Origin of the sequence: Micromonospora sp. NPDC051227 (genome assembly GCF_044455385.1) — a bacterium.
Lineage (GTDB): Bacteria > Actinomycetota > Actinomycetes > Mycobacteriales > Micromonosporaceae > Micromonospora.
In genome coordinates this window covers 57,209-141,657 of sequence record NZ_JBITET010000015.1, presented here as the reverse complement: position 1 = coordinate 141,657, position 84,449 = coordinate 57,209, and the positions used below count along the sequence as shown (strand labels likewise).

78 protein-coding genes, 3 tRNA genes and 1 pseudogene (1 of these 82 cut by a window edge) are annotated in these 84,449 nt (G+C 72.0%); 51 read left to right on the top strand and 31 right to left on the bottom strand.

The features are described 5' to 3' along the window. Positions 1-42: 42 nt before the first annotated feature. A complete protein-coding gene (locus tag ACIA47_RS28255) occupies positions 43-978 on the bottom strand; it encodes an XRE family transcriptional regulator (RefSeq protein ID WP_396711399.1) in 936 nt (311 codons plus the stop codon). Positions 979-1,323: 345 nt separating this feature from the next. Between ACIA47_RS28255 and ACIA47_RS28250 the strand changes: the two genes are divergently transcribed. The 5 genes from ACIA47_RS28250 to ACIA47_RS28230 all read left to right on the top strand — a co-directional run bounded on the left by ACIA47_RS28250 (position 1,324) and on the right by ACIA47_RS28230 (position 5,651). Beyond that, positions 1,324-1,617, top strand: coding sequence for a DivIVA domain-containing protein (locus tag ACIA47_RS28250; protein ID WP_396711398.1), 294 nt, complete (start codon positions 1,324-1,326; stop codon positions 1,615-1,617). Next, complete coding sequence (locus ACIA47_RS28245) at positions 1,614-1,865, top strand: hypothetical protein (RefSeq protein WP_396711397.1); 252 nt, start codon at positions 1,614-1,616, stop codon at positions 1,863-1,865. The genes ACIA47_RS28250 and ACIA47_RS28245 overlap by 4 nt, the downstream gene beginning before the upstream one ends. Further along, positions 1,862-3,886: a hypothetical protein gene (locus ACIA47_RS28240; protein ID WP_396711396.1), complete on the top strand. Its 2,025-nt coding sequence runs from the start codon at positions 1,862-1,864 to the stop codon at positions 3,884-3,886. The genes ACIA47_RS28245 and ACIA47_RS28240 overlap by 4 nt, the downstream gene beginning before the upstream one ends. Before the next feature lie 117 nt (positions 3,887-4,003). Beyond that, complete coding sequence (locus tag ACIA47_RS28235) at positions 4,004-4,918, top strand: DNA-processing protein DprA (protein ID WP_396711395.1); 915 nt, start codon at positions 4,004-4,006, stop codon at positions 4,916-4,918. Positions 4,919-5,090: 172 nt separating this feature from the next. Then, entirely contained in the window at positions 5,091-5,651 is a 561-nt protein-coding gene (locus ACIA47_RS28230; RefSeq protein WP_396711394.1) for a phosphoribosyltransferase, read from the top strand. Positions 5,652-5,769: 118 nt separating this feature from the next. Here the strand turns inward: ACIA47_RS28230 and ACIA47_RS28225 are convergent, their stop codons facing one another. Both ACIA47_RS28225 and ilvD read right to left on the bottom strand, forming a co-directional pair. Beyond that, positions 5,770-6,597, bottom strand: coding sequence for a hypothetical protein (locus ACIA47_RS28225; protein WP_396711393.1), 828 nt, complete (start codon positions 6,595-6,597; stop codon positions 5,770-5,772). Between the two features lie 197 nt (positions 6,598-6,794). Continuing rightward, the gene (gene ilvD, locus ACIA47_RS28220; RefSeq protein WP_396711392.1) at positions 6,795-8,642 is read right to left on the bottom strand and encodes a dihydroxy-acid dehydratase; all 1,848 of its coding nucleotides are present in this window, start codon (positions 8,640-8,642) and stop codon (positions 6,795-6,797) included. A 111-nt stretch (positions 8,643-8,753) separates the two neighbouring features. Between ilvD and ACIA47_RS28215 the strand changes: the two genes are divergently transcribed. The 5 genes from ACIA47_RS28215 (at position 8,754) to serA (ending at position 16,889) form a co-directional block, all read left to right on the top strand. After that, complete coding sequence (locus ACIA47_RS28215) at positions 8,754-11,126, top strand: putative bifunctional diguanylate cyclase/phosphodiesterase (RefSeq protein WP_396711391.1); 2,373 nt, start codon at positions 8,754-8,756, stop codon at positions 11,124-11,126. A 188-nt stretch (positions 11,127-11,314) separates the two neighbouring features. Continuing rightward, positions 11,315-13,195 (top strand): acetolactate synthase large subunit, encoded by a 1,881-nt coding sequence (locus tag ACIA47_RS28210; protein WP_203120520.1) that lies wholly within the window; start codon positions 11,315-11,317, stop codon positions 13,193-13,195. 80 nt (positions 13,196-13,275) lie between these two features. Next, positions 13,276-13,791, top strand: coding sequence for an acetolactate synthase small subunit (gene ilvN, locus ACIA47_RS28205; RefSeq protein ID WP_088946549.1), 516 nt, complete (start codon positions 13,276-13,278; stop codon positions 13,789-13,791). A gap of 94 nt (positions 13,792-13,885) precedes the next feature. After that, positions 13,886-14,899: a ketol-acid reductoisomerase gene (gene ilvC, locus ACIA47_RS28200; RefSeq protein ID WP_112582057.1), complete on the top strand. Its 1,014-nt coding sequence runs from the start codon at positions 13,886-13,888 to the stop codon at positions 14,897-14,899. 391 nt (positions 14,900-15,290) lie between these two features. Next, the gene (serA, locus tag ACIA47_RS28195; protein ID WP_203120521.1) at positions 15,291-16,889 is read left to right on the top strand and encodes a phosphoglycerate dehydrogenase; all 1,599 of its coding nucleotides are present in this window, start codon (positions 15,291-15,293) and stop codon (positions 16,887-16,889) included. A 75-nt stretch (positions 16,890-16,964) separates the two neighbouring features. Here serA and ACIA47_RS28190 read toward each other — a convergent pair whose 3' ends face one another. Both ACIA47_RS28190 and ACIA47_RS28185 read right to left on the bottom strand, forming a co-directional pair. After that, positions 16,965-17,321, bottom strand: coding sequence for a hypothetical protein (locus tag ACIA47_RS28190; RefSeq protein ID WP_091393184.1), 357 nt, complete (start codon positions 17,319-17,321; stop codon positions 16,965-16,967). 309 nt (positions 17,322-17,630) lie between these two features. After that, a complete protein-coding gene (locus ACIA47_RS28185) occupies positions 17,631-18,473 on the bottom strand; it encodes an FAD:protein FMN transferase (RefSeq protein WP_203120522.1) in 843 nt (280 codons plus the stop codon). A 227-nt stretch (positions 18,474-18,700) separates the two neighbouring features. On the opposite strand from ACIA47_RS28185, the gene ACIA47_RS28180 reads away from it, so the two are divergent. Then, complete coding sequence (locus ACIA47_RS28180) at positions 18,701-19,732, top strand: 3-isopropylmalate dehydrogenase (protein WP_396711390.1); 1,032 nt, start codon at positions 18,701-18,703, stop codon at positions 19,730-19,732. 155 nt (positions 19,733-19,887) lie between these two features. Continuing rightward, the gene (locus tag ACIA47_RS28175) at positions 19,888-20,985 is read left to right on the top strand and encodes a branched-chain amino acid aminotransferase (protein WP_203120523.1); all 1,098 of its coding nucleotides are present in this window, start codon (positions 19,888-19,890) and stop codon (positions 20,983-20,985) included. Between the two features lie 66 nt (positions 20,986-21,051). Here ACIA47_RS28175 and ACIA47_RS28170 read toward each other — a convergent pair whose 3' ends face one another. The 4 genes from ACIA47_RS28170 to ACIA47_RS28155 form a co-directional block, all read right to left on the bottom strand. Next, the gene (locus tag ACIA47_RS28170; protein ID WP_396711389.1) at positions 21,052-21,822 is read right to left on the bottom strand and encodes a tyrosine-protein phosphatase; all 771 of its coding nucleotides are present in this window, start codon (positions 21,820-21,822) and stop codon (positions 21,052-21,054) included. A 57-nt stretch (positions 21,823-21,879) separates the two neighbouring features. After that, on the bottom strand, positions 21,880-22,338 hold the full coding sequence (locus ACIA47_RS28165) for a PRC-barrel domain containing protein (RefSeq protein WP_112582479.1): 459 nt from the start codon (positions 22,336-22,338) through the stop codon (positions 21,880-21,882). A gap of 165 nt (positions 22,339-22,503) precedes the next feature. Next, on the bottom strand, positions 22,504-23,034 hold the full coding sequence (locus tag ACIA47_RS28160) for a carboxymuconolactone decarboxylase family protein (RefSeq protein ID WP_396711388.1): 531 nt from the start codon (positions 23,032-23,034) through the stop codon (positions 22,504-22,506). A gap of 2 nt (positions 23,035-23,036) precedes the next feature. Beyond that, positions 23,037-23,231: a hypothetical protein gene (locus ACIA47_RS28155; protein ID WP_396711387.1), complete on the bottom strand. Its 195-nt coding sequence runs from the start codon at positions 23,229-23,231 to the stop codon at positions 23,037-23,039. 316 nt (positions 23,232-23,547) lie between these two features. Here ACIA47_RS28155 and cimA point away from each other — a divergent pair, with 316 nt between their 5' ends. Next, complete coding sequence (cimA, locus tag ACIA47_RS28150) at positions 23,548-25,131, top strand: citramalate synthase (RefSeq protein WP_396711386.1); 1,584 nt, start codon at positions 23,548-23,550, stop codon at positions 25,129-25,131. A gap of 170 nt (positions 25,132-25,301) precedes the next feature. Here cimA and ACIA47_RS28145 read toward each other — a convergent pair whose 3' ends face one another. Beyond that, complete coding sequence (locus tag ACIA47_RS28145; RefSeq protein WP_396711401.1) at positions 25,302-26,285, bottom strand: endonuclease/exonuclease/phosphatase family protein; 984 nt, start codon at positions 26,283-26,285, stop codon at positions 25,302-25,304. Between the two features lie 342 nt (positions 26,286-26,627). Between ACIA47_RS28145 and ACIA47_RS28140 the strand changes: the two genes are divergently transcribed. The 7 genes from ACIA47_RS28140 to arfB all read left to right on the top strand — a co-directional run bounded on the left by ACIA47_RS28140 (position 26,628) and on the right by arfB (position 32,328). Next, positions 26,628-27,137, top strand: coding sequence for a hypothetical protein (locus ACIA47_RS28140; RefSeq protein ID WP_396711385.1), 510 nt, complete (start codon positions 26,628-26,630; stop codon positions 27,135-27,137). 427 nt (positions 27,138-27,564) lie between these two features. Beyond that, on the top strand, positions 27,565-28,614 hold the full coding sequence (locus ACIA47_RS28135; RefSeq protein WP_396711384.1) for an AAA family ATPase: 1,050 nt from the start codon (positions 27,565-27,567) through the stop codon (positions 28,612-28,614). Then, entirely contained in the window at positions 28,611-29,624 is a 1,014-nt protein-coding gene (locus ACIA47_RS28130) for a DUF58 domain-containing protein (RefSeq protein ID WP_396711383.1), read from the top strand. Before ACIA47_RS28135 ends, ACIA47_RS28130 begins: the two co-directional genes overlap by 4 nt. Continuing rightward, positions 29,621-30,580 (top strand): VWA domain-containing protein, encoded by a 960-nt coding sequence (locus ACIA47_RS28125; RefSeq protein ID WP_396711382.1) that lies wholly within the window; start codon positions 29,621-29,623, stop codon positions 30,578-30,580. Before ACIA47_RS28130 ends, ACIA47_RS28125 begins: the two co-directional genes overlap by 4 nt. A gap of 38 nt (positions 30,581-30,618) precedes the next feature. Then, complete coding sequence (locus ACIA47_RS28120; protein ID WP_396711381.1) at positions 30,619-31,473, top strand: S1C family serine protease; 855 nt, start codon at positions 30,619-30,621, stop codon at positions 31,471-31,473. A gap of 98 nt (positions 31,474-31,571) precedes the next feature. Beyond that, a complete protein-coding gene (locus tag ACIA47_RS28115; RefSeq protein WP_396711380.1) occupies positions 31,572-31,868 on the top strand; it encodes a hypothetical protein in 297 nt (98 codons plus the stop codon). A 34-nt stretch (positions 31,869-31,902) separates the two neighbouring features. Continuing rightward, the gene (gene arfB, locus ACIA47_RS28110; protein WP_091393146.1) at positions 31,903-32,328 is read left to right on the top strand and encodes an alternative ribosome rescue aminoacyl-tRNA hydrolase ArfB; all 426 of its coding nucleotides are present in this window, start codon (positions 31,903-31,905) and stop codon (positions 32,326-32,328) included. Positions 32,329-32,333: 5 nt separating this feature from the next. Here the strand turns inward: arfB and ACIA47_RS28105 are convergent, their stop codons facing one another. Next, complete coding sequence (locus tag ACIA47_RS28105; protein ID WP_396711379.1) at positions 32,334-33,200, bottom strand: 3-methyladenine DNA glycosylase; 867 nt, start codon at positions 33,198-33,200, stop codon at positions 32,334-32,336. A 34-nt stretch (positions 33,201-33,234) separates the two neighbouring features. Continuing rightward, complete coding sequence (locus ACIA47_RS28100; RefSeq protein WP_396711378.1) at positions 33,235-34,650, bottom strand: hypothetical protein; 1,416 nt, start codon at positions 34,648-34,650, stop codon at positions 33,235-33,237. A gap of 174 nt (positions 34,651-34,824) precedes the next feature. Between ACIA47_RS28100 and ACIA47_RS28095 the strand changes: the two genes are divergently transcribed. The 4 genes from ACIA47_RS28095 to ACIA47_RS28080 all read left to right on the top strand — a co-directional run bounded on the left by ACIA47_RS28095 (position 34,825) and on the right by ACIA47_RS28080 (position 36,261). Next, on the top strand, positions 34,825-35,628 hold the full coding sequence (locus tag ACIA47_RS28095) for a fumarylacetoacetate hydrolase family protein (RefSeq protein WP_091393135.1): 804 nt from the start codon (positions 34,825-34,827) through the stop codon (positions 35,626-35,628). A 108-nt stretch (positions 35,629-35,736) separates the two neighbouring features. Beyond that, positions 35,737-35,808 (top strand) — tRNA-Gln (locus tag ACIA47_RS28090). 134 nt (positions 35,809-35,942) lie between these two features. Beyond that, a tRNA-Glu gene (locus ACIA47_RS28085) sits at positions 35,943-36,015 on the top strand. Between the two features lie 173 nt (positions 36,016-36,188). Next, a tRNA-Glu gene (locus tag ACIA47_RS28080) sits at positions 36,189-36,261 on the top strand. Between the two features lie 161 nt (positions 36,262-36,422). On the opposite strand, the gene ACIA47_RS28075 is transcribed toward ACIA47_RS28080, so the two are convergent. After that, positions 36,423-37,109: an IclR family transcriptional regulator gene (locus ACIA47_RS28075; protein ID WP_091393133.1), complete on the bottom strand. Its 687-nt coding sequence runs from the start codon at positions 37,107-37,109 to the stop codon at positions 36,423-36,425. A gap of 49 nt (positions 37,110-37,158) precedes the next feature. On the opposite strand from ACIA47_RS28075, the gene leuC reads away from it, so the two are divergent. From leuC to ACIA47_RS28055, 4 genes are all read left to right on the top strand, one after another. Then, positions 37,159-38,604 carry a 3-isopropylmalate dehydratase large subunit gene (gene leuC, locus ACIA47_RS28070; RefSeq protein ID WP_145786806.1) on the top strand — a complete coding sequence of 482 codons (1,446 nt, stop codon included), beginning with the start codon at positions 37,159-37,161 and terminating at the stop codon, positions 38,602-38,604. Positions 38,605-38,618: 14 nt separating this feature from the next. Beyond that, on the top strand, positions 38,619-39,206 hold the full coding sequence (gene leuD / locus ACIA47_RS28065) for a 3-isopropylmalate dehydratase small subunit (RefSeq protein WP_396711377.1): 588 nt from the start codon (positions 38,619-38,621) through the stop codon (positions 39,204-39,206). A gap of 172 nt (positions 39,207-39,378) precedes the next feature. Beyond that, entirely contained in the window at positions 39,379-40,047 is a 669-nt protein-coding gene (locus ACIA47_RS28060; RefSeq protein ID WP_396711376.1) for an HU family DNA-binding protein, read from the top strand. Positions 40,048-40,209: 162 nt separating this feature from the next. Then, positions 40,210-42,183, top strand: a complete 1,974-nt coding sequence (locus ACIA47_RS28055; RefSeq protein WP_396711375.1) for an endonuclease/exonuclease/phosphatase family protein — start codon at positions 40,210-40,212, stop codon at positions 42,181-42,183. Between the two features lie 28 nt (positions 42,184-42,211). On the opposite strand, the gene ACIA47_RS28050 is transcribed toward ACIA47_RS28055, so the two are convergent. The 5 genes from ACIA47_RS28050 to cofC all read right to left on the bottom strand — a co-directional run bounded on the left by ACIA47_RS28050 (position 42,212) and on the right by cofC (position 47,963). Beyond that, entirely contained in the window at positions 42,212-43,090 is an 879-nt protein-coding gene (locus ACIA47_RS28050) for an NUDIX domain-containing protein (protein WP_396711374.1), read from the bottom strand. Further along, a complete protein-coding gene (locus ACIA47_RS28045; RefSeq protein ID WP_396711373.1) occupies positions 43,078-44,598 on the bottom strand; it encodes a CHAD domain-containing protein in 1,521 nt (506 codons plus the stop codon). The genes ACIA47_RS28050 and ACIA47_RS28045 overlap by 13 nt, the downstream gene beginning before the upstream one ends. Positions 44,599-44,622: 24 nt before the next feature. Next, positions 44,623-46,986: an RNA degradosome polyphosphate kinase gene (locus ACIA47_RS28040; protein ID WP_396711372.1), complete on the bottom strand. Its 2,364-nt coding sequence runs from the start codon at positions 46,984-46,986 to the stop codon at positions 44,623-44,625. A 54-nt stretch (positions 46,987-47,040) separates the two neighbouring features. Then, positions 47,041-47,238 (bottom strand): cold-shock protein, encoded by a 198-nt coding sequence (locus ACIA47_RS28035; protein WP_030335323.1) that lies wholly within the window; start codon positions 47,236-47,238, stop codon positions 47,041-47,043. Positions 47,239-47,315: 77 nt separating this feature from the next. Then, complete coding sequence (gene cofC, locus ACIA47_RS28030) at positions 47,316-47,963, bottom strand: 2-phospho-L-lactate guanylyltransferase (RefSeq protein ID WP_396711371.1); 648 nt, start codon at positions 47,961-47,963, stop codon at positions 47,316-47,318. 128 nt (positions 47,964-48,091) lie between these two features. On the opposite strand from cofC, the gene ACIA47_RS28025 reads away from it, so the two are divergent. From ACIA47_RS28025 to ACIA47_RS28005, 5 genes are all read left to right on the top strand, one after another. Beyond that, entirely contained in the window at positions 48,092-48,829 is a 738-nt protein-coding gene (locus ACIA47_RS28025) for a lysophospholipid acyltransferase family protein (protein WP_396711370.1), read from the top strand. 67 nt (positions 48,830-48,896) lie between these two features. Continuing rightward, positions 48,897-49,904, top strand: coding sequence for an NAD(P)H-dependent glycerol-3-phosphate dehydrogenase (locus tag ACIA47_RS28020; RefSeq protein ID WP_396711369.1), 1,008 nt, complete (start codon positions 48,897-48,899; stop codon positions 49,902-49,904). A gap of 8 nt (positions 49,905-49,912) precedes the next feature. Next, complete coding sequence (locus ACIA47_RS28015; RefSeq protein WP_396711368.1) at positions 49,913-51,031, top strand: cystathionine gamma-lyase; 1,119 nt, start codon at positions 49,913-49,915, stop codon at positions 51,029-51,031. 8 nt (positions 51,032-51,039) lie between these two features. Continuing rightward, positions 51,040-51,828, top strand: a complete 789-nt coding sequence (locus tag ACIA47_RS28010; protein WP_396711367.1) for a putative protein N(5)-glutamine methyltransferase — start codon at positions 51,040-51,042, stop codon at positions 51,826-51,828. A 222-nt stretch (positions 51,829-52,050) separates the two neighbouring features. Beyond that, positions 52,051-53,100: an ROK family protein gene (locus ACIA47_RS28005; RefSeq protein WP_396711366.1), complete on the top strand. Its 1,050-nt coding sequence runs from the start codon at positions 52,051-52,053 to the stop codon at positions 53,098-53,100. Between the two features lie 131 nt (positions 53,101-53,231). Here the strand turns inward: ACIA47_RS28005 and ACIA47_RS28000 are convergent, their stop codons facing one another. Together ACIA47_RS28000 and ACIA47_RS27995 are read right to left on the bottom strand one after the other, a co-directional pair. Beyond that, positions 53,232-53,432 carry a DUF397 domain-containing protein gene (locus tag ACIA47_RS28000; RefSeq protein ID WP_396711364.1) on the bottom strand — a complete coding sequence of 67 codons (201 nt, stop codon included), beginning with the start codon at positions 53,430-53,432 and terminating at the stop codon, positions 53,232-53,234. A gap of 5 nt (positions 53,433-53,437) precedes the next feature. Then, on the bottom strand, positions 53,438-54,283 hold the full coding sequence (locus tag ACIA47_RS27995) for a helix-turn-helix transcriptional regulator (protein WP_091393087.1): 846 nt from the start codon (positions 54,281-54,283) through the stop codon (positions 53,438-53,440). 278 nt (positions 54,284-54,561) lie between these two features. Between ACIA47_RS27995 and ACIA47_RS27990 the strand changes: the two genes are divergently transcribed. Together ACIA47_RS27990 and ACIA47_RS27985 are read left to right on the top strand one after the other, a co-directional pair. Then, positions 54,562-54,780, top strand: a complete 219-nt coding sequence (locus ACIA47_RS27990; RefSeq protein WP_030335309.1) for a hypothetical protein — start codon at positions 54,562-54,564, stop codon at positions 54,778-54,780. Positions 54,781-54,975: 195 nt separating this feature from the next. Beyond that, complete coding sequence (locus tag ACIA47_RS27985) at positions 54,976-56,076, top strand: D-alanine--D-alanine ligase family protein (protein WP_091393084.1); 1,101 nt, start codon at positions 54,976-54,978, stop codon at positions 56,074-56,076. A 54-nt stretch (positions 56,077-56,130) separates the two neighbouring features. On the opposite strand, the gene ACIA47_RS27980 is transcribed toward ACIA47_RS27985, so the two are convergent. Together ACIA47_RS27980 and ACIA47_RS27975 are read right to left on the bottom strand one after the other, a co-directional pair. Next, positions 56,131-56,814: a DUF3515 family protein gene (locus ACIA47_RS27980; protein WP_396711363.1), complete on the bottom strand. Its 684-nt coding sequence runs from the start codon at positions 56,812-56,814 to the stop codon at positions 56,131-56,133. A 9-nt stretch (positions 56,815-56,823) separates the two neighbouring features. Further along, complete coding sequence (locus ACIA47_RS27975) at positions 56,824-57,057, bottom strand: Lrp/AsnC ligand binding domain-containing protein (protein ID WP_030487446.1); 234 nt, start codon at positions 57,055-57,057, stop codon at positions 56,824-56,826. Between the two features lie 96 nt (positions 57,058-57,153). On the opposite strand from ACIA47_RS27975, the gene ACIA47_RS27970 reads away from it, so the two are divergent. After that, complete coding sequence (locus ACIA47_RS27970) at positions 57,154-58,143, top strand: thiamine-phosphate kinase (RefSeq protein ID WP_396711362.1); 990 nt, start codon at positions 57,154-57,156, stop codon at positions 58,141-58,143. Between the two features lie 29 nt (positions 58,144-58,172). Continuing rightward, positions 58,173-58,634 (top strand): GNAT family N-acetyltransferase, encoded by a 462-nt coding sequence (locus ACIA47_RS27965; protein ID WP_124861616.1) that lies wholly within the window; start codon positions 58,173-58,175, stop codon positions 58,632-58,634. A 193-nt stretch (positions 58,635-58,827) separates the two neighbouring features. Here ACIA47_RS27965 and rpmB read toward each other — a convergent pair whose 3' ends face one another. Further along, the gene (rpmB, locus tag ACIA47_RS27960) at positions 58,828-59,019 is read right to left on the bottom strand and encodes a 50S ribosomal protein L28 (protein WP_011905179.1); all 192 of its coding nucleotides are present in this window, start codon (positions 59,017-59,019) and stop codon (positions 58,828-58,830) included. Between the two features lie 287 nt (positions 59,020-59,306). Here rpmB and ACIA47_RS27955 point away from each other — a divergent pair, with 287 nt between their 5' ends. Both ACIA47_RS27955 and recG read left to right on the top strand, forming a co-directional pair. Continuing rightward, positions 59,307-60,920 carry a DAK2 domain-containing protein gene (locus tag ACIA47_RS27955; protein ID WP_396711361.1) on the top strand — a complete coding sequence of 538 codons (1,614 nt, stop codon included), beginning with the start codon at positions 59,307-59,309 and terminating at the stop codon, positions 60,918-60,920. Then, positions 60,917-63,115 (top strand): ATP-dependent DNA helicase RecG, encoded by a 2,199-nt coding sequence (recG, locus tag ACIA47_RS27950; protein WP_396711360.1) that lies wholly within the window; start codon positions 60,917-60,919, stop codon positions 63,113-63,115. The genes ACIA47_RS27955 and recG overlap by 4 nt, the downstream gene beginning before the upstream one ends. Before the next feature lie 75 nt (positions 63,116-63,190). On the opposite strand, the gene ACIA47_RS27945 is transcribed toward recG, so the two are convergent. After that, positions 63,191-64,153: an LPXTG cell wall anchor domain-containing protein gene (locus ACIA47_RS27945; RefSeq protein WP_396711359.1), complete on the bottom strand. Its 963-nt coding sequence runs from the start codon at positions 64,151-64,153 to the stop codon at positions 63,191-63,193. Positions 64,154-64,549: 396 nt separating this feature from the next. Here ACIA47_RS27945 and rsmD point away from each other — a divergent pair, with 396 nt between their 5' ends. The 9 genes from rsmD to ACIA47_RS27900 all read left to right on the top strand — a co-directional run bounded on the left by rsmD (position 64,550) and on the right by ACIA47_RS27900 (position 72,522). Beyond that, positions 64,550-65,113: a 16S rRNA (guanine(966)-N(2))-methyltransferase RsmD gene (gene rsmD / locus ACIA47_RS27940; RefSeq protein ID WP_396711358.1), complete on the top strand. Its 564-nt coding sequence runs from the start codon at positions 64,550-64,552 to the stop codon at positions 65,111-65,113. Beyond that, entirely contained in the window at positions 65,110-65,592 is a 483-nt protein-coding gene (coaD, locus tag ACIA47_RS27935) for a pantetheine-phosphate adenylyltransferase (RefSeq protein ID WP_030335289.1), read from the top strand. The genes rsmD and coaD overlap by 4 nt, the downstream gene beginning before the upstream one ends. A 273-nt stretch (positions 65,593-65,865) precedes the next feature. Further along, positions 65,866-66,363, top strand: coding sequence for a hypothetical protein (locus ACIA47_RS27930; protein ID WP_396711357.1), 498 nt, complete (start codon positions 65,866-65,868; stop codon positions 66,361-66,363). A gap of 109 nt (positions 66,364-66,472) precedes the next feature. After that, the gene (locus tag ACIA47_RS27925; RefSeq protein ID WP_091393061.1) at positions 66,473-67,036 is read left to right on the top strand and encodes a DUF177 domain-containing protein; all 564 of its coding nucleotides are present in this window, start codon (positions 66,473-66,475) and stop codon (positions 67,034-67,036) included. 5 nt (positions 67,037-67,041) lie between these two features. Continuing rightward, positions 67,042-67,215, top strand: coding sequence for a 50S ribosomal protein L32 (gene rpmF / locus ACIA47_RS27920; protein ID WP_030335284.1), 174 nt, complete (start codon positions 67,042-67,044; stop codon positions 67,213-67,215). Between the two features lie 114 nt (positions 67,216-67,329). Beyond that, positions 67,330-68,313: a phosphate acyltransferase gene (locus ACIA47_RS27915; protein ID WP_112678695.1), complete on the top strand. Its 984-nt coding sequence runs from the start codon at positions 67,330-67,332 to the stop codon at positions 68,311-68,313. After that, positions 68,310-69,233 carry a ribonuclease III gene (rnc, locus tag ACIA47_RS27910; RefSeq protein ID WP_396711356.1) on the top strand — a complete coding sequence of 308 codons (924 nt, stop codon included), beginning with the start codon at positions 68,310-68,312 and terminating at the stop codon, positions 69,231-69,233. The genes ACIA47_RS27915 and rnc overlap by 4 nt, the downstream gene beginning before the upstream one ends. Beyond that, entirely contained in the window at positions 69,226-70,083 is an 858-nt protein-coding gene (mutM, locus tag ACIA47_RS27905; protein ID WP_091393055.1) for a bifunctional DNA-formamidopyrimidine glycosylase/DNA-(apurinic or apyrimidinic site) lyase, read from the top strand. Before rnc ends, mutM begins: the two co-directional genes overlap by 8 nt. A gap of 219 nt (positions 70,084-70,302) precedes the next feature. After that, positions 70,303-72,522, top strand: a complete 2,220-nt coding sequence (locus ACIA47_RS27900) for an MMPL family transporter (protein ID WP_396711355.1) — start codon at positions 70,303-70,305, stop codon at positions 72,520-72,522. Between the two features lie 209 nt (positions 72,523-72,731). Here ACIA47_RS27900 and ACIA47_RS27895 read toward each other — a convergent pair whose 3' ends face one another. After that, positions 72,732-73,574, bottom strand: a complete 843-nt coding sequence (locus tag ACIA47_RS27895; RefSeq protein ID WP_396711354.1) for an endo alpha-1,4 polygalactosaminidase — start codon at positions 73,572-73,574, stop codon at positions 72,732-72,734. Between the two features lie 115 nt (positions 73,575-73,689). Continuing rightward, positions 73,690-74,853, bottom strand: coding sequence for a CAP domain-containing protein (locus tag ACIA47_RS27890; RefSeq protein ID WP_396711353.1), 1,164 nt, complete (start codon positions 74,851-74,853; stop codon positions 73,690-73,692). Positions 74,854-75,225: 372 nt separating this feature from the next. Between ACIA47_RS27890 and ACIA47_RS27885 the strand changes: the two genes are divergently transcribed. From ACIA47_RS27885 to ACIA47_RS27875, 3 genes are all read left to right on the top strand, one after another. Continuing rightward, a complete protein-coding gene (locus ACIA47_RS27885; RefSeq protein WP_030487463.1) occupies positions 75,226-75,420 on the top strand; it encodes a hypothetical protein in 195 nt (64 codons plus the stop codon). Positions 75,421-75,768: 348 nt separating this feature from the next. Then, positions 75,769-79,383 (top strand): chromosome segregation protein SMC, encoded by a 3,615-nt coding sequence (gene smc, locus ACIA47_RS27880; RefSeq protein ID WP_396711352.1) that lies wholly within the window; start codon positions 75,769-75,771, stop codon positions 79,381-79,383. After that, the gene (locus ACIA47_RS27875) at positions 79,383-80,003 is read left to right on the top strand and encodes an HAD family hydrolase (protein WP_396711351.1); all 621 of its coding nucleotides are present in this window, start codon (positions 79,383-79,385) and stop codon (positions 80,001-80,003) included. The genes smc and ACIA47_RS27875 overlap by 1 nt, the downstream gene beginning before the upstream one ends. A 7-nt stretch (positions 80,004-80,010) precedes the next feature. Here ACIA47_RS27875 and ACIA47_RS27870 read toward each other — a convergent pair whose 3' ends face one another. The 5 genes and pseudogenes from ACIA47_RS27870 to ACIA47_RS27850 form a co-directional block, all read right to left on the bottom strand. Continuing rightward, positions 80,011-80,532 carry a DinB family protein gene (locus ACIA47_RS27870; RefSeq protein ID WP_396711350.1) on the bottom strand — a complete coding sequence of 174 codons (522 nt, stop codon included), beginning with the start codon at positions 80,530-80,532 and terminating at the stop codon, positions 80,011-80,013. Positions 80,533-80,576: 44 nt separating this feature from the next. Then, positions 80,577-81,071: a universal stress protein gene (locus ACIA47_RS27865; protein ID WP_396711349.1), complete on the bottom strand. Its 495-nt coding sequence runs from the start codon at positions 81,069-81,071 to the stop codon at positions 80,577-80,579. A gap of 9 nt (positions 81,072-81,080) precedes the next feature. Continuing rightward, a pseudogene (locus ACIA47_RS27860) lies at positions 81,081-82,699 on the bottom strand (MDR family MFS transporter). A 146-nt stretch (positions 82,700-82,845) separates the two neighbouring features. Further along, positions 82,846-83,286 carry a MarR family winged helix-turn-helix transcriptional regulator gene (locus ACIA47_RS27855; protein ID WP_396711348.1) on the bottom strand — a complete coding sequence of 147 codons (441 nt, stop codon included), beginning with the start codon at positions 83,284-83,286 and terminating at the stop codon, positions 82,846-82,848. Positions 83,287-83,296: 10 nt separating this feature from the next. Further along, positions 83,297-84,449: the 3' portion of an alkaline phosphatase D family protein gene (locus ACIA47_RS27850; protein WP_396711347.1), read on the bottom strand. 575 nt of this gene lie beyond the right edge of the window; only the last 1,153 of its 1,728 coding nucleotides appear in the window; its start codon lies off the right edge, out of view; it ends in the stop codon at positions 83,297-83,299.

Here is an 84,449-nt window from a genome sequence, read left to right as displayed (position 1 = left end):
CGACACCGACCAGGCCGATCCCACCCCGATCGCCGCTTAAAATCAGACCGGATCCTGCGATGGTCGTCTCCTACACCACCAGCGCGGACGTGACCCGGCTGCGGCTCGCACGAAGGTGTCGTCCATCGCGACCAAAGTCGCCGACAACTCGTCGATGGACCGAGGGTCGCCCATCAGGGCCAGCGAATGTCCCCGCCATCGGCGGAGGTGAGTTTCGTCGAGGAATATCCCTGGCAGGTCGGGGTCGCGAACTCCTGTGACGCCTGAGAGGTGCCGGCTCGCTCGGTCGAGTGAGTGGCGGCAATCGTCCGGGCGTCGGCTGAGCGCCCACAGCTCTGCTTCGGCGGCGGCCAACCAGGACGACAGTCGAGGCGACAACCGGGTTCGTCCGCAAGCCTGTGCTTCCTGCACGAGCTGCGCCCCCAGTTCCGGTCGACCGGCATCGGCCAGGACGTATGCCTGCTCGCCCATGGCATGGGCGAGGTGAAGCAGGTCGTCAGCCTCCCGTGCGGCGCTCTTCGCCAGTTCGTAGTGCCGCCAGGCGCGATCCGCCGCTCCGACATCGAGAGCCTGCCACGCCGCGAGCGATGCGGCTTCTGCCAGAGCGCGGGCGAGCGGTTGCCTGGCAGATGGCAGCACGGTAAACGACAGGCTCTCCTGAAGACGGGACAGATGGCTCTGCATCTGGTCGACGAACCGCGCCGCCCCGAGCTGACGGTCCATGGTGCGGAGGAGTTCCGTCTGATGCCGAAGGGTGTGCACCATCGATTGACCGACCGAGTGCGAGGCATCGAGTTGTTCAACCAGTCGTGCGTAACCGTTCCCGTGGTCGTCAACAGGCACGTTATCGGAAAATAGTTCATCATCGGTCGTACCCAGGAGGCTCCGCAGGATGGCCGCGTAACTGCTTGAGATCTTCCGCCGGCCGTTCTCCCACTCGGAGACGTAGACCCGAAGGCTGTTGGTGGAAGCGATCATAACCATGCGTCGGCGGCCGTACTGCTCGATCTCATGGACCAGCCTTGCCTGGGACCAACCCCTAGCGACACGAGCGCGACGCAGGTGATTTGCCATAGCCCCCTGCCGATCAATGATGGCGGGCTCAGCCTGCCGTAACCGTGGCCCTATTCCAAGTGGCAGCGGTTAACAGCGGCGGGTTAACCCCTGTTGTCTATCGCAGACCTATGACATTCGGTCTGCTGTGGGCAGCACTCCGCTGCTGTACCGCTGAACAAGCTACGGCGATGGAGTGGGCGACGCCGCCTGAGCGATGCTGCTCGGGCGACGTCGCCTCCAGGGTCACCTGCCAAGGAGGGCACTGTCGTGCGCGCGTTTCTCCGTCATCTCCGGGCCGAGCCACCCCGGCCGGTGTCCTATCGGGCGGCCAACTACGTACCCCTGAAGCCCTGGCAGGTCCGCGGGCACCGGGTCACTCGGCGTGGCCGGCGTGGCGTGGACGCCGTGGAGGTCGCCGAGTTCCTCGACCGCGTCGCCGACGATCTGGCCGAGGTGTACGCGGCGTTGGGCAGCAGCCGGCGGGAGGCCGAGCGGATCAAGGATGCGCTGAGGTGCTGGCAGTCACGGCGGGCCCGCGAGGACCTGGCGGCCCGCCGATGAGCGCCCGGTGGGTGGCGCACCTGCCGTTCACCGCCGCCGACCTGCCGGCGGCACAGCAGTTCGCCGGCACCCTGGCCCGCTCGCTGACCTTTTTGTCCGAGGTGGACGCGGGCGAGACCACGGTGTCCGCCGAGGACGCGCAGGGCGTACGTCATCGGGTCTTCTGCGACCTGCCCCTCGACGGCGGTCGGCGGTGCGTGCGGCGGGTGGAACACGACGGTGACTGCGCGGCCCGGCGGTGTCGGTGACCACCGTGCCCGTCGTCGTCTGCCCGGACTGCGAGGGCATGACCTTCACGCTGGAGCCGTGCCGGTGCACCACCTTCGGGGACCGGTTCCTCGCCGACGCCGACGCGCTCGGGCCGCGCCGGGAGGCGTACCGGAGCTGCGAGCAGTGTCGCGGCGCGGGCACCGTCGCGTACCCCTGTTATCACTGCGGCCGGCGCGGCCGGCGGCGGGCGCAGCTCGTGGTCACCGTCGCCAACCTGGACACCGGCGCTGTCGCGTCCCACCAGGTCGTGCCCGGCGGCCTCGACCCCCACCGCGACCCGGCGGGCCGCTGGGTGGTCGACCTTTCTTCCCGGGTACGCGAACTCGGCGCCACCGTCGGCGCGGTCCTGAACGAGGCCGACGCGCCTTCGCTGTGGCTGGACCGGCAGTGGCGACCCGACCTGCCCGCAGCGCTTCGGCACGAGCTGGAGGCTCACGCCATCCTGCGGGCCGATCACGCCCCCTGGCGGCTGGTGCCGGGCCGATCCGCCGCCCCGGCGACTGTCGACCCGGCCGCACGGCTGGCCCGGCTGTGTGCGCTGGCCGACCTGCTGCTGCTCGACCTGGTCGTCGAGGCCCGCCGGCAGGATGCGGGGTTTTGCTGGGCCATTCGGTACGAGGTGCCCGGCTCCCCGGTGCCGCTCGGGTCGCCCGGCTGGTGCCGGGACCTGTCGGAGGTGTTGGCCTGCACCGACGTGGCCAAGGCGCTCAGCGGCCTTGCCGAGCGCGGCCTGGCCGCTCCAGCCCGGCTGTTGCGCCCCGACTCGCCGCGCCCACCGGCCGCTCCGGCCGTGGACGTCGACCAACTCGAACGCCGCGTCCTCGCTGACTGCGTCGACGCGGCCCACGGCGACGAGTTGCCCGGCGCGCAGGCCCTGTGGCGCAACGGCCGCTGGTGGCACACGACTCTGCGCGCTGGCGAGCCGGTGGAGACCCTCGCGGAGCAGCCCACCGGCCAGGTCGTCCGCCGTGTGCGGGTGCCGGTGAGCCGCGGCTACGAACCGCCCGACCCGCCCTGGCTGGGTGAACCCGTCGACTGGCGGCCCTGCCCGGACTGCCGACCACACAGCCGGCTACGCGCCTGCGACTGCCGGCTCGGCGGTCACGCGGCCGACCCCGACTGCCCGCACTGCTGCGGTGCCGGCCTGCGCCCGTCCGCGCTGCACTGCTTCACCTGCGGCGACACCCAGCGCCTGCACCAGACCGTGCTGGTCACCGTCACCGACCTGCGGCACCGGGTGGTGCACCTGGCCTGGCAGGCCGGCACGCCCGAAGTCGCTCCGCTGGTCGCCACCCAACCGGGCGGCAAGCCCGTCGTCCAGCTTCCGGACCGATACCGGCTCGGCTCCTGGGCGGCCGTGCTCGGCGCGCGGCCCGACGACCTGGCCGACGCCGACGGCGGGCAGCCGATCTGCAAGGACCTCCGCGACGGGTACGTCACGCTGCCGTGGGCCGGGGCCGACCCGGTCGGGGAGCACGTCCGCAGCACAGGCCGGGGGACGCCAGCCGGCCGTCTGATCGTGGTGGCGACGCCTCCCGACGCGCCGCCGCTGGCCGAGTTGCTGCGGCTCGCCCTCGGCCTCGACCTGGCCCTCGTGGTGGCCGTGTGCGACCTGCGGCACAACGCCGCAGACCCACTGCTGGCCGACGGATTGCGCTGGTCTGTCGAGGTGAAGCCGCTTGACGCACCTGTCCGCCCCGACGACTTCCCCTACCGGCCGAGTCTGGCCGCCGCGCTCTCCTGGTGCGTCGAGTGCCTGACCGACGCCGTAGCTGGGGCCGCCCCAACCGACCCGACGGCGCCCATCCCGGTGCCCGGCTCGGGGCCGCGTGACGTCGCCGATCCCGAGCCGGAACTGCTACGCCTGGCGGCCCAGCACGCCGGGCAGGCGGTCACCGTTCGCTTCACCCGCGCCGGCTGCACGGTGTACCGACACGACGACGACGGCGTAAGCCTCCTCGCCGAAGCTCCCGACCTGCGCGATCTTCGGTTGACCTGAGGGCTGAGGGAACATATGTTCGATCACGTGGGGCGATCTGAGGTGCGCCGGGCTTCTCTGCCGGCTCCGCGTGGCCGGTGGGCCGGGCGGCCGGGAGTTGCCTCTACGATCAGGGGCATGGACCGGGTGATGGTGGAGCGGGCTGCGCTGATCGCGCTGCTGCGGCAGCCAGACCTCAGCTGGTCTGATGCCGTGCACGACATTCAAGAGGTCGGCACCGCGCTGGCAGTCCTGCGCCGGGTCGTCGGGCAGACCGACACGCTCTTTCCCGACACCCGCTCCGTCGACTCGCTGATCGAGTCCGCGGCCGGCGACCTCGCGGGCTGGCAGGCCGAGGGCATCACAGTGCGGGCCTTCTTCGACGACGACTACCCCGCCCAGCTGCGTGACATCCGCGAGATGCCGCCAGTGCTCTTCGCCCGTGGTGAGTCGCGCCCCGACGCTCGGGCCATCGCGGTGGTCGGCAGCCGCGAAGCGAGCGATCGAGGAGTCGAGATCGCCAGCTCAGTATCAGAATCGCTGGCCCGCCGTGGTGTGACGGTGGTCAGCGGTCTGGCGAAAGGGATCGACACCGCGGCCCACCAGGCGGCACTAGCGGCAGGGGGCCGCACCGTCGCGGTCATCGGCACCGGAATTCGTCATCACTACCCGACGGTCAACCGGGCGCTCCAGGAGCACATCGCAGAGGTCGGACTGGTGCTCAGCCAGTTCTGGCCCGATGCCGCCCCGACAAAGCAGAGCTTCCCAATGCGAAACGCGGTGATGAGCGGCTACGCCGCTGCCACCGTGGTCATCGAAGCCGGTGAACGCAGTGGAGCCCGGATCCAGGCGCGGCTCGCTCTTCAGCACGGTCGGCCCGTGGTGCTCACCAGTCAGGTGATGCGGCACGACTGGGCACGCGCCTTCGCCGCCCGGCCCGGCGTCCACGTCGCGCACGGGACCATGGACCTGGTGGAGGCGGTCGACGCCATTCTCGACCGTTCACCGGCTGCGGCCGAGCTGGAGGGCTTTCCTGATTTCGCCAGCCTCTGATCCGTGGGCCAGGGTCCGGGAGTACGTCGAGACCCAGCGGAACTTCCTTCGAAATCCCCTGCCCACCCTGCCCTGGATCTGCCCGACGTGTCGCGGTGTCCGCACTCCCGGGTTCGACTACTGCTACCCCTGTCAGGAACACCAGACGGCGTCTGGTGGCCTGCTCGCCGACGTGGTCGTACCAATCGCCTACTCGCCGCGTACCGGTCAGCATCACCACCACCTGCGCCTGTACAAGTCCAGGCCGGGGTCGGCCCAGGCTAGGTGGAATCTGCTCGCACTGCTGCTGCTGTTCCTGCAGCGGCACCTCGACTGCGTCGCTGATCGGATGGGCGGTGCGCCGACCCACGTGGTGGTCGTGCCGAGCACCCGGGGCCAGGCTCATCCGCACCCCCTGCAGGATCTGATCGGCGATCGTCTTGGACTGCCGTGGCTCGCGGCGCTGTCCAATCCCCGCCACGGATCTGAGACGCGGACGTTCCAGCGCGACTGGTTCACGGTCCAGCTTCCGGTCGAGAGCGTCAGCGTTCGGCCGCTGGTCCTGGACGACACCTGGACGACCGGTTTCCGGGCGCAGTCGCTGGCGTACGCCTTGAAGAGCGCTGGCGCGTCGTCGGTGGCGGTCGTGGTGCTCGGGCGGCACATCAGGCCGGAGCATGTGGCATCCCGACCGCTGCTGAAGGCGATCGAGGATCCGATGTTCGATCCGGCTAAGTGCGCTGTAGAACGATGAGCGGAGATCTGCCCGGAATCAAACTCGCCTTCGGGATTTGGGCTGTCCGCTCGGTCCCGGGACGGCGCTGCCCGACCAGGCGAGTCTCCACGCCAGCCGGGCAGCACTCCATTTCTGATCAGCTGTCGGCGGTCAGGCCCTTGAGCATCTCGGCGAAGTCGGCGGTCTCCGCTGGCGGCGGGGACTCGATGGTCACCGCCTTGCCGTAGTCGGTGTAGTCGATCACCATGTCGCCCATCTTGCCCATGACCATGCCGGCCCGACGCGGCCGGTACTGCTCGTCGACCCACAGGTCGATCTTCAGCTCCTTGACGCCCTGCGCGGCCAGCGCCTGCTCGGTGGCGGCCCGGCGCCCGGCGTCGATCTGCCTGAGGTAGGTCGCCACCGGAGTGGTGACTGTGTAGTGCACAGTTGGCACCCCACTCACCGTCTCCTGCCCCACGACCGTCGTGCCCTCGATGGCGAGCAGCGTCTTGACCTGCTTGACCGGGTCGGCGTCCTCGAACTGCTTGGTGAAGTCCGTGCCAGTCATCTCGCCCAGACCGGTCAGGTCCATCTTCATCCAGCGCTTCCCACCCGCACTCGTGCGGCCCTCCGCTGGAATCTCGGTGAAGATCACCGCACCGATCATCCGGACGGTGGTCTTGGCGCCCTTCACGTTGGTCATCGTCATCTCGGCCTTGAGTGGGTCACCCAGGTCCAGGACACCCTGCATCGAGATCTTCTCGCCGCCCATGGTGCCCGTCATCGTCACGGTCACCGAGTCGGTCTTGTTAGTGGCCTCGGCCGTCTTCAGCAGCGACCCCTTGAGATCACTGGCCAGCAGCTCCAGAACGCTCGGCTGCTTCGGCTCGTCGGATCCGCCGGACGTCACGCCGCAGGCGGAGACAGCGAACGCGGTGAGCGCCGAGACCGTCACCAGAGCCGGCTTCTTCCAAAATGACACGTACACGCCTTCCCCCGTAGGAATCTGGGGGTGATCCCCAGTAGACCGACGACACGCTAGCCCACGTGGTCGATTCGTGGGCACCGCGTTTTCGCCAATCCGCCCTTGATCGAGACGTGATCGGTGATGTCGGGGTATCCGGGTCGACGGGATACCCCGACATCGCGGATGTCGGCGGTGCGGGCAGGGCCGGGTGGTTACTCCGGGACGCGGCGGTAGGCGCCGTCGCTGGCCGAGGTGGCCATCGAGGCGTACGCGCGCAGCGCCGCCGACACCGGGCGCTGCCGATCGGTCGGGGTGTACGGCTTGTCGCGCTTCTCCTCGGCCACCCGGCGAACCTCCAGCTCCTCGGCGGGCACGTTCAGCTCGATCGACCGGCTCGGGATGTCGATGACGACCTCGTCGCCGTCGCGGACCAGGGCGATCAGCCCGCCGGAGGCCGCCTCGGGGGAGACGTGCCCGATGGAGAGCCCGGAGGTGCCGCCGGAGAAACGGCCGTCGGTGAGCAGCGCACAGGAGCGGCCCAGCCCGCGTCCCTTGAGGAACGAGGTGGGGTAGAGCATCTCCTGCATGCCGGGGCCGCCCTTGGGCCCCTCGTACCGGATCACCACGACGTCCCCGGCGACCACCTGCTTGGCGAGGATCGCTGTCACCGCGTCGTCCTGCGACTCGTAGACCTTCGCCGGGCCACGGAAGGTCAGGCAGTCGTCGGGCACGCCGGCGGTCTTCACCACGCTGCCCTCGGGTGCCAGGTTGCCGTGCAGGATGGCCAGTCCACCGTCGGCGGAGTAGGCGTGCTCACGGTCCCGGATGCAGCCGCCGGCCGCGTCGGTGTCCAGCGACGACCACCGGTTGGTGGTGGAGAACGGCTCGGTGGTGCGCACCCCACCGGGGGCGGCGTGGAACAACTCGACAGCCGTCGGGGTGGGGGAGCCGCCGCGCACGTCCCAGTCGGTCAGCCACTGTGCCAGCGAGGGGGAGTGCACGGCCCACACGTCCCGGTTGAGCTGCCCGGCCCGGTCCAGTTCGCCGAGGATCGCCGGGATGCCGCCGGCCCGGTGCACGTCCTCCATGTGGTAGTTCGGCGAGTTCGGCGCGACCTTGGCCAGGCACGGCACCCGCCGGGAGATCGCGTCGATGTCGGTGACGCCGAAGTCCATCTCCGCCTCGCGGGCGGCGGCCAGCAGGTGCAGCACCGTGTTGGTGGAGCCGCCCATCGCCACGTCCAGGGCGACAGCGTTCTCGAAGGCGGCCTTGGAGGCGACCGTACGCGGCAGCACCGAGTCGTCGTCGCCGTCGTACCACCGCTTGGAGATCTCCACGACGGTCCGGCCGGCCTCGACGAAGAGCGACCGGCGGGCGGCGTGGGTGGCCAGCGTCGAGCCGTTGCCTGGCAGCGCGAGCCCGATCGCCTCGGTGAGGCAGTTCATCGAGTTGGCGGTGAACATGCCGGAGCAGGAGCCGCAGGTCGGGCAGGCGGAGCGTTCGATCTCACCGAGCTGCTCGTCGGTGACCGCCTCGTTCGAGGAGGCGATCATCGCGTCGATCAGGTCGATCTTGCTGTGCACGACGCCCTCGATCGCCATCGTCTTGCCGGCCTCCATCGGGCCGCCGGAGACGAAGACGGTCGGGATGTTGAGGCGCAACGCGGCCAGCAGCATCCCGGGGGTGATCTTGTCGCAGTTGGAGATGCAGACCAGGGCGTCCGCGCAGTGCGCGTTGACCATGTATTCGACCGCGTCGGCGATCAGCTCACGGCTGGGCAGCGAGTAGAGCATGCCGCCGTGGCCCATCGCGATGCCGTCGTCGACAGCGATGGTGTTGAACTCCCGGCCCACCCCACCGGCCTCGGCGACCGCGTCGGCGACCAGGCCACCCATGTCCTTGAGGTGTACGTGACCAGGCACGAACTGGGTGAAACTGTTGGCGATGGCGACGATCGGCTTGCCGAAATCGTCGTCGGTCATCCCGGTGGCCCGCCAGAGGGCCCGGGCGCCGGCCATCGTCCGACCGTGTGTGGAAGTCCTCGACCGCAGCTCAGGCATGCATACCAGCATGACACCACCGGCACGCCGGCCCACCCGGGTATCTGCCGTGTCCCAACAGATGCACACTCAGCCCCCCATGACGTGCGCCCATCCGGCACTCTTGGAGGCGTGCATTTTCCACCGGGCCTGGTCGCTGTCGCGGCGCTCAGCGGGCTCGTCGCCGCGGTGGCCGCCGTGCTGCTGACCGCCGTCGCCCGGCGGCGGACGATGCCGCGTCGACCGGCGCACGTGCTGCTCGCGGCGGCCGCCGGTGTTGCAGTGCTCAGCCTCCTGGCCGGCGTGGTCGCCGCGCTCAGCGCGAACGAACACTGGGCCCACGAGCAGGGGCAGCGCACCGGTTGGGCGACAGTGGTGGCGATCGGCACGGCGGTGAGCGGGCTGGCCTTCGCCGCTGGTCTGCTCCGGCTGCCCGGGGTGGCCGCCACCGCGGCCGGAACGGCCCGGCTCGCCCTGGACGGGCTGGTCATGGCGGCGGCGCTGTGGTTCGTCGGCTGGGTGCTCTTCTCCGAGCCCACCCGGTTGCTCGGTGCCGCCACCCCGATGGCCTGCCCGGCGATCCTGCTGGCCACGGTGAGCGCCGCGCTCGGTGCCGGGCTCGTCGTGATCGTCGTCTTCCGGGCGGCGGCGCCACGTCGACGGCTCGCCGCACTGGGCGCCGGCATCAGCGCGGTGACCTGCGGCGGCCTGGGTCTCAGCGCCGGGCTCTGCCAGGCCGGGCCGACAATGGCGCTGACCGGTGCGGCGGTGCTCGCCGCCGGTCTGCTGACCGTCGCGCTCGCGGTGTACCGGGCCGACCGGCCGGGGCAGATCGACCTGGACCTGGTCGGAAGCGACGGCGAATACGCGATCGCCCCGATGCTGGCGATGGCCGCCTCGGCGATGTACCACCTCGTCCAGGACGGCCGGTTCACCGCGGCGGGCATCGTGGCCGGCAGCGTGGAGGGCTTCGCCCTGGTGGCACGGCAGTACCTCACCCTTCGCGACGTCCGGGGGTACGCGAACCGCCTGGCCGAGCGGGAGGCGCACTTCCGGGAGCTGGCGCACACCGATCCGTTGACGTCGTTGGCCAACCGGCGCGGGCTGCTCCGGGCGCTGCACCGCAACGCCGCCGACCACAACCCGTGTGTGCTGCTCGGCCTGGACCTGGACGGCTTCAAGAACGTCAACGACATGCGGGGCCACGACGTGGGCGACGCCGTGCTGGCCGAGGTGGGCCGGCGGCTGCGCGGCAACCTGCGCCCCGGCGACGTGGCCGCCCGGCTGGGTGGCGACGAGTTCGCCGTACTCATGCAGGGCCGACCGGTCGAGGCGGACCGGGTCGCCGAACGGCTCCTCGGGGTGCTCAACCGGCCCTACGACCAGCCGGAGGGGCCGGTCTTCCTGTCGGTGAGCATCGGGGTGGCCGACTGGGCCGACGAGCCGGACGTGGAGCTGTTGCTGCGCCACGCCGACCTGGCGTTGCGCTACGCCAAGCAGCGCGGCAAGAACCGGATCGAGCGGTACGACGCCGCGTACGACCAACTGCTGCGTCGGCGTACGACTGTGGAGCACGAGCTACGCGGGGCCATCGACCGCGACGAGCTGCGGTTGGCGTTCCAGCCGGTGGCGTCGCTGCCGTCGGTGCGGCCGGTCGGCGCCGAGGCGCTGCTCCGTTGGCACCACCCTGAGCTGGGCAACGTGCGCCCGGACGAGTTCATCCCGCTCGCCGAGGAGTGCGGCATGATCGCCCCGCTCGGTGCCTGGGTGCTGCATCAGGCCTGCTACCAGCTCTCCCGGTGGCTGGCGGACGGGCACGACGTCTGGGTGTCGGTCAACGTCTCCCCGCGCGAGCTGCACGCCCCGGAGTACGTGGTCCAGGTCGCCGAGGCGCTGCGCGCCCACCACGTGCCGCCGCAGCGGCTGGTGCTGGAGGTCACCGAGCACGCCGTCGCCACCGACCTGGACGAGCTGATCCGCCGGCTCACCGCGCTGCGGTTGACCGGTGTCCGGATCGCGCTGGACGACTTCGGGGCCGGCTACTCGTCGCTGGGGCAGCTGCGCCGGTTGCCGATCGACATCCTCAAGATCGACCACAGCCTGGTCGCCGAGCACGAGCCGGTCCGCCCGGTCGGCCAGGACGGCCCGGCGTTCGCCCCGATGGTCGACATCGTCATGCGCCTGGGTCACCAGTTGGGGCTGGAGGTGATCGCCGAGGGGGTGACCACCCCGACCGAGTTGGCCGCGGTGGTGGCCGCCGGTTGCCGCTTCGGCCAGGGCGCGCTCTTCGGCTGGGGGGTGCCGGCCGAGCACCTGGAGGCGATGCTGGAGGCGGCCACATCCCCGGGTGCGCGTCCCGCTCCGGTGCCCGCGCCGCGCCGTGCTCCGGGCGGGTCCGGGCAGCCCACCCCGCCTGCCGATGGCGCGTCGCCAGCCGACGCGCCGACCTCCGTTAACCAACATGTGGGATCAGTTGACTCATCGCGTGAGATGCGTCAGGCTTAGCCGCATGTCGTCGTACCGGTCGCTGCGAGTACTTACCTGAGCGCACTCTCCCTCACCGAGAGTGCGCTGGCCCCGTGCATCTGCACGAGGGCCGTTTTTATTGCCATCGGAACCTGGCGAGGCGGGCCCCGCCCGCGTCGCATCGCTTGACTAGCCACCAGCCACTCCAGCCGAAGGCCAGAACCGCCATGACGAGACCAACGCCCGAGACCCTCGCCCACACCGCCCGCCGGGCCCGCGCGGCCGCCGACCCGACAGTCGACGTGGACCAGGCCGCCACGCGCACGGCCACCCCGGCCGTCCCGGCGGTACGGCCCGCCGCCGCGACCCCGATCTCCGGAGCCGGCTCGCTCGTGCGGTCCCTTGAGGCGCTCGAGGTCGACGTCGTCTTCGGCATTCCGGGCGGCGCGATCCTGCCGGCGTACGACCCGCTCTACGACTCGACGGTCCGGCACATCCTGGTGCGGCACGAGCAGGGCGCGGGGCACGCGGCGACCGGCTACGCGCAGGCCACCGGCAAGGTCGGCGTCTGCATCGCCACCTCCGGCCCGGGCGCTACGAACCTGGTCACCCCGATCGCGGACGCGTACATGGACTCGGTGGCGATGGTGGCGATCACCGGGCAGGTGGCCAGCCCGTTGATCGGCACCGACGGCTTCCAGGAAGCGGACATCCAGGGCATCACCCTGCCGATCACCAAGCACAACTTCCTCGTGCAGAACGCCGAGGAGATCCCCCGGGTGCTGGCCGAGGCGTTCCACCTGGCCAGCAGTGGGCGACCCGGCCCGGTGCTGGTCGACATCCCCAAGGACGTGCTTCAGGCGCCGACCACCTTCTCCTGGCCACCCACCCTGGACCTGCCCGGCTACCGGCCCACCCTGCACCCGCACGGCAAGCAGATCCGGGAGGCGGCGCGGCTGATGGCCGCAGCCCGACGGCCGGTGCTCTACGTCGGCGGCGGGGTGCTCAAGGCCGGTGCCACCGACGGGCTGCGCCGGCTGGCCGAGCTGACCGGCATCCCGGTCGTCACCACGCTGATGGCGCTCGGCGCGTTCCCCGACTCGCACCAGCAGCACCTGGGGATGCCCGGCATGCACGGCACTGTCGCCGCTGTCTACGGGCTGCAGAAGGCGGATCTGATCGTCGCGCTGGGCGCACGTTTCGACGACCGGGTCACCGGCAAACTGGACTCGTTCGCCCCGGACGCGACGGTGGTGCACGCGGACATCGACCCCGCCGAGATCGGCAAGAACCGGCACGTGGACGTCCCGATCGTCGGCGACGCCAAACACGTCATCGACGAGCTGATCGCCGCGGTCACCGCCGAGCGGTCGGCGGGGCGCACCGCCGACCTCGGTGACTGGTGGACGCAGCTCAACGACCTGCGCAACCGTTACCCGCTGGGCTACGACGAGCCGGTCGACGGGACCCTGTCCCCGCAGTACGTGATCAAGCGGCTGGGCGAGATCGTCGGCCCGGACGCGATTTTCGTGGCGGGGGTGGGCCAGCACCAGATGTGGGCGTCGCAGTTCATCTCCTACGAGAAGCCGTACACCTGGTTGAATTCCGGCGGCCTCGGCACGATGGGCTACGCGGTGCCGGCGGCGATGGGTGCCAAGGTCGGCAAGCCGGACACGGTGGTCTGGGCGGTGGACGGGGACGGCTGCTTCCAGATGACCAACCAGGAGTTAGCCACCTGCGCGTTGGAGGGCATCCCGGTCAAGATCGCCGTCATCAACAACGGCAACCTCGGCATGGTCCGGCAGTGGCAGACGCTCTTCTACAACGAGCGCTACTCCAACACCGAGCTCGGCACCCACAAGCACCGCATCCCCGACTTCGTCAAGCTCGCCGAGGCCCTCGGCTGTGTCGGGCTGCGGTGCGAGAGCGCGGATGACGTGGACAAGACCATCGCCGCCGCCATGGAGATCAACGACGCGCCCGTCGTGATCGACTTCGTGGTCGGCAAGGACGCGATGGTCTGGCCGATGGTCGCCGCCGGCACCAGCAACGACGAGATCATGTTCGCCCGTGGCGTCCGCCCGGTCTTCGACGAGGATGACATCTAAATGAGTGAGCGTAGCGAACGAATCATCAAGCTCAGTGTTGCGCATGGCCATGCCATGACCGAGCGAAGCGAGGCCATGGCATGACCATGCACACCCTGTCCGTGCTGGTGGAGAACAAGCCCGGCGTGCTCGCCCGGGTCTCCGGCCTGTTCTCCCGGCGCGGGTTCAACATCGACAGCCTCGCCGTCGGCGAGACCGAGAACCCGGACGTCTCCCGGATCACCATCGTGGTCAACGCGGAGTCGTCCCCGCTGGAGCAGGTCACCAAGCAGCTGAACAAGCTGGTCAACGTGCTCAAGATCGTTGAGCTGGATCCCCAGGTGTCGGTCGCCCGGGAGTTGCTGCTGGTGAAGGTTCGCGCCGACCGGTCCGCGCGGTCGCAGGTGCTGGAAACCGTCAACCTGTTCCGCGCCCGGGTGGTCGACGTCGCACCGGACACGCTGACCATCGAGGCCACCGGCACCCCGGACAAGCTCGACGCGCTGCTACGCGACCTCGAGGCCTTCGGCATCAAGGAAATGGTCCAGTCCGGGCTGGTGGCCATCGGGCGCGGCTCGCGTTCGATCACCGCCGGTCCCGCGCTGCGGGCCGCCTGACCCGCCGCCGGTCGGCCCTCGGCCGGCCGTCCCGGATTTCATCCGCACAGACCACGACGGGCCGCCCCGGCCGTCGTACGAAAGGGAAGTTCTCATGAGCGTTGAGGTGTTCTACGACGACGATGCCGACCTCGGCCTGATCCAGGCCAAGAAGGTCGCGGTGATCGGTTACGGCAGCCAGGGCCACGCCCACGCGCTGTCGCTGCGTGACTCCGGCGTCGACGTGGTGATCGGTCTGCCGGAGGGCTCGAAGAGCCGTCCCAAGGCAGAGGAGCAGGGCCTGCGGGTGGTCACGCCGGCGCAGGCCGCCGCCGAGGCCGATGTGATCATGGTGCTCGCACCGGACACCGCCCAGCGCGGGATCTACGCGGAGTCGATCGCCCCGAACCTCGCCCCGGGCAAGGCGATCTTCTTCGGTCACGGCTTCAACATCCGGTACGGCCTGATCAAGCCGCCGGCCGAGGTGGACGTGGCGATGGTCGCGCCCAAGGGCCCCGGCCACCTGGTCCGCCGCCAGTACAGCGACGGCAAGGGCGTGCCCTGTCTCGTCGCCGTCGAGCAGGACGCCAGCGGCAACGCGCTCGCGCTCGCCCTCGCGTACGCCAAGGGCATCGGCGGCACCCGGGCCGGTGCGATCAAGACCACCTTCACCGAGGAGACCGAGACCGACCTCTTCGGCGAGCAGGCGGTGCTCTGCGGCGGCGCTTCGGCCCTGGTGCAGACCGGTTTCGAGGTGCTCACCGAGGCGGGCTACGCCCCGGAGGTCGCCTACTTCGAGTGCCTGCACGAGCTGAAGCTGATCGTCGACCTCATGTACGAGGGCGGCATCGCGAAGATGCGCTACAGCATCTCCGACACCGCCGAGTACGGCGACCTCTCCCGTGGCTCGCGCATCATCGACTCCCGGGTCAAGGACGAGATGCGCAAGATCCTGGGTGAGATCCAGTCCGGCGAGTTCGCCCGCGAGTGGGTCGCCGAGGACGAGGCCGGCCGGCCCAACTTCACCAAGTGGCAGGCCGAGGGTGCGGCGCACCCGATCGAGGAGACCGGTAAGAAGCTGCGCGGCATGATGAGCTGGGTCGACCGCCCGATCACCGAGACCGCCTGACCCGTCCGAACGACGATCTACCGACAGCCCCTGGGCTGGCGCTCTCCCCAGCGCCGCCCCGGGGCTGCCCGGCATGCTGCCGCCCGTCAATACGTCGGGCGGCAGTGCTCGTGCGCCACGACTCGTCCGGAGTGACCCGGGTGACCGACGCGGCCGGTGCTCACGCGGCCGGCGCAACCGTGTCGGTGCGGTGAACGGCCGATGTCCGTCGCCCGACCGGGCGTGTGAGGGCACTCACCCCGAAGACCGGAACACGCCGACCAGCGGGGCCCCTACGATCGCCTGTAGGTGCAGCAGCCGGCACCTGACGGCCACGGCACGGATCAGCGCAGGGCGCAGTGCGGCGCCCCGCCGCCCGGGCCGATCGCAAACACGACCTCTACGAGGACCGATGAATCCTGTCGTACTGATCGCCGAAGAACTCGCCCCCGCCGCCATCGAGGTGCTCGCCCACGACTTCGACGTCCGTCACGTCGACGGCACCGACCGTCCGGCCCTGCTCTCGGCGCTCTCCGAGGCCGACGCCGTCATCGTGCGCAGCGCGACCCAGATCGACGCCGAGGCGGTCGCCGCCGCGCCGCGACTCAAGGTGGTCGCCCGGGCGGGCGTCGGGCTGGACAACGTCGAGGTGCCGGCCGCCACCGCGCGGGGCGTCATGGTCGTCAACGCGCCCACCTCCAACATCGTCTCCGCCGCCGAGCAGGCCGTCGCGCTGCTGCTCGCCGTCGCCCGTAACACCGCGAGCGCCAGTTCCGCGCTCAAGGCGGGGGAGTGGAAGCGGTCGAAGTACACCGGCGTCGAGGTCCAGGGCAAGACGGTCGGCGTGGTGGGGCTCGGTCGCATCGGGGTGCTCTTCGCGTCTCGTATCGCCGCGTTCGGCACCCGGCTGATCGCGTACGACCCGTACATCCAGCCGGCCCGTGCGGCGCAGCTCGGCGTCCGCCTGGTCGGGCTGGAGGAGCTGCTGCGGGAGAGCGACTTCATCTCCATCCACCTGCCGAAGACGCCGGAGACGGTGGGCCTGATCGGTGAGAAGGAGCTGGCGCTCGTCAAGCCCGGCGTTCGCATCATCAACGCCGCCCGTGGTGGGTTGGTCGACGAGCAGGCGCTCGCGGACGCGATCGCCGAGGGCCGGGTCGCCGGCGCCGGTGTCGACGTGTACAGCAAGGAGCCGTGCACCTCGTCGCCGCTGTTCGCCTTCGACAACGTGGTGGCCACCCCGCACCTGGGCGCCTCCACCCACGAGGCGCAGGACAAGGCCGGTCTCGCCGTGGCCAGGAGCGTCAAGCTGGCGTTGCAGGGCGAGTTCGTCCCGGACGCGGTGAACGTGCAGGCCGGCGGTGTGGTCGCCGAGGACGTTCGGCCGCTGCTGCCGCTGGCGGAGAAGCTCGGCCGGGCGTTCACCGCGGTCGCCGGTGGGGTCGCCGCCAGCGTCACTGTCGAGGTCCGCGGTGAGATCGTCAGCCACGACGTGTCGGTGCTCAAGCTCGCCGCCACCAAGGGCCTGTTCAGCTCCGTGGTCGAGGAGCAGGTCACCTACGTCAACGCCCCGCACCTGGCCGCCGAGCGTGGCGTCGAGGTCACCCTGGCCACCCTGGCCGAGACGGCCGAGCAGCCGACCCTGGTCACCGTGCGCGGCGCGCTGCCGGACGGCCGGACGGTCAGTGTCTCCGGCACTGTCACCCACTCCGGCGCTCGGGACGTGCTGAAGCTGACCGAGGTGGACGGCTTCGACGTGGAGATCGGCGCGGAGGGCATCCTGCTCTTCCTGCGCTACGCCGACCGGCCCGGTGTGGTCGGCACTGTCGGTACCCTGCTCGGCGAGTCGGGTATCAACATCGCCGCCATGCAGGTGGCTCGTCGGGAGGCGGGCGGTGAGACGCTGATGACGCTCACCGTCGACCAGGCGCTCGGCGCCGACCTGCTCACCTCGGCCGCCGAGTCGATCGGCGCCACGGCGGCCAGCGCCGCCGACCTGCGCGACGAGTAGTAGACGACAAACACCGTGGGGGGCCTGGCGATTCGCCGGGCCCCTCGTCATTTCCCGTCCGTGCCGCCGGTCAGGTCAGCCGGGCAGCCGCGCCGGCGGCGGGTAGACCGAGCCGTCCTGCGGGTCGAAGAGCATCAGGCCGTGCTCGCCGGCCAACCGCTCGATGTCCAGTAGCACCTGGTCCGCGCACGTCGGATGCAGGTTCAGCTCGACGTGGTCGTGGGCCGCGTGCAGCGGCGCCACGGCCCACGGGCTGTTCGGGCCGGGGTGACGGTCCGGATAGGAGGCGGTGATCGCCCGGTAGAAGCTGACCACCCGCGGATCGGGGTAGCGGTCCACGTGCCGCCCCTGCCGGCAACCGTTGACCGCTGTCCGCACGTCCTCGGGCGTCGCCCCGTCCTCCAGGGCCCACACGCTCAGATCGAAACTCACGGCGGATAGCGTGCCATCCGCCGTTCACCATGTCGAAACTGCCTCGCCGCCGGTCAACCACCGATCACCGAAGTATCCGGTCACGACGGTCCGGTGTGGAGACTCTTGCGTCGAGTTGCGTCGATTCGCTAGCGTACGCACTGCGGTCACTGGCCGAGTTCGAGGCGCCGGCCCGTCTTCGGGTGGCGCGGTCGACGTCCGGCCCGACCGGTCCGCACCCCTCGGTTGTGCGAGCCACGCGCACTCGTCGCTGACCGGCCTCCACGGTCGTTGCCGAGACCGTGGGGGCCGATCGCGGGCCGGACCGGCTCAGCGACGGTGCGCGAAGAGCGCGCGATAGTCGGAGTTGCCCCGGAACCACGCCAGGCCAGTTGGGCCGGCGGCGTAGAGCGCGGTGGCGTAGCCGTCGGCGATCGCCAGGTCGGGGCCCACCACTGTGGCGGCGACGAGGTGATCGGCCGGCTCGCCGGTGTGCGGGTCCACCACGTGCCCCTGCCGCCCGGTCACCCCGGAGGTGCCGATCGCGCCGGCAGTCATCTCCAGCACCAGCGGCGCCCGCTCGGGTGCGGTCGGGTGATGCACCGCGACCCGCCACGGTCCGCCGTGCGGCGCGCGGCCCCGGACGACAAGGTCGGCGCCGGCGAGTACGGCATAGTCGTGGATGCCGGCGGCGCGCAGTCGCTCAGCGGCGCGTTCCACAGCCCAACCGCCGAGAAGACCGCCCGGGTCGAAGCCGCCGGGCACCGCCCAGGCGTCGAACCATCCGTCGGTGGCCGCGCGCATCGCGGCGCAGCGGTCTACCAGATCGGCGAGCGGCGGGTACGACTCCGGGCTGATCTCGCCCCGACGCAGCCGGGAGACGAGGCTCTCCGGTCGGTTGGGCCCGTAGGTGAGGTCGATGGCGCGCAGCTCGGCGACGCTGTCCCGCAGCGCTTCGCCCACGCCCCGGCGGCCGAGCCACTCGGGGGCGTTGAGCAGCAGGGTGTACTCGGCGGTCGCGGTGCGAACGGTGTGCTGCACCCCGATCCGGCCCTCGGTGGCCGCGGCCGGGTCGATCCGGTGCCGGCGGCTGCCGAGTCGAAGGTCCGGCCGGCGGTTGCGGAACGCGGACGGGTCCGGCCAGCGGGTCCGTGGCTGCTCGTCGATGCGCATCGCACCTGCCCCCTCGCACATGGGGCCGCGTCATCGCGACCCCGTTGGTCAGCGAGCCCCCGCGACCCACTGAGCACTACCGTAGGCAGCGGAGATGACCGCCCCATGAGTCCCAGCTGAGAGGGTGCTGTGCATTCTCGATCCCAAATTGTGGACGCAGCGTACCGGGAGGCGGGACGGCGACGTACCGTTGCCCGAACGGAACCGTTGAGCAGAGGAGTGCGGTCGTGGCGCGGATCGCGGTGGTGGCCGGAGACGGCATCGGGCCCGAGGTGGTCGCGCAGGCCCGCAAGGTCCTCGACGCGGTGCTGCCCGACGTGCAGGCCACCGAGTACGACCTTGGCGCCGCCCGCTGGCACCGTACCGGAGAGGTGCTGCCCGACTCGGTGCTGACCGAGCTGGCCGGGCACGACGCCATCCTGCTCGGCGCGGTCGGTGACCCGACCGTTCCGCCGGGTGTGCTCGAGCGAGGACTGCTGCTCAAGCTCCGGTTCGCCTTCGACCAGTACGTCAACCTGCGCCCGTCCCGGCTCTGGCCCGGGGTCGCCGGCCCGCTGGGCAACGTGAAGCCGGGCGAGGTCGACCTCGTGGTGGTGCGCGAGGGCACCGAGGGGCTCTACGCCGGTGCCGGTGGTTCCCTGCACCGGGACACCCCGGCCGAGGTCGCCACCGAGGAGAGCCTGAACACCCGGCACGGCGTGGAGCGGGTGATCCGCGACGCGTTCGCCCGCGCCGGCCGCCGGGAGCGGCGCAAGGTCACCCTCGTGCACAAGACCAATGTGCTCACCCACGCCGGGTCGCTCTGGGCGCGTACGTTCGACGCGGTCGCCGCCGAGCACCCGGACATCGAGACCGAGTACCAGCACGTCGATGCCGCGGCCATGTTCCTGGTCACTCAGCCGCAGCGCTACGACGTGGTGGTCACCGACAATCTCTTCGGCGACATCCTCACCGACATCGCCGCGGCCGTCACCGGCGGCATCGGGCTGGCCGCCAGCGGCTGCATCAACCCCGAGGGGGCGTACCCCTCGATGTTCGAGCCGGTGCACGGCTCGGCGCCGGACATCGCCGGGCAGGGCATCGCCGACCCGGTCGCCGCGGTGCTCTCCGCCGCGTTGCTGCTGGAGCAGCTCGGGCACAGCGAGTCGGCCGCCCGGGTCAACGCGGCGGTCGCCGCCGAGCTGGCCAGCCGGGTGCCGGGCGTAAAGCTGCGTACCGAAGAGGTCGGCGACCGGCTCGCCGCCCACGCTGTAGCCTGATCACCCCGGCCCGAGTGGCGACCGGCCCTGAGGCTGGTCTGCCACGGGCAGCCCGACCGGCGCTACCCGCTTAACGACCGTTCGGGGTAGGTTTCTGGCACAGCCATGTCGGTGTGCGGTCCCGCATGCCGTTGTCCCGCAGGGAGGTCAGCGCGATGAGCGGTGGTGACAAGCTCGACTTCGAGATCCGTCCGAATCTCGCGCCGGTATCCGCCGCCGATCGGGCCGCACTGCTGACCAACCCCGGGTTCGGCAGGGTCTTCACCGACCACATGGTCACCGTCCGCTACGCCGACGGCAAGGGCTGGTACGACCCCCGGGTGGAAGCCCGTGCCCCGATCCCGATGGACCCGGCCAGCGCGGTGCTGCACTACGCGCAGGAGATCTTCGAGGGGCTCAAGGCGTACCGCACGGCCGACGGTGGCGTGACGATGTTCCGGCCGGACGCCAACGCGGCCCGCTTCGCCACCTCCGCGCAGCGGATGGCGATGCCGGTGCTGCCGCCGGAGGTGTTCGTCGACTCCCTGCACAAGCTCATCGAGATCGACCGGGAGTGGATCCCCACCGGCGAGGACGGCAGCCTCTACCTGCGGCCGTTCATGTTCGCCAGCGAGGTCTTCCTCGGCGTCCGCCCGGCCAACGAGTACCTCTACATGGTGATCGCCTCACCGGTCGGGGCGTACTTCACCGGTGGCGTCAAGCCGGTCACCGTCTGGGTCTCTCCGGACTACACCCGGGCCGCGCCCGGTGGCACCGGCGCGGCCAAGTGCGGCGGCAACTACGCCGCGTCGCTCGCGGCCCAGGCAGAGGCCATCGAGGCCGGCTGCGACCAGGTCGTCTTCCTGGACGCGGTGGAGCGCCGGTTCGTCGACGAACTGGGCGGCATGAACGTCTTCTTCGTCTACGACGACGGCACTGTGGTCACCCCACCGTTGACCGGCACGATCCTGCCGGGCATCACCCGCGACGCCGTTCTCACGCTGGCCGGCGCGGCCGGACACCAGGTCGAGGAGCGGCCGGTCAGCTTCGCCGACTGGCAGGCCGACGCCGCCAGCGGACGCCTGAAGGAGGTGTTCGCCTGCGGCACCGCCGCGGTGGTCACCCCGATCGGTGGGGTCCGCTTCCCGGACGGTGAGTTCCTGATCGGCGGTGGCGAACCCGGTCGGGTCACCATGGCCCTGCGTCAGCAGCTGGTCGACATCCAGCGGGGCAAGGCGGCCGACCCGCACGGCTGGGTGCAGCGGGTCTTCTGATCTCCGCCGCTGCGCCGGCCCGTCCACCCGGACGGGCCGGTGCAGTCGGCCCTACGCGTCGGTGGACTACGCGTCGGTGGACTGCGCCTCGGTGGGCTCGTCGAGCAGGTGGTCGCGGAGCGCGGCGAGCTGCTCGTCGGTCACCCCGGCGTGGCGCAGGTACGCCTCGACCGAACCGTGCCCCGCGCGCAGCTCGTCGAGGAAGATCTGCATCGCCTCGGCGGGTGAGGCCAAGAACGGCGCCGGCACCTCCACTCCGTCCGGGTTGATGGAGGCCAGCCACGCGCTGTACCGGGCCGACGCCTCGCTGCTGAGCGCGTAGTCCGCGGTGATGTCCGCGTCGTCGACGCCGAGCACGGCGAGGGTCAGCGCGCAGACGATGCCGGTGCGGTCCTTGCCGGCCACGCAGTGCACGACCACCGGGGCGTTGGCGGAGTCGGCGATCAGCCCGACGGCCTCGGCCAGGCCGGCGGTGCCGGTCTGCGCCAGGGCGGCGTACCGGTCCGCGAGGTACCGGGCCAGGCTCGCGCCCTCCTCGTGCGGCACGCCCGCCCACTCGTCGTGCTCCGGGTGGATGTGCCGGTAGGTCAACCCCTGGTATGCCGGCACCCGGCCGTCCCGCTCCACCTCAGTGGGGCGGCGCAGGTCGATGACGGTGCGGATGCCGATCGCGACGAACGCGTCCCGGTCCTGTTCGGTGAGGCGGTGCAGCGAGTCGGAGCGGTAGAGCCGACCACGGCGTACGGGTCGGCCGCCGTGCCCGAGGTAGCCGCCGGCGTCGCGGAAGTTGAAGGTGGCGGGGAGCGGAATCTGTCGGCTGTCGTCGATGGCGTCCACGCCCTCACGGTAACGGCCGGCGGGGTCCGCTCCCCACCGGCCGTCGGGGCCGTACCGTCAGCGTGCCGTGCCGGGCGGAAGCGCACCGTACGTCTCGTCGTAGTAGCCACCGAGCTGATCCCGGTAGCTCGGGTCGCTGTGGCTGGTCTCGTCGTACTCCGGGGCGGCCTTGATCTGGTCCCGGGTCCGGTCGACGGAGACGGTGCGCTGGTCGTGGTCGACCTGATTGACGGTGCCGGCCGGCAACATCACCTTCTTGCCGAAGATCCAGGGACCGGTGTCCACGACCAGGTAGCTGCCGCCCACCTCGTGGCTGGCGCTGTCGATCTTGCCGATTCCACCGTCGGTGGCCTCGACCTTGTAGCCGACCAGGTCGACGTCGGCCACGCCGGCCTGGTCCCGGTAGCGCCAGGGGTCGAACGTGCCGGCCGGCGCGCCACCGGGCACCGTGCCCTGGTCGCCGCCGCGCAGCGGGTCCGGCCCGGCGTGGGTGGCGTGCGGATCGATCCTGTCCATGCCGTTCACTCCTGACTGTCACCGATCAACTCACGTCTCCGCAGGAGCTACCCGGCCGTCGGGGGCCGGAAACGGGGACAGGCGCGGCACGGCGACGGGCCGGAGCGCGGGTCGGCAGGGGCCGAGGCAGCGAGGTGCGGCATCGGCACGTCGGGACGTACGTGATCAGGCCAGTGCGGCCTCGGCGTCCAGGGTGACCGCGGCGGCGTGCACCACGGCGGAGATCCGCAGGGCCTCGTGCAGCTGCTCGCCGGTGAAGCCGCTGCCGCGCAGCTTCTTCTCGTGCAACTCCAGGCACACCCCACAGCCAGGGATGGCCGACACGGCGAAACACCAGAGCTCGAAGTCGCCCTTGTCCACCCCCGGCCTCGCGATGATCTGCATCCGCAGTCGGGCCGGCATCGAGGCGTACTGCTCGTCGCCGATCAGGTGCTTGGCCCGGTAGTAGATGTTGTTCATCGCCATGATCGCCGCAGCGCCCTTGGCCGCCTCGACACCCTCCGGCCCGAGGTGCCCGAGCGCCTCGGCCGCGATCTCCCGCAGCACCAACGGGTTGCGGGCGGTCACCGCACAGGCCAGCGCGGTGCCCCAGGTCTGTGCCGGGGTCAACGCCGAGGAGCCGACGGTGGAGCCCAGGTTGAGCCTGATGTCCTTGGCGTACTCCGGCAGGGCTGCCTTGATCGCGTCCAGGCCCATGGTCAGACTCCAGCGGCGGGGGTCTCGTCGGCGATCTCCGTCGGGCTGATGGAGGTGAAATCCATCGGCCCGACGAAGACCACACACCACGTGCCCTCGTGGGACGTGTGGTTGATCGTCCTGGACGCGTTGGTGGCGCCCAGCGATACGCAGGCGGCGAGTCCGTGCTCAGGTAAGCGGTCACTGACGGTGAGCACAGGTCCTCCTTGCAGACGGCACGGTGGCCATCATCGGATCCGCTCCAGATGCTTCCGCATGGCTGTTTCCCCCGATGAGTGGCCCGGTGGCTTGTGAAGCCGATCACGAGCGGTGGTCAGGGGTGAAAGAACCCTCCGTCACCATCCCGCTATGTGGATTGGTCCTCCCAAATTCGGGGGAGGAGTGGCAGAGTGGCCACCGTGACCAGTACCGCCCTGATTATTGCGACCTAGCGCGCCGGCTCTCCCCTCTGCCGAGCGCGCAGACCTCCCGCATCCGCGGGAGGTCTTTTTGTTGCTCCGAGAAAGGATCCTGATGACGTTCCAGGTCTTCGACACCACGTTGCGCGACGGCGCTCAGCGCGAGGGGCTCACCTACTCGGTGGTCGACAAGCTGGCTGTGGCCCGGCTGCTCGACGAGTTCGGCGTCGGCTTCATCGAGGGCGGCTGGCCGGGCGCGGTGCCCAAGGACACCGAGTTCTTCCGCCGCGCCCGCACCGAGCTGGACCTGCGGCACGCCGTACTCGTCGCGTTCGGCGCCACCCGCAAGGCCGGCGTTGCGGTCGCGGACGACCCCCAGGTGCGCGCCCTGCTGGACGCGCAGACCCCGGCCGTGGCCCTGGTCGCCAAGGCCGACACCCGGCACGTCGAACGCGCGCTGCGCACCACCGGCGCGGAGAACCTCGCGATGATCCACGACACCGTCAACCACCTCGTCCGCGAGGGTCGACGGGTCTTCGTCGACGGCGAACACTTCTTCGACGGCTACCGGCACGACCCCGCGTACGGCGCTGCCGTGGTGCAGACCGCGCTCGCCGCCGGCGCCGAGCGGATGGTGCTCTGCGACACCAACGGCGGCATGCTGCCGTCCCAGGTGACCGCCGTGATCCAAGACCTGACGAACAGGCTGGGGATCGACGCCGGGCTGCTCGGAATGCACGCCCAGAACGACACCGCCTGCGCGGTTGCCAACACGATCGCCGCCGTGGAGGCGGGCGTCCGCCACGTGCAGGGCACCGCCAACGGGTACGGCGAACGCCCGGGCAACGCGGACATCTTCGCGGTCGTCGCCAACCTCCAACTCAAGCTCGGCATGCCCGTCCTACCGGAGGGCTGCCTGGCGCAGATGGTGCGGGTCTCGCACGCCATCGCCGAGATCGCCAACATCGCCCCCGACACCCACCAGGCGTACGCCGGGGCCGCTGCCTTCGCCCACAAGGCGGGGTTGCACGCGAGCGCGATCAAGGTCGACCCGTTGCTCTACAACCACGTGGACCCGTCGGTGGTGGGCAACGACATGCGGATCCTGGTCACCGAGATGGCCGGTCGGGCCAGCGTCGAGCTCAAGAGTCGTGAGCTCGGCCTGGACCTGGCCGGCAGCCCGGACGCCCTGACCCGGGTCACCAAGCGGGTCAAGGAGCTGGAGGCGGGTGGCTGGTCCTTCGAGGCGGCCGATGCCTCCTTCGAGCTGCTGGTCCGCTCCGAGCTGCCGGAGGGCAGCCCGGCCCGACCGTTCACCCTGGAGTCGTACCGGGTGTTGGTCGAGCACCGCGAGGACGGCGCGGTGGTCTCCGAGGCGACCGTCAAGATCCGGGTTCGCGGTGAGCGGGTGATCGCCACCGCCGAGGGCAACGGCCCGGTCAACGCCCTCGACGAGGCGCTGCGGGTGGGGCTGGCGCGGCACTATCCGCAGCTGCGCGACTTCGAGTTGGCCGACTACAAGGTGCGCATCCTGGAGGGCAGCCACGGCACCGGCGCGGTCACCCGGGTCCTGCTGGAAACCTCCGACGGCGGTGGCCGGGACTGGACCACGGTAGGCGTCCACCCCAACGTGGTCGAGGCCAGCTGGCACGCCCTGGTAGACGCCCTCACCTACGGCCTGGCCCCCACCTCCGTCTAACCCCCACCCCCACCCCCACCCCACCCCCACCCCACCCCCCACTCTCGCGATCTTGCACTTTGTGTCGACGGTATGCGGCTTTTGCCGCTGATGCCGGGACAGTAAATGCAAGATCCACGGGGTGGGGTGGGGGGTGGAGCGGGGTGGGGTGGGTTACGGGGTGGGGTGGGTTACGGGGTGGGGAGGGTGAGGGTGGCTTGGACGGGGCGGTGGTCGCTGCCGGGTAGGGCGAACACCCGCACCGAGTGGACCGCTATCCGGTGGTCGACCAGAACGTGGTCGATGGTGACGGGTGGGATGAGGTCGCCGTCGTACGGACCCCAGGTGCCGGTCAGGCCCTCTCCGGTGGCGTCGGCGGCGTCGACGTAACCGCTGCGCAGCAGGGCCCGCAGTGGACTGTGGTCGAGGGTCGCGTTGAAATCCCCGGCGAGGATTCGCAGGCCACCGTCCGGGGTGGCCGGTGGTTGGGCGGTCAGGTCGGCACGCCAGGCACCGACCTGGTCCAGCGCGTACGGCGCCGAGGGGTGGGCCGACTCGACGCGGACCGGAGGCCCGCCGGGGACAGACACCGTCGCGTACGCCTGGCTGAAACCCCAGCCGTCGAGGTTGCGCCGGACGCCGCCGTCGCTGATCGGCCACCGCGAGTAGAGCCCGGAGCCGGTGGTGCCGACCTCCGGGTTGAGCTGCCGGTGCGGCAGCAGCGTGGACAGGCCGAGCTGATCCAGGGCGGCCTGCGCGTCCGGCGTGAACTCCTGCACGGTGAGCACGTCCACCTGGTGTCGCCGGACCAGCTCCACCAGTGTCCGCGCGTCGCCGGCGCCGGCGAGCAGATTGGCGGTGAGGAGCCGCACGGTCGGTCCGGCCGCCGCCGGCTGCGGGTTGGCCAGCGCCCGAGGGGCGACGGTGCCGAGCAACGCCATCGCAGCCAGGGCCGCGAGCGCCGCCGGCCACCAGCGCCGCAGGGTGAGCGCGAGGGCCAGGACCAGCACGCTGGCGCCCGCGACGTACGGCGTGAAGGCGAGCGCCTGCACCAACGGCCCCCGGTCCAGGCCGAGCAGTCGGGCGGCCGCCCAGAGGGCGGTGGGTACGACGGCAAGCCAGCAGAGCGCCGTACCGAGCCGAGCGTTCCGGTGCGCGGGTGGAGCGTCGATGATCACGACGATGATCGTAGTCGGGCCCGGAGAACCCATTTCATGAATGGTGATGCGCTCACATTTCACAATTATCTGACGGTTGGTTGACACCCTGGAAAAGCGAGATCAACTATTGACTGGCGGCTTTTTCTGGTGCTACGTTCCATCTGGCTTAAACGACGCAACTCTGAGTAGTAATCGCAGCTCAGGGGGGATGCGGATTGCTAGAGAATCAATCTCGTCGGGTGTGGGCGAGGCAGCTTTCTTCCGCCCGGCTGTCGTCGTACGCCATTTTTATGGGCAGTTATCCGTCCCGCCCCGCGGGTCGGCCGAATTCGCACGGTCACACAAGGGGGACCTGTCATGAGAACATCCTTCCGACGCAAGGCGGCAGCGGTCACGTTCGCCGTCCTGGCACTCAGTTTGGCCGGCGGGGGCATCGCTATCGCCCAGCCGTCGGCGAAGGCGCCGCAGGAGGCCGCCCAACCGGCGGCACGCGACACGAACGCCCAGCCTCCGGTCACCGCCGAGTCGGCGCGCAAGGCCAAGGCTGCGCTGAAGGCGGGTGCGGCCACCACGCTGGTGGCCACCAACGCCTTCACCGTCGTCAACTCCAACGGCACCAAGGCGCGCGGCACCGGCACCGTGATCAAGTACGGCCCCGGCCAGTACGAGGTGCAGTTCGGCTACACCGTCTCGGCCGGTGCCTTCCTGGCCACCATCTCGCGGTCCGACGCCTGCTGCATTCCGCCGGCTGGCGAGGTCTCGGTGGCTCCGCGGCTGAGCACGCCCAACGCGGTCTTCGTGCAGACCCGCAACTCGGCCGGGACCCCGGCTGACCTGGGCTTCACCCTGCTCACCCACACGCCCTGACCGAACCGACACCCGGCCCCCGTCGCCCACGGCGACGGGGGCCGGACCTTGTCCACTCAGCGCGGGACTCGCCGGCTGCACCTCGGCCAGCCGGGTCCGGGCATTGATCGACTCGGGTTTCGGGAAGTCGGTGTGTCCGGGGACCCGGGATACCCCGATTTCCGTGAACGCGAGTGGATCACGTAGGCGTCCTTCACCGGCTCGCCCGTCGGACTCTCCGTGGCCGGTCGCTTGATGGTGTGCGTCCTTTGACCCGGCTCGCGCCGATCGGCGCTCCCTGGCCGGTCGCTTGCCGGTTGGTCACTCCTCGGCAGACTCGCGGCGGTCGTCACCCTTCCGCGCGGCTCATCCCCATTCCGCCCACTCCGGGCCGGTCCGGGCCGCACAATCCCACGTTTGCCGAGCCTGTGCCCGGGAAGCAAGCACCGTGACGGACATCTCGGACACCCTGGCCAGCATGCCCAGCCCGGTCGATCCGGAGCCGACCGGCATCGAGCTGGAACAGACCCTCTTCGAGGTCAAACGCGTGATCGTCGGGCAGGATCGCCTCGTCGAACGCCTGCTCACCGCCCTGGTCGCCAACGGACACTGCCTCCTGGAGGGGGTACCCGGCGTGGCCAAGACACTGGCCGCGCAGACCCTCGCGACAGTGGTCGGCGGCACCTTCTCCCGGATTCAGTTCACCCCGGACCTGGTGCCCTCCGACATCGTCGGCACCCGGATCTACCGGGCGTCCAAGGAGACCTTCGACATCGAACTGGGGCCGATCATGGCCAACCTGGTGCTGGCCGACGAGATCAACCGGGCCCCGGCCAAGGTCCAGTCGGCGCTACTGGAGGCGATGGCCGAACGGCAGGTCTCGATCGGCGGGCGCAGCTGGCCGGTGCCGGAGCCGTTCCTGGTGCTGGCCACTCAGAACCCGATCGAGTCCGAGGGGGTCTACCAACTCCCGGAGGCACAGCGTGACCGGTTCCTGATGAAGGTGGTGGTCGACTACCCCAGCGACGCCGACGAACTGGCCATCCTCTACCGGATGAGCACCGACCGGCCGACCCCGCGCCAGGTGCTCGACGCGCAACGGCTGCGGGACCTCCAGATCCAGGCCGAGCGGGTCTTCGTCCACCACGCGTTGGCCGAGTACGTGGTGCGGCTCATCCTCGCCACCCGCGACCCGGGCCGGTTCGGGCTGCCCGAGATCGCCCCACTGTTGGCGTACGGTGCCAGCCCCAGGGCCACCCTGGGCCTGGTCGCGGCCGCCCGGGCGCAGGCCCTGCTGCGAGGGCGGGAGTACGTGCTGCCCGAGGACGTCCGTGAGCTTGCCGTCGACGTCCTCGCCCACCGGCTGGTGCTCTCCTTCGACGCGGTGGCCGACGGAGTGTCGGCCGAGAGCGTGGTGCGACGGCTCGTCGAGGCGGTGCCGCCGCCCCGGCTGGCCAGCGGACACCCGCAGCAGACACCGGATCTGGCGGCGGCATGAGACGCGCCACCGTCGCGCCCGCCGACCCCGGCCTGGCCGAGCTGGCCCCGGACCAGCGCCTGCGCCGCCTGGAGCTGACCGTCACGCGCCGACTCAACGGCCTGCTGCACGGCCAGTACCGTGGTCTGCTGCCCGGTCCTGGCAGTGAACCCTCCGGCAGTCGCGAATACCGGCCGGGCGAGGACGAGGTCCGCCGGATGGACTGGGCGGTGACCGCCCGGACCGCCGTGCCGCACGTCCGGCAGGTCGACGCCGACCGGGAACTGACCACCTGGCTGCTCGTAGACGGCAGCGCCAGCATGGAGTTCGGCACCGCCGAGCTGGACAAACGGGAACTGGCGGTGGCCGCCGTCGCGGCGGTCGGCTTCCTGACCGCGGGCGTTGGCAACCGCCTCGGCGCACAGGTGCTGCGCGCCGACGGGGTACGCCGCTTCCCGGCCCGCAGCGGGCGTACCCATCTGCTTGCCCTGCTCCGCGCGCTGCTCGCCGCTCCCCGGGCCACCGCGCCCACCGACCGGCCGGGGCGCGGGTCGGCGGCCCGACCGCCCGATCTGGCCGACGGCCTCGACGCGCTGCACCGGATCGCCAACCGGCGTGGGCTGGTCGTGGTGGTCTCCGACTTCCTCGACGGCCTGCCCGACGACCCCGGCCAGACAGCACCCTGGGAGCGGACCATGCGCCGGCTGGCCGTCCGGCACCAGGTGCTGGCGATCGAGGTGACCGACCCGCGTGAGCTGGAACTACCTGACGTCGGCCTGATCACGCTCGTCGACCCGGAGACCGGTAGGCACCGTGAGGTGTGCACATCGGACCGTGGGCTGCGCGAGCGGTACGCCGAGGCCGCCGCCGCCCAGCGCGAACAGGTCCACCAGGCGCTGCGCCGCAGCGGGGCCACCCATCTGCCGCTGCGCACCGACGGCGACTGGAGCGCTGACATCGTCCGGCACGTGCACGCCCAACGTCGGCTGGCCGCCGCGCCGGTCGGCCGGCCCCGGGGAGGTGCCGCGTGATCTGGCAGTCGCCGCTGCGGCTCTGGCTGCTGCTCGGCGTGCTCGCCCTGGTCGTCGCGTACCTGGTGATGCAGCGACGACGCAGCCGGTACGCGGTCCGCTTCACCAACCTGCGGCTGCTGGACCGGGTGGCACCGGAGCGGCCCGCCTGGCGTCGGCACGTACCGGCCGGGCTCTTCCTGGCCATGCTGGCGCTGCTCGTGGTCGGCTTCGCCCGACCGAGCGCCGAGGTCCGGGTGCCCCGGGAACGGGCCACGGTGATGGTGGCGGTGGACGTCTCCACGTCGATGCTCGCCACCGACGTCGAACCGGACCGGTTGGCCGCGGCGAAGGAGGCCGCCCGGCGCTTCGTCGAGGGCCTGCCCGACGAGTTCAACGTGGGTCTCGTCGCGTTCGCCGGCAGTGCCGCCGTGCTGGTGCCCCCGGGCACCGACCGGGACGCCCTCGACGAGGGGATCGACCGGCTCGCCGAGGGCATCACCGGTGTCCAGGGCACCGCGATCGGCGAGGCCATCAACACCTCGCTCGGCGCGGTCAAGAGCCTGGACAGCGAGGCCGCGAAGGAGACCCCACCCGCTCGGGTCATCCTGCTCTCCGACGGTGCCAACACCTCCGGGATGGACCCGATGGAGGCGGCCGCGGAAGCGGTGAAGGCGGAGGTGCCGGTGCACTCGATCTCGTTCGGTACCCCGTCCGGGTTCGTCGACCGAGGCGGACGGCCCATCCAGGTGCCGGTGGACGGACAGACCCTCAAGGCGGTCGCCGAGGAGACCGGCGGCATCTTCCACGAGGCCAGCACCACCGACGAGCTGCGGGCCGTCTACGACGACATCGGCAGTTCGGTCGGCTACCGCACCGAGCGGCAGGACATCTCGGCCCGGTTCATCGGCCTCGGACTGGTGTTCGCGATGGGTGCCGCCGCCGGCTCGATGCGCTGGTTCTCCCGGCTGCCCTGACCGCCGCGCACAACCGACGTCGACAGTGAGGAGTACGCATGGCAGTGCAGACCGGACTGGGCGAACCGCGCGGTCCCTGGTTCATCTCACCGGAACTCGACCCGGACGGGCGCGGGTGGTGGGACGCGCCCGAGCGCGACCCGGGCGGGCGACGGCCCGGGCGGCTGCTCGCCGTGTTGGCCGTGGTGGCGGTCTCGGCCGTCTCCGGTGCTCTCGCCGGCGGTGTGGTGGCCAGCCGGGACGGGGCTGGGGGCCCGGCTGCGGCGTCCGCCGCCCCGGTGCCGGCCGAGCTGGTCACCGCGGCCGAGCGGACCGTACCCGGGGTGGTGTCGGTGCTGGCCGGCGGCGCGACCAGTGGGTCCGCGACCGGCTCCGGCTTCGCCGTGGACGACCAGCAGCATCTGATCACCAACGACCACATCCTGGCCAAGGGCGGTGGCGGGCCGGTGACAGTGGAGCTGCCCGACGGCCGCAGGTTCGCCGCCGAGGTGGTCGGACGGGAGCCGCGCAGCGACCTGGCGGTGCTGAAGGTGCCGGCATCGGCCGGTCTCACCCCGCTGCCCCTGGCCAAGCCGGGTGCGACCCGGGTCGGTGAGCCGGTGCTCGCGGTGGGGTCGCCGCTCGGTCTGACCGGAACGGTCACCGCGGGCATCGTCAGCGCGCTCGACCGGCAGGTGCGGCTCGGCAACAACCGGCACAGCGCGGTGCAGACGGATGCGTCCATCAACCCCGGCAACTCCGGTGGGCCACTGGTCAACGCGCGCGGGGAGGTGGTCGGGGTGAACACCGCCATCGCCACCATCGACGGAAACGGCTCGATCGGCATCGGGTTCGCCATCCCGATCGACCAGGTGCAGCAGACCGCCGACACGATCATCGGCAAGGGCGGCTGAGCTGCCCGAACGCCCTGACGGGGGCCGCCACTGTCGGATATCCGGCCCGACGGCATCGGACCATGGAAATATTACGTTCGGTATGGATACTGGCGGAGGTGGAGCGTCCTCTTCTCACGGTCCTCCTGCTGGTGGGCCTGGTCATCGGATGTGCAGTGGGGTCGGCGTACGCCCGGGCACGACGTGGGTGGAACGATTACCAGACCGTCAAGAAATCGGTGCCAGGCGCCCGCCGGGGCGCCTGGTCGCTGATCCGCGGCGTCGTCGTGAAGGCCGCGGTGATCGGGGTGCTCCTCTTCGGCGCGGTGGCGTACGCGGCCGTCGGCTCCGACGAGGAGAGCGCCGGGCCGGCGCCCACCCAGTCCCCGACGCGGAGTGAGCCTCCGCACCGATGACCCCTGGCGGGTCGTCGCGGGTTAGCCTCGGAGCGTGGACGACGGACTGCGGGTGACCGACCGGTGGGTCGTCCCCGCCGGGGAGCTACGGGAGCGCTTCTCCCGCTCGTCGGGGCCGGGCGGGCAGGGTGTGAACACCGCGGACTCCCGGGTCGAGCTGAGCTACGACGTGGCCAACTCGCCGGCCGTGCCCGAGTGGCTGCGACCGCGGGCGCTGGCCCGGCTGGCCAACCGCCTCGTCGACGGGGTGCTGACGATCGCCGCCAGCGAGCACCGGGCCCAGCTGGCCAACCGGGAGGCGGCCCGGGCACGGATGACCGCCCTGCTGCGGGAGGCCGCCGCGCCGCCACCGCCGGCCCGCCGGGCGACCCGCCCGTCCCGCGGGGCCAAGGAACGCCGGCTCGCCGAGAAGAAACGCCAGTCCCAGCGCAAACGGGACCGCCGCGCCGACGACGACTGATCCGGCTAGTCCGGGACGGCGGCGAGCAGCCGGTCGCGCAGCACGGCGGCCCGCTCGGCGAACCCGCGCTGGGCTGCCGCGTACTCCGCCCGGCCGTCCGGGGTCTCCACCCGCACCGGCGGGTAGCCGAGTGCCGCCAGGTCGTACGGGCTGGCCCGCATGTCCAGCGTGCGGATGTCCCGGGCCAGGTCGAACGCGTCGGCCACCAGCTCCGAGGGGACCAACGGCGACAACTTGTACGCCCACTTGTACAGATCCATGTTGGCGTGCAGGCAGCCCGGCTGCTCGTGCGCGTGCTGCGTCTCCCGGGTCGGGGTGAGCAGGTTCAACGGGCGGGCCGGCGGGGTGAAGAACCGGAACGCGTCGAAGTGGCTGCACCGCACGCCCCGCTCCTCGACGACCTCGGCGGTGCGTTCCGCGCTGAGCCGCAGCGGCCAGGCGTTGTGCCGCAACTCCTCCCGGGTCTGCCGGTAGACCATCGCCCACTCGTGCATCCCGAAGCAGCCGAAGTGCGCCGCACGTCCACGCGTCGCCACCAGGAGGGAGCGGATCCAGGCGATCGACTCGCCGCGCCGGGCGCGTACCCCCTCGGTGTCGAGGGTGACCCCGGCGGTGCCGGCGCGGTAGTCGCGGCCGAACTCGGCCGGATCGGCGTCGCGCAGCTCGACCCCGGGCCCCGGATGCCAGCGCCGCAGCTGGGCCGGGCGGTGCGAGTAGTAGGTGAACAGGAAATCGGCCACCGGATGCCGCTCACCGCGTCGTCGCCGGGCCAGGTGCGGGGTCAGCCAGACGTCCACCCGCTCCTCGTGGGCCCGTCGGCGGGCCTGCCACTGCGTCGCGTCGAGCACGGCGGGGGCGAGGGCGGCGGTCACGCACCCCAGGGTACGACCGCCGCCCGCACACCGGTCAGGGCATCTGCACTCGGACTCCGGCGGAGAACACCCCGCTGCGCAGCTCCAGCTGCTGGGGCGGGTCCCGCCCGTCGACGGTGAAGACCAGCGGGAGCACCATTCGGGTGCCCGCCGCCATCGGGTCGGCGAAGACGTCCCGACCCAGGTTCGCCGTCCGGGTGGCCGCCTCGTCGGTGCTCACCCAGCGGCCACCCGGCAGGTACGCCCGTTGCAGCTCGCTGTGCCAGGGCTGGTGGTCGCCGGTGACGTTGCGCACACCCACTGTGGCCTGGCAGCGTCGTCCGTTGGCCGGTGCGGCACCGCCGCCGTCGGCCTTCCCGGCGGTGCCGGGCGCGCCGCAGGTCATCCGGTACACGGTGAACTCGAACGCCGACTCGCGCAGCGGCACGCCCAGCGACCCGTTGACCCCGGTGCCCACCCACGCGCCGCTGGTGGGCTGCTTCTGCGTGTCGATCGCCGCGACCTGCCGGGTCGCCGTCCAACCCGCGGTGCCGACCACACCGGCCAGCACCACGACGGCGGCGCCCACCAACATCCAGACCGGCGGGGTACGCCGACGCCGCACCGGACTCGGGGCTGCCGGGCGTGGGTAGACCGTCCCGCGGCCACCCTCGCCGCCGCCGGTGGAGAGTGCGGCAGCTGTCACCCGCCGCCCGCGCCGACGTCGCCACACCCACACCAGGGCGGCGCTGATCAGCAGCAGGACCGCCAGTCCGGCGAGCAGCACCGGGTAGCGGCGCCACGGCGGTGCCTCGGTCACCTCGGCCGCCGGTGCCGCTGCCGCCTGCCAGGTGGCAGTGGCGCAGTCGTACGGCCGGCTGCCGTCACTGGTGAACGCGCACGTCGGCGCGGTCAGCGGCCGGCCCGGCGCGGTCGCCGCGAGCGCGGTGCCCAGGGTGGTGGTGCTGTGCGCGGGCAGCCGCAACCGCCAGGTCACCTCGGTGGCCGATCCGCCGGCCGGGGTGGACCGGCCACCACCGCTGATCGCGGTGGTCGACGAGCCGGGCGGCAGTTCCTGACGCACGGTGGTCTCCAGCGGCGAGTTGCTCACGTTGCGCACCTGGATCCGGTACCTCGGTGCCGGGGTGCTCTCCGTCGCGACCGCCACCGTGACCTGTTGCGGGGGCGCCGACGCCGGTGCCCGGGTCGGTGGTGCCATCGCCGGTGGCGCCGAGGGCGGGGTGGGCTCGGTCACCCGCGCGACCATCGCCACCGGCGGCCGGGTTCCCGCTGGTGCTGGCGTGGCGGCCGGTGGTGGCGCGGTCGCCGTCGGTTGTGGCGTGGCGGCCGGTGGTCGTGGCGCGGCCGCCGCCTCCGGAGCCGCCGACGGCAGGGCCGGCACGGCGGCGAGGATGCCGAGGCAGTGCACGAACACTGCGAGGGCTCTGTGGTGTCGTGTCGATGCAGGCATACGAACGAACCTCCGGAGCCGACGCTAGGGGCGAGCCGCCACCGTGCGGGTACGAAGTCGAGAAGCCAGCCCCGGTCACCTCCGGCTCCGGTAGGGTGCCGCGCACTGACGGGTTGAGCACACCCGACTGCCGGTCCTGGCCGGTTGGGGCGTCGGCGGCGCTAGATTGGCCGGGTGCGTATCGCTCGTTTCGCCCATGCCAAGGGAATGTCGTTCGGTGCCGTCGAAGGCGAAGCGGAGGCCGGGCCGCAGGGCCTGACCATCGCCGAGATCGAGGGCCACCCGTTCGGCAATCTCTCCTTCAGCGGGGCCCGCTGGGCCCTCTCCGACGTCCGGCTGCTCTCGCCGATCCTGCCCAGCAAGGTCGTCTGCGTCGGCCGCAACTACGCCGACCACGCCGCCGAGCTCGGCAACGAGGTGCCCAAGGAGCCGCTGCTCTTCCTCAAGCCGTCCACCTCGGTGATCGGCCCCCGGGACGCCATCCGGCTGCCGATCTTCTCCAAGCAGGTCGAGCACGAGGCGGAGCTGGCGGTCGTGATCGGCGCGCCGGGTGCGCGCCGTGCCGACCGCGCTGCCGCCGAACGCGCCATCTTCGGCTACACCTGCGCCAACGATGTCACCGCTCGGGACCTCCAGCGTTCGGACGGGCAGTGGACCCGGGCCAAGGGCTTCGACTCGTTCTGCCCGATCGGCCCGTGGATCACCACCGGGCTGGACGTCTCCGACCTGGAGATCCGGTGTGAGGTGGGTCGCAACCCGGAGGAGATGGAGGTGCGCCAACTCGGCCGGACGAAGGACATGGTCTTCGACGTGCCGGGTCTGGTGTCGTACATCTCGCACGTGATGACTCTGCTGCCCGGCGACGTCGTTCTCACCGGCACTCCAGCCGGGGTTAGCCCGCTTGTCGAGGGGGATACCGTCACCGTGCGGATCGACGGCATCGGCGAGCTCACCAACCCGGTGGTGCCCGTCGCCTGATCCGTCTGATGCCCCTGTTTCCGCAGCTCACGAGTGGTTCGGGGGGATCGGATTTGGCCTGCCGGCACCGGGAGGGTAAAGTTCACTCCCGGCGCCGCAAGGGGCCAATGGGGTATGGGGTAATTGGCAGCCCGACTGATTCTGGTTCAGTTAGTCTAGGTTCGAGTCCTGGTACCCCAGCGCTGCTGGAATTCGCGAGAATTTCCAGACGCTGGATTCTGACGGAGTTCGACTCCGCCCCTTCGGGGGCGGAGGGTGGTCTTCGGTAGAGTGCAGCTCCTCCACCGCTAAGGTGGGGGAGCAAAAGTTGTTCTGGCCCCGTCGTCTAGCGGCCCAGGACGCCGCCCTCTCAAGGCGGTAGCGCCGGTTCGAATCCGGTCGGGGCTACAGCGTGCGCAGCCCGTCTCACCTCGTGAGGCGGGCTGTTTCGTGTCCGCCGCCGGGCCCGTTCCGGCCCCCGTCGGGCCCTCAAGTGACAGCGCACCCCGCGCTCATGCCCGGGTACGGTGCCGCTAGACTACATTCGCACCGCCCGCGAGGGTGGTGAACGGAAAAGTTCTGGCCCCGTCGTCTAGCGGCCCAGGACGCCGCCCTCTCAAGGCGGTAGCGCCGGTTCGAATCCGGTCGGGGCTACAACCAAAGGCTCGTCACGCAAAGCGTGACGAGCCTTTCTCGTTGCCCCACAACCCCTGCCCACATCCGCGTTGATCATGAAGTTGGTGCCCACGCCCCGCCGAGGTCGATGGCAACAACTTCATGATCAACGCGGAGCGGGGCGGGAGCCGGGGCGGGGGTTAGAGGCCGGATAGGCGTTGACCGGCTCTTACTACGGCCATGGCGTGGCGTTCGCCGGGACGGCGGCCCAGGCGCTCGATCGGGCCGGAGATGCTGACCGAGGCGATGACCCGGCCGGTGCGGTCGCGGATCGGGGCGGAGACGCTCGCCACACCGGCCTCCCGCTCGGCGACGCTCTGCGCCCAGCCGCGACGGCGTACCTCGGCGAGGGTGCGGCCGGTGAACTTGCTGCGCGGCAGCAGCGGCATCACCGCCTCCGGCGGCTCCCAGGCGAGCAGGATCTGGGCCGAGGAGCCAGCCGTCATCGGCAGCACCGAGCCGACCGGAACGGTGTCCCGTAGACCGCTGGCGCGTTCCGCCGCCGCCACGCAGATCCGCTCGTCGGCGCGGCGAAGATAGAGCTGCGCGCTCTCACCGGTGGCGTCGCGCAGCGCGGCCAGCAGCGGCTCGGCGGCGGTCAGCAGAACGTCCGGTGCGGCATTGGCCAGCTCGCCCAGTCGGGGGCCGGGCCGCCATCTGCCCTGGGTGTCACGCACCAGCATTCGGTGGATCTCCAGGGCCTGGGCCAGGCGATGTGCTGTGGCCCGGGGCAGCTTGGTGCGTTCGACGAGTTCGGCCAGGCTGGCGCCGTCCACGCAGGCGGCCAGGATGACCACCGCCTTGTCGAGAACGCCGACACCGCTCATACTGTGTCCCACAAGCCGAAACTTACCTCCCAGAATTTAGGATGTCCAGATGGTGGGAGTCACTCCTGAGCCGAGGACCCTGGCCGAGAAGGTCTGGGACGCGCACGTCGTACGGTCCGCCGCTGGTGAGCCGGACCTGCTCTTCATCGACCTGCACCTGCTGCACGAGGTGACCAGCCCGCAGGCGTTCGACGGGCTGCGGCTCGCCGGGCGCCGGGTGCGTCGTACCGACCTGACCCTCGCGACCGAGGACCACAACACCCCGACCGGGTACGCCGACCCGGCGTTCCGCCTCCGCCGTGGTGACCTGCTCACCATCGCGGACCCCACGTCGCGTACGCAGATCGAGACGTTGCGCCGCAACTGCGCCGAGTTCGGGGTGCGACTGCACCCGCTCGGCGACGACAACCAGGGCATCGTGCACGTGATCGGCCCGCAGCTCGGTCTCACCCAGCCGGGCCTGACGATCGTCTGTGGCGACTCGCACACCGCCACCCACGGTGCCTTCGGCGCGCTCGCCTTCGGTATCGGCACCAGCGAGGTGGAGCACGTGCTGGCCACCCAGACGCTGCCGCAGAGCCGGCCGAAGACGATGGCAGTGAACGTTACCGGCCAGCTGGCGCCCGGCGTGACCGCCAAGGACCTGGTGCTCGCGCTGATCACGCAGGTCGGCACCGGTGGAGGTCGCGGGCACATCGTCGAGTACCGCGGCGAGGCGATCCGCGCCCTCTCCATGGAGGGGCGAATGACCATCGCCAACATGTCCATCGAGTGGGGTGCCAAGGCCGGCATGATCGCGCCGGACGAGACCACCTTCGCGTACCTCAAGGGTCGACCGAACGCGCCGCAGGGCGCGGACTGGGACGCGGCGGTGGCGTGGTGGCGGACGCTGCCCACCGACGAGGGCGCGCGCTTCGACGCCGAGGTGACCCTGGACGCCAGCCAGATCACCCCCTTCGTCACCTGGGGCACCAACCCCGGGCAGGGTGCGCCGCTGAGCGCCCCGGTGCCGGACCCCGAGGAGTTCACCACCGACTCGGAGCGCACCGCTGCCCGCCGGGCCCTGGAGTACATGGACCTGCGCCCCGGCACCCCGCTGCGGGAGCTGCCCATCGACGTCGTCTTCGTGGGGTCGTGCACCAACGGTCGCCTGGAGGACCTACGGGCCGCCGCCGACGTGCTGCGTGGCCACCGGGTCGCCGACGGCGTCCGGATGCTCGTGGTGCCCGGCTCCGCAGCAGTGCGCGAGGCCGCCGAGGCCGAAGGGCTGGACAAGGTCTTCGCCGACGCCGGGGCCGAGTGGCGGTTCGCCGGCTGCTCCATGTGTCTGGGGATGAACCCCGACACGCTGAAGCCGGGCGAGCGCTCCGCCTCCACCTCGAACCGCAACTTCGAGGGCCGTCAGGGCCGGGGTGGGCGTACCCACCTGGTCTCCCCGCCGGTGGCCGCCGCCACCGCCGTGGTCGGCCGGCTGGCCGCCCCCGCCGACCTGTAGAAGGGACCGACGAGATGGACAAGTTCACCACCCACACCGGCACCGCCGTGCCGCTGCGCCGGTCCAACGTGGACACCGATCAGATCATCCCCGCCGTGTACCTCAAGCGGGTGACCCGGACGGGCTTCGCCGACGGACTGTTCAGCGCCTGGCGGGAAGATCCGGCATTCGTGCTCAACGATGAAAGCTATTCCGGGGCGTCGATCCTCATCGCCGGCCCGGAGTTCGGCACCGGCTCCTCCCGGGAGCACGCCGTCTGGGCGCTACGGGACTGGGGCTTCCGTGCCGTGGTGGCCCCGCGCTTCGGTGACATCTTCCGCGGCAACGCCCTCAAGGAGGGTCTGTTGCCGGTCGAGTTGGAATTGAAAGCCGTCGAAGAGTTGTGGGATCTGGTCGAGGCGGATCCGACCTCTGCGGTGACCGTCGACCTGACCGCCCGCCAGCTCCGGGCGGGGGACGCGAGCTGGTCGTTCCCGCTGGACGACTTCAGCCGTTGGCGGCTCCTGGAAGGCCTCGACGACATTGGACTCACCCTCCGCCACGCCGCCGACATCGACTCCTACGAGGCGCGCCGGTTGCCGTTCCTGCCCTCCGTGGCATAGCCGTTAGGCCGCTCGCACAGCGGATTTCACCCCCATCGGGCCATCCGGTGGGGGTGAATCCGTTACGACACAAGGGCTTTTTTCTACCGAATGTTTGTGTCCCGGCAGCACAGGGCATACCGTGCGCGCAGAATGGCTCGCGACGAGTCAGTTGCACAATCGGGAGGAAGTCGTGAACAAGGCCGAGCTCATCGAGGCGCTCGCCGTTCGCCTGGGGGACCGGAAGATGGCGACGGCCGCGCTCGACGCGGTTCTCACCGAGGTCCAGGCGGCGGTCACCAAGGGCGAGAAGGTGGCGATCACCGGATTCGGAGCATTCGAAAAGCGTGTGCGTGGCGCGCGAACAGCGCGCAACCCGCGTACCGGCGAGGCGGTGAAGGTAAAGAAGACGTCAGTCCCGACCTTCCGCCCCGGCGCCGGGTTCAAGGAGATGGTGGCCAGCGGCAAGGTGCCGAAGGCCACGGTGGCGACGAAGAAGGCCACCACCAGCACCGCCACGGCCAAGGCGGCGGGCACAAAGGCGGCCACCGCGAAGGCGGCGGGCACCAAGGCGACCACGGCGAAGGCGGCCAGCAAGAAGACCGCCCCGGCCAAGGCGAGCAAGACCACCACGGCGGCCAAGACGGCCGCCAGCAAGAAGACCGCCCCGGCCAAGGCGAGCAAGACCACCACGGCGGCCAAGACGGCCGCCAGCAAGAAGACCACCGCGGCGAAGAAGACCACCGCCGCGACCCGGTCGACCGCGGCGAAGAAGACCACCGCGGCGGCGAGCAAGAGCACGGCGGCCAAGAAGGCGCCGGCGAAGAAGGCTCCGGCCAAGAAGGCGGCCAGCAAGCGCTGACCGACCCGTACCGAAAGGGCGTCCACCCGTGGGTGGGCGCCCTTTCGGCGTACCGGGACGGCTTTTCGGCGTACGGGGACCGTTGACCGGGTTGGCTCGCTCGCGCAGAATCGCCGTGCCGGCCACCCCTGGGCCGGCCCGCCGACGGGAAATGGGGCGCCGGTGCGCTACCGCCAGCTCACCACCGGCACGCTCGCGCTGGGCGTGCTCCTCCTCATCGACGTGCTGCGGGTCTGGCTGCCCGGCATCATCACCATCTTCGGTCAGGCGGCGTCCACCCCCGCCGAGCTGATGGGGGCGTTCGCCCTCGGCTGGTTCGTGCTCGCGATGGGGGCACCCGCCGTGGTCCGCCGGGTCGGAGCCCGCCCGGTCACTGTCGTGGCCGCTGTCGCGCTCGCCGTCGCCCGGCTCGCGCTCACCGCCGCCCCGGGCGGGCGTACGCAACTCTGGTTGGCCACCGCCGGGTTGCTCGCCGGGCTGGTCTGGCTGGTCGGCGTCGCCGCCGACACCGACCGCCCGGTCCCGGGGCTGGCGTTGGGGTTCGCTGTCAACGCGGCCCTGCACGCGGTGCTGGACACCGTCGACCTGGTCTGGCGGGGGGACTGGGTGGCCTGGCTGCTCAGCGCCGTCGCGGTGGCGGTGTTCCTGGCCGGCACGGCGCAACCCGGCAAGCGCGGCGGTGCAGGTGACGCCCTCACTGGCCCCGTTGACGCCCCTGCCGGCCCCGCTGACGCCCCTGCCGGCCCCGCTGACGCCCCTGCCGGCCCTGGTGGTGGCCGGGCCTGGCTGCTGGCCGGGCCGGCGCTGCTGCTGGCCGGAATGGTGGCGCTCTCTCCTGCGCTGGCCCGAACCGGGATGTCGTACCTGGTCGCCGGGGACGGGGTGGCTCGTTCGCCGCTGTTCGGCCTGGCGCCGGTGCCGGTGGCGGTCGCCGGGTTCCTGTGCGCCGCGTTGATCCGGCCACCTCGCGGGTGGGGCCGAGCGTACGGACCGGTGGCGCTGCTCGCCGGCGCGGTGCTGTTCGCCCTCGACCGGGGCGACCTGCTCCTGCCAGCCATCCTGCTCGCCGCGGTCGGTCTCGGCGCCTGCCTCGCGCTGACCGATGACGCCAGCCAGCCTGCCAGCGACACCGCGAGCGCCGGCACCGGTGCCTCCCGGCGGGGGTACGCGGCCGCCGCCGGGATGCTCGTCTTCGCGCTGGGGGCCGTCGCGTACTACTCGGCCTACGACCTCGGCTACCCCAACGCGGCGGTGCCGGTGGTGGTGGCCGTGCTGATCGCCGCCGTGGCCTTCACCGCCCGCCCCGTCGTCCACCGGCTTCCCGGGCTGTTTCCGCCGCTCCGGGCCGCCGCTGCGGTCATCGCGCTGGCCCTGCTGGCACCGGTGCTCGCCGACGAGGTGCCGGTGGCCAGCAACCGGGAGGGCCCACCGGAACGGCTGACCGTGGTGGCATACAACATCCGGATGGGGTTCGGGCTGGACGGCCGGTTCGACCTGACCGGCCTCGCCCAGGTCGTCGACCGGCAACGGCCCGACGTGGTGCTGCTCAGCGAGGTGGACCGGGCGTGGCTGCTCAACGGCGGGCACGACACCCTGGACCTGTTGTCAGAGCGGCTCGGTATGCCGTACGTCTTCGGGCCGGCCGCCGATCCGGTCTGGGGTGACGCGGTGCTCAGTCGTTGGCCGGTACGCGATCCGCGGACCCTGCCGCTGGCCGCCGTCGGCGCGCCCACCGGAGCGCAGGCCCTCGCCGTCACGCTGGACCTCGGCGACGGTGTCCGTACCGCCGTGGTCAGCACCCACCTGCAACCGCCGCCCGGCAAGGGCCCGGTGGTCCAGGCCCGCGCGGTCGCCGACTTCGCCACCCGGTACGCGGCGGGTCGGCCGTTGGTGGTGGCGGGTGACCTGAACACCGAGCCGGGCGACGCTGCGTTCGCGGAGTTCACCAAGGCCGGCCTGGTCGACGCGTTGGCCGCCGCCCGACCACTGGCGACCAGCCCGGCGGACGACCCGCGCCAGCAGATCGACCACATCTTCGTCTCGCCCGGCCTGACCCCCGGCGATCCGGTCGCGCCGCGCAGCACGGCCAGCGACCACCTGCCGGTCGCGGTCACAGTGACCCTGCCGCCCCGCTGACCAAGCCGGGCCCGTGCGAACGCGGGTCCTACAGGCGGTCGGCGGCGAGCAGCCGGTCGGCGGCGAAGGCGAGCAGCCACCCGCCGCCCTTCGGGGTGGTGAAGTCCTCATCGGTGCGGCCGGTCAGCCGCTCCAGGGCCCCCGGCAGGACCTTGCCCTGGCTGCACACCGCCGACTGCCCACCGGTGCCGGCCAGCTCCAGCAGTCGGGCGGCGGTGGCCAGGATCTGCTCGTCGCTCTGCTGGCCCGGTTGTGGTTCGTCCAGGTCGCCGCAGACCTCGATCGGCAGGTCGAGCAACGCGGCGGCCGGGTCGAGTGTCTGCACGCACCGTCGTGGCGACGCCGAGACCAGTCGGGCCGGTCGGATCAGGGCGATCAGCTCGGCCAGCGTGCTCGCCTGGGCCCACCCCTCGGCGTCCAGGGGCCGTCCGACGTCCGGGCCGGACCAGGTGGCCCGCTTGCCGGCGTGCGCGTGCCGAACCAGCGCGACCGTCGCCGTCACCGACGGCAGCGCGGCGAACGCCGCCAACACCTCGGCGTCGTGCGGGTAGCTGACCAACCGGATCGCGTCGTCCACCGCGAGCCAGCGGATGTCGTCCACCTCGGTGTCCGGTTGGAAACCGCCGCTGGCCACCGCGAGCATCGACCAGTAGTCGACCAGCTTGGGTTGCCCCTCGCTGCGGTACCGCGCCGACGGCAGCCGCACCTGCGGCACGCCCCGCACGTCGGCCTCCTCGGCCACCTCACGCACCGCCGCGGCCAGCGCGTGCTCGCCCGGCTCCAGCTTGCCCTTCGGCAGCGTCCAGTCGCCGTAACGGGGGCGGTGCACCACGCAGACGCGTACGCCGTCGTCGGTCGGCCGCCAGGCCACCCCGCCCGCCGCCCGGATGCCCGTCACGGCAGCCAACTGGTGCGCCGTCGCCGGGTGGCCCGGTGCCAGGCAGCCGGCAGGAGACCCCGCGTCCGGCGTACCGACAGGCGTTCCCGCTCGGCCAGCCGCCCGGCGGTGACCGCCAGCTCGTGGTCGTCCGGCCGCTCGGCGGCGATCTCCAACCAGGTGTCCGCCGCCACCGCCGCGTCCTGGTGCTCGCCGAGCACGTCCTGCACCCGGGCGAGTGCGCGGGACAGCCGCCGTGCGCCCTTGCCGACCGTCGGGGCCACCGCGTTGACCGCGTACCGTGCCTGCTTGCCCTCCTTGCGGACGGCGTGCCAGCGGTCGTCCGGCGACTGCGCGTCGAGCCCGCCGACGCCGTCCGGCCCGGCCAACCGCCGCCAGGGGCGGGCCACCAGCGCGGGGAGCGCCTGCGCGGCGGGCGCTGCCGCCCGGCCGGTGAACCGGGGCGCGCGGGCGGCCAGCACCAGGGAGTCCACCAGGGCCAGGTAGCGCGCGGAGCGCAGCATCTCGTCGATCGCGGTGAGCGCCTGCCGCTGCCGTTCGGCGAGCACCTCGTCGAGCAGGTCCACCGCGCCCCGGTCGAGCGGGCTCAGCGGATCGGCGTCGGCGGTACGGCGCAGCCGCGCGCGCAGCACCTCGGCGTCGCGGGCTGCGCCGAGCACGTCGGCCAACCAGCGCAGCTCGGTGCGCAGCGGGCCGGACCAGGTCTTTCGCAGCAACGGTTTGAAGGTGCGCAGATCACTGCGCAGGCGTCGGCAGGCCACCCGCATCTGGTGCACGGCGGTGTCGCCACCGGCGGCCGGGGCGCGCAGCCGGACCAGCGGGTCGTGCGCCAACAGCCGGCGGATCTCCTTGCGTAGCGCCTCGGTCACCACGTCACCGGCGCTCGGCTCGGCGGTCAGCCCGGCCGGCGCGACCAGGTCCGGATCGGCCTGCGCCGTCGCACCCAACGCCCGTACGTGCTTCGGCGTGAACGACCCGGCCTGGGCGCCAGCCTCGCGCAGCACCCCGCCGACCCGGTCGAGCAGTTTCCGGTCGCCAGACTTGAGCTCCACCTCCAGCTCGCGGAACGTGTCGGTGGTGCTGCCGCCGTCGTCGAGCACTGTCACCCGGTCGTCCACCACCTCGACGAGCACCGCGCCGGCCCGGTCACACACCTCGTACGCGTGCCGCACCGTCCGGACCACCGTCACCGGGACCAGCGGCGCCCCCCGGTGCAGCACGGTGACCAACTCCACCAGCTCCGGTGGCGGCTGCCCCTTCGGCGCGGGACGGGATATCTCGTGCCGGACGCCCGGCGTCCCGGTCGGCAGTTTCACCGTCCAGGGCAGCTCGTCGCCCCGGCGGTGGCGCAGCGAGGCGCCCGCCCGGGCCAGCCGCAGGTCGACGGTGTCGAGGTAGCGGGCGACAAGCGTCACCGGTGGCAGTGCCCGGACCCGGCCGCCGGTCGGGGCCGTCCCGGCCAGGTCCGGTAGCACGTAGGCGTCGTCCACCTCGTACTTCTGCTCCTCCTCGACCATCAGCTCAGCCTATGCGCTGCGCGGTCAGCTGGCCGTGCCACCGACGCGGCGCAGCAGCAGTTCCTGCAGATGGGCCCGGGCGCCGTTGTCACCGCCGGTGCGCCGGGTCCAGGTGCCGTCGCCGGCCAGCTCGAACGCGTCCACTTCGGGGCTCATTGCGGCGGTGAGCACGTGGTCCAGCTCGGCGCGGGCGATCGGGTCGCTCACCTGCACCAGCGCCTCCACCCGGCGGTCCAGGTTGCGGTGCATGAGGTCGGCCGAGCCCATCCAGAACTCGGCCTCACCGTTGTTGCCGAACCGGAAGACCCGGGAGTGTTCCAGGAACCGGCCGAGGATCGAGCGGACCCGGATGTTCTCCGACAACCCCGGCACCCCGGGGCGCAGCGTGCACATGCCCCGGATGAGCAGGTCGACGTGGACGCCGGCCTGGGAGGCGCGGTACAGCGCGTCGGTCACCCCCTCGTCGACCAGCGAGTTGACCTTGAACTGGACCAGGCCGGGCATGCCCAGGCGGACGTGCGAGATCTCCCGCTCGATCCGCTCGATGAGCCCGCTGCGGATGCCCTGCGGTGCGACCAGCAACCGCCGGAACGCGGTCTGCCGGCTGTACCCGGTGAGCACGTTGAACAGGTCGGTGAGGTCGGCGCCGACCTCCGGGTCGGCGGTGAGCATGCCGAAGTCCTCGTACAGTCGGGCCGTCTTCGGGTGGTAGTTGCCGGTGCCGATATGGCAGTAGCGACGGATCTGGTTGCCCTCCTGCCGGACCACCAGCGCGGTCTTGCAGTGCGTCTTCAAGCCGACCAGGCCGTACACCACGTGGCAGCCGGCGCGTTCCAGCGTGCGGGCCCAACCGATGTTGGCCACCTCGTCGAAGCGGGCCTTCACCTCCACCAGCACCACCACCTGCTTGCCGGCGGCGGCCGCGTCGACGAGCGCGTCGACGATCGGGGAATCGCCGCTGGTCCGGTAGAGGGTCTGCTTGATGGCCAGCACGTTCGGGTCGGCGGCGGCCTGCTCGATGAAGCGCTGCACGCTGGTGGCGAACGAGTGGTACGGGTGGTGCACCAGGATGTCCCCGTCGCGCAGGGTGGAGAAGACGCTGCGCGGCACCTCGCCCTCGGCGAGCCGGGGATGGGTGGCCGGCACGAACGGCGGGTCCTTCAGGTCCGGCCGGTCCGCCTCGCCGTAGACCTGCCACAGCGCGGACAGGTCCAGCAGGCCGGGCGCCCGCAGCACGTCCTGGTCGTCCATGTCCAGCTCGCGGACGAGCAGCTCCAACATGTGGTCGGAGATCGACGCGGCGACCTCCAGCCGGACCGGGGGACCGAACCGCCTCCGGGCCAGCTCCCGCTCCAGGGCCTGGAGCAGGTCCTCGTCGCGGTCCTCGTCGACCTCCACCTCGGCGTTGCGGGTGACCCGGAACAGGTGGCACTCGACCACCTGCATGCCACTGAACAGCTGACCCAGGTGCACCGAGATGAGGTCCTCCACCGGCAGCATCCGGACGCCCGGCTGGTCCCGGTCCACCCGGACGAAGCGGGGCACGTTGTTGGGCACCTTCACCCGGGCGAACAGCTCGGACCCGCCGTCCGGGTCACGAACCGCCACCGCCAGGTTCAGCGACCGCCCCGAGATGTACGGGAACGGGTGCGCCGGGTCCACCGCGAGCGGGGTCAGCACCGGGAAGATGTGCTCCCGGAAGTAGGTGCGCAGCCGCTCCCGTTCGCCGTCGCCCAGCTCGCCCCAGCGCAGGATGCGGATGCCCTCGTCGGCCAGCTTGGGCAGCACGTCGTCGACGAAGCAGGCGGCGTGCCGAGCGCCCAGTGCGGCGGTCCGCTCGGCGATCAGCTCCAACTGGGTACGCAGGGGCAGCCGGTCCCCGCCGCGTACCGGCAGGCCGGCGGAGAGCCGCCGCTTCAGCCCGGCGATGCGGACCATGTAGAACTCGTCGAGATTGCTGGCGAAGATGGCCAGGAACTTGGCCCGTTCCAGCAGCGGGGTGCGCTGGTCCTCGGCCAGGGTGAGCACCCGGGCGTTGAAGTCGAGCCAGGACAACTCCCGGTTGAGGAACCGGTCCTCCGGCAGCGGCGGGGCCGCCGGCGGCTCGTCGTCGTCCTCCGGTGCGGCGCCGGTCGGCAGGTCGTCGGGCAGGACCTGGTGGACGTCACCGGCAGCCGGGCCGTCCGCTGCGATCTTCGGGGCGGGGTCGATGACCTCGTCCAGCCCGGAGGAGGCGGCGCCGGGATCGTCGGCGAGCGTGTCGGCGCGGGCGGCACCGGCACGCTCGGCGCGGGACGGGCGGAAGCGCCCATCGGTGCCGCGCGCGCGGGAGCCGTTGCGGAGGTCGGTGGCGGGCGGGCGGGCGGGTTGCTCGCGAGGGGTGCTCACCCGCTCATAATCACCCGATTACGGTAAACGCAAAATGAACTTGAGCTCGCCGGCTCAGATCATCGTCGGCAATGTCACCCGGACGACCTCGCCGTCGGGATCGGTGTCGATGCGAACCCGCTGGCCGAGCCGGAGAAGCCGCAGCCCGGAGGCGTCGAAGGCCCGGGCGGGGAAGCGCATCTCGGTGCCGTCGTCGAGCAGCAGAACACCGCTGCGCGTCGCCGCGTCGTAGCTGGCCACCGTGCCCTGCATGCTCGCACCGTACACCCGGGGGTTCAGCCACCGGCGCGGGCGGGGCAGGCTCAGCCACCGGCGCGGGCGGGGCAGGCTCAGCCAGCGGCGCGGGCGGGGCGGCCGGCAGCCACCAGCGCGGCCGTGCGGGGCCCCAGCCCGAGCCGGGCGGCGGCGGCCAGGTCCGCGGCGGTGTCCACGTCCCGGCGCAGGCTGGGCCAGTCGCCGTCGAGCGGCAGTGCACCGCTCGCCGCGTGCGCGACCGCCGAGCCCACCCCGAAACGCGGATCCAGGGGCACGCCCGGCCCGGCGGTGAGCAGCACCGTGCCCCCGCCGGGTGCGTCCGGCAGGAACCGGCGTACCCCGGGTCGACCGTTCTGCGCCGCGAGCAGCGCGCCGGCCAACTCCGCGGGGCGCAGCGCCGGCAGATCCGCGGTGATCCCGGCCACCCACCCGGCGGCGGCCCCGGCCGCCCCGTGCCGGAACGCGGCGTTCAGACCGGCGTTCGGCTGATCCGGCAGCACCCGCGCGCCGGCCGCCCGCGCCGCCGCCGCCACCCGAGCGTCGTCGGTCACCACCAGGGCCTCGGCGACCGCCGGGCAGGCCAGCACCGCGCGGAGCGTGTCGGCCGCCAGGGCTAGCGCCAACTCCTCATGCGGTACGCCGGGCAGCGCGCCCCGCAGCCGGCTCTTGGCCGCGGCCAGCCGCTTCACCGGCACCACCACGGCCCACCTCGGCTGACTCACGCCCGCAATCCTGCCAGCCGGACGACGGGACCCTCACTGGCCGTACCGGGGGCGAGCAGGCATGATTTCCGCTGCGGGTGTCGCGGGCGCGATTTCGCGGCGGGGTTGGGGCGCGACGAGGAGGCACAGTGACACGGCGGAGGCTGGGGTTCTGGCAACGGTTCGCCGTGTGGCTGGTGAAGCCGGTGATGACCGTCTGGACCCGGCGTACCTGGCGTGGTCAGGAGCATCTCGGCCGTGACGGCGGCGTGATCATCGTGGCGAACCACATCTCCCACGCCGACCCGCTGGTGTCCGCGCACTTCATCTACGACTCCGGGCGCTGGCCGCAGTACCTGGGCAAGGCCAGCGTGTTCCGGGTGCCGGTGGTCGGCTGGATCCTGCGCCGGTGCCGGCAGATCCCGGTCGAGCGGGGCAGCGTGGACGCCGTCCGCTCGCTGGACGCACTGGTCGCCGCGCTCGACGAGGGCGGCGCGGTCGTGATCTACCCTGAGGGCACCACCACGCGACAGCCGGAGCTCTGGCCGATGAAGGCCAAGACCGGTGCGGCCCGGCTGGCCCTGGCCACCGGCGCCCCTGTCGTACCGGTGGTGATGTGGGGGCCGGAACGGATCTTCGACCCGCGGACGACCCGTGTCAGCCTGCGCCCCCGGATCCCGGTGACCGTTGCCGCCGGGGAGCCGATCGACCTGAGCGGGTGGGCGGACGCCCAGCCGACCCGGGCCACCCTCGAGGAGATGACGGACACCATCATGTTGCGGCTGCGGGACATGCTCGCCGAGATCCGTGGCGGTACCCCACCGCCACTGTGGGAGCGACCGGCCGGGTCCTCCGTCAGCAGCGAGCAGCGGGACGAAGCGGCATGAGCGAGCGAATCGTCGGGCTCGGCAGCGGTGCCGTCCAGGCCGCCGCGAAGCGAAGCGGAGCGGTGGCATGAGCGGTCACGTCGCGGTGCTCGGTGCCGGTTCCTGGGGCACCGCGTTCGCCAAGATCCTCGCGGACGCGGGGCGGGACGTGACGGTGTGGGCCCGCCGGGCGCCGGTCGCCGAGAGCATCCGGACCGAGCGCCGCAATCCGGAGTACCTGCCCGACCTGCTGCTCCCGGCCCGCGTCACCGCCACCGCCGACGCCGCCGAGGCGATCACCGGCGCCGAGGTGGTGGTGCTGGCCGTGCCGTCGCAGACCCTGCGCGGCAACCTCGCCGAATGGGCCGGGCACCTGCATCCGGATTCCACCCTGGTGTCGCTGATGAAGGGCATCGAGCTGGGCACCACCAAGCGGATGAGCGAGGTCATCGTCGAGACCGCCGGGGTCGCCGCGGACCGGGTGGTCGTCGTGTCCGGCCCGAACCTGGCCCCGGAGATCGCCGCCGAGCAGCCCGCCGCGACAGTGGTCGCCGGGACGAACAGCGCCCGCGCCACGCTCGTCCAGGCGTCGATCCGGACGCCGTACCTGCGCCCCTACACCAACGACGACGTGATCGGCTGTGAGCTGGGCGGGGCGGTCAAGAACGTGATCGCCCTGTCGTACGGCATCGCCACCGCGATGGGTTTCGGCGACAACACCCGGGCCATGCTGATGACCCGTGGGCTGGCCGAGACGGCCCGACTGGGCGTGGCGCTCGGCGCGGACCCGATCACCTTCGCCGGCCTCGCCGGCATGGGCGACCTGGTCGCGTCCTGCTCGTCCCCGCTGGCCCGCAACCGCACCTTCGGGGAGCACCTGGGCCGGGGCGAGACGCTGGAGCAGGCCCAGGCCGCCACCCGGCAGACCGCCGAGGGCGTGAAGAGCTGCCTGGCGATCCGCGACCTGGCCCGGGCGCACGGCGTGGAGATGCCGATCACCGAGCACGTCGAGCGGATCTGCCACGAGGGGATGGACCCGCGTCTCGCCGTGGAGACCCTGATGAGCCGCACCGCCAAACCTGAGTCGTACGAGTGAGGAACCCGATGAGCGAGTGGGGAGACGGCACCCGCTGCGTACGTGCTGGCCTGCCCGAGCCGGCACCGGGGGACCCGTTCCTACCCGGGCCGGTCTTCGCCGCGCCGTACCACCTCGACCCCTTTGCGGGTCAGGGCACGTCGCCCAACGGCTACGGCCGCCCCGACAACCCGACCCGCCGGCTGCTGGAGGCGGCGGTGGGCGAGCTGGAGGGCGGTGACTGCCGGGTCTTCGCTACCGGTCAGGCGGCCATCACCGGCCTGCTGCTCACCCTGCTGCGGCCAGGGGACACGGTGGTGCTCCCCACCGACGGATACTTCCCGGTCCGGGCGTTCGCCACCGATGTGCTGGAGGCGATCGGCGTCCGGGTGCTGTTCGTGCCGACCGTCGGGCCGTACCCGTCGTTCGAGGGCGTCCGGCTGGTGCTGGTGGAGACGCCCGCCAACCCGGGCCTCGACGTGGTCGACGTGGCGGCCCTGGCCGAGCGGGCGCACGCCGCCGGCGCGCTCCTCGCTGTGGACAACACCACTGCCACCCCGCTCGGACAGCGTCCGCTGGATCTCGGTGCCGACCTGGTGGTCGCCTCCGGCACGAAGGCGCTCACCGGCCACTCCGACCTGCTGCTGGGCTACCTGGCCGGCCGGTCCGCCGAGCTGATCGACGCGGTGACGACCTGGCGTACCACCACCGGGGCGGTTCCGGGCGCGTTCGACGCCTGGCTGGCCCACCGGTCACTGGCCACTCTCGACCTGCGGCTGGCGCGGCAGAGCGCGAACGCCGGCGCGGTCGTCGACCTGCTCGCCGGCCGGTCGGACGTGACCGGCCTGCGGTGGCCGGGGCGGCCGGACGACCCGGCGTACGCGGTGGCCTCGGCGCAGATGCGCCGGATACCGGGGGTGCTCTCGTTCGACCTGGGCGACGCCGACCGGGTGGGCCGGTTCGTCGAGGCCGCCCGGCTGGTGGTGGCGGCGACCTCCTTCGGTGGCCTGCACACCACAGCGGACCGGCGGGCGCAGTGGGGCGACGACACCGCTCCCGGCTTCGTCCGGCTCTCCTGCGGCGCGGAGGACACCGCGGACCTGGTGGCCGACATCGCCGCCGCGTTGGATGTGGCGGGACCGGTCTGACGTCTCCCATGGCGCTTCCTTCCCCGAGCGACCGGGCCGCCCTGGTGGGTCGGTTGCGGGCCGCCGGTTGCGTCTACGCCGAGGACGAGGCCGAGCTGCTGCTGGCCGCCGCGCGCAGCCCGGCGGCGTTGGCCGACCTGACCGACCGTCGGGTGGCCGGCGAACCGTTGGAGTACCTGCTCGGCTGGGCGGAGTTCTGCGGCCTGCGGATAGCCGTCGACGAGGGCGTCTTCGTGCCCCGGGCCCGGACCGCTCTGCTGGTCGAGGTGGCGGCCGAACTGACCGGCGCGGCCCCGGCCGTGGTCGACCTGTGCTGCGGCTCCGGGGCCACCACCGTCGCGCTGGCGCACCGGCTCGCGCCGCGCTGGCTCGCCGCCGCCGACATCGACCCGGCGGCCGTGGCGTGTGCGCGCCGCAACGTCGTCGGGTTGGACGTCGAGGTGTACGAGGGCGACCTCTTCGCGCCGCTGCCCCGGCAGTGGCGGGGTCGGCTGGACCTGGTGGTCGCCAACGCCCCGTACGTGCCGACCGACGCGGTCGCGCTGATGCCGCCGGAGGCGCGGCTGCACGAGGCCCCGGTGGCGCTCGACGGCGGCCCGGACGGGCTCTCCGTGTTGCGCCGGGTCGGTGCCGACGCCGCCGGGTGGCTGACCCCCGGCGGCCACCTGGTGGTCGAGGCCGGCACCACCCAGGTAGTAGCCCTCTGCGAGGCATTCCAAGCAGCCGGCCTGGTGCCAACCGTCCACCACGACGAAGACCTGGACGCCACGGCGATAACCGCCCGCCGCCCCGACTGACCCACCCTCACCCCCACCCGGGTCGATCATGGAGTTGTGGTGCCCGGTTGGTGCCACCTCGTGTTATTTGTTCGCCACCACAACTCCATGATCGACACAGGAGGGGCTGTCGCGGATCCGGTTCTCGGTCGGGGTGAGGGTGGTGGGGCGGGCCGGGCATGGCGGGGGAGAGGGCTTGGCACTAGCCTCGGCTCACACTCATGACGGCGGGAGGCGGTTTCGGTGGGCAGCGCAGGGGTGCCTGTGGTCGTCGGGCTGGACAACGGCGGCACCAGCAACAACGCCACCGTGCTGACGGTGGACGGCCGCTTCCTGGTGGACGGGCTGTTGGAGATCCCCAGCGAGGTGCGGGCCGGGCCGGAGGCGGCGATCGAGGCGTTGGCCCAGGCGCTGGACGGCGCCCTGGCGCAGACCGGCGTGCCGCGTGACCTGGTCCAGGCGGTCGGACTGGACACTCCCGGCCCGGCCAGCGCCGAGGGCGTCATCTCGTCGCGAGGCTCCACCAACTTCTCCCAGCCGGCCTGGCGCGGCTTCGACGTGCGAGGGGCGCTGGAGCGACGGCTCGGCCTGCCGGTGATCTATCACAACGACGGCAACGCGGCCGCGCTCTACGCCCACCACGTCTACTTCGGCGCCGACGCGATGAACCGCTCGTCGGTGTCCGCGATCGTCGGCACCGGCCTCGGCGGCGGTGTGGTCGAGAGCGGTCGGGTGATCGCCGGCGCGGCCGGGATGGCGGGGGAGTTGGGCCACGTGCACATCCCGCTGAGCGGGCTGCTCGGCCCGGGTCAGCCGGAACCCACCTGCGCCTGCGGCTTCACCGGAGATGTCGAGAGCGTCGCCTCGCTGACCGGCATCGAACGCAACCTGCTGCCGTACTGGCTGACCCGGTACCCCGACCACCCGCTCGCCGCCGAGCCGGTGGCCCGGGCGGCCAAGCTGGTCCGGGGGTACGGCGAGCGTGAGGACGCCCTCGCGCGGGACCTCTTCACCCAGCAGGCGATGGCGCTGGGGCGGCTGTTCACCGTCGCTGCGAACTTCACCGACCCGCACGCGTACTTCGTCGGAGGCGGGGTGGTGGAGGCGGCACCGGAGTTCCGCGACTGGTTCCTGGCGACGGTCCGAGAGCACACCGTGCTCCGCGAGGAGCAGGCGGCGGTGGCCACCTTCGCCCTCGTGCCGGATCGCGACATGGCCGGTGCCCGAGGCGTCGCGATCGCCGCGCTGGAGGCGCTACGCGCCGTTCCGGAGTCCCGCCCGCTGGTTGCCTGAGCCGGTGCGGGGGTTGTTCCGGAGTCCCGCCCGCTGGTTGCCTGAGCCGGTGCGGGGGTTGTTCCGGAGTCCCGCCCGCTGGTTGTCTGAGCCGGTGCGGGCCTCGGCCCGCACCGGCTCGGCACCTCTGGTCAGCGTTGCGGTGGCGCCTGGGCGAAGGCGGCCCAGGCCGCCGTTGGGAACAGCAGGGCCGGGCCGGCCGGGTCCTTGGAGTCGCGCACGGCAACGAGCCGCGGGATCACGGCCACCTCCACGCAGGCGCCTTCGTCGCCGCTGCGGCTGCTCTTGCGCCACGGCGCCGCGGCCAAGGCCGCTGTGATCATCGGAGTCATCGGTCCTACCGTCCCTTCAGGACTGACAGGAGCATCTCGCGGCTGTCCGCCGGGCTGAGCGCCACGCTTCGGAGATGCTCCATGATCTTGGTGCAGGTACGCGTCTCGCCGGCGCGGTCGAGGATCATCTGACCCGCAACGGTCTCCACCGACGCGATGATCGGGTCCTCCGGGTCGGCGAACTCGAGGATGTGCAGGGAACCCCGGGTGCCCCGGTGGTAGCCGGCGGAGAGCGGGATCACCTGGACGCTGATGTTCGGCAACTCGGCCATCTTGACCAGGTGCCGTAGTTGCCCGTTCATCACCGACTGGTCACCGACCGGCCGTAGCAGCGCGCCCTCGTCGATGATCGCGTCGAGGATGGGCGGCTGGTCGGCGGTGAGCCGCTGTTGTCGGTCGAGCCGGATCTTGACCCGCTGCTCCACCAGGTCGTCGCCGAGGGTGTGCGGCCCGCCGCGCATCACGCCTCGGATGTAGTCAGCGGTCTGCAACAGGCCGGGCACCACCGAGGGCTCGAAGTTGGCGATGGCGGTCGCCTCGGCCTCCAGCGCGATGAAGTCGATGGTGCGCGGATCCAGCAGGTAGGAGTACGACACCCACCAGCCGGGCTTGCGGGCGTCCTTGGCGAGCTGCACCGCGGCGGCCACCTCCTCGGCACTCACCCCGTACGACGTGAGCAGGGCGCGCACGGTGGCCGGGCTGATCAGGGTCTGGGCGTTCTCGTAGCGGGAGAGGGTGCTGCGGGTGCTGTTGATCTCATCCGCCGCGGTCTCCAGCGTCAGCCCGGCGGCTTCCCGGTGGTGGCGCAGGGCGATGCCGAGCCGGCGGGCGCGGGCGGTCTTCGGAGCCATGCATCGATGGTCGCATACATTTGCGGGAACGTCTGCATGAGAGAACGCCGATGGGAGTTGCATTCACGCCTATACACGTGTCAATCTGTGATGGCGTCCTCACCGCCGGTTGTCGTGGCGACGGTGGTGGTGAGCGACCGGAGGGGATGGGGCGCGCGGCGATCGGGTTTCTCCCCCGTACCCGATCGTCGCGTGCCGCCCCTCCATCCCGGCCTGCCGGAAGGAGACGACGTGCGAACCCGCCCGGAGCCCCCCGCCGTACCCTCGGGCGGCGTGCGATGACCCGCTTCCTCGTGGTGCTCACCGACGTGCGCCCCGTCGAGGGCGTCAACCGCAACGAGCGGGTCGCGCCGGAACGGCGCCGGCAGGTCGTCGGCGCCAGCAGCCGGGAGGCCGCCGACCGCATCGCCGGAGCGTTCATGGCGCTGGGCATGGTGCGGGCCGGTCGGCAGCGGGTGAAGGTGATCGCGGTCGGCCGCCGGCACTCCCGGGACTGACGAGCCCCAGGTCAGCGCTCCGTGACACCGCTACCACCCGGTTACGCACCGTATATCCTCTCCTGACCGTTTGCCGTGTCGTGCCGTGGCTCGCCGGGTATCGCCTCGCCCCGTGGCCACGCACAGTAAGGTCAACCGGGTGAGCGCCACCGGCGAGCACGACCAGCCGCAGTCGCGTACGAAGAGGTGACCGGAGTGACCACCCCAGGCAAGACCCGCGTGGCGATCGTCTTCGGCGGCCGCAGCCCGGAGCACGGCATCTCCTGCGTCAGCGCCGGCAGTGTGTTCGGCGCACTCGACCCGGACGAGTTCGAGGTGGTGCCGGTGGGCATCACCCGGGCCGGCCAGTGGGTGCTGACCAACGGAGACCCCGCCCAGCTCGCGATCAACGCCCGTCAGCTGCCGGAGATCACCGCCGACTCGGGCGACGACATCGTGCTGCGCGCCGACCCCACCGGCAACGGACTGATGGTGCTCGACCCGACCGAGGGCCCCCGGGCGCTGGCCGACGTGGACGTGGTCTTCCCGGTGCTGCACGGCACCTACGGCGAGGACGGCACCATCCAGGGAATGCTGGAGATGGCCGGCATCCCCTACGTCGGGGCGAACGTGTTCGCCTCCGCGGCCGCCATGGACAAGGAGTTCACCAAGAAGCTCTGTGCCGTCGAGGGCATCCCGGTCGGCACGTACGCCGTGCTGCGCAACGGCATGACGCTCAGCGAGCAGGACAAGGAGCGGCTCGGCCTGCCGGTCTTCGTCAAGCCGTCCCGGGCCGGGTCGTCGTTCGGCGTCAGCAAGGTCACCGACTGGGCTGAGCTGGACGCGGCGGTCGCCGCCGCCCGGCAGTTCGACCCGAAGGTCATCATCGAGGCCGCGATCGTCGGCCGCGAGATCGAGTGCGGTGTGCTGGAGGGCGAGGCCGGCGGCACGCCCGAGGCGTCCGTGCTGGCCGAGGTACGGGTCGTCGCCGACCACGACTTCTACGACTTCGAGGCGAAGTACCTCGACGACTCCTGCGAGTACGACATTCCGGCCAACCTGCCGGAGAAGGTGACCCGCCAGGTGCAGGAGTACGCCGTCCGCGCGTTCACCGCGCTGGACTGCGCCGGTCTGGCCCGGGCCGACTTCTTCGTCACTCCCGAACTGGACGTCTACCTCAACGAGATCAACACGATGCCCGGCTTCACCCCGACGTCGATGTTCCCGCGGATGTGGGCGGCCTCCGGTCTGGAGTACCCGAAGCTGGTCAACAGGCTGATCCGTACCGCCCAGCGGCGCGGCGTCGGCCTGCACTGAGCCGTCCGACTCCGCTCGCGCCGGTCGGCCGGCGCGAGCGGAGTCGGTTCGAGTTCAGCGCTGGCAGCCGGACGGGATCGCGCCGCCGGAGGGCACGCTCGCCACGATCGTGCTGGAGATCGTCGGCAACCACTGCAACGGCTGCTCGTACGAGCGCGGGATGCGCACGGTGATCAGCGTCTCCCGGTCGACAGTGGAGAGGACCGCCGCGTCGGCCTGCTCGGCCAGGTGCCAGCAGACCCGGTTGACCGTCCAGACCTCGTCGGTGCTGGGGAAGGCCGGCTCGGTGCCGCCGCAGGCCACGGTGAGCGCGGGGTCGCCGTAGGCGGCGTTCTGCTCCGGGCCGGCGGTGACCGGCCGCTGGGCCAGGTCGCGGATGCTCGCCGGAAGCTGGGAGAGCAGGGCCCGGCAGACCGTGGCCGGGCGGGCGGCCAGCGCCGGGGCGGCCATCTCCACCGGGGTGGTGGACTGCACCCGGGCGGTGGTCGCGGAGGGCGTCGGCGCGGCGGCCGGCGCGTCCGGGCTGAGCTTGCTGAAGGCCAGCACGGCCACCAGCAGCGTGATCGGCAGCGCGATCAACGTGGCCAGCAGGGCCGCGCCACGCATGGTCCGATCGCGGCCGGCCGGCGCGGCGGCGGCGGGATCGGTCGACTCGCGGTTACCGTCAGCCGGCTCGGACGTCCCGTCGGCCGCGTCGCGCGCCCCGTCGTCGTCCAGAGCCGAGGAGGAGGTCGTCATCTCGTCCACTTACAGCCGCACCACCGAACACGTGAGGGTGCGAGTGATGCCCGGCACCATCTGCACCTTGCTGACGATGAGTTTGCCGAGTTCGTCGACGGTGTTCGCCTCGGTGAGGACGACCACGTCGTACGGCCCGGTGACGGCGTCGACGCGTACCACGCCGGGGATGTCCGCGATGAGACCCGCCACGTCACGTGCGCGGCCTACCTCGGTCTGGATGAGGATGTACGCCTGTACCACGACTCGACCTCCGTCCGTCGCCGCCCGGGAGCGGCCCGAAGGGTGAAACTACCTTACGGACCAGGTCTGATCCCTATCGGTGGTCAAGGAGCAGCGGTGAGCGAGCACGGCGGAGCCGGGCAGCCCGGGCGGAACGCCCGCGGTGGCGTCGGGGTGTCCGGGATCGGGGAGTTCGGGCTGATCGGGAAGATCACCGCCCGGCTGTCGTACGGACCGACGACCCTGCTCGGCCCGGGCGACGACGCGGCGGTGGTGGCCGCGCCGGACGGCCGGGTGGCGGCCTGCACCGACGTGCTGGTCGACGGGCGGCACTTCCGACGGGACTGGTCCTCAGCCCGTGACGTCGGGCACCGGGCGGCAGCCGCCAACCTGGCGGACATCGCGGCGATGGGTGCCACGCCGACCGCCCTGCTGGTCGCTCTCTGCATGCCGGGGGACCTGGACACCGCCTGGGCGGAGGAACTGGCCGACGGGCTCTCCGCGGAGGCGGCGACGGTCGGCGCGAGCGTCGTCGGCGGGGACATGTCGGCAAGTCCCACCCTGACCGTCGCGGTCACCGCGCTGGGCGACCTGGCAGGCCGTCCGCCCGTGCTGCGCTCGGGCGCCCGACCGGGGGACGTGCTCGCCCTGGCCGGGCGCACCGGGTTCGCGGCGGCCGGGCTGACCGTGCTGACCCGGGGCTTCCGTACCCCCCGGCTGTTGGTCGAGGCGTACCGGCGGCCGCAGGTGCCCTACCAGGCCGGCCCGCAAGCCGCCCAACTCGGCGCCACCTCCATGATCGACGTGTCGGACGGGCTCCTCGCCGACCTCGGGCACGTCTCGGCGGCCAGCGGGGTGGCTATCGACGTACGCCGCGACGGGTTCGACGTGCCCCGGCAGATGGCCGACGCGGCGCAGGCGCTCGGCGTCGACCCGTACACCTGGATCCTCGCCGGTGGCGACGACCACGCGCTGGCCGCGACCTTCCCCCCGGCGGTGGTGCTGCCGTCGGGCTGGCGGCCGATCGGCCTGGTTACCGACGGTGCCGGCGTGACTGTCGACGGCGTCGCCTACGACGGCCCGACCGGCTGGGACCACTTCCGGTGAGGCCCGCGCGCGGCCGTACCCTGGACACCGTGAGTGAGATCGAGATCCGGGCGGTGCGGTTCGACGCACCGGTGGCGCAGCACCTGATCCACGCCGCACTGGCCGACCTCGGTGCCCGCTACGGCGGCACCGGCGACGACACCCCGGTGGACGCGGCCGAGTTCGAGCCGCCCGATGGCGCGTTCCTGGTGGCCTACCTGGCCGGTGAGCCGGTCGGTTGCGGTGGCTGGCGCAGCCACGGCGCGGACACCGCGGAGCTGAAGCGGATGTACACGGCCCCGGCGGCACGGGGGCGGGGGGTGGCCCGCGCGGTGCTGGCGGCCGTCGAGCGCTCCGCGCGCGAGCAGGGCCGCAAGCGGGTGGTCCTGGAATGCGGCGACAAGCAGCCCGAGGCGATCGCCATGTACGGCTCCGCCGGGTACGAGCGAATCCCGAACTTCGGCTTCTACAAGGACGCGGAGGGCTGCGTCTCCTTCGGTCGCACCCTCTGACCTGCGCGCCGGGCCTGCCGGGCCCCGCCCGGCCGGTGTGCCAGGCCCCGGCGGGCCGGTGTGCCGGGCCCCGCCCGGCCGGTCTGCCAGGCCCCGGCGGGCCGGTGTGCGGCGCCTGCCCGGGCACACGACAGAGCCGACGGACCCTCGGGGTCCGCCGGCTGAGCCGAACGAAAAGGTGGGTGCTACCGCGTCAGGCGCGGGTGACCTTGCCGGCCTTGATGCACGAGGTGCAGACCTTCAACTTCTTGGTGTTGCCGCCACCGGCCGGGGTACGCACCGACTGGATGTTCGGGTTCCAGCGGCGGTTGGTCCGCCGGTGCGAGTGGGACACGTTGTGGCCGAAGCCCGGTCCCTTGCCACAGACGTCGCACACGCTAGCCACGGGATACTCCTGGGATTGATACGTTCATGAGGTCGCCGGCAGGTGCTGCCCGGGCAACCTGGTCAGGTTACCCGATGACTCGCCGACCCGGCCAACCGGCCCGGTCCGGCGCTCGCCCGTGCCCCGGCTCACGCCTGGTCGTGGGCCCGTCCGCCCAAAGGCGGGCCGGCCCGGCGGCAAGGGTACCGGAGGCGCTCCTCCCCGCCGCGGCCAGCGCCGGCCCGGGCCGGCGAGGACACGCCGGACGAGTCCGACGGGTGTCGGTGTGCGCCAGTAGGCTTCTGCCCGTGCTGGACACCCTCGACGCCGCCGCGGTCCGCCGCTGGTGCGCGAGCGGCCTGGCCGCACTGAAGCGCCACCAGGGCGAGATCGACCAGCTCAACGTCTATCCGGTGCCCGACGGCGACACCGGCACCAACCTTGTGCTCACCCTCACCTCGGCGCAGCAGGCGCTCGCCATGGATCTGGACACTCTCCCCGACAGCGGGCCGACAGCGCACGGGCACGCGCTGCGGCTGATGGCCCAGGGCGCGCTGCTCGGCGCGCGGGGCAACTCCGGGGTGATCCTTTCGCAGATCCTGCGTGGTTTCGCCGACCAGGTCGCCGGGGTGCCGGCGGTGCGTGGCCGCGAGATGGCCGCCGCGCTGCGCTCCGGCACCGCCGCCGCGTACACCGCGGTCTCCAGGCCGGTCGAGGGCACAGTGCTCACCGTGGTCGCGGCGGCCGCCGCCGCGGCCGAGGGCGCGGACAGCGACGACCTGCCGACGGTGGCGGGCGTCGCGGCCCGGGCGGCGGCCGAGGCGCTCGCCCGCACCCCGGAACAGTTGCCGGCGCTGGCCCGCGCGGGCGTGGTCGACGCCGGTGGTCGAGGGCTCTGCGTGCTGCTCGACGCCCTGGTCGAGGTGCTGACCGGGGAGCGCACGGCCCGGCCCGCGCCGACGCCGCGCTCCGCCCGCCCGGCGGCCACCGTCGCCCGCGAGACCGGTTCGGATGAATACGCGTACGAGGTGCAGTTCCTGCTCGACGCCCCAGCCGAGGCCGTCGCCGGGCTGCGGCGGGCGCTCGACGCCCTGGGAGATTCGCTGGTCGTCGTCGGCGACGGGCGTGAGCCGGAAGGCACCTGGAACGTGCACGTGCACGTCAACGACGTGGGCGCGGCGGTCGAGGCCGGTGTCGCCGCCGGCCGCCCGTACCGCATCTCGGTGACCCGTTTCGCCGACCAGTCGGAGTCGCCCTCCGGCCCGGTGGTGGCCGGCCGGGCCGCGGTGGTGGTGGCCACCGGCGGCGGCATCGCCGACCTGTTCGCCGCGGAGGGCGCGACCGTCGTGCCGGGCAACCCGTCCACTGGTGAGTTGCTGGACGCCGTCCGCAGCACCGGTGCGGCCCGGGTGGTGGTGCTGCCCAACGACGCCAACACCGAGGCGGTGGCGAGCGCGGCCGCCCGCGAGGCCCATCGGTACGGCATCAAGGTGAGCGTGGTGCCGACCCGCTCGCCGGTGCAGGCCCTCGCAGCCCTCGCGGTCCGCGACGGTGACCGCCGTTTCGAGGACGACGTCATCGCGATGGCCGAGGCGGCCGGCGCCTGCCGTTACGCCGAGGTCTGCCATGCCAGCCGGGAGGCGCTGACCGTGGCCGGCCCGTGTCGTCCCGGTGACGTGCTGGCGCTTGTGGAGGGGGAGGTGCACCTGATCGGCACCGACCTCACCGACACCTGCGCGGCCGTGGTCGACCGGATGCTCGGTGGTGGCGGCGAGATGGTCACACTGCTGGCCGGGGTGGATGCTCCGGCCGGGCTCACCGATGCCGTCCGCGCGCACGTCGCGCGACGCTGGCCGTTCGTCGAGGTGCACGCGTACCCGGGCGGCCAGCCGTTTTATCCGCTCCTGGTAGGGATCGAATGAGCGAACCAGCCACTGTTGACACTCCGCTGAAGAAGCTGGTCGGGGACAAGACAGCCAAGGCGCTGGCCTCGCACCTCGACCTGCACACCGCTGGTGACCTGGTCTACCACTTCCCGCGTCGCTACGACGAGCGTGGTGAACACACCGACATCCGCTCACTGGACGTCGGCGAGCAGGTCACCGTGCTGGCCCAGGTGCAGCGCACAGCGGTGCGCCCGATGCGTCAGCGGCGGGGCAACCTGCTGGAGGTGACCGTCGGCGACGGCTCCGGCGGGGTGCTGACGTTGACCTTCTTCGGCAACCAGGCGTGGCGCGAGCGGGAGCTGCGCCCCGGCCGGTGGGGCCTGTTCGCCGGAAAGGTCACCGAGTTCCGGGGCAAACGGCAGCTCAACGGCCCGGAGTACGTCCTGCTCGGCGAGGGTGGCGACGGTGAGGCAGCGGTCAGCGACGACATCGAGGAGTTCGCCGGGGCGCTGATCCCCGTCTACCCGGCCGCCGCGGCCGTGCCGACCTGGGTGATCGCGCGCTGCGTGCGCGTCGTACTGGACACGTTCACCCCGCCGGACGATCCACTGCCGAGTGCCGTGCGGGCCAGCCGCAAGCTGGTCGGGCTCGGTGCCGCGCTGACCGAGATCCACCGGCCGTCCAGCAAGGAGGCGCTGCACCAGGCGCGGCGGCGCCTCAAGTGGGACGAGGCCTTCGCCGTTCAGGTGACCCTGGTGCAGCGCAAGCACCGGGCGGCCGACTGGCCGGCCCGGCCCCGCCCCGCCCGCCCGGGCGGGCTGTTGGAGGCCTTCGACGCCCGACTCCCGTACGAGCTGACGGCCGGTCAGCGTGACGTGGGCGTGGAGATCGCGGCGGACCTGGCCGCCCCACACCCCATGCACCGTTTGTTGCAGGGCGAGGTGGGCTCGGGCAAGACGGTGGTGGCGCTACGGGCGATGCTCCAGGTGGTCGACGCGGGCGGGCAGGCCGCGCTGCTGGCGCCCACCGAGGTGCTGGCCGCCCAGCACCACCGCGGCATGCTCGACCTGCTCGGGCCGCTCGGGCGGGCCGGTGAGCTGGGCTCCGCCGAGCACGCGACCCGGGTCGAGCTGATTACCGGCTCGCTGGGCGCGGCGGCCCGCCGCCGAGCGCTCGGCGAGGTGGCCAGCGGTGCCGCCGGCATCGTGCTCGGCACCCACGCCCTGCTCTACGAGGGGGTCGACTTCGCCGACCTCGGGCTGGTGGTGGTCGACGAGCAGCACCGCTTCGGCGTGGAGCAGCGCGACGCCCTGCGGGCCAAGGCCGACCAGCCGCCGCACGTGCTGGTGATGACGGCCACCCCGATCCCGCGCACGGTGGCGATGACCGTCTACGGCGACCTGGAGGTCTCCACGCTCTCCCAGCTGCCCCGGGGGCGGTCGCCGATCGCCTCGCACGTGGTGCCGGCCGCCGAGAAGCCGGCCTATCTGGATCGGGCCTGGCGTCGGCTGCGCGAGGAGGTGACCGCCGGCCACCAGGCGTACGTGGTGTGCCCGCGAATCGGTGACGGGCCGACCAGCGACGAGGAACCGCCACCCGAGGACGACAACGGCCGTCGGCCACCGCTGGCGGTCACCGAGGTGGCTCCGCTGCTGGCCGAGGGCCCGCTGCACGGCCTGCGGATCGGGGTGCTGCACGGTCGACTGCCGGCCGACGAGAAGGACGCGGTGATGCGTGCCTTCGCGGCCGGTCACCTGGACGTGCTGGTGGCGACGACAGTGATCGAGGTTGGCGTGGACGTGCCGAACGCCACCGTGATGATCGTGCTGGACGCCGACCGGTTCGGCGTCTCCCAGCTGCACCAGCTGCGGGGCCGGGTCGGTCGGGGTGCCGCCGCAGGGCTCTGCCTGCTGGTCAGCGAGGCGGCCGAGGGTTCGTCGGCGCGGGAACGGTTGGACGCGGTGGCGTCCACGAGCGACGGTTTCAAGCTCGCCGAACTGGATCTGGAGCAACGCCGCGAGGGCGACGTGCTGGGTGCCACCCAGTCCGGTCATCGTTCGCACCTGCGGTTGCTGTCCCTGCGACGCGACGCCGACCTGATCCGCGACGCCCGCGCCGAGGCGATCACCCTGATCGAGGACGACCCGGAGCTTGCCCGCAGCCCGGCACTGGCCGCCTCGGTGGCCGCACTGGTGGACGAGGACCGCGCGGAGTACCTGGAAAAGGGCTGACCACGCAGGCCATCAATGGCTGAGGGCGCGCCGACCGGGTGGTCGACGCGCCCTCAGCTGTCAGAGCGGGTTGGTTCAGGCGGTGAAGCGAACCCGACGACGACGGGCCACCACGAACAGGGCGGCACCGGCCGCGAGCAGCACCACGGCGCCCGCGATGATGCCGCCGGTGGCAGCACCGGTCAGCGGCAGAGCCGGCTCGTCCTTACCGCCACCCTGACCCGGGGCGCAGTCGGCCGGCTGCTCCCAGGCGATCGGTGCGGTGTCGTCAAGGCCCTCGGCGGCCGGCGTGACGACGAGACCCTCGGTCGCGTCGAAGGAGACGGAACCGGTCTCGCCCGGCTTCACGACCAGCGTCTTCACCTCGCCCTTGTTCGGGGTCAGGGTGAGCGTGACGGTCTCACCGTCGGCCGGGTTCTCGATCGTGAAGGTGAGCTTGTCGCAGGTCGACTCGACCGAGCCCACCGGCTCCGCCGGAGCCGGGGTGGCAGTCGGGGTCGGGCTCTGGGTCGGAGGCTGGCTCGGCGACGGAGAGGCGACAGTCGGGGTCGGGGTGGGGGTCGCCGGCGGAGTGGCGGTCGGCGTCGGGCTGCTCGGTGAGGGCGTGGACTCTGCCGCGCAGGTGCCCTTCGGCTCGGCGGCCACGGTCCGCTCCTCGGTCACGATCCGGTCGGAGCGCACCCACCGCGCCTCGACGGTCAGCTCGATCGTCGGCCGCTTCTGGTCGAAGCGGTGGGCCTGGGTGCCGGTGAGGAAACCCTCGCCCTTCGCCGGGAGAGTGGCGTCCTTCGTCAGGCCGCCGGTGAAGTCGGCCGGGACGGTCGACTCGAGCTTGGTGATCTTCGCGTCGATGTTCTCGCTGTTGCCGACCGTCCAGGTCACCTTGACCTGGCCGTCGGAGGTCAGGCAGTAGGTGCCGGAGGGCTCGGGGTGGTGGGCACTCGCGGGGCTCGCGAGGACGCCGACGCCGGCGATGCCGATCAACGCGCCCGCGGCGATGGCCGCGACGCGCCGGAACGGAGACTTGGGAGGGTTCACGCCTGCTCCTGGTGAGGGGGTACGGATCGCGTGGCGGGAGGCCGGGAGACATCGTGACCGGGGGGGTCACCTGCTCACCGGGGCGTCGCGCGACGCGGTGGTGTTCCCGCAGCGAAAGCGGGGACAGGGGGAGACTGTACTGATGGGTGGTTAATGAGGGGAGTTCAGATCATTGCCATCCGGCAATGTAGTCGATTCGTGATCTTTGATGTACTCAAGGTGCCGATCCGGTCACTGGGGACGGTCCGCCCGCCGTGGCTCCACGGTGGATACGCGTCGTCGAGGCTGCTCAGGTGCTCCCCGTCGTCGCCGGTCGGGCCGCTCCTCGGATCCGCGCCGTGCTGACCGGGTCCGCGCCGCATCGCGTAGCGTCGCGGGCATGAGCAGGAGGAAGCGGTGACCCGGATCGTGGCCGGGACGCTCGGTGGGCGGCGGATCGCCGCGCCGCCCGGCGCCGGCACCCGACCCACCTCGGACCGGGTCCGGGAGGCGCTGTTCAGTGCCGTCCAGGCCGCTGTCGATCTCGACGGCGCCCGCTTCGCCGACCTGTACGCCGGCTCCGGCGCGGTCGGCCTGGAGGCGCTCTCCCGGGGGGCTCGGCACGTGTTACTGGTCGAGTCCGACCCGCGGGCGGCCCGGGTGATCCGGGAGAACGTGGCGGCCCTCCGTGCCGGTCCGGCGGCCCGTCTGGTCACCGGCAAGGTGGCGACGGTACTTGCCGCCGGGCCGGACGGCGAGCCGTACGACGTGGTCTTCGCCGACCCGCCGTACGCCGTGCCGGACGAGGAGATCACCGCGCTGTTGACCGCGCTGGTCGACGGCGGCTGGCTGGCGCCCGACGCGTTGGTGGTGGTGGAGCGGTCCCGCCGCACCAGGGAGTTCGACTGGGTGGAGGGGATCACCGCCGAGCGCAGTCGCCGTTACGGCGAGACCACCCTTTGGTACGGTCGCCGATCATGAGACGTGCGGTGTGCCCCGGTTCGTTCGACCCGGTCACCAACGGACACCTCGACATCATCGGGAGGGCCAGTCGGCTCTTCGATGAGGTGATCGTCGGTGTGCTGGTGAATCAGTCGAAGAGTGGCCTGTTCACCGTCGAGGAGCGCATCGAGATGCTCCGCGAGGTGACCTCGTCGTACGGCAACGTGCGGGTTGAGTCGTTCCGAGGGCTGCTGGTGGACTTCTGCCGGGCCCAGCAGGCCAGTGTGCTGATCAAGGGCCTACGGGCGGTCAGCGACTTCGACTACGAGTTGCAGATGGCCCAGATGAACATCGGTCTGGCCGGTGTCGAGACGCTTTTCATGCCGACCAACCCGCTCTACTCGTTCCTCTCGTCGAGTCTGGTCAAGGACGTGGCCAAGTGGGGTGGCGACATCTCCGCCCACGTCCCCGACCCGGTCCGCGAAGCCCTTCAGGCCCGCCTGGGCCCCCGCCGCTAACCCGACACCACCCCTCACGTCACCCCGCGATCTTGCACTTGCGGTGCCCGGATAGCCCCTTTTGGCACGATTCGGCACGACCGAAAGTGCAAGATCGGCGCGGGGGAGGCGCGGGTGACGGCGCGGGGGAGGCGCGGGTGACTATGTCGCGACTCGCCGGGTTGGGGTGAGTGGGGCGGCGGTGGAGCCGGCACGACATGATTGGTGGCGCGGGGAACGGCCGTAGCCCGCATCATGGAGGTCGGCCGACGAACGACAGGAGTGAGGTAGCCGGTGGACCCGCTCGATCGCATCGACGAACTGATCGCCATCCTGGAGCAGGCCCGCTCCGTGCCGATGTCGCGCAACAACTGCATGGTCGACCGGGGTGAGATGATCGCTGCCCTCGATGAGATGCGTGCCGATCTCCCCGCCGACCTGCGTCGCGCCGCCGCACTCCTGGAGGAGCGCGACAAGATCATGGAAGCCGGCAAGCGCGAGGCGGACCGAATCATCAGCGAGGGTGAGGCAGAACACGCCCGCCTGGTCTCGGTGAACGAGATCACCGTGTCGGCCGAGCACGAGGGCGCCCGGATCATCGGCGAGGCCCGCGCCGAGGCGCAGCGCCTGCGTGAGGAGGTCGACGACTACGTCGACACCGCGCTGGCCAACTTCGAGCAGTTCCTCACCCGGGCGCTGGCCTCGATAGAGCGCGGCCGGGACAAGATGCACGCGCTGCGGGAGATCGGCACCTTCGCTGGGGAAGAGGCGGAACGCCCGCTACCCTTCTGAGCGGCACCTCACCAGCCGACTTCTCAGGCGGGCGTCGCCCCCGGTTCGACGGTCCGGCGGTCGCCCAGGTAACCTTTTTTGTCGGCCTCTCACCGGCCGGAGTCTAACTATGCCCAAGCACTCGCCATCGACACTCAACCCCAGGTCGCCGTTGGTCCTCGACACGAGGGACCTCCCGCGTCGCCCTGGCGCGTTGCGTGAGGTCCGGCGGGTCGTGCCGGCACCGGCGGACCTCGGTGTGGAGTTGATCGGCGTGCCGGAGGGCGCGGACCTCGACCTCGATCTGAGGTTGCAGTCGGTGTCCGAGGGCGTGCTCGTCTCCGGGACCATCACCGGTCCCGTCCGGGGCGAGTGCGGCCGTTGCCTGCGCGAGATCAACGACTCGATGGGCGTGACGATCCAGGAGCTGTACGCGTACGAGGACAGCACCACGGACGCCACGACCGACGAGGACGAGGTGGGCCGGATGCAGGGCGATCTGATCGACCTGGAGCCGGCGCTGCGGGACGCGTTGGTGCTCACGCTGCCGACCAACCCGCTCTGCCGGGAGGACTGCCCAGGACTGTGCCCCGAATGCGGGGCGCACTGGGACGATCTGCCGGCCGACCACAGTCACCAGCAGATCGACCCGCGTTGGGCGGGCCTGTCGCAACTGACCGTTACAGAGGAGTAAGAACCGTGGCCGTCCCGAAGCGCAAGATGTCGCGCAGCAACACCCGGTCCCGCCGGGCGAACTGGAAGGCGACAGTGGTCGCGACCGTTGCGTGCCCGCAGTGCAAGTCCCCGAAGCTGCCGCACGCCGCCTGCTCCGTCTGCGGCACCTACAACGGCCGCCAGGTTCTCGAGGTCTGACCTGGACGCCGAGTGACGCCCCCGACCCCAGGTCGGGCGGCGCGCGCATCCTGGCATTCGCCCGGTGCCCCGGCTCCCTCCGACGCCGGCCGGCCCAATCCGGCCGGCGTTCCGGTGGAGCCGGGCGCCGCGCGGATCGCCGTTGACCTCCTCGGCGGGGACGACGCTCCCGCCGTCGTGGTTGACGGCGCTCTGCGGGCCATGCGCGCCGACCCTGATCTGCATCTGCTTCTCGTCGGTCCGACCGAGGTCGCCGACGAGCTGATTGCTGCCCTCGATCCGGCGCAACGCGCCCGGATCACGGTGCGACCCGTCCGCGACGTCGTCGGCATGGCCGACCATCCCAGCGCCGCCCGCTCCGAGAGCACCGTCCGGGCCGCGGTCACCGCCGTCCGGGACGGGACCGCCGACGCCCTGGTCTCCGCTGGCGCCACCGGCGCCACCGTCACCGCAGCCGTGCTCGGCCTCGGCCGCTCGCCGGAGATCCGCCAACCCGCGCTGGCCGCCACCCTGCCCGCCGTGGCGGGGCCGGTCGTGTTGCTCGACGTCGGCGGCTCCCTGGAACCCCGCCCGGCCACCCTCGCCCGCCACGCCGTGCTCGGCGCCGCGTACGCGGCGGTGGCCCACTCGATCGCCGCGCCCCGGGTCGGGCTGCTCTCGGTCGGCACCGAGGCCGGCAAGGGCGACCGGGTCCGCCGCGCCACCGACCCCCTGCTCGCCGTCGAACCGCTGCCCGGCGGGGCGCGCTACGTCGGCCTGGTAGAGGGGTACGACGTGGCCCTCGGCGCGCGCGCCGATGTGGTCGTCACCGATGGCTTCACCGGTAACGTGCTGCTCAAGGCCATTGAGGGCGCGTACGCGATGGCCGGCGGCCCACCTGCCCAGGGCGGCGCGCCCCGCGCGGCGGCCCTGCTGGGCGTCGCGGGGACTGTGGTCGTCTGTCACGGGTCCGCCCGCGCCGACGACGTCGCCTCCGGCATAGCTCTCGCCGCCCACCTGTGGCGGCGGCGCGCCACCGATCTGGTCTCCGCGTTGCTCGACCGCGACGCCGCGACGGGTCGCACCGACCGCTCCACCGACACCGAGGTACGCACATGAGCAACGACAAGCGGCGGCGGGCGTCCGTCGGTCACCTGGAAGCCGCCTTCGGAGTGAGCCTGGAACCCGAGCTGCTCCAGCGCGCGTTGACGCACCGGTCGTACGCGTACGAGAACGGCGGGCTGCCGACCAACGAGCGGCTGGAGTTCCTCGGCGACTCGGTGCTCGGCGTGGTGATCACCACGGCGCTGTTCCACAACCACCCGGATCTGCCCGAGGGCCAGTTGGCCAAGTTGCGGGCCAGCGTGGTCAACATGCGGGCGCTCGCCGACGTTGCCCGCGGTCTGGGCCCGGACGGGCTCGGCGCGTACCTGCTGCTCGGCAAGGGTGAGGAGACGACCGGTGGCCGGGACAAGGCGAGCATCCTCGCCGACACGCTGGAGGCGCTGCTCGGCGCCATCTACCTCCAGTACGGCCTGGACACCACGGGGATCGTCATCCACCGGCTCTTCGACCCGCTGATGGCCGAGTCTGCTGGTCGCGGGGCCGCCCTGGACTGGAAGACCAGCCTCCAGGAGCTGACGGCGGCGCTCGGTCTCGGCGTCCCGGAGTACCGGATCGAGGGCACCGGCCCGGATCACCTCAAGACGTTCACCGCCTGGGTGGTGGTGGCCGGCATCCGGTACGGCGGCGCCGAGGGCCGCAGCAAGAAGGAGGCCGAGCAGCGGGCCGCCGAGGCCGCCTGGCGGACGCTCGCCGAGCAGAACGGTCAGAACGGCGACGACGGCCAGGATGGTCGCGCCGGCGACGATCGCCAGGAGCAGCCGACCGCTCGCGACGACTCGGCCGACCGGGACGAGCCGTTCGGGCCGCTGGAGTGCGCCGAGCGGGCGGCTCAGGCCGAGCAGGCCGACCACCTGGCGCAGGCACTGCCGGCCGGCGGCGCCGACGGTCACGAGACGGGTCGGCCGCGTGCCTGAGCTGCCCGAGGTGGAGACCGTCCGACAGGGGGTGGCGCAGTGGGTCGTCGGCCGTCGGATCGCCTCCGTCGAGGTTCGTCATCCGCGTGCGGTCCGCCGACATGTTCCGGGAGACGTGCACTTCGCCGACGTGCTCGCCGGCCGGACGGTGCTGGACGCCCGCCGTCGCGGCAAGTACCTGTGGCTACCACTGGACAGCGGTGACGCGATCGTCGGGCACCTCGGCATGTCGGGTCAGCTGCTGCTCCAGCCACCCGGGACGACGGACGAGACCCACCTTCGGGTTCGGTTCCGGTTCAGCGACGACGGCCCGGAACTGCGCTTCGTCGACCAGCGCACGTTTGGCGGGCTCTCGGTGAGCGAGGGCGGCGCCGAGTTGCCCGACGAGATCGCGCACATCGCCCGCGACCCGATGGACCCGGAGTTCTCCGACGAGGCGTTCGTCGCGGCCCTGCGCCGCCGGCACACCGAGGTGAAGCGGGCGCTGCTCGACCAGACCCTGATCTCCGGGGTGGGCAACATCTACGCCGACGAGGCGCTCTGGCGCGCCAAGCTGCACGGCGGCCGACCCACCGACGCGTTGACCGGCCCGGCCGCGCAGCGCCTGCTCGGCCACGTCCGCGACGTGCTGGCCGAGGCGATCAGCGAGGGCGGCACCAGCTTCGACGCCCTCTACGTGAACGTCAACGGCGAGAGTGGCTACTTCGACCGGGCGCTCAACGCCTACGGCCGCGAGGGCGAGCCGTGCCGGCGGTGTGGCGCGCCGATCCGCCGCGAGGCGTTCATGAACCGGTCCTCGTACAGCTGCCCGCACTGTCAGCCACGGCCCCGGGGTTCCCTTCGGGGATGACCCGGAGCCGGCTCGGGGCGATGCCGGCGGGTCGCGGCGGGTCGCTCCGGGGTGACCCGGGTGTACGTCCGGATCGAGGTTCGACCCCCGGTGAACGCACCCCCGCACCCGGTGTGGTGGTTCCAGGGTGGGCCCGGGTCGATCCCCGATGTGACCGCCTCGTCACGCACCTAGCGTCAGCACCGTTGACAGGGGGTTGACGTGACAGGGGGACCCGAGATGGGGAGAAGACCGGTGACGGTGCGGCTGGCGCGGTGGAGCGCCGAGCACCCGTGGCGGGCGATCGCACTGTGGGCCGTGTTCGTGGCGGTGTGCTTCGTGGGCGGCAACGCCGCCGGACTCAACGAGGCCACCAGCGGTGACCAGGCGATCGGCGAGGCGGGGCGGGCCAGCCTCATCGTGGACGCCGGTGACTTCGACGACCCGGCCGTGGACAACGTCCTCATCACCTCCCGGGGTGGCGCGTTGGACCAGGCGGCGGCGAAGTCGGCGGCCGACGACGCGGCGGCCCGGCTGCGTACGGTCGCCGGGGTGGCCGGGGTGGGCCAACCGGTCACCGCGCGGGACGGCTCGGCGCTGCTGCTGCCGATCACCATGTCGGGTGACCCGGAGACGGCCTCGGATCGGGTGCAGCCGTTGCGCGACGCCACCGCCACCGTGCAGGACGCGTACCCCGGGCTGCGCGTCGAGCAGGTCGGCGGACCGTCGATCGGCCAGGCCCTCGACGACACCCTGGGTAAGGACTTCAAGCGCGCCGAGCTGCTCAGTCTGCCGGTCACCCTGGCGATCCTGATCATCGCGTTCGGCGCGCTGATCGCGGCGAGCGTGCCGGTGCTGCTGGCACTCTCCTCGGTCGCCGCCGCGATGGGTCTGTCCACTCTCGCTTCGCACCTGGTGCCGGCCACCGACACCACGGCACCGGTGATCCTGCTGATCGGCATGGCGGTCGGCGTCGACTACTCGCTGTTCTACATCCGTCGGGAGCGGGAGGAACGTGCCAAGGGCCGGTCCGGTCTGGACGCGGTGGAGATCGCCGCGGAGACCTCCGGGCACGCGGTGGTGGTCTCCGGCTTCGCGGTGATCATCTCGATGGCCGGGCTGCTGCTCGCCAGCGACGTGGTCTTCTCGTCCCTCGCCATCGGCTCGATCCTCGTGGTGGCCGTCGCGGTGACCGGTTCACTGACCGTCCTGCCCGCCCTGCTGGCCCGGCTCGGCCGTTGGGTGGACCGGCCCCGGGTGCCGCTGCTCTGGCGACTGACCGCGCCGCGTACCGGCCGGCACGGCGAGCCCCGCGCGCCCCGGCTGTGGCCGGCGGTGCTCCGGCCCGCGCTGCGCGCGCCGGTGGCGACGCTTGTCATCTCGGTCGGGCTGCTGCTCGCGCTGGCCGCGCCGGCTCTCGGCATGAAGCTGAAGTTCCCCGGCATGGAGGACCTGCCTCGCACGACTCCGGCAATGCAGGCGTACGACCGGCTCACCGCCGCCTTCCCGAGCGCCGGCACCAACCACGTGGTGGCGGTCCGGGCGCCCGCCGACCAGGCCGACCGGGTACGCGCCGCCCTCACCGGCCTGTCCACCCGGGCGGCCGGCGATCCGCTGTTCGCCCCGGCCGAGGCGGACGGCCCGAAGATCGAGGTGTCGGCCGACCGGCGGGTCTCGGTGCTGGACGTCCCCACCCCGTACGCCAGTCGGGACGACCGGTCGGTGCAGTCGTTGGAGAAGCTGCGCGGGGACCTGGTCCCGGTCGAGCTGCGGGGCATCCCCGGCATCGAGTACGCGGTGGGCGGGAGCGTCGCCGACAGCGAGGACTACGCCCAGCACGTCCGGGACAAGTTGCCGCTCGTCATGGGCTTCGTGCTGGTGCTGACCTTCCTGGTCATGACGTTCACCTTCCGGTCGGTGGTGATCGCGGCAAGCTCGATCGCGCTGAACCTGCTCTCCGCCGGTGCCGCGTACGGCCTGCTGGTGCTGATCTTCCAGGGCGAGTGGGCGCAGGGACTGCTCGGCTTCACCTCGATGGGCGCGATCGTGTCCTGGCTGCCGCTGTTCCTGTTCGTGGTGCTCTTCGGCCTCTCGATGGACTACCACGTCTTCGTGGTCAGCCGGATCCGCGAGGGTGTCCGGTCCGGCCTGCCCAACCGTGACGCCGTGTCGTACGGGATCACCTCGTCGGCCGGGGTGGTGACCAGTGCGGCGATCGTGATGGTCGGGGTCTTCTCGATCTTCGCCACGCTGAGCACGATCGACATGAAGCAGCTCGGCATCGGTCTGGCGGCGGCGATCCTGCTGGATGCCACCATCATCCGGGGAGTGGTGCTGCCGGCGTTGATGACCATGCTCGGCGACGCCAACTGGTGGGCCCCGCGCTTCCTGCGCCCTCGCCCGGCACCCGCGCCCACCGACCCGCCCGCCCCCGCCCCAGATTTGGTCCCGGTCCCCTAACCCCCGCCCCGCCCCCGCCCCACCCCGCCCCGCCCCGTCCCCGCCCCGTCCCCGCCCCGCCTCCGCCGATCTTGCAGTTTCTGTCGCGACAAAAGCGGGCCAACCCGGCAAACCAGCGACCGAAAGTGCAAGATCGCGGGGCGGGGCGGGGCGGGGCGGGGCATCGCGGGGCGGGGCATCGCGGGGCATCGCGGGCGGGGCGGGGCGGGTCAGGGGAGTGGGCAGGGTTCCCGGGAGGCGTCCAGCGTGCGGTCCTTGCGGATCGACGCGAAGCCGTAACCGACGGTGGTGACACAGAAGTCGTCGGTCGAGCCGGTGTACTCGACGTGGAAGACCGGCTTGCCGGCGTCGCTGAACGGCAGCAGTTTGGCGCACTGGGCCAGCCGGACGCACTCCTCGTTGACCGCGAAGTCGAAGTCCGGGGCCAGCGCGGCGAGCTGTGGCACGTCGTTGACCAGCCCCGGGGAGAGACTAAGCGAGCGGGCCAGCTCGGCCAGCCGGCGGTTGAACAGCAGTTGGTCGTCGAAGTCGAGAGCAAAGCCGGTGCGCGCCGCGTACCCGTCGGCGTCGAAGAGCGCCACCGCGCCGAAGCCCTTTCCTCGGCAGAGCCGGAACCGGTCGGCCAGCACCGGCCGGAGCGCGTCCCAACTCCGGACGTCCAGCCACCGGCTGTCGGGTCGACGCCCGGCCGCGCCCCGGACGACCTCCGGGAACCGGCTGGCGTCCGGGTCGTCGGAGCGGACCGATCCCACGTTCACCTGGCAGATCAACCGGCGGTCCCGGGAGCGCAACTCGGCGGTCTGTGCGGCGGTGGTGGCCACCGGGTCGAGGAGGAAGACCTGGGCGTCCACCGCCGGGTCGAGCGGGCCGCTGAGCTGCCACTGCCACTGCCAGTGCCGGGCCTGTTCCGCCGGCCAGGCGGTGGGCGCGCCGGGTGGGGTCAGCGCGGGCCGGCACCCGTACGCCGGCACCAGGAGCACGAGAGCGACGCTGGCGGACAGGACGCGGCGCAGTGGGCGTACGGCGACGCGTCGCCGCGGCCGGATCCGCATCGGCAGCTCCCGGGTCCCGGACGGCCGGTCGCCGCCCGCACCGGTACGCGGCCTCCACGCTCCGGCCGACGTACCTCACCGGGTCAACGAGCGCGGGGGCGGGAACGACGCGCGGTCAGCGCGGCGCCGCGAAGACCTGCGTCCAGTACGGTCCGTTGCTGTTGGCGATGCCGACGCCGATCTCGGTGAACGCGCAGTTCAGGATGTTGGCCCGGTGGCCGGAGCTGTTCATCCAGGCGTCCATCACCGCGGCCGGGGTCTTCTGGTTCCAGGCCACGTTCTCGCCGTACGTGCGCCAGGTGTAGCCGACCCGGTCCAGCCGGGTGCCGGCGTTGCTGCCGTCGCTGCCGGTGTGCGACATGTTCTGGTGGTCGGCCTGGTCCTGGCTGTGCCGCTGGGCGGCCGTCATCAACTTGTCGTCGATGCTCAGCGCCTTGCAGCCGGCCTTGGCCCGCTCGGCGTTGACCAGGTCCACCACCTCGCGCGCCTGAGCGCTGACGGAGCCGCTGGAGCCGTTGGAACCGGTGGAGCTGCCGGTGTTGCTCGGCGCGGTGCTGCGCTCGACGCTGCGGCGCGACGCGGCGGTGCTCCGCGACGTCGTCGGCGTGGGCTTGACGACCTTGGTCGGCGATGGGCTCGGAGACGCCGGGCTGGGGATGGTGGACGGGGAGGGTGCGGCGAGGGTGTCCAGCGCCGGCTCTTCGGTCGGCGCGGCCGACGTGGCGAAGGAGTCGTCGACGGCCGTCGGCTGGGCGGCCCCGTCGTCACCGCCGGGCAGGGTGAGCGCGCCGACGCCGAAGCTCACCACGAGGGTGGCGGCCGCGGCGGCGCCTCCGATCATCAGTGGCCGGCGCCAGCGGCGTGGGGAGCGGTGCCGTCCCTCGCCGGGCCGGCCAGTCTCGGCGGCTCCGCGCCAGCCGTCGGTGGACTCCGGGTCGGTGTCGGTGTGCCAGCCGCCGGGAGCCTCGGCGCGCCGTCCGCCGGTGGTGTCCTGGGCCGGGCGGCTGTCGCCCCAGCCGTCGGTCTCGCTGTCCGGCTGGTAGGCCCCCCAGGCGGCGGTGCGGGCGTCGGCCGCCTCGGCGGGGATCATCGGGTCCGGTTGCCGGCCCTCGGTGGGCTGCTCCCGGTGCCACCCGTCGCCCGACTGACCGGGCTCGTCGCCGAAGAGGTAGGCCGAGCGGGGCTCTGGGCGGTCGTGCAGCCAGGCCGGCTCGTCGGTCGGTCCCTCGGCGCGCCGGGGGGCGCCGTTCGGGTCCATCGGATCGGTCCAGCCGTACACGCCTATGCCTCCAGGGGTCCGTTGCGGGCCGGGGTGACGCTACGGCGCGCCTACGACCTGCGGCAACGTGGCTAAGAAAGAGTTAAGGGGAAGTCGGACGCCAGGGTGCGGACTTCCGCAGATCCGGGCGTACAGTAAAGGCGTCCGGACAGAGAGTGTCCGTGCCTTGCGGCAGCCCCCCGGCAAGTGGACAGGTCGACGTGGAGATGATCTACGGCCTGCGAGAACTTGACGAAGGAGGGGTTTGCGGCTCAATATATAGGTGTCGCCAGTCGCGCCCGGTCATGCCCAGATACAGCCTGGAATGACAGCCGCGTATGAATTGGGCGCGCGTTGGCCGGCCTTTCCGGCAGCGCATATCAAGGAGTCAGCATGGCGAAGGCCCTCTACGGCCACGTAGGTGCAGCGCCCGACCGGCGTCTGCTCGACGAGGTCACCCGACTGCGTTCCAGGGTTCAGGCACTGGAGTTCGAGATCACGCGTCTGCGTGCCGACAATGATCGGCTCGCGGCGGCTGCGGCGGAGGCGGATGATCTGCTCCGTCTGGCCGAGCCGGCGCTGACCTGATCTTCAGGTCGTAAAAACTGAATCGCACCACCGCAAAAATACGCGCCGACACCTCTGTGCCGGCGCGTAACACTGTCCGGGACCTTTCCGACGCCGACGATTCATGATCTTGCGGCCGATCGTGCGGGAAGCGCGCCGCACAGTTACCGGAAAGCGTGTCGACGGATAAGCCGATCATGAAAGGCACTTGTCTTTCCCGCGGTCTCCGGAATAGCAGCCCGCCCACCGTCGACACGACGCGGGGCGGGTCGCGTGCCGAGCCGCTCCCACCGTCGGGTTAGTCTGCGAGTTCACCCAGGTCCCCACAGCCGGCGACGGTACGGCGGCCACCGGACGAGGATCGAGTAGGTGTATCTCAAGAGCCTGACGGTGAAGGGGTTCAAGTCCTTCGCCTCCGCGACGACGTTGAAGCTGGAGCCCGGGATCACCTGTGTGGTGGGCCCGAACGGCTCGGGCAAGTCCAACGTCGTCGACGCCATCGCCTGGGTCCTCGGCGAACAGGGCGCCAAGGCCCTGCGTGGCGGCAAGATGGAGGACGTCATCTTCGCCGGCACCGCCGGCCGGGCGCCGCTGGGTCGCGCCGAGGTCACTCTCACCATCGACAACACCGACGGCGCGCTGCCGATCGAGTACACCGAGGTCTCCATCACCCGCCGGATGTTCCGCTCCGGCGAGAGCGAGTACGAGATCAACGGCAACTCGTGCCGGTTGCTCGACATCCAGGAGCTGCTCTCCGACTCCGGCATCGGCCGGGAGATGCACATCATCGTCGGGCAGGGCCGCCTCGACGGCATGCTGCACGCCAAGCCGGAGGATCGCCGGGCGTTCATCGAGGAGGCGGCCGGCGTCCTCAAGCACCGCAAGCGCAAGGAAAAGGCGCTGCGCAAGCTCGACGCGATGCAGACCAACCTCAACCGCCTCACCGACCTCACGGCCGAGCTGCGCCGTCAGCTCAAGCCGCTGGGCCGGCAGGCCGAGGTGGCCCGGCGCGCCGCCGCCATTCAGGCCAACCTGCGCGACGCCCGGTTGCGGCTGCTCGCCGACGACCTGGCCACCCTGCGGACCACCCTCGACCGGGAGATCGCCGACGAGACCGCGCTGCGCGAGCGGCGCGAGCAGATCGAGGGTGAGCACACCGAGGTGCAGGGCCGGCTCGGCGAGTTGGAGGCCGCCCTCGCGGAGGACGCGCCGCTGCTCGCCGCCGCCCAGGACACCTGGTACAAGCTCTCCGCTCTCCAGGAACGCTTCCGCTCGATCGAGCAGTTGGCCCGGGAGCGGCTGCGGCACCTCAGCGCCACCGGCGACGACGAGCGGCCCGGCCGCGACCCGGACCAGCTGGAGGCCGAGGCGGAACGCGTCCGCGAGCAGGAGGAGGAGCTGCGCGGCGCGCTCACCGACGACCAGATCCGACTGGCCGAGGCGGTCGAGCACCGCCAGGAGTTGGAGCGGCAGTTGGCTGCCGCCGAGCGCGAGCTGGTCGCCGCGGCCAAGGCCATCGCCGACCGGCGCGAGGGGATGGCCCGGCTCACCGGCCAGGTCAACTCGGCCCGGGCCCGGACCACCAGCGCCGGCGAGGAGATCGAACGCCTCGCGATCGCGCACGCCGACGCGCTGGGCCGCGCCGAGCAGGCGCAGGCCGACCTGGACGCGGTCGCCGCCCAGTCCACCGAGGCCGACCGGGACAACGCGGACCTGGACGCCCGGCACGCCGAGGCGGTCGCCGTGCAGGAACGGGCCCAGGCCACCGTCCGATCACTGTCCGACGCCGAGCGGGCGGCGGAGAAGGACGCCGCCACCTGGAAGGCCCGCGAGGAGGCGCTCGCCCTGGGGCTGCGGCGCAAGGACGGTGCCGGGGCGCTGCTCGCCCGCGCCGGGGACGTGCCCGGCCTGCTCGGCAGCCTCGCCGGGTTGCTCACCGTCGCGCCCGGTCACGAGGCCGCGCTGGCCGCCGCGCTTGGCGGCCTCGCCGACGCGGTCGCCGTCAGCGGGGTGGACGAGGCCGTCGAAGCGATGCGGCTGTTGAAGATCTCCGACGCCGGCCGGGCCGGCCTGCTGGTCGGCAGCCCGGCGGGGCCCGGCATGACCGGCTCCGCCGACGCTCTGCGCCCGAAGCTGCCGGACGACGCCCGGTGGGCGCCCGACCTGGTGGAGTGCAGCGCCGAGCTGCGTCCGGCGGTGCACCGGGCCCTGCGGGACGTGGCGCTCGTCGACGATCTCGCAGCCGCCGCCGAGCTGGTCGCCAGCAACCCCGAGCTGCGGGCGGTCACCCCGGACGGCGACGTGGTCGGGGCGTACGCGGCGGCGGGCGGTTCGGCCAAGGCCCCCAGCTACATCGAGGTGCAGGCCGCCGTCGAGGAGGCCCGCGCCAACCGGGTCACCGCCGAACGCGCTGGCTTGGAGCTGCGTGATCAGTTGGTCGAAGCGCGCGCCGAGGTGGCGGCAGCCAAGGAGGCCGTGCAGCACGCCGCCGCCGAGAAGCGCGAGGCGGAGAGCCACCGCAACGCCGCCGCTCGCCGGCTGGCCGAGCTGGGCGCGGCGGCCCGTTCCGCGAAGGCCGAGACCGACCGGCTCGGCGACTCCCGCTCCCGCGCCGAGGCTGCCCGGCAACGGGACCTCACCGCGCTCGCCGAGCTTGAGGAGCGGCTACGGCTGGCCGAGGAGACCCCGGTCGACGCCGAGCCCTCCACGGAGGAACGGGATCAACTGGCGGCCATGGTGCCGCAGGCCCGGCAGAACGAGATGGAGGTTCGGCTCGCCGTGCGTACCGCCGAGGAGCGGGTCTCCTCGATCGCCGGCCGGGCCGACTCGCTCGCGCGGCAGGCCACCGCGGAGCGCGCGGCCCGGGAACGCGCGGCGGCCCGGCGGGCCGCCCGCGCCCGGGGCGCGGGCATCGCCCGGTCCGTCGCCGGTGGCGCCCGGGAGGCGCTGACCCGGCTGACCACCTCGATCGCGACGGCCGAGGAGCACCGCGACGCGGTCGCCCTGGAGCGTGCCGCGCGGGAGGCAGAGCTTCAGGAGGTACGCGGTGCCGCCAAGCGGCTCGGCGCGGAGTTGGAGCGGCTGACCAGCCAGGTGCACCGCGACGAGGTGGCCCGGGCGGAGCAGCGGCTGCGCATCGAGCAGTTGGAGGCGAAGGCCGCCGAGGACTTCGGGCTGGACGTGGAGACGCTGGTCGCCGAGTACGGCCCGACTCAGCCCGTGCCGCCGACCCAGGTCGACGTCGCGGCGGCCGAACGTGACGGTCTGCCGGTGCCCGAGCCGGTGCGCTACGAGCGGCCGGTGCAGGAGAAGCGTGCCGCGAAGGCGGAACGCGAACTCGCCCTGCTCGGCAAGGTCAACCCACTCGCGCTGGAGGAGTTCGCCGCGCTGGAGGAGCGTTTCAAGTTCCTCTCCGAGCAGTTGGAGGACCTCAAGGCCACCCGTCGGGACCTGCTCACAGTGGTCAAGGACGTGGACGAGCGGATCCTGGAGGTCTTCGCCAGCGCCTTCGAGGACACCGCTCGGGAGTTCGAGCAGGTGTTCACAGTGCTCTTCCCCGGTGGCGAGGGACGGCTGATCCTCACCGAGCCGGACGACCTGCTCACCACCGGCGTCGAGGTGGAGGCCCGCCCGCCGGGCAAGAAGATCAAGCGGCTGTCGCTGCTCTCCGGTGGCGAGCGGTCGCTGACAGCGGTGGCCATGTTGGTGGCGATCTTCCGCGCCCGGCCCAGCCCGTTCTACATCATGGACGAGGTGGAGGCGGCCCTGGACGACGTCAACCTGGGACGGCTGATCACGTTGCTGGCACAGTTGCGGGAGAAGAGTCAGCTGATCGTCATCACGCACCAGAAGCGGACGATGGAGATCGCCGACGCGCTCTACGGCGTGACAATGCGCAGCGGGGTCACTCAGGTGATCAGCCAACGGCTCAACCGGGCCGACGAGGACGACCAGCGGCACGGCCGCGGCGAGGAGAACGGGTAGTGGCTCGGGAACGCGCGACGGCGCTCCTGCTGGACTTCGACGGCGTACTGCGCCGGTGGGACCCGGCGGTGGCCGCCGTTGTCGAGCGGGAGTACGGCCTCTCCGAGGGCGTGCTCGGCGAGATCGCCATGCAGTGGGGGCGGCTCCAGCCGGTGCTCACCGGCCAGGTCAACCACGCCGAGTGGGTGAGCAGCGTGGCGGACGCCCTGACCGAGTCGGTGGGCAGCCCGGAACGGGCCCGCGCCGCTGTGGAGCAGTGGCAGAGCTACCGGGGAGAGGTCGACCAGGAGGTGTTGGCGTTCGTCCGGGAGGTCCGTGCGGCGGGCGTCCGGGTCGGGCTGGGCACCAACGCCACCGACCTGCTCGACGCCGACCTGGCCGCGCTCGGCCTGGTCGGCGAGCTGGACGTGGTGGTCAACTCCTCGGTGATCGGCGTGCACAAGCCCGCCCCGGAATACTTCAAGGCCGCCTGCGTGGCCCTGGCCACCCCGCCGGCCCGGGTCCTCTTCGTCGACGACGAGGACTGGGCCGTACGGGGTGCCCGGTCGGCCGGGCTGTCGGCGCACCGCTGGGGTGGCCACGCCGACCTGCGTTACCTGCGGGCGGCCCTGGACTATTGAGCGTTCGTCACTCGCCGGTGACGCCGTCGATACGTTCCCGGATCAGGTCGGCGTGGCCGTTGTGCCGGGCGTACTCCTCGATCATGTGCACGTAGACCCAGCGCAGGTTGAAGGTGCGCTTCTTCGCGCCGACCTCGGTGAACGTCTCGTCGAGCGAATGACCGGCGGCGGCCTCGCGGGCCAGCGCCACCTCGCTGTGGAAGGTGGCGAAGTCGGCCTCGGCGTAGGCGGCGCTGACGTCGTGGTCGGCGTCCGGGTTCTCCGGGGTGAAGTACGGGTAGTCGACAGGCTCGCCGGCGAAGTTCTCCCGGAACCACCAGGCCTCCACCTCGGCCAGGTGCCGGACCAGGCCGAGCAGGGTCAGCCCGGACGGTTCCACGCTCGGGGTCCGCAACTGCTCCTCGGTCAGGCCGGCGCACTTGAGCAGCAGTGTCTGTCGGTGGTAGTCGAGCCAGCCGTCGAGCATGGTGCGTTCGTCGCCGACGTACGGTTCGGGGGTCCGGGTGATCTCCGGTGCGGTCCAGGTCATGCCGCGCATCCTGCCCGGCACCTCGGACACACCGCGACCGGCTATCAGGGCACCACGACGACGGGCCACCGGCCGGCCCGGACCAGCCGGGTGGCGACCGAGCCGACCAGCCGGTGCCCGGCCTGCTCGGAGGCGCCGACCACCAGCATGTCGGCCTGGAACTCGTCGGCCGCCGCGCACAGCTCCCCGTACGCGTCGCCGCGCCGCACCAGCAGGGTCACCGGAATGTCCCACTGCTCGGCCCCGCGCCGGCACTCCCGGCGCAGTTCGTCGGCCAATTCGTCGTGGGTCCGCTGGACCGCGCCGGCGTCCATGCCGGGCACCAGGGCGGTCAAGCCGCTCGCTGAGCTGACGAAGACCACCACCAGGGCGGCGCCCTGCCGACGGGCCAGGCCCGCCGCGTAGGCGCCGGCCCGCTCGGAGGTACGGGTGCCGTCGACGCCGGCCATGATCACCCGAGGCCCGTCCGTGCCGCGTTCGAAGGGCAGCGGGCGGGTCCGGGGGCCGTACTCCTCGCGGTCCGGTGCTCCGACGCCCATGGTTCTACCTCACCTCTGCTCGCCGGTACGGATCACGGGTGCGCCAGCGCCGGCGGCGAGAGTCGATTCCCGCTCGACCTCGTCGGAAACGGGGTTGCCGTTGTGCTGGCGCAGCGGCACCTCCTTGATGAAGGCCACCGCGATCAGCGCGATCAGCGCGAACGGGGCGGCGGCCAGGAAGATGTCACCGGCGCCGTGGCCGTACGCGCTCTCCACCACCGCCCGCAGCGGGCCGGGCAGGGTGTGCACGTCGGGCAGGGCGCCGCCGCTGCCGGAGCTGGAGGCGGGGATACCGAGCTGGGCCAGCCCGTCGGCGGTGTAGTCCTTGACCTTGTGGGCGAGCACCGCGCCGAGGGCGGACACGCCGATCGCGCCACCCAGGCTGCGGAAGAACGCCACCACCGAGCTGGCCGCGCCGAGTTCGTGCGGGCCGACGGTGTTCTGCACGGCGAGGACCAGGTTCTGCATTGTCATGCCCAGGCCGACGCCGATCAGCAGCATGTAGACGCTGAGCACTGTGAAGTTGGTGTCGGCGCGGAGGGTGCCCATCAGCGCGAAGCCGATGGTGAGCAGCGCCGACCCGATCACCAGGTATCGCTTCCAGCGGCCGGTCTTGGTGATGACCCGCCCGATGACCGTGGAGGCGACCAGCAGGCCGAGGATCATCGGCAGGGTCATCAGGCCGGACATCGTGGGCTCTGCCCCCGGCTGATCTGGAAGTACTGGCCCAGGAAGATCGACGCGCCGAACATGCCCACACCGACCGCGATGCTGGCGACGACGGCGAGGGTGATGGTGCGGTTGCGGAACAGCCGTGGCGGGATCATCGGCTCGGCGGCCCGGGTCTCGACCCGGATCGCCAGGGCGCCGAGGACCAGCGCGCCGACGACCATGGCGGCGGTCTGCCAGGAGGCCCAGGCGAACTGGTCGCCGGCGAGCGAGACCCAGATCAGCAGCACCGAGACGGCCGCGGTGATCAGGGTGGCGCCCCACCAGTCGATCTCGGCCTTCCGCTTGACGACGGGCAGGTGCAGGGTCTTCTGGAGCACGATCAGCGCGATGATGGCGAACGGCACCCCGACATAGAAGCACCAGCGCCAGCCGAGCCAGGAGGTGTCCACGATCACGCCGCCGATCAGTGGTCCGCCGATGGTGCCGACGGCCATCACCGCGCCGAGGTAGCCGCTGTAGCGGCCCCGCTCGCGGGGCGCGATCATGGTGGCCATGATCACCTGGGCCAGGGCGGTGAGGCCGCCGGCGCCGACGCCCTGGAGCACCCGGCACGCGATCAGCTCTCCGGTGCCCTGGGCGAGACCGGCCAGCACCGAGCCCAGCACGTAGATCCCCAGGGCCAGCTGGACCAGGGTCTTCTTGCTGGTCAGGTCGGCCAGCTTGCCCCAGATCGGGGTCGTCGCGGTGGTCGCGAGCAGGGCCGAGGTCACCACCCAGGTGTACGCGGACTGGCCGCCGTGCAGTTCGGTGATGATCCGCGGCAGCGCGTTCGAGATGACCGTGGACGAGAGGATCGCGACGAACAGGCCCAGCAACAGGCCGGAGAGTGCTTCCAGGATCTGCCGGTGGGTCATGGTCACGGCGGTCGCCTGGGGAGGCACTGTCGCCTGGCTCATCGTTTGTTGCCTCCGAGCGGAGTCGAGGTGAAACGGCGGAGGGCGGGGTGCGCGGCCGCCTGAGAGTTGCCTGGAGCAACCGTATGCCTTGGTTGCCTGAAGCAACAACTTGCCGGACCGGCACTCTATTCCGCGCCGCGGGGGCGCTACTGCCAGGAGTCGTTGAACCGGCCGAGCAGCCGGGCGAAATCCTCGACGTCCCGCTCCGGCCAGCCGTCCAGGGCGCGCAGGAACTCGCGCAGCCGGGCTGAGCGGGCGACGTCGAACCGGCGCTGCCCCTCCTCGGTGAGGCTGATCTGCGCGGCCCGCCGGTCACTCGGATCGGGGTCGCGGTGGACCAGGCCGAGGACCTCCAACGCGTTGATCTGCCGGCTCAGCGTCCCCTTGCCCACGCCCAGCCGCGCCGCCAACTCGGTCAACCGGATCGACCCGCTACGCCGCAACCAGAGCAGCAACCCGTAGGTGTTCGGCTCCAGGTTCGGGTGCACCTCCCGGGCGATCTCCCAGGAAACCGCCCGGCCACGGCGCAGCAGAGCGGTCAACTCGTGCTCAACCGCCCGGATCGGCTCCGGCAGGTGCTCGTCCACGGCGTAGAGACTACGGCGCGGCCGGCTCGCCGTCGCCGGAGAGTCGACGCCGCATTACCGGGCGTAGGTGCCCGTCCTTGGTGGTGCCCTCGATGACCACGTCAGCCCCGCGCCCGTGATGGGTCAGGGTGGCGACGGCGTTACCGAAGTACGGGCCGGCCAGCTTGCGCCAGCGCACCGCCGGTCGACGTACGCCCGCCGAACGGGCCAGCGCCCGGGTGGCACCGGCCGGACCGGGCGACCAGCCCAGCCGCATCAGCGGACGGATGCCCGCCGGCACCTGGTTGTGGATCGGCGAACAGGTGAGCTGGTGCACCGGGGTCACCACCGCCGGGTCCGCGAACCGGGCCCGCGCCACGTACGAGTGGTGCACGTCACCGGAGAGCACGCTGATCGACGCCGGTGGGGCGTACGCCGGGCCGGCCCCGATCCGCGCGCCGGACTGCCGCGGCGTGCCGGTGCCGATGCGGGCGAACGTCTCCGCGAGCGCCTCGAAGGACCGCCGGAACGCCGCCCAGTGCTCCAGGTCCAGGGCGCGGCGCAGCTTCTCCGCCCCGCGCGCCACCCACGGCCGGCGTGAGTCCGCCAGTTTCTCGTTCCATGCCTCGATGTGGTGGATGCCCTGCGGCAGCAGCCAGGGCAGCGAGGCGCCCACCACCAGGTGGTCGTAGACCCCGTGCGCCTGGTCGAGGAACCAGGCCCACTCGCCGGGCGGCAGCATCGCCCGGCTGTTGGGCTCGAGCACCCGGCTGCACCGGTTGTCCAGCATGACCAGCCGGGTCCGGCCCAGGTCCAGTGCGTAGCTCCACTGGTACTGCACCGCGCGCCAGCGCTCGGTGTCGTGCGCCAGGTCGGACTCCTGGTCGACCCGGTGGCCGAACTCGCGCAGCACGCTGGTGGCGTCCTCGGCGGCGGCGACCTTCGCGAAGACCGGATCGGCGACGATCTGGTCGGGGGAGAGATTGCCCAGGTGCTGGTAGACCCAGTACGAGGCGAGCCCGCTGCCGATCCGCTCCTGCCACCAGGGTTGCTCGCGCACCTCGGCTCGCCACGCTGCCGAAGTGTTCCAGTCGTCGATGATCTCGTGATCGTCGAAGATCATCACGCTGGGCACTGTGGAGAGCAGCCAGCGGATCTCCGGGTCACGCCAGGACTCCAGGTAG

What these genes read in the sequence shown, in the direction of transcription:
- rnc (WP_396711356.1), top strand. Translation starts at nt 68,310, where the DNA reads ATGAGCAACGACAAGCGGCGGCGGGCGTCCGTCGGTCACCTGGAAGCC.
- recG (WP_396711360.1), top strand. Translation starts at nt 60,917, where the DNA reads ATGAGCGAACCAGCCACTGTTGACACTCCGCTGAAGAAGCTGGTCGGG.
- ACIA47_RS28140 (WP_396711385.1), top strand. Translation starts at nt 26,628, where the DNA reads ATGAGAACATCCTTCCGACGCAAGGCGGCAGCGGTCACGTTCGCCGTC.
- ACIA47_RS28185 (WP_203120522.1), bottom strand. Translation starts at nt 18,473, where the DNA reads ATGCGCATCGACGAGCAGCCACGGACCCGCTGGCCGGACCCGTCCGCG.
- ACIA47_RS28245 (WP_396711397.1), top strand. Translation starts at nt 1,614, where the DNA reads ATGAGCGCCCGGTGGGTGGCGCACCTGCCGTTCACCGCCGCCGACCTG.
- ACIA47_RS28045 (WP_396711373.1), bottom strand. Translation starts at nt 44,598, where the DNA reads ATGGTCGAGGAGGAGCAGAAGTACGAGGTGGACGACGCCTACGTGCTA.
- ACIA47_RS28015 (WP_396711368.1), top strand. Translation starts at nt 49,913, where the DNA reads ATGAGCGAGTGGGGAGACGGCACCCGCTGCGTACGTGCTGGCCTGCCC.
- ACIA47_RS28210 (WP_203120520.1), top strand. Translation starts at nt 11,315, where the DNA reads ATGACGAGACCAACGCCCGAGACCCTCGCCCACACCGCCCGCCGGGCC.
- ACIA47_RS28100 (WP_396711378.1), bottom strand. Translation starts at nt 34,650, where the DNA reads ATGCCTGCATCGACACGACACCACAGAGCCCTCGCAGTGTTCGTGCAC.
- ACIA47_RS27995 (WP_091393087.1), bottom strand. Translation starts at nt 54,283, where the DNA reads ATGGCTCCGAAGACCGCCCGCGCCCGCCGGCTCGGCATCGCCCTGCGC.
- ACIA47_RS27925 (WP_091393061.1), top strand. Translation starts at nt 66,473, where the DNA reads ATGCCCAAGCACTCGCCATCGACACTCAACCCCAGGTCGCCGTTGGTC.
- ilvC (WP_112582057.1), top strand. Translation starts at nt 13,886, where the DNA reads ATGAGCGTTGAGGTGTTCTACGACGACGATGCCGACCTCGGCCTGATC.
- ACIA47_RS27870 (WP_396711350.1), bottom strand. Translation starts at nt 80,532, where the DNA reads ATGACCTGGACCGCACCGGAGATCACCCGGACCCCCGAACCGTACGTC.
- ilvN (WP_088946549.1), top strand. Translation starts at nt 13,276, where the DNA reads ATGACCATGCACACCCTGTCCGTGCTGGTGGAGAACAAGCCCGGCGTG.
- ACIA47_RS28175 (WP_203120523.1), top strand. Translation starts at nt 19,888, where the DNA reads ATGAGCGGTGGTGACAAGCTCGACTTCGAGATCCGTCCGAATCTCGCG.
- ilvD (WP_396711392.1), bottom strand. Translation starts at nt 8,642, where the DNA reads ATGCCTGAGCTGCGGTCGAGGACTTCCACACACGGTCGGACGATGGCC.
- ACIA47_RS27980 (WP_396711363.1), bottom strand. Translation starts at nt 56,814, where the DNA reads ATGACGACCTCCTCCTCGGCTCTGGACGACGACGGGGCGCGCGACGCG.
- ACIA47_RS28000 (WP_396711364.1), bottom strand. Translation starts at nt 53,432, where the DNA reads ATGACTCCGATGATCACAGCGGCCTTGGCCGCGGCGCCGTGGCGCAAG.
- ACIA47_RS27865 (WP_396711349.1), bottom strand. Translation starts at nt 81,071, where the DNA reads ATGGGCGTCGGAGCACCGGACCGCGAGGAGTACGGCCCCCGGACCCGC.
- ACIA47_RS27990 (WP_030335309.1), top strand. Translation starts at nt 54,562, where the DNA reads ATGACCCGCTTCCTCGTGGTGCTCACCGACGTGCGCCCCGTCGAGGGC.
- leuC (WP_145786806.1), top strand. Translation starts at nt 37,159, where the DNA reads ATGGTGGGAGTCACTCCTGAGCCGAGGACCCTGGCCGAGAAGGTCTGG.
- cimA (WP_396711386.1), top strand. Translation starts at nt 23,548, where the DNA reads ATGACGTTCCAGGTCTTCGACACCACGTTGCGCGACGGCGCTCAGCGC.
- serA (WP_203120521.1), top strand. Translation starts at nt 15,291, where the DNA reads ATGAATCCTGTCGTACTGATCGCCGAAGAACTCGCCCCCGCCGCCATC.
- ACIA47_RS28120 (WP_396711381.1), top strand. Translation starts at nt 30,619, where the DNA reads ATGGCAGTGCAGACCGGACTGGGCGAACCGCGCGGTCCCTGGTTCATC.
- ACIA47_RS28165 (WP_112582479.1), bottom strand. Translation starts at nt 22,338, where the DNA reads ATGGACAGGATCGATCCGCACGCCACCCACGCCGGGCCGGACCCGCTG.
- ACIA47_RS28160 (WP_396711388.1), bottom strand. Translation starts at nt 23,034, where the DNA reads ATGGGCCTGGACGCGATCAAGGCAGCCCTGCCGGAGTACGCCAAGGAC.
- ACIA47_RS28255 (WP_396711399.1), bottom strand. Translation starts at nt 978, where the DNA reads ATGATCGCTTCCACCAACAGCCTTCGGGTCTACGTCTCCGAGTGGGAG.
- leuD (WP_396711377.1), top strand. Translation starts at nt 38,619, where the DNA reads ATGGACAAGTTCACCACCCACACCGGCACCGCCGTGCCGCTGCGCCGG.
- ACIA47_RS28020 (WP_396711369.1), top strand. Translation starts at nt 48,897, where the DNA reads ATGAGCGGTCACGTCGCGGTGCTCGGTGCCGGTTCCTGGGGCACCGCG.
- ACIA47_RS28010 (WP_396711367.1), top strand. Translation starts at nt 51,040, where the DNA reads ATGGCGCTTCCTTCCCCGAGCGACCGGGCCGCCCTGGTGGGTCGGTTG.
- ACIA47_RS27895 (WP_396711354.1), bottom strand. Translation starts at nt 73,574, where the DNA reads ATGCGGATCCGGCCGCGGCGACGCGTCGCCGTACGCCCACTGCGCCGC.
- ACIA47_RS28130 (WP_396711383.1), top strand. Translation starts at nt 28,611, where the DNA reads ATGAGACGCGCCACCGTCGCGCCCGCCGACCCCGGCCTGGCCGAGCTG.
- ACIA47_RS28075 (WP_091393133.1), bottom strand. Translation starts at nt 37,109, where the DNA reads ATGAGCGGTGTCGGCGTTCTCGACAAGGCGGTGGTCATCCTGGCCGCC.
- ACIA47_RS28035 (WP_030335323.1), bottom strand. Translation starts at nt 47,238, where the DNA reads ATGCAGGGCACGGTGGCCAGCTACGACGCGGCGACGCGCAGCGGTGTT.
- ACIA47_RS28235 (WP_396711395.1), top strand. Translation starts at nt 4,004, where the DNA reads ATGGACCGGGTGATGGTGGAGCGGGCTGCGCTGATCGCGCTGCTGCGG.
- ACIA47_RS27885 (WP_030487463.1), top strand. Translation starts at nt 75,226, where the DNA reads ATGGCGAAGGCCCTCTACGGCCACGTAGGTGCAGCGCCCGACCGGCGT.
- coaD (WP_030335289.1), top strand. Translation starts at nt 65,110, where the DNA reads ATGAGACGTGCGGTGTGCCCCGGTTCGTTCGACCCGGTCACCAACGGA.
- ACIA47_RS27900 (WP_396711355.1), top strand. Translation starts at nt 70,303, where the DNA reads ATGGGGAGAAGACCGGTGACGGTGCGGCTGGCGCGGTGGAGCGCCGAG.